The sequence below is a fragment of the Paenibacillus allorhizosphaerae genome, assembly GCF_042659105.1.
Taxonomy (GTDB): domain Bacteria; phylum Bacillota; class Bacilli; order Paenibacillales; family NBRC-103111; genus Paenibacillus_G; species Paenibacillus_G allorhizosphaerae.
This window is the reverse complement of record NZ_JBHSRV010000002.1, coordinates 288,357-403,699: the sequence shown is the minus strand read 5'-3', so window position 1 is coordinate 403,699 and position 115,343 is coordinate 288,357. Positions and strand designations below refer to the sequence as shown.

Genomic DNA, 115,343 nt, shown 5'->3' with positions numbered 1-115,343 from the left:
CTCGTAGGCAGCTACAAAGGTCGAAATGTCGGGAAACGCAAGCAAATCGCACGGGCTGCACTGGGCGACGACGATCGGTTCTTTGCCGACGGCTAGCAGCCCGCGGATCAATTCCGCTTGCGCCGCATCAAATTGGGCGTTGTACGTCGCCACGACGACCTGCTGCCCGTATCGAACGCTTCGCACCAGCTCATGGCGCAGCGCCTCGACCTCCTGCTGCGGCACCAAAAATTCGGTGACCTTGCATCCGAGCTGGCGCAGCGCGCGGCCAAGCGTGAAAGGCGCCTGCGCCGCTTCGGCCGCCTGCAAATGCTCGGCTGTTTCGACCGATATGACATAGAGCGAGCCGTTGGCCGATACGGGGAGGAGCGCCTTTTCGTCCCGGACCCGCGTCGTGGAAGCTTCGCTGATGCGCCGGGCGGTTTCCTTGTGGGCTTCGCAGCCGACCCGCGCTAGCGCCGACACCATCCCGGCATCCGGCTCAAACGCGGCGAACACCCCGTACCGCTCCTTCAGCGCCAAAAGCCGCCGTACTGAGCGGTCGATACGCTCTTCGCTGATTCGGCCCTTGCGTACCGCTTCGATCAACGATTGCAGCGCTTCGAGCTGAAGGTCATGCCGAACGGGCAGCACAATCAGGTCGGCACCCGCTTCCACCGCCATGACGGCGGCATGCTCCATGCCCTCGTCGTTCAGGGCGTCCAGCTCCGGGCAATGCGTTACGATGACGCCTTCGAAGTCAAGCTGCCGCCGCAGCAAACGGATCATCGCCAAATCCGGGTTTACCTCTGTCCGCTTCCCCGGTTCCACGACGGGAATGGACAAAATGGCGTCCACGCCGGCTTCGATTGCCTGCCGGAACGGGCGCAAATGCGCTGCATCAAGCCGCGACTGGCCATCAGCCGAAGCCGTATCCGTCTCGGCGCAGCCGGGCAGTGGCTTCGCCGCTGCGGCCACGCCCGCGTCCTGCAGCCCGCGGAGAAACTGTACGCCGTAGTCGCCGAGATGTTCGGCGCCTTCACCGGCGAAGTGCGCCCCCGTCCTCGGGTTCGCCGGTCCATTACTCTCATGGAGCACCGGCGCAAGGCACATATGGATGCCGAGCGCTTTCAGCTCGCGACCACTAATCGAACCGGCCTTATATGCGGCGGTCTTGTTCCCGCCTGCGGCGATCGCCATGACGCCCGGCATCAGCGCCATACCTTCGGCCAGCCGGGCCAACGCGCCGCCTCCCTGATCGACCGCGATCCAGAGCGGCAGCTGGCCGCATGCTTTCGCTTCAGCCTGCAGCGCCATGCTCAGCTGCGCCGCCTGTGCCGTATCGCAAACGTTCCGGGCGCGATACAACACCCCTCCGATCGCGTGTTCCCGAATGCCGCGGATCGCTTCGGCGGAGGGCTCTGTGCCCTCAAAACCGCATAGGATCATTTGGCCTACTTTTTGTTCCAGCGTCAACTTGCCGATATCCCGAATTTCCGCCAGTCCCTCCATCATTCATTGCTCCTTCCAAGCAATCGAATCATTCGTTACCGTACAGCAGGCATGGTTTGGTTAGCGATACCCATTCCTCCCGCTCCCGGCCGTATGTTTCCAGCAGACTGCGATAGCCGCCCGACTGTCCAAGCTGCTGTCGTACCCGTGCTCCACCTGATAGCAAATCGATGAAATAAGGTTTGTCATTCCGTGTCGGCGGCAGCCACTCGAATGTGTCCGGATACAGCTTTTGGACCGATTCGAGCAGCGCCAATCCCGTTTGTACCGCCCGAAACGTTGCCGCATCCGTTACGAACAGCCTCACGCCTCCGCACAGCGTTCCCTGATGCTTGGAGAAGACGGGCGAAAAATAGACCGGGCAAGCATGCACGCCGGGACTGCCGTATTCATGAAATACGGCGGCGAGGCGTTCCCCGTCGATCCACGGCGCCCCGATCATTTCGAACGGTCGTGTCGTGCCGCGCCCCTCCGATACATTCGTGCCCTCGAACAAGCACGTCCCTGCGTACACCCTCACAGTGTCGATCGACGGCATATTCGGCGAAGGCGGCAGCCAGTAAAGTCCGGTCGCATCGTACTCCATCGCGCGGTTCCAGCCTTCCATCGGGAGAACCGTCAGATTGCAGCCGAGGCGGCGGCTGTCGTTCACGAAACGGGCATATTCTCCGATCGTTAACCCCGTCGCATACGGTATACCGGTTACCGCACCAACCATGGATTCGTATCCGGGCTCAAGCCGCCCGCCTTCCGCCCTGAAGCCCCCAAGCGGATTCGGCCGATCGAGAACGACGAGCCGTTTGCCCCCCGCCGCACAGGCTTCCATCAAATAGACCAAAGTAGACAAATAAGTATAAAAGCGCATTCCCGTATCCTGAATATCGAATAAAACCGCATCGATGCCGCCGAGCATGGCCGCATCCGGCTTTTTTCGCGTCCCGTACAAGCTGTATACCGGAATGCCGAGCGAAGGATGCGTTTCATCCTGGAACTGCTCGCCAGCCTGCCGTTCGCCGCGAATGCCGTGCTCGCACGCGAAGAGCGCGCTCAGTTGCAGCCAGGGCAGTGCTGCGCAGCGTGCCCTGGTTGTTTCGAACCGCCCGTTGATACCGGTCGGATTCGTTAATAATCCTACCCGACTGCCTTGAAGCTCCGGCTTTAAACGTTCTAGCCGATCCGCTCCGACGGCAACCTGCTTTCCCATGAGCTTTCCCCTTTCATTCAAGAAAAAATCGTATTCCGACTCCTTCGATAACCGACCAAACCTGAATCATTGCAATCGTTGGAACCATCTGTTCATAGCTTCGCTAGCGCCCCCCCTCCTATCAGCCCGCATAATACATATTGTCCCGGAGCGGCAAACGTCTCGACATCCGTCCGACAACAATTGCAAGCGTTGCCATTATATCGCAGCAGCCGACTTTCCGCCAGACAAAGAAAGTACAACCAGGAGCCCCGTTTGCGTCGTTCTGCGGCGGCATCGACAGCGTCCTCTGGAGAGTGCAATGCTGATGCGGCAGAACGGTTGCGCCGGAAGGCTTCCCGCTTGTACTTTTTGTTTTTCTTGCTGTCCTATTTCATTGTTCGGCAGCGCCGGTTTGCGCCGCCGGTTCCCCTCATCGCGAAATTCGATGAACCTCGGAAGAGGAATATACCCTCTACATTTTCGCCAAATCGCGAATCGCCGCGCGGCTTTTATCCAAATATTGAACGGACTGCTCGTAACTTCGGCTGGCCACGCCCAGGTATAAGATATCGATGACATTGAGCTGCGTTATTCTTGAGCCCATCGCGCCGCTGCGGATTTCATTCTCGGTGGAGGAGATGCATAAAGGGATATGCGAATAGGCATGCAATGCCGTCGTTCCGTATTTCGTGATGCTGATGGTCGTTGCCCCTTGTGCCTGCGCCGCCTTCATGGTGGCGATCACTTCCTTGGTTTGACCGGAATACGAGATGCCGACGGCTACGTCACGCGGAGTCATGGTCACGGCGGTTACGAGCTGCACGTGCGGGTCCGCAAAGGAGAGGCACGTTTTGTTAATGCGCAAAAATTTGTGCTGCGCGTCAAGCGCGATCAGATTGGACGCTCCCATCCCGAAGAAAAAAATGCGCTCCGCCTTCTCCAGCGCGTCAATCGCCTTGCCCACCATCACTTGATCCAAAATTTTAACGGTGTCCCGTATCGATTGCACATTGTTCGCCGACACGTTCTGGATGATCGTTTCAATGGAATCATGCGGCCTAATTTCCTGATACCCTACACTGTCCGATACCGTTTCCTGCAAATCTCCGGCGATTTTCAGTTTCAAATCCGGAAAGCCTTTCAACCCAAGCGATTTGCACAATCTAACGATTGCGGCCTGACTGGCGCCGCTGGATTCCGCTAATTGCGCGACGGACCATTCGATGACCTGTTTCGGATCGTTCAGGATACATTCCGCAACTTTGCGCTCCGACGGATTCAGCCGGTCGAGCGCTTCTCTTAATCTGACGAGCCCGCCATTCAATCTTCTCACCTGCTCTCGTGTAAGGATCCTGCAGCTTCATATAATAAATGTTATCGCTTTCAGATGATATTTATTATACGAACAATGAAACATTATTTCAATATCATTTTTTATGCATAAAATTTAATTTTACTTCATAAAATTTTTTAGATATACTAAAGTTACATTGTTTGTTAAATAGGTGAGAATATGAAACTAAACTTAGGTATCGACGGCGGCGGCACCAAGACGGAAGCGGTGCTGCTCGACGCCGGAGGACGGGAGCTATCCCGTATTACCGGCGGCTCCACCAACCCGCATGCGGTTGGGTTTGATACGGCGATAGCCGAACTGAGGGCAATTCTCGATCGTTCTCTCTCGTTGACGACAGAGTCTCACTCCCCTCCTAGCTTCAGCATATGCTTGGGTATGGCCGGCGTCAGTACGGACGAAGAACGCCGTCTTATTACCGGTGCCGTTTCGGCCTACTTGTCCGAGAAACGGATCGACGGAGAAGCGTTTGTGACCAACGACGCCGAGATCGCATTGACGGCGACGCTCGGCCGGGAGCACGGCGTGCTCGTTATCGCGGGAACCGGCTCCATCGTCTTCGGCTGCACGCCGGAGGGCGAGCGGTATCGTGCCGGCGGTTGGGGGCACCTGCTCGGCGATGAGGGAAGCGGCTACCGGATCGGGCTCGATACGCTCCAGGCAGTCATGCGCAGTTATGACGGCGTCTATCCGCCGACGGCGATGACCCGCCTCATTACGGATGCCCTCGGATATCATACCATAACCGAACTGAAAGGTTACATTTATCAGCCCGGGATCAAGAAGCAGGACATCGCGAATTTCGCCCGCTTTGCGATCGAAGCTTCCGCATCCGGCGACGAAGTGGCTTGCCAGGTCGTCGAACGCAACGCGCTGGAGCTGGCCGGGCACGCCATTACGCTGATCAACAAACACGTATGGTTCCATCGTGCGGATGTCGTGCTCAGCGGTTCCATTTTTAAACATAGCGCCTTATTCAATGATTCGTTCCGCCAGCAAGTCACCGCCGCTTTCCCGCTGCTCCGTATGCACGACGCGCTGCATACGCCGGCCTACGGCGCGGCTCTGCTCGCCGCCAGACGAACGCCATAATACATTAAGATCAATCATAAGAAGGAGTCTGAGCATGAACTTACAGCAATTAAGCCAGTTGACCACCGAACAGGTGAATGAGCGCACCCGCCAGGTCGATCAATTATCCACGGAGCAAATACTGACGCTCATTAACGATGAAGACCGTCAAATTCCCGACGTCGTTCGCGGCCTGATACCGAAAATTACACAGGCCGTCGATTTCATCGTAGAAGCGTTCCAGCGCGGCGGCCGGTTGTTCTATATCGGCGCAGGCACGAGCGGGCGCATCGGCATTCTGGACGCCTCCGAATGCCCGCCGACATACGGGACCCCGCCTTCGATGGTGCAAGGGCTGATCGCCGGCGGCTTCCAAGCCGTCAAAGACCCGGTTGAGGGCGCGGAAGACAGCGAGGAGCTCGGCGCCTCGGACATCGATGCGAACAACATCGGACCGAACGACGTCGTCGTCGGCATCGCCGCCAGCGGACGTACGCCTTATGTGCTCGGCGCGATGAAGCGCGCCCGGACGCTTGGCGCCAAAGTGGTCGGCGTCTGCAACAATCTCGGCACGCCGATGGCGGGCCTGGCCGACGTACTGCTCGAAGCCGTCGTCGGTCCGGAGGTCGTGCTCGGCTCGACGCGCATGAAAGCCGGTACATCGCAGAAGCTCATCCTGAATATGCTGACGACGACTTCCATGATCCGCATGGGCAAAGTGTACGGCAACCTGATGGTCGATTTATCCCCGTCCAACGTAAAGCTCGTACACCGGGCCAAACGGATTATTCGTCTGGCTACGGGCGCGACGGATGAAGCGATCGAACGCGCCTATGCCGAATCGAACGGCCATGTGAAGACCGCCATCGTGATGCTGCTCGGCGGCGCCGAGCACAAAGCGGCGCAACAAGCGCTCGACGAAACCGGCGGATTCGTCAGCAAAGCGCTGGAGAAGCTGAAAGCTTAATTCCAAGTATAGATTCCAAAGAAGACCACGCTGCTTTGCACTTTGAGGTGCACGGGCCGCGCGGTCTTCTTTGCGTATGCCGATAGTATACGTAAATGCCGCATTGAAATAAGAGTGTGTTCCCGATAGTGCAAAGTAGTGTTATTTTTCCACAAAGTACGCGGACAAAAAAAAGCTTGATTTTGATAATGTAATGGGTAAGCAACGGAATAAAATGAATCGGAGGCTGTTGATCATGCTGAAAGTTGCCATCATCGGGTCCGGCGCCATCTCATCTGCTCACATCGACGCATACTTGAAATTTCCGGACCGCTGCCGCATTGTCGCCATTTCCGACATTTATGCGGATAAGGCGCAGGCGCGAATCGATCGTTACCAACTGAGTGCGGCGGTTGTACAAGACTATAAAGAGCTGCTTTCGATGGATATTGACCTTGTGTCGGTCTGTACGCCGCCTTATACGCACGCGCCGATTGCGATCGATTTCTTGAACGCAGGCAAACATGTTATCGTCGAGAAGCCGATGGCCTCCTCCCTTCAGGAATGCGACGAAATGAACGACGCCGCTCGCAAAAACGGCAAAATCTTGTCCGTCATCGCGCAAAACCGTTATAAAGCGCCGATGATGAAATTAAAAGCGGTGCTGGACAGCGGCTTGGCCGGCCCTATCGTTCATGCGCAAGTCGATTCATTCTGGTGGCGGGGTCACTGCTACTATGATTTATGGTGGCGGGGAACATGGGAAAAGGAAGGCGGCGGCTGCACGCTGAATCACGCGGTGCACCATATCGACGCATTTCTCTGGATGATGGGCTTTCCCCAAGAAGTGCAGGCGTTTATGAGCAATGTCGCGCATAACAACGCGGAAGTGGAAGATTTATCGATCGCCATGCTGCGTTATCCGAGCGGGGCGCTGGCGCAAATTACAAGCTCGGTCGTTCATCACGGGGAAGAACAGCAGCTTGTGTTTCAAGGCACGAAAGCCCGCGTCTCCGCGCCATGGAAGCTGACGGCTTCGGATTCGAAACCGAACGGATTTCCCGAGCCGAACGGTGCGCTAGAGAAGGAAATCCGGCAGTTTTACGATGGGCTGCCGCAACTAGCGTATGAAGGTCATCAGGGACAAATCGATAATGTGCTCATGGCGATCGAAACCGGGGCGCCCGTGCTCATTGACGGCATCAGCGGCCGCTCGACGCTGGAGCTCATTGTCGGAATATATAAATCCGCGAGCACGGGCGAGAAAGTCGTATTCCCGATTCGTCAGGACGATCCTTTCTATACGCGTGAAGGCATTCAGGCGAACGCCATTCATTTTTACGAGAAAAAGACTTCCCTGGACAACTTCCAAGATCTCTCCATCCCGAGCTAAGTCCATTTAGATCATGGCACGGTTACAATGGCGGTTTTGTTCCAATTTTCGGCGGAACTGGTGAGGCGTAATGCCCATATGATGCTTGAAAAACCGGCAAAAGTACGAACAATTCGTGATCCCGATCTCCTCTCCGATCTGCGAGACGGACCTGTTGCTTGTAATCAATAGAAAGGCGGCATGCTGCACTCTCCTGGCCGCGATGTAATCGGAAATGCTGCCCCCGGTACACTCTTTGAACAGATGCGACAAATAATGGGGCGACAGATGAAGCTCTTCGGCGATATGCTCCAGGCGCAGAGGCTCGGTAAAATGCTGCTCGATCCACTTTAAAATGTTTTCCACTTGGTGGTTTTTGCGAGAAGACGCCTGGAGCGCGTCCGTTTCGTGCTCCTCCCAATGGGATCGCAAAAATCGGTAAAAGGCAACGAGAAAAAGCGAAATCTCTTCATATTGTTCCTCCTTGGATATACGGGAAAGCCTATTGTCCATATGTTGAATCAAGCCGATGAGGTCGCACGTTTCGCTCACCCCGTAAAGGCAAGGCGATACAAGCCGGTTCGAGTGGATTTGTTTGAAAAAGGTTTGCAACGACGGCCACTTCTCAAAATAAGATTCGAACATGGCCGGCTCAAAATGAACGATAGACCGTATAAACGGCACGTCCGTGCTAGAATCCAACTGAACATGATGCAATTGGTACGGCTGAAAGATGCACAGCATGCCCGGCCTCACTTCGTAGCTCTTACGGTCGACGGTAATGTTCCCGCACCCCTGGTGAACGAATAACAGTTCGATGCCTTGATGAGCGTGAAACACGCCCTTGAAGATGTCGTGTGCGGCCGTTTTTCGACGATAGGCAAAATATAGCGGCTTTTCATGGAAATCAATGTTTGCCAGATAAGACATACATATTCCTCCCCTTCTACCGATCACAAGCATGGAAGTACCGTAATGAAGCTGTGACAATCCGATCATGTATAGCTTAACAAAAAGAAGCCTGCAGGAAAATTGAATTCTACTACATCATCGCCATTGCGGCCCGCAAACAATTGAAAACCCTTACATCAAGTCGTGACCGTGTGAACGACAATTATTCGAAGCGGACAAGAGCCGCTTTCGTTATGGAGGGATCCTTTGTGAAAAAGAAATTCGTTACCGCCGGCGTAGTATTGTCCATGGTTCTGACGAGCGGATGTCTTAATCAGAAAACCGGCGAGCCGGATACCGGCGGCAGCCGCCCGACCGTTGCCGATATCGGTACGCAACCCGTAACGCTCAAGTTTATGGTAGCTTACGGCGGTTTTACGGACGAAGAATTCCAATCGTATTTCGTTGAGCAGGTGAATAAGAAGTATCCGCATATTACCGTGCAAAAGGTCAGCGGAAAACTGGAAGAGCTCATTACCGCAGGGGATGTCCCGGATATATTAATGGCCGGCTTGCCCGGCATTCCGGCGCTGCAGGAACTGAAAATTATCGAGGATCTGAATCCGTACGTCAAAAAGTTCGGAACGGATTTATCCAAGTACGATACGGTAGCGATGGATTCGATTCAAAGGTTCGGCGACAAAGGCGAACTGGTTGCGATTCCGTTTCGTATGAATCTTCCCGCCCTGTTTTACAATAAAGACATATTCGACAAATTCGGAATCGCCTATCCGAAGGACGGCATGACCTGGGACGAAACGTACCAATTGTCACGGCAGCTGACCCGGAATGACGGAAATACGCAATATCTCGGCATGTCCACCGGAGGGGCGGACCGTATGGCAATGGGGCTTACGTTGCCATATGTCGACAAAAAAACGAACGAAGCCCGATTGGAAACTGACGGCTGGCAGCGGGTGCTGAACCAGTTTTATGCCATTCATTCGGTTCCGGGTTATGTCAAGGACGGTAAAATGGCGGGTGTGTACGGCATGTTTTTGAAAGAAAAAGTAATCGGGCTCTCGGCGTATTGGGGCGCAGATGTGATCGGCGATATCGACAAATTGGAAAAGAGCGGCCAATCGTTTAACTGGGACATGGTGACGCTACCCACCTTCGAGAAAGGAAAAGGCTTTGCATGGCAGGCCGAAACGCATAACCTGCTCATATCCGCGACAAGCAAGCATAAAGACCAAGCATTTCAAGTGCTGTCCTATATCGCCGGCGACGAAGTGCAAAAGTTTTTCAATAAAAGCGGCAGAATGACGATCTTGAAGAAGACGGAAGAAAACAAAAAGGAATACGGTTCGGAGCTGACTTTTCTGAAAGGTAAAAATGTAAGCGCGTTCTTTGCGATTCAACCGGGACTGCATGAGCATACGAAATTCGATCAAAAAGGCAGAGGCTTTATTAACGAAGCGGCAAACGAGATGCTGCTGAAGGGAGTCGACGTCAATACCGCTCTAAGAAATGCACAGGAAAAGCTGAATAAGTACATCAAGGAACAAACCGTCAAGTAAAGCCGCTGCTGCGATTAAACGATCGGAAAACGATACATTTGTTTTGAAAAACCGGATTGGGCGAAATCCGGTTTTTTGTTTTGCGCGCCGGCCCCCTCCAATTTAAATTCAATTTACATTGCTGTCGTATGCTGTTCCCAGATAAAATCGGCCGCTCAATTGGACGCCCAATGCGGGGACCGAATAAGGAGAGTGTGGGAATTGAAACCAAATCCAAATCAAGTGCCCCGGCCGGGGGGCGCCATGTTTCTGAAACTGATTCGCGAAACGAAGCCGCCGCTTGCGATGCTTGCGACCGCCTTGCTCCTGAGCGTGGCGACGACGGTCGCGGGACTCGCCGTTCCGCTGCTGACCAAAGGCTTGGTCGATCAAGGCTCGCTGTCTTCGCTGACGGCGATGCAAATCGGCGGGATGGTGGCCGTCTTTCTGGTGCAAGCGATCACCGGCGCTTTCTCCGTCTATATGCTTAACCATATCGGACAGCGCGTCGTCGCTTCCTTGAGAGAAAGGCTGTGGCGCAAACTGCTCGCGCTGCCGGTCTCTTATTACGACGATCACGCCTCCGGCGAAGCGGTGAGCCGGATGACGAACGATACGGCCGTCGTCAAAGGCTTGATTACCGAGCATCTGTCGGGCTTTGTGACCGGCATCATTTCCATCGTCGGCTCGATCGGCATTTTGCTGTATCTCGACTGGAAAATGACGTTGATGCTGCTTCTGACAATCCCGCTCGCCGTGGCGATCTTTTTACCGCTCGGCAGGCAAATGCACCGTATCTCCAAAAACGTGCAGAACGAAACGGCCGGCCTAACGGCGGTGCTAAGCCGCGTGCTGTCCGAAATTCGTCTCGTCAAAGCGTCGAACGCCGAATCTCGCGAATACGAAGCGGGGAATGCGGGCATTCGCTCCTTGTTCCGGTTCGGGCTCAAGGAAGCGCGCGTGCAGGCATTGATCATGCCGATCATCGGCCTCATCCTCATGCTGCTTCTCGTCCTCGTCATCGGGTACGGCGGATGGCGGGTATCTACGGGCACGCTGACTGCTGGCGCACTCACGGCGTTTTTATTATACTTGTTTCAGATTGTAATGCCCGTCGGACAATTGACGCAGTTTTTCACCCAATGGCAAAAGGCGCTTGGCGCTACGGAGATGATCATCGCCGCCTTGCAGGAAGAAGAAGAGCATCCGGGTGCCGGCGCCCCCATCGGACACTCGCATCAAACGATTTCGATCGAACGCGTAAGCTTCGGCTATAAACAGGACGAACCGGTGCTGAGGGAGATCAGCTTTGCGATTGAGCCGGGCAAAGTAACGGCCATCGTCGGCCCGAGCGGCAGCGGCAAAACGACGCTGTTCTCGCTGATCGAGCGGTTCTACGAACCGGAAAGCGGTACGATCCGGCTCGGATCTACTCCGATCGGCGAGCTATCCCTGAGAGACTGGCGCAGCCGCATCGGTTACGTCTCACAGGAGAGTCCGCTGATCGCCGGCACAGTGCGTGACAATTTGTGCTACGGCTTGAATCGAACCGTTAGTGAGGAAGAACTGGACCGCGCGGCGCGGATGGCTTATGCGGATCATTTCATCCACGAGCTGCCGCACGGTTACGATACGGAAGTCGGCGAACGCGGTATGAAGCTTTCCGGCGGCCAACGCCAGCGGCTGTCGATCGCCAGAGCGATTCTGCGCAATCCGCAATGGCTCATGCTGGATGAAGCCACTTCAAGCCTCGACAGCAAATCGGAAATTGTCGTTCAGCAGGCGCTCGATAACTTGATGAAGGGCCGGACGACGCTCGTGATCGCCCATCGCCTGTCTACGGTCGTGCACGCCGATCAAATCGTGTTTATTGATAAAGGAACAGTCACCGGCATCGGAACGCACGAAGAGCTGTACCGTTCGCATGCCATGTACCGGGAATTTGCCGACCATCAATTGAAGATTCGGGAAGCTTCCGCTCTGGCACCGCTATCCCGCGTTACCGGACGGGAAACACAGCTCATCGAAAACCGTTGAAAGCTTATGGTTACGAAGCAGACATTGCTGACGCAATGCCCTTAGCTGATGCTTACGAAGCAGGCATTGCTGACGCAATGCCCTTAGCTAATGCTTACGAAGCGGCATTGCTGACGCAATGCCCTTAGCTAATGCTTACGAAGCAGGCATTGCTGACGCAATGCCCTTAGGAGGGATCACATTGACACGCATACTGATAGCGGACGACGATCCGCATATACGCGAGCTGGTGCAGCATTTTCTAACGCGGGAAGGCTATCAAGTGCTGGAAGCCGCCGACGGAGCGGAGGCGCTTGAGCGGCTCGAAACCGATTGGGCGGATTTGGCGGTCATCGACGTCATGATGCCGAACATGGACGGTTGGCAGCTGTGCCGCGAGCTGCGCGAACATTACGATATGCCTGTGCTGATGCTGACGGCCAAAGGCGAAACACGAGATAAGGTCAAGGGATTCGATCTGGGCGCGGAAGATTATTTGGTCAAGCCGTTCGATCCCCCCGAATTGATCGTCCGCGTCCGGGCGCTACTTAAGCGTTACCGGATCGCGGCTTCCCAAACCGTTCAAGCCGGCGGTTTGATCATGAACAGAGCCACGTTCGAATTGAATGCGGACGGAAAGAGCTTGACGCTGCCGCTGAAAGAGTTCGAGCTGCTGTTCCGGCTTGCGAGCTGCCCGGGCGTGACTTGCGCAAGAGAAACGTTGCTGGAGCAAATATGGGGTTTCGATTATGAAGGCAACGAGCGGACGCTTGACGTCCACATTAACCGTTTGAGGGAAAAGTTTCCGGAGGATCGGCATTCGTTCCGCGTCAAGACGATCCGCGGCCTCGGGTATCGTCTGGAAGTGAAAGCATGAAACGCAAATGGATATGGAAATTGTTCGGTATCCTCTGCGCGTGGCTCATATTCATGTGGGCCAGCTGGTCCGGCGCATTTTTCGCGGCTCACTGGCTCTCCAGGATCGCAGGCTGGCAGCTGACAGGATACTGGCTTCAAATCGTCGGCAATACGATCGCTCTTCTCTTCATGCTGTCGGTTATTTTTACGATCGGCGCCATCAATCAACCGAAGCGAAGACAGGGGCTGCTTATTATCTTGGATGCTTTACGCCGCATATCGAACGGCGATTTCAACGTAGAGATCGAAAACAAACAGCCGGATCAAGCGTTCGGCGAGCTGATTACGAGCATTAACGATATGGCGGCGGGACTGAACCGGCTGGAGGCGATGCGGCAGGAGTTTATTTCGAACGTCTCGCATGAAATTCAGTCTCCCCTTACCTCTATCGGAGGCTTCGCCCGGGCGCTCAGGGAACAGGATTTGCCCGCAGTTACGCGCGACCATTACCTTACGATCATCGAGACGGAATGCAAACGGCTGTCGCGGCTAAGCGACCACCTGCTGAAACTCAGCTCGCTTGATTCGGAACAGCATCCGTTTGAGCCCGTGCGGTTTCGACTCGATAAACAGCTGGGGCGCATCATTTTATCGTCCGAGCCGCTCTGGTCGGCCAAGGACATTGAGGTAAGCGCAGAGCTCGAAGAACTAAGCGTCACCGCAGACGAAGAGCTGATAAGCCAAATATGGATCAACCTGCTTCAAAACAGCATCAAATTCACGCCTCCCGGCGGTGTCATTACCGTACGGCTCGAGCGCTGCGGCGACCGGGTTGCCGTTGAGATCGCCGATACCGGCGTCGGCATCGAAGAAACCGATCTGGAGCATATTTTCGAGCGGTTCTATAAGGCGGACAAAGCAAGGGAGCGTTCTTCCGGCGGCAACGGCCTAGGGCTGGCGATCGTGAAAAAAATCGTCGACATGCATCACGCGGAAATTACGGTAACGAGCACTCCCGGCCAAGGAACGACGTTTCGCGTCCTTCTGCCGGACTTGCCGGATGCGAAGTAAACGAGCAGGCTGCCGGGGTACGTCAGCCTGGATATGATGCACAGCCTCCCGCCCGCTCGCTCGCTGGGGGGCATTTTTTTTTGGCTCAAAAGGCATGGCGCAATCATAGTGACTCGCCTCATCTTTTATTGCAGCACGTTTGCTTGGTCGAACGAACCGAACGTATCGAAATAAATGCCGTTGCGGGCATTATCGAGCGCCCGCCGGATATAAGGAATTACGTTGGCGGGCAGCTTGTCCACCGAATACCATGCCAGCTCATCGCATTTATTCGGTTCCATATTTATGGGCTCGCCGACCCAATGGCACACCTCAACGAAAAAATCGACGCGCTCGTCGTTTTCTTTTCGGTGCATGATGCCGACGACCTGCACGTCCTCCGGCCGGATCTCAATACCGGCCTCCTCTTTCGCCTCGCGAACGGCCGCAGCGGCCACCGACTCCCCGCCATCGAGATGTCCGGCAATAACGCTGTAATTGCCGTCCTCATAACCGGTATTATGCCGTTTGAGCAGCATGATCCGATTTTCTTCCCGCAAAAAAACATGCACTGCTAAGGGTACGGTAAATCGTTCGCTCAAACTGCTTCTCTCCTTTCAACCATTCTATTCGGTATGTTTTCACAAACTAATGATAGCATATCATTCCGGTTCCTATCGGACTATATTTGAGATAACCGTCCACTCTATGAATCACGACAGTGTCACCGGGTACTTGTAACGATGGAAAGGCCCCTCTCTCACTTCGGCTTACTTCCGTACACGGGACAAGATCACGCTGAGAACGTAACCGGCCAAAGCGACTCCGCCGCTAAGAAAGGGCAGAATGAATGAATCGAATGCGGAAATGACATAACCGCCCGCAAACGATCCGGCCGTAATCCCCGCGTATAAAGCCGTATTGTTCCATGCCATGGCCGTCCCGCGTTTCAGCGGATACTGAGCGGCCAGTCGCGCCTGATACGACGAAAATGCGGCATAACCGGTCAACGCCCACAAAAATAAAAGCAAATACACCCAGTCGCCTGCCGTAAAAGTAAACCCGAGTCCGATTAACGCAGCCGCCAGCAGCAAAAGCGTGGCATTGGATATGTTCACGACCCCGAACTTGTCCGTGAGTTGGCCGCTGATCAAATTTCCAATAACGGCGCCAATGCCGTAAAACGTAACGGACAGCGCGATTTCCGAAGGCGAAGCGCCCAGTTCCGAATAGAGTCCCTCACCCAAGTATACGTACAGCGCATACACGGATATGGCCCACACGAACGTAACGCTGACCGACGCCGCCATGGCAGCGCCATTGCCGGCTGTGAAGCTAGCCTGTCTTGCCGCGGGAGCCGTCTTCCACAATTTCATATGCGTGGCGGATAATACGGCCCCTGCCACGGCCATCAACCCGAAAATAAACCGCCATCCCATTGCATGTTCCAGAAACGATCCGAGGGGTGCGCCGATCCAAAGCGATGTCAGATGGCCCGACACGACGATCGAGAGCCATGTTCCCTTGCGATGGGACGGTGCCATGTCTCCGATGGCTGCATAGATCAGAGGCGTAACGGAAGCGACGGAGAGCCCCGCGAGCACCCGGCTTGCGATGAGCCATCCGTAAGTCGGAGCGTACGCCGTCAGCGCGTTCGAAAGCGCGAACAGCCCCAGTCCAAACACGATAAGTCCCCTCCGCCCTTTTCTGTCCGACAGCCGGCCAAATAACGGTGCCGATGCGGCATACGTAATCGAGAATACCGTAACCATCCAACCGGCCGCTGCCGGGTCAACCTGATACGTCTGTGATATAAACGGCAATAACGGGGAAACGACAAACAGATCCGTACCGATCAAAAATAAAGTGATCCATGCGACAACGAGCACGGCTTTACCGCTGCTATCCAATTTGCCACCCACTTCTACACGAGTTGCTACATGTATATTCGCTGCAGGCTTGATGTGCCTCTCGAGCAAGACCAAGGCACCCTCGATTGCTCTGCCTCCTCCCTCGATCCGGTTGCCGTGCAGGTGCAAACCCGAACAATTCATGTATAATGAAGGATGCATATGTTCAATTAAAGGATAAGGTGATGAAACGATGGAATTCATTCTCGATAAAATCGATACGAAGATCGAATGGTTTGAAGCGTACGATCTGAAAACGCTGGAGAAAAAAATCGAAGAACGAATCGAAATCAATAAAGGCATCCTTCTGGATGTCCATTCGGTGCAGCATCAAGTTGCGTTCAACCCGAATATGAACAAAATGCTATACACGGCGGTCGTTCATTTCAGAGCCAAATAAGCACAGCATTTTGCGAATAAACTGCTGCAACCCGCACCGACCTATGATAAGATTAAAAATGGTAGATTAAGGAAGGTCGGGTGAGCTTGTTTGCGTAAACGTACCATGTCCATTGGATTTCTGGCGGCTCTTACTTTACTGGGCGGCTGTTCAATGCCGGGCCCGGAGCAAGCGAAACCGGCGGATACCCCCGCGCCTGCAGCCGCTGCGCAGCAAAATAACGTCTGGAAACCGGCGATTAGCCAAGCGCTGGAAAAGACGGCAGCAATGATCCCCTACTTTGAAGGCAAATCGTACCCTCATGTAAGCGACAAGTCATGGAAGTACAAGAAGGAATCGTACAACAACTGGACGGCCGGGTTTTATCCGGGCATGCTGTGGCTTTCATACCAGTACACCAAAGATGAGAAATTCAAACAAGCCGCGGAGCAAGCGACCACCCGATTCAAAGATCGATTGAAGAACGCCGGGCTGTCGGATACGCATGATCTCGGATTTTTGTATACGCTTACAACAGCCGCTCAATGGATGGCCGTGAAAGACACCGCAGCCAAGCAAACGACCGTGGAAGCGGCCGACGCGCTGCTGAAACGATACAGGCCGGAAAGCGACCTCATCCAGGCTTGGGGTAAAAAAGGCGATAAAAACAACGGCGGACGCATCATTATCGATACGATGATGAACTTGCCGCTGCTGTACTGGGCAAGCGAGCAAACGAACAACGAAGCTTACCGTAAAGCCGCGATCTCCCAAGCGAACAAAACGTTGAAATATATCGTGAGACCCGACAATTCGTCGTTCCACACGTATTACTTTGACCAAAATAACGGTCAGCCGCTGCGCGGGGCAACGCATCAAGGCTATAAGGACGACTCGACCTGGGCCCGCGGCCAAGCATGGGGCATATACGGCTTTGCGCTGTCTTACCGCTACACCAAGAATGAAGAATATTTGGAAGCGTCCCGCAAGATGGCCCGCTACTTTATTGAGCATCTTCCGCCGGATCAAGTAGCGTACTGGGACTTTAACGTACCCGTTCTAGCCGATACGCCGCGCGACAGCTCCGCTTCCGCGATTGCCGCCTGCGGCGTGCTGGAGCTGCTCGGGCATCTTCCAAAGGACGATAAGGATCGGGCGTATTTCGAGAAATTCGTCAATGATTCGATGACGTCGCTCGTGAACCATTACAGCACAAAAAATGACCCGGATGCGCAAGGTCTGCTGAAATACGGCGCATACAACGTCAACAATAAGGAATTCAACCAGCATACCATTTGGGGCGATTATTTTTACCTGGAAGCTTTGATGCGTCTGGATAAAGGACTGCATGGATACTGGTACGAATAAAGAAACGGGCTGCCCGCCGTCTTGTACCAGGACGCGGGGCAGCCCGTTTCTTTTATTTGTGTCATATTTATACTCGTACCTGTCTAGGGCATGCGCCCCGACCTTATTTGCTTTGCTCCGAAGTTACCTGCTTATCGTTGCGTTCGGCGGCGTCCCGCAGCGCCGTGTTGACGTCGGTTCCTTTGGTTACGGCTTCCAAAGCCGCGAGCAGTTCCTTGTTTGCCGTCGCGTTATATTTCGTTTTCAACGTCGGAGCGGCATATTTCTTAGGGATCATCGCTTTCAAATTTTTCCCCTTAACGTAAGGCAAATCCGCGGCGAAATCTTTCATCGCCGAAGTGTCTTTCAAGATCGTAATGTTGCCGGCGCGGGCGGAGAACTTTTGAAATTCATCGGATACGGTATAGCTTAACACTTGGAACGCCGCGTCGCGGTTTTTGCTTGCGCTGGTCAGAAAGAAGTAGGTAGGGTACGACTGCGAGCCAATGCCCGGCTTTCCTTCCCACGTCGGATAGGGTGCGACATCCCAGTTGACGCTTTCCTTATACATCTTCTCGGCGCCGCTCAACGTCAAGAACATCGCGACCGTTTTATCCTTGTAAAACGGACTTTGCTGATTATCCAAATAATACCGGTTGCCGGGCAGCTCGTTGCCGGCGATTTGGTAAAACCGGGCTTGATTTTCAAAAACTTTCTTTATCGGATCCTGTAAAAACAACGCCTTGCCGGTTTTCGGATCTTGCGTCGGCGATTCCAGCTGGTTCAGCATTAGGCCGAAGTCGAACGCCATCGTCACTCCCTTGTAATTCGTACCGCCATCCTGCCGTGTCATTGTGCGCGCCAAAGCGTACAGCTCATCCCATGTAATGCCTTCCTTCGGATAAGGAATGCCGAACTTATCGAACAAATCTTTATTGTAATAAATAATCAATGAACGCGTCCATGACGGCAATCCGTAGATGCCCCCGGCGGCCATCTTGCGCTGAAGCTCTATCGTCGTAGGCTCCAGACGGTTCAGGTCCACTTTGTATTTTGTGATGAGATCGCTGATGTCGCTTTGAAGATTGTAATTCATTAAGTTCACTCCGGTCGATTCAACCACGATGTCGATCGTTTTGCCCGATGTAATGAGGGTAGGCAGCGTCTGACTGTTGACCTGCGGAATAATTTCAAACGTGTACTTCGGGAATTTTTCCTTCAGCTTGTTACCGTATTTGTCCATGAGCAGCTCAAGCTTTTCCCCGGTCGTATCGTAAATGACGACTTCGGCCGGCTGCGCTGCCGGATCTACCACCGGCGTCTCTTCTTTCTTCTTGTCGGCTGCGCCGCCTCCGCCCCCGCAAGCGGCCGTAAATAAACTGAGAACCAACATCCATACCACGATCGTCCATTTCTTTTGCCGCATGTCCATGACCTCCTTCAGCTCCATTCGATGCTGCGGTTCGGCTCTACTTCAAATACGGGGAGGCGAAGTGCGGAAGGTTCAAGCAAAAAAGGCTGCACTTTTTTCCGGTACTGTTCGGGCGAAAGACCGACATATTTTTTGAACAGTCTGCTGAAATGGGACATGCTCTGAAAACCGACTTCCCGATACGCATCCGTTACGGCGCAGTCCCTGTTCAGAATAAATAAGATTTTCGCCTGATTGATCCGGAATTTGTACAAGTAATCAATAATGGTCGTGCCGGTCAGCTCCCGAAACAACCGCGACATGTGATGCCTGTTCATAAATACATGATGCTCCAGCCATTCCAGCGTAATCGGCTCGCGGTACTGCTGCTCGATCAACGATATGACCTTTTGAACGTTCCGCTCTTTGTCCGTACCGTTTGACGCTTTCTCTTCCGACATCAGTTCCATCGCCGCTTGGCATTCGCCGTAAATAAGCCACAGCAAATCGAAAAAAGCGAGTAAAAAACGGTTGAACAGGGCTGTATTTTCGCTGTAGTAATATTTGTGAATGCGCTGCAAAATGGCTTCAAATTCGGTTTTGCGTTCTCCGCGCAGCCGGATGCGCCGGTTTTTCAGCTGTTCGAACGGGCGAAGCGGATTCAGCGGACCTAATGTTTTGTGAAAAATGCGTACGATTTCCGGATAAAATGAAAACATCGATCTTACGTATTCGTTCGCGCGATCGACGATCGGCCCGTGCAGTGTCATGCCGTTCATAATAATCACGTCGCCGGATTCCAGCTCGAATACTTCGTCGCCGATCAAATAATCGCATTTGCCTTTGTGAAAATAATAAATTTCATACTGCGAATGCGTATGAAACGATTTGACGAACGGTGTCCTGTGCTTAAAGTAATATTCATTGAACAGCGGATATCGCCTCGACAAATTCATCGACTCCCCCCCTCCCCGCAAAGCTGGCCGTTACCTACACGAATACCGTAACACAGCCGAATTTCCAGCGCTGTCCTGACGTTCATGCAGGCGGTTCGTCATTTGACTGTATTTGATTTGTTCATTTATATAAAGCTTCCCGTTTACATTAGCGTAACCTGTCAGCGTAGACGGTTGCTTCCTGCTATCTGTCGTGTAACGCCGTTCCCTGCATGAGCTGCCTCCGGTATCGTTCCGGCGTCATCCCTACTTGCGTTTTGAACAGCCTGCTGAAATGGGAAACGTTTTTGAACCCGACCTGAAAGCAAATATCCGTTACCGTATGAGCCTGCTGCATATAAAACAACTGCTTGGCCTGATGAATGCGTCGGCGGTACAAGTAATCAAAAATGGTCATGCCGATCCTTTCGCGAAAAATTTTCGACATGTATTGTTTGCTGATATGAAGCTCGCTCTGCATCATGTCCAGCGTAATATCATCATTGAATGCGTTTTCAATGAACGCTACTACCCTGCGAACGTGTCGTTCCTTTTCGGTTACGGTATACTTCGCCGCCTTCATCGCCGGCTCGCATTGTGCGTACACCATGACAAGCAGATCGAAAAAAGCCATCACCAGCCGGTTGAACTCGATCCAGTCCGAGCTTGCGCGAAACCGTTCGATCCTCCCCAGCGTTTCTTCGCATTCTATTCTCGCTTCACCTGTAAGTTTCATACGATCATGACCGAGCACTTCAAAAGGCAGCAGCAAATCGATCCCGCTGACGTGTCCCTCCAGCCTTCTCAAGTTGGACGGCGAAAATGTCATCATCGTATGTACATTCGACTCCCGGCTTTCCACCCGCATCCCATGCTGCGTCGTACCGTCCGTAATGATCAGATCGCCGGGAGCAAGCCGGATTACGCGGTCACCGAGCAGGAAATCGCCTGTACCTTCATGAAAATAATAAATCTCATACCGCGGCACACCATAGAGCGGATTGCTCTTCTTGCATGTGCACCGATAATGGTATTCATCGAACAAAGGAGGCCGTACACCCGTCATGCTTCCCACTCCCCGTGCGATTGTATCATGCTATTCATAGTGTACCCGGGCCGCTTGCCCGCTGCCAATCCCTGGCCGTTTCGAAAAATCGTCTATAAAATGAAATCCGTAGGTCATGGGGGATAAGGAGTAGATCCGATAGCAAGAATTTAGGATAGAATGTAGAATCATCAAATAATTGAGGTGAACTCTATGAAACGGGAAGATATCGAAACGATTCTCAAAGAGCAGAAATTGTATTTGTCCCAGCTATATTATGTCAAAAAAATTGGAATATTCGGTTCCTATGCACGTGATGAACAAACAGATATAAGTGATATCGATATTTTGGTTGAATTTACCCGTCCAGTCGGCTTTGAATTTTTATGATCGGACTTAGAAATTTATTAATTCATCAATATTTCGGTATCGATCAAACCATTGTTTGGGAAGTGATAAAAAAGAATCTGCCAGGTTTAAAACCAAATCTTTTAAACATTATTCAAGCAGAAGGCAGCAAAGCTTGAAACAAAAAGCACCCTTTCCCAACCAGACCTTGGTTGGGAAAGGGTGCAGTATAAACCAAGTTACAGTACTCTCGCCATCATACGGGTAAAATCGGTCCCCTTATGCCGTATTGTCAGCCCATCCACTCGAACGCTCTCCGTTCCGTCGCAATACCGCGAATCGGCCAAATCCGTGCTCAAGTAGCGCACGGTTAACTCGTACGACCCCTGCTTCGTATAAGGGGTACAGCCCGTACGATTTTGCAAAGCCATTCGGATGGCGTCTTTGATCTCCGCCTTTACCTTACGCGGCGGTTTGATCAGTGCGCTGTGGCGGCCCCAGGCTGTTTTGGTGCAATAGGTGGCGACGTTCCCCAGTTCCTGCTCCGCTTCCATGCAGGTTTTATCATCCCCTGTAACGAGAAGCACGGGCACGCCGTATTCGCCGAGCAGCAGCCCATCGATGCCGATTTCCCCGATCGGCGTTCCGTTCAGTTCCATGGCCGTATAGCTTCGGCTCGAATACGTATGATCCCTCACCGCCCTAAGCGTTCCTGCCATCGCGTGATAGCCGATCAGAAGCGCGCCGTCGAACGAGGAGTCAATGCCCGGAAATCGTTGATCGGCTTTCGTCGCGCCGACGAAATACGTCGCTTCCGGGTGGAGTTGGTCAATGAGGAAATTGAAGCCGGTGGCGTGAATGTCTCTTACGATAATTTCCGTCGCCCCCGCTTCCAGCAGCCCCTCCACGACCGTATTCACCTCTTCCGTCAGCAGCCGGCGGCCTTCCTGGTAATGATACTCGCCCTGTCTAAGCTGCGAGGGCATGACGATCCCCGCAATCCCTTCCATATCGACGCATACATAGATTTTCATCGTTCCCGCTCCTTTTCCCACTGCTGGCGAATCGTAAAGTCACGAACGATAGTGTAGCAAACTTAAAGCCACGGTTCTTTTCTGTGGTTCATCTATTGCCCGGGGCATTTGACCGTCAGGAACATTTCGTTCATCACTACATAAGGAAAAACCGAAATGGTTCTTTTTCATGTATGTGGAGCATCCGCACATTTTTGTTCCCAATAATTAATGTCACTTAACCCATAAGTTTGCCAGTTATGCATGCTTATGCTTCCAATTTACTGCGGCAAACTTATGCTTCCAAAATGAAAAAGCCCTTGAATTCCAAGGACTTTTGCGGAATAGCCAATCGGTTTTCAGAACGTATCATTCAACTAAAGTACCGTTAGACTGACACAGAAACAGCGGCAGCCTTGGATCGGAAAAATAGTCTGATATGCTCCCCATACGGTAGACAGGTGAAACAATATAAAGCCTGCTACGTGGATTGTGCTTTTTTCGTTTACATTAGCCGAAGAAAGCAATGAAACGTTTTACTTTCGTTGCAACCATATCCCCGGGACCTGCTTAACGCTAAAATAGTAAGAGGCAGGACGTCGGCATGCCTCTTGCTATTTTACTTTTTGTTCAGCTTCGATACGAGATACCTTCGAAGTCTCACCCATACGCCAGTAGACGATGAAGCTCACGGCAATGCAGGCAGCTACGTAGTAGTAGAAGAGTGATTCGGCTCCAATGCTCTTGCACCATAACGCGATGAACTCCGCCGTCCCGCCGAACACCGCCACGGTGACTCCGTAAGGGAAACCGACGCCCAGGGCACGGATTTCTGTTGGGAAGAGCTCAGCTTTGACGATTGCATTGATGGAAGTATAGCCGGTGACGATGATGAGACCTATCATCATGAGTATGAAAGCACCAATAGGGTTCTTCATCTGCTCCAAAAACAGGAACAGCGGCACCGTCAGCAATGTTCCGAGGATACCGAAACTAATCAATAACGGGCGCCGTCCGATCTTGTCGGATAGCGAACCGGCGAGCGGTTGAAGTACGACGAATACTAACAGGGCAGCAAAGTTGATCCAACTGACGACCTCCTTGGGTAGTCCCACCGTATTCACCATGAACTTTTGTAAATACGTCGTATAGGTATAGAAAGCTACGGTTCCGCCCAAGGTTAATCCGACTACCGTTAGCACCGCCTTGGGGTGCTTCATCAGAGCCCGAATCGTTCCTGCTCTCTCCCGGCTTTCCGAACCCATTTTTGAGAACTGCTCTGATTCATCCATCGTGCGGCGCAGCCACAATACGGCCAATGCCCCTATGGCTCCGATGACGAAGGGAATACGCCAGCCCCATGACTTCATATCGGGTTCGCTAAGTATTTGCTGGAGGATGATCTGAACACCTAGTGCCACAAGCTGTCCGGCAATAAGTGTGACATACTGGAAGCTCGAGTAAAAGCCGCGGCGGCCGCTGCTGGCCATCTCGGACAGGTAGGTTGCGGAGGTACCATACTCTCCGCCTAGCGATAATCCCTGGAGAAGGCGTGCGACAACCAGAATAATAGGAGCCAACACCCCAATAGTGCCATAACTAGGCGTACAGGCAATGATAAGGGAACCACCGGCCATGACAGTGATGGAAAGCGTCAGCGCGGCACGGCGGCCATGACGGTCGGCGTAGCGGCCCAGCAGCAGACTGCCTATCGGTCGCATCAGGAAGCCGACGGCGAAGATCGCCGCTGTGTTAAGCAGTTGGCTGGTCGGATCTCCTTTAGGAAAAAACTGGGCCGAGAAATACACTGCGAAAGCAGTATATACGTACCAGTCATACCATTCGATCAGATTTCCAACCGAGCCTTTGAAGATGTTGCTTGTGATGCGTCGCGTGTTTGCACGCTCATAGGATTGAGCCATTATTGAAATCCTCCTTAGAAAGCGCCGGTTTTGCCTCTCCTTTTTTGGCCTCGCCAATACCTGTATGCCATGTGTTCATATTAATTAGGATATCGGACGGAACATGAGACTCTGCTATAGTTTACCAAAAGTCCCTTCCTTCGATACGTCCTCGGCACGGTCCGTCCTTTCCTTCCCTACATACTGAGCTTCGGCAACCCATACTCATTTGGAGGCGGTTCCGTCTTTTTCCGATCGTCACCTCCGCTGAACGACCTCATACACCCTTAAATGATACCGCTTTCATTAACAATCGTGAAGGATTTGACCATATTGGTACTTTTGGTCTTTTTGGTCTTCGCCGTTGTTGTTAATCTTGCTTTATAAACACAGATATTTACTTTCAATAAGTGTTGATAATTATTCAGCCGAACGCTCAGTCGGTTCCAGTCAAGCTGCACAAGCCTACAAGCTTCACTTGAAGCAACTGCTCGCAAAATATGATCTGGCTTGTGCACAGTTGCAGGACGTAGAGCGTGAGATTGTTTCTGTATTAGAACGCATTCACTTCGCTAAGTCCATGCTTGCCGTCAAAGGGATTAGTGCCATTTCGCTTGCCGGTATTCTTGGTGAGGCTGGTGATTTAAGCGGCTTTGTCCATGGAAATGCCCTGCTGCGTCATGCCGGACTTAACCTTGCTGAGGCAAGCTCAGGTAAATGGACCGGGCAAATGAAGATTAGCAAGCGCGGACGCTCCCGCCTTCGTCGATTCCTCTTTATGGCGACCTTGAGTCTTGTGATGAATAATGATGAATAATCCGGAGTTTCGAACCATTCACGCCAACAATGTACACGTAAAGAAGATGAAAAAGATAAGGTCGATTATGAAGCTTTGTGGTAAACTCGCGCGAATTTTGGTTGGTATGGCACGCACCGGTCAGGTACATCCCTCATAAACATTGCCTCTTCAGCAGGCTGCTTAAACTCAGTTATACCGTTTCGTTGCACGTAGATTGGCTGATTCGCAGGATTTCAATAGAAAGCACGGAGTATCGGATACATTGAACCAAAGGGCACCGACCCGTACCGTTAGCAAGTCCGGCCTCCACCCCTTGGACAGGTGTAACGAAGGAATGAAAGGGCTTGGACCCGTTGAGACATGGGAGTGAGAACCTCCGAGGGCGACGTGGAGAATGCGTGCAGCATATGGAAATATCTGGGGCGAGAACCTCCCCCCTTTATTTACGTGCCATTCATGTTGCCAAAGTCTATAGCGGGTCACTTTCCTGAACTTTCATTCCTCATAACAAGGGAGAAATCCTGCGAATTTGCGAGCATTCGTGAGAAAACTAAATCGTACCGAGGGAGTTCAAATAAGTTAAATCTAAATAACATTGGACTAATTGTTAACCACTATTAAATCGAATGATGTCGGTGGACGCAGAACTGTAAAATAGTAGTCCCCAGCCGAGTCCCATCGAAGATGCCAATCCAAATCGTCGGTACCCTCTCTAATATCATGCCTATGGCGGCGAAGTTCGGGTGGTACATCCACGAGAACTGTAATATGGTTAACATTGGATAGTTCAAGGAGGGAGCTATAAATACCATCAAGGATAATTACCTTTGAAGGCTCAATCGTCACCAAGTGCGATGCCAAGCCGTTGCCAGATGAAAAAGAAAAAGGATGATATTGAGCTTTCCTACCTTCTAACAGAGGTAATAATGCTTCATTACGCATACGTTGCCAGTCAATGCAACGACGGCATTTTTGCTCCAATGAGTATGTATCCCAATCGTTGTCAGAGACAGTTGCATCAAAAAAGTCATCGCATTGAATTACTGTTGCACCGAATTGCGAAGTAACCTCAGCAGCAAGCGTAGATTTGCCTGCCCCACTTCCTCCATCCAAGGACACTACTAAAGGATATTTGTCAATCAGACGGTGATTAATTGCAGAAACAATTGACTGAACGGCTTTCAGTGAATTATGTGACAAATGGTTCTTTTCCACATTTAACACTTCCAAACTTTAAAAGAGATTTTGAGGTAAGCATAACTGCTTATCGGTGTCGTCTACAAGTTAAAACTACTTTATTACGAATCGTCGTTGGTTGGTATTTTAAGCATTACTGTCCGTTAGCGTAACGGAGATGCCTATAGATGCCGGCAGCCGCGTTTCATTTGTTTATTAAACTCGTATCGAGAATGTCGATCTGTTTTTCTAATAAAAAACTTTCAATTCCATCCTTTAGCGATGACCAGGTTCTTTTTACTATTAAAAAACCTATTTAATAAACCCAATTCCTTTTTACGTTTGAGATTGAGTTTTACACCTTCGATCAATAGTCTTGATCTTAATTCGTCGCGACGATTTAGCGTGTGTAGCCTCTTTATGAACTGCTCGTCCATATAGACCATCTCCCCAAGTGTTTGTAATACAAACAGGAATTTCTGATTCTGACATAATTACATTATATCTTCGCATCGGAAAAAGTTTGTCACATTGTAGATGAGTACGACACTTGTATTGTCGACAAAAATAGGTAATACAAACAAGCGGAAGTAACCTCCCGGTCTCATTAGCATATGGCACGTTATTTGAGCAAATAAATGGGATCTGCTGCGTGGTAGGCAGCGATCCCATTATTTCACTATCGTTCCACGTTAGCGGAAGAGAACAGTGTCCTTACGAGCAGTAAGACCCGTCGTCAAATACACGTTAATGTTGTCCAATTCGCGGTGGTAGATTGAGCGAATGACAGGTGGAAAAAGAAGCCGTTCTACCACTCCTGCGAGTCCGGGCTTGCTGGGGAACTCTGTCGCCAAATCGACATGGCAATGCCTGCCGTCATTGGATGGCTTTAACGTCCAAGTGGTCGTGACGCCTGCTGTGTCGTCCTGCTCCCGAATCACACGCCCCGGCACTGGTTCCGTGACCGTCATTTGTAAAGACGACCTTACTCCCATTACGTTCATATTTAGGTGAAACACAGTACCGGAGCCGCTTCCGCCTTGTAGCACCTCAAGCGTTTCGAATTGTTTGGGCAGGATGCCGAGATGCACCTTCATGTCGGTAACGACTCTATAGACGGCCTCATGCGGCGCGTCGATCATGCGGGCGACCGCAACTTGATAAGTTTTCATCCCTGTTTCCTCCCATCTTCTACTGTCGCATCCATTATGCTATCGTTACCCGTTAGTTCAGTCTAAACTCCATTCTTCTACTTTTAGTTGCCATTCCGATCGACTCGTAAAAATGGATCGCATCTTGATTCTTCTCCGATACTCCCAATTCAATACTATCAACTTTGAGGCTTCTCCCAAAGTCAAAAACATATTCCATAAGTCTTCTTCCTATACCCTTCTTCCTTTTCGCATCTGCAACACATAAACTATTTACAAATAAGACCTTCCTCGCATTAACAAACGAATTTTCAGGTATTTCTTCTTCCTTCATCACAACAAATCCAATCATTTCTACGCCTTGAGTAGCCACAAAAATATGCTGCTTATCATCAACTAGCTGGTTTTTAAAGAATTCTAGACCAACTGGAGTCGAGTTCTCTTTATACAGGTCTGGTCGTTCGAAAACGTGCAAATCATGCACTTGTCGAAACAACGGTAATAAAGACTCGTAATCATCTTGATCAGCTGTTCGGATAAAAATATCCATAATTTCTCTACCCCCGATATTCGTTTAATGGATATTTTACCATTTATCTAAATAATTGTAATTATCCTGCCTGTTACTTCAACGAACATAAAAGAGGAGCTGTCCTTACGGCAGCTCCATACTATCGTAGACTGCCCTGTTGTTACTGTTCTTCTATCGCAACAAAGAGTGCTTAAGCATCTTCTCTTTTGTTTGATTTAAATGCTTTTCCGCACCATGAGGATGTAGCGGTTCACTCCATGAGAAGCCATCTCCTTCGTATCTTGGTATCAGATGCATATGGTAATGGGTTAGGTCGTTAAATTTACCGCCATTTTGACATATGCTTATGCCATCTGGTTTAAAAGAATCCTTAATTACTCTTGAAAGTTTTTGTGAAGCATCCATGATTGCATAGGCAATCTCCGAATCAATTTCTTCGATATCCAAATAATGTTTTTTAGGAAGGATTAAAATATGTCCCTCATTGAAAGGTGCGATATCAAGCACGCAAGTAACTAAGTCATTTTCATATACAATGTTAAGATTTGGTTCAATACCGTTAGCAATCCTACATCCTAAGCATTCCATGGACAGCACTACACCTTTCTGTATCAACTATATCCATTAAATTCCACATTGACATAGAACTATCCTGCCAGTTACTTCAACGATAAGAAGCAGGTCGCCACGGCACCTGCTCCTGTTCTTATGATAATGTAACGCGGCTGCCGATCCACGCCGGTAGCCGCATTTTAGTTGTTATTGAGCTATCGTTCTCACGTTAGCATATTGCGATCACTGGCAGTGATACACTCCCCCAGTTAGTTCTTCAAACCTACCTACTGGATTGTGGCGATTGACCTCCGAACTCTTTTTTTATGCCCAGTATGATGAAAGCGACATAGATTAGGATGGCAATCGAATCGATTAACGTATCCGTAAGTGCCGAAACATCATAAAATGCCGTTACGCCAAGAATGACCATCAGACGAACGAGCAGAAGTAACACGATCATCCATGCAGCAGACCGGATCTTCGATCGCTCGCTTTGAAATGACAGGATAATGAATACAACGCCGAAGACCAGATTCTCCGCAGTGATAATGTGCCAGACATACCTAAATATTATCCGTGTATCCATGGCTATATCATTCACAAAGAGCTTCGGCAGTACAGCGGATTGCCCGTTCCATGCGTGCGTAATAGCAAACAGTATCGCAAGAACGCCAGCAATCAGATAATAATAATTCTTAATTTTGATGTCCGTCACAATCCTCCTTAGTTATTCCAGGACCCTTCTTGTGTAGATCCCGGTAAATCTCTCGAACGAACACTGCCAGCCGCTGGTCACTTTCATGATTAAAGTCCCTTAACGTTTCAACTGCTACGTCTAGCAACTGACTGACCTTTTCAAGATGTGCAATTTTCTTGCGCGGTTCTGCTTTTTTGGCATTAAGGAATTCAGCGACCTCCTGGCAATAAGCAGAATCTACACTCTGCATTCTGTGAAACTGAAACTTCCCTTTGATTTCTTCTAGAGAAAAGTCCGCATACTGCATGATTTGAATATTCATCAAATTGATGAGGTCATTCTTAGAATACCTGCGGTAAGAATTGTGTTCCCGGGACGGCGATACGATTCCAATACGGTCATAGTAACGAAGCGTATCCTTCGGGATACCAAGTATCCGTGAAACCTCTTTTATAGAATATTGTTTTTCCATACATTAAAAATAACAATGGAGTAAACTCCAATGTCAATACATTTTCACTATTTTTTCACGCGGTATTCAAGCAATCCTTTTAACTATCTGCCCGTCCGTATTGTCAGTTCATAAGGGGGTTATTACGGATGTTTTGATTTAATAACATCAAACAGGAGCTGGCCTTGCGGCAGCTCCTCACTATCGTTCTCCGTTAATGCTAAGACGGAACGCTTTCTATGCATTCATTATCGTTTGATTGCTTTGATCACGGCAGAGGCAATGTAGTCCTCCACCTTCGACCCAGGAACCCAATCTTTAATAAACGTTCTGGATTCCTCCTTCGGCTCGACCACTGCATCCTGAAATCCACTTTTCGTTAGCATCGCTTTCAGCTCGTCAACAGACGAGGCACCGGATATGCACCCCGAATATAAAACATCCAAGTCGTTTTTGATTTCTGCCGGAAGTTCTGCCATCATCACGACATCGGAAACGGCCAGACGACCACCGGGGCGCAGAACGCGGAACGCTTCATGAAACACTTGCTGTTTATCCGGCGAAAGATTGATGACGCAGTTGGAAATGATGACATTTACCGTTTGATCCGGGACCGGTAAATGCTCGATTTCCCCTAGCCGAAAATCCGTGTTCGTGAACCCTCCTTTGAGGGCGTTGTTACGGGCACGACTCACCATTTCCGGCGTCATATCGACCCCGATCACATGGCCGGTTTCCCCGACTTGTCGGGAGGCCAGAAAACAGTCGAAACCGCCGCCGCTGCCGAGGTCCAAAACCAATTCTCCCGGTTTAAGCTCCGCAATGGCTTGCGGATTGCCGCAACCGAGACCAAGGTTTGCACCTTCCGGCACAGCGGTTAATTCTTCGGATGAATAGCCCAACTGCGAAGACACGTCATCGGCCGATCCGCAGCAGCTTGAAGCTGGCGAGCAGCACGAACCTGACTCTACTTCTTGCAAGGCGATTTCCTTATACCGGCTGCGTACATTTTGGCGAATTTGATCGTTCGTTACTTGATTCATGAATCATCGCTCCTTCAAGTTTTTTTATAAAATCAGCAGCAGCTAGGTGTACAACAAGCTGTTGTGTTTGCAATTGTGAGTTGCCGTCTCCAAAGGAACCGGTTCGACAACTCCTTGGGCATTTTCCATTTCCAGGCTTCCCGTGCGGAACGTTCTATTTCGAGCTGCTGTTGTTTCATAAGGTATTCCGCGGCTAACCAATTGAAGTTCATGGGAACTTGCCTCCCTAAAGGTGATATTTCACATAATGCCGTAGCTTGCGAACAACGAATTTCGCGTCCGGCCCCACCCCCCTTAATGTGGCGGAAGCAAAGGAACGCTGTCCTTCCAAGCCGACATAATACAGTCCCGGAACGGAAAGGCTGATTCCTGCTGTCTGTAACGGTTTCCCTTCGGCTTCAAGTGCCCCGATGGGCTGAAGGTAAGACAGATCGGGACGATACCCTGTCGCAAAGATGACGGTTTGTACTGGTTCTTTCGTTCCGTCTGGCCAGACAAGGCCATCGGAGTAAAAAGAGGTAAACATGGCCCGTTGATCCGGATTACCAGCCTCTAATCTCTCTCTGTAATCATTTAAATCGACAACGGTACTTGGACTTGGGGGCTTTTTGCCAAATCGCCAGAATGGAAAGGTGTCCAAGCCAAAGGCTCTGATCCAAAAATGCAGATCAATCCCGAACACTTTTGGTTTCATGAGCTGAACGGGCCGAAGAACGGCGAGCGATGTATGGCTGCTGTCGGCAAGCTCTACCGCAATTTGAACCGCAGAATTTCCGCGCCCGACGACCACCACTCGTTGCCCCCGGTAACGATCCGGATTTCGATACGCGGAAGAGTGGAGGACTTCCCCTTGAAAGACTTCCCTTCTGCTTATGTCCGGCGTATAGGGATTATGAAAGGAGCCTGTCGCATTAATGATCGTTCGCGTCTGATAATCGTCTCCTGCTGCCGTTCGGATCGAAAAACCGTTCTCGCTTTTCTCCACGGCAATAACTTTCTGGTTCGTCCGGATCGGTAAGTCAAAGCGCTGGGCATACTCCTTTAGATATTGAATCACTTCGTTTCGCAATGGATAATATGTTGTAGCTCCGGGTATCCTCATACCTGGCAATGATGACAACCGCGCTGGCGAAAACAGCTTTAAACTATCGTAATAATGTGGCCAAGAACCGGTTGCCTGCCCGCCTGCTTCTAGGATCAAAAATTTCAGGCCGTTCTTCTTCAAATAATATCCGGAAGCAAGACCGGCTTGCCCGCCTCCGATGACAATTGCATCTAAAACCGGTGTCATCTAAAATCCCCCTATGAATATTATTTGCAATTTGCAAATATTTAAGAAAAAAAGATCACCCACAGGGGGTTGAGCAGCATTGGCCCGATTTCGCCATCGCTTCATTCAAAAGCTTGATCGAGCGAATGACGGTATCTTTTTCAAAATCGTTCATGTGCGAAAAGATTTCGTTTAAATAGTCGTTCATCTGCTGGTCAATCGACGCCGCAACATATTTACCTTCCGTCGTTAGGGAAAGCAGATTTACCCTCCGGTCGCCGGGATCGGGGGTTTTCTTCACTAATTCCATCTTGATTAACGATTGGACTTGTCGGCTGAATGTCGTTATGTCTGTCCCTAATGCCTCTGCTACTTGCTGTATGGAAGGCTTATGCTGGCGATCAATTTCGTAAAGGATATGGCTTTGAATTAAGGAGATGTCGCAGCCACCGGCAGAACAACAGTTTTTATTCAGAAAGCCAAAGCGACGAGTCATGATTTGAAATAGTTCACGTACATTTTCCACGGTGCTTCACCTCATGAAACAGTTATACACCATTTGCTTGCAATTTGCAAATATATAATTAGCCTGTATCTCAGAAAAACGGGTTGTGAGGGGGCACAAAATTTCGGTATTGACTTTTTATTATATACAAATAACAATATGGTTATATGGTTTTTTGTGTGGGGTGATAATCATGACAATGGAATTTGAAAAGATAGCGGATATTCTGAAAGCTCTTGCCGATCCGACAAGGCTGAAAATCCTTTCTTTGCTCCGCATTCGCGATTGCTGCGTGTGTGAACTGGTTCCCATCTTTAACATTTCCCAGCCAGCCATTTCTAAACATGTAAGTCGTCTTAAAACGGCTGAATTGGTCCACGAAACGCGAAAGGGGCAATGGGTGTTCTATTCGATCAATGAGAAACGGTTAGAGGAAATTGGTTATGCTTTGTCCCATTTGCCTGATCTATCCGAGGAACTGCGGAAATTGGAGCAACAAGGACTGACGGTTACATGCGAGTAAGGGGGGTACAGCAAGTGAGCAAGCAAGAGAAAAAGCGACTCTCTTTTTTGGATCGCTATTTGACGTTATGGATTTTTGTTGCGATGGCGTTAGGGATTGGCCTAGGCTATGTATTTCCTAACTTTGTCGCCGGTTTGAATGAATTTCAAGTTGGAACCACATCGATACCGATTGCGCTTGGTCTCATTTTAATGATGTATCCGCCGCTGGCGAAGGTACGATACGAAGAAATCGGCCGTGTTTTCCGAAATGGCAAGGTGTTAACCATTTCATTGATTCAAAACTGGCTCATTGGCCCGATCTTAATGTTTTTCTTGGCCATTATTTTTCTCCAAGGCTACCCGGAATACATGGTCGGCCTGATTATGATCGGTTTAGCCCGTTGTATTGCAATGGTCATCGTTTGGAACGATTTGTGCAGAGGGGATGCCGAGTACGCGGCGGGACTCGTTGCTTTCAACTCGATTTTTCAAGTTTTACTTTACTCCGTCTATACCTATATCTTTGTTACGATTTTGCCGGGATGGTTTGGGTTGGAAGGCGTCGTTGTTGACATTACGATGTCCGAAGTCGCCAAGAGCGTGTTTATTTATTTAGGGATACCGTTTGTGGCCGGAATGATTACTCGCTATTCGCTTGTAAAAGCAAAAGGGCTGTCCTGGTACGAAACGGTCTTTATTCCGAAAATCAGTCCCATTACACTCATCGCTTTATTGTTTACGATCATCGTCATGTTCTCGCTGAAAGGCGAAATGATTATTCAATTGCCTTTAGATGTCGTGAGGATCGCGATTCCGCTCTTCATTTACTTTGTCGTGATGTTCTTGATTTCATTTTTCATGGGCAAAAAAGCCGGCGCTGGTTATCCGGTGACTTCTACACTGGCATTTACCGCCTCGGGGAATAACTTCGAGCTGGCGATTGCCGTTGCCGTTGGGGTATTTGGTATTCATTCCGGCGCAGCATTTGCGGCCGTCATCGGTCCACTTGTGGAAGTCCCCGTGATGATTGCCTTAGTCAACGTCGCTCTCCGATTTCAGCGGAAGTATTTTTCAAAGCAAGCAGCTTAATATAAACAGGAGGACTCACCATGTCAGATAACAAAAAACTCGTTTATTTCCTTTGTACGGGAAACTCTTGCCGTAGCCAAATGGCGGATGGCTGGTTGAAGGCTCTCGGTAATGATCGCTACGACGTAAAAAGCGCCGGGTTGGAGGCACATGGGCTGAATCCCCGTGCCGTACAGGTGATGAAGGAAGCCGGTATCGATATTAGCGGCCATACATCGGATGTCATCGATCCGGAGATTTTGAATCGGGCTGACTATGTGATTACGTTATGTGGCCATGCAGACGAACATTGTCCGGTGATTTCGAATAAAAGCGTTGTGAAATGGCATTGGGGCTTCGATGATCCAGCCAAGGTCATCGGCACCGAGGACGAAATTATCGGTCAATTTCGAGCGGTTCGGGACGCAATAAAGTCTCGAATTGAAAAGTTTTTAGTCGAAGGTCGTTAAATTTGCAGGAAAAGCTTTCCTAACACCGAATCAGCCCTACGAATGGTGAGGTTTTTCATTTCAAAAATGGTGTACCAGTAAATAAAAAGCTTTCCCCATCTACATAACACGATATTGGAAGGAACTAGATCATTGTGCAATACGCCAACGGATCGATTGTTCGACTTTTATTATGTTGCGCGTCTTGACGAAACGGTTTCCCTCCTTGTTCATTTCATATTTGCGGGAAACCTTGCGCTGCAACCGGCGCATACGTTTCTCCGTCTTTCTCGTAGCGGAAGACCTGTTGATGTTCTTGAACACCATTCCGTTACTGCATACCGTCAATTCCTTAATGCACACGTCTATGCCGATGGCGGCGTTTGTTCTCCCTGTATTAAGGGAATTGCTCATTTTTCAGAGACTATGATTTACTAAATTTCGTTCAAGAATTCGGAAAGTCTACCCGTCTTATGGCGAAGTATTCTCGCTGTTTTAGGTTGGCTCATCGATAAGAAGGCAGACTGGCGGTCCGCTTTCCGCGCGCCGTTTGCGTCTGATGCTGTAAAATCGCATTGCGGTAGGTACACCCTTAATTTCAAGATATCAGCTCTCTCAGCCGGTATTCAAAATAAGAATCCCCGATATATTGCTCACAATAACCAATCGCTTCCCCAATTAGACGGGCTGATTTAAGGAAGCCGTTATCGCCGACGTGGGTCCTTAGGTCGTCCAACTTCTCCATCAGGTATTGATCATAATAATCAGCAGGTACTGTAAGAACTTCGTTGTCTTGCCAAATTCGCAGCACTCCGGTTTGCTCCGAGATTGTCTGCCATTCTTGTCTCACTCGTGTAAAGTCAGCAATAGACAGCTTGCCGCTGCCGTCTATGCGGACAAGTGCTTCTTGAAGCTTTTTCGTAGGAATTTCTCCTGAGTGCCTATGGTTGATGAAGGCATCTGGGCGGTTGTAAAGCTCCTCACAGACTGCACAAGCATCCCATACCGAAATAGAATTACGTTTGTTACGCATCAGATAAATCGCGTGTCGCATCCATGCGTTGCCACAGGTCCAGACAATCACTTCTGCCTGTTCCGGAATTTGCTCCAGCTTATCAAGAAGCTCATTGTATTCTTCTTCGAATTCAGTATAAGCTTCGAATGCTTCTGTGATATTGTCGCGGAACCAGTTGCTCCGCGCCTTCCGTCCTTCCGGCGAGTCCAGACCGTCGAGCGGACCAATGGGATAATTCTCCCGCAACGTTATCAGCTTGTGCGTTTCCGCCCAGCCGAGTCCTTTTAGTGCCAGTTTCATACTGCCCGCAAAGGAATCGCCCACAACGATATGGACATGGGTACAGGCCGGCATAGGGTACCAGACCGCCTTTTTTTCCTGGAGTCCCATCAATTCGTCATACAGCTCAATCAGTTCGGTAACCGCCGCTTCAAGCGTTCCTTCCTGCTCCTTAATCAACTTGATTTTCGCCAAAATAAGCCTCAGATACGGCTTTAATTCTCCCTCTCCCAAGCTATCGGTCGCCTTTTTGATTGCTAGAATATCTCTCAAATCCGTTCCTCCTATTTCGTATTCGCCTCAGCCAATCAACGAAAGCTCGGTAAATAGTCGTTTGTCGGCCTCCGATCAGCTTTCGAAAAGCTCTCCGGCTGATTTAAATGTTTTATTCCTGCTTATAAATTCTTCTACTTCTGATAATTTTGCTGGCCGATAACCTGCACCGCTGCATCCGCAAGAATGATATATGAACCCATTGTCATATAACAGTTCTACTTTTGTCCATTGCTTCTTATCATCTTGCCTTGGTGCCTTGAAATCATGACCCATATCCTACATAAATTCGCCGCATTGGGGTCATTGATATTGCCTATTTTCCTACAATTGCAAATTCCTATAATTGGCCAATTGTTACTTTACTCAAAAGGTCATTTATTTGACCTTGAATAACTGATATGCTACGGGAACTATATTCGATAATAGGCTTTTGCCAGTTAGAACTTTGCTGTTCTGAATCATCTACCGATGCAATTACCTTTACCGTATATCTTCCTTCAGCTTTACCCGATGGATACCATCCTAAGTCAATAATTCGTCCTCTATAATCACATGACAAGTGTAACAAATCCTCATTTAAGTCCATCCAGTAGGGAAATGAATCGTCAACGAAATCCTCTGTTGGTAGCTCCAGAAAATGGTTGTAACGAATTACCCAACCGGAAGGTATCCTCAAAGGTACAAGTTAACTCCCACTCGTGTCCTCCGTTCTATTGTTTGCCATCCCGTTATCCAACTAAATTATTTCACATTACAGCAAGGGCTTCGCTTGTTCGATTTTATCCACCAGAATGCCGTCGACGCCCATTCGTTTCCACGACAAAATATGGTCGGAAGTAGTGTACCCGACCGTGCCTTTGGCGGAGGAACCCGACATAACCCAAACCTGCTTGCCGCTCGCTTGAACCAGTCTCACCAAGTCTTCGTCCAGCCATTCCTCCCACAGGCGGATGATGTCCGCGTCCGTGTCGATAAATTCCGTTATCTGTTTACGCGAAGGCGCAAAAGCGAGGACTTTGATCTTGTCGTTAAAAGCTTTGACATCGCTAACATCTCCGCTGGTCGTTACGCCCATAACCACCTTATCCTCATAGCCATGGATGCGGATGATATCCAGGATACGGACAAGCCGGTCGCCACCCTCCTTCACATGAAACAAGATCGGAGCAATTCCGCTGACGAGCACATCCTCCAAAGTATGCGGATGGTAATGATCCTTGCATACATATCGAAGAGACACAAACTGCTCCGCCGTCAGGTCCGCTATGCGGGCAGGATTACCAAACAGTTTTAAAGCGTTGTTGTCGTGACTGATGACCGGAACTCCGTCTTTTGCAAATCGAATATCCAATTCTACGTAATGTGCGCCCGAATTCAAAGAGTGACGTGCGGCATCGATCGTTAATTCCGGGAATGAATCCGTTCCACCCCGGTGAGCTATTAGTAACATACTCAAAACTGATTTCCCCTTTATCAGATAATAGATTAGTTCGCCTTCTCTTGATAAGCAACCTCAATTCAACCCCGCGGTGCCCAAAACATGATAGAAACGCTACAATGCAAATAGCGACGCCCAGCCAGTCGTATAGATCGGATGTCTTCTTATCGACAAGCCACCCCACAGAACGGCAAGAACGATAAAAACGCCGCCGCTGCAGCATAGACGCGTCCGAACAAAAGTAAGCTTTGTAGCGTCGGAATGATGCCGTATAAAACGAGTATTAGGCTGCCTGCAATCCCGTACCACCAGGGTCTGGATTTCCGCAACCATACTCAAACCATATAGCCTCCGCCGATTTCAGCGAGTCCGGCCAGCATAAAGATGAATGCGGCTAACAGCATGATGCATGCTCCTATAGCTTCCTACAAGGTAATATCGATTTCTCCTGAATTATTTCGCTGAAGGTGATCGCTGTAAATCCGATCACTGGCGATGCGACGTTCGAACATGACAATGTTTTTTTTGCCGCGCACCATGGCTATCAAGGCTCCGATCAGGATAGCAAAGGAGATTACTTTGATCCCTCCCCCGGAAGAACCCTGCGCGGCGCCGATAAACATCATGATGATCATAAAAAATTGAGTCGTCTGACGAAGTGCTCCAAATCGGAAACGGGGATCTCTGTGTACTCAATGCCTTGAATGAATACGTTATTGGCGGTCTGCAGATGTTGATTGTTCACATACATCACCGTACTATATGCCGTTACTGGCAATAATTTGATTTACTGTTCGTAACGCAGAAGAGATCGCACCTTCAATCCAACCGGGAAAAAGACTTGTATTATCGCCAGCAAAGTAAATTCTACCTTGTTCGGCAGACAGTGTTGGGAGCATTCGAATCATCTGTTTCGGCTTATACCAAGCATACGCACCTCGGGAGTAAGGATTATGATCCCAAGAAAAGACCGTCCCACCTTCATAATTATACGACAATTCAGGAAGCACCTGTTTGATTTCTGATACAGCTGAATTAAAATTACCAGCTCTAGATATTTCTCGCGCCGATTCACCGGAGGAGTACGAACAAATTAACCCCCTCCTTGATGCCGTTTGAGTGAAGGTAGCATCAAGCAACCATCCAATTTTCAGATCTGTATTTACTGTAGTAAAGGAACTTAAGTTGTGCCAGAATCTAGTTCGGCTTTGTATGACGGTACGCGTAACAGAAGTAGAAAGTTGATTTTGAATGACATCATTTTTTTCTTTGCTAAGTGGCGGAGAAAAATGAATTGTACGCAGGACTGTAGAGGGAATGGCCACAATGACCCGATCACAGCATATAGTGAAAACTTCGCCAGAATTATTAAATTGGATAGTTATTCCTTTATTACTATGTTCAATATGCGTCACAGCACATCCATAACTGATATTAGAGCCAATTGTTAGGGCAAGCTTTTTCGGTAATTGATCCATTCCACCTACTATAGTCTGTGTACTTCTTTCGGAACTGGTCATTTTTAGGTCAAGCAGTCGCTGTAATGCAGATACTTTGCGAATACCATCACCTAACATCTGCATATATCCAATTTCAAACAGCTTAATCGCACCCGAAGATGCTCCTTGACCTTTAAGATATTCTTCCATTGTCATTGAATCGAGCTGTACCGCTTGTTTTGTGGGCCAGCCCGGCAAAAAAGGATTACCCGTCGCTTTAAGCCCCGGCTTAAGATACTTTTCCAACATTCCCGCATATCCTAAAATTCTTTCCTCGGCTGTAAGTGAAACAGGCCATAGTGCAGGTTCATCCGGAGAATCTATTATTAATCTCCCATTGATATATGACAAACTTCTATTGGGGACTGGTAAATTTATTAATTGAACCCCGACTTGCTGAGCATAACTCAATGTGAGAAAATGATGCGCTCCAATGAAGGCAGCCCCCATTTCACAAAACATTCCGTCGGCAAATTGATCCCGCATTGTGTATATGCGACCGCCCGGTTGACTATTTGCCTCTAATAGACGCACGTTATATCCTTGTTTCATAAGCTCCAAAGTGCATACCAACCCCGCCATCCCTGCCCCAATAACTACAATACGCTCAGGAAAACGACCTATCACCATAAAGTCCGATTCCTCCAAATATTACTTTTATATACATCATGCGTGTTTATAATCCTTTAGTTCATAGGCACTTCTTATTATCCTATGCTGTCCTTTGCTTCAATAAAACAATAGAGGAGCTGCAGGAGCTTATGGAGTTTTCAACTTTCCGCCGTTGATTGGGAACCGTCAACTTCATACACATGGTCCGCAGCGCAATTTCCCCGGATATTCAAAAACGTGACCGGCCTGCTTCCGAGTCAATACCGCATCCAGTTTCGCGGCGGGAAGGTATAGTACTTTGAGATGAAAAATCCCCAATTTATTACGGGGATCTTAATGTGTCGTCGGACATCCGGCGCGCGCAGCCCACCGAATACATAATTGGTGTGCCCAGTAGCACCGATTATCGCTAATTTCATAAATGCGATACCTCTATCCATTGTTTGATTAAAATGCCTAATAGCTGGCTATACTTTAAAATCATCAATAATCAGAGGTGTAAAATGAACATCGTTTTCCATTTGATTTCTGTTATACAAAACTCCTATTTATTAATTGGGGTTACTATGGCTATTTTTTTCGCTTTAAAGTCTGTTGCTGGATTCATTAAATATAAGATTAAGAGTAAATAGGTCTGAGGTATCTTAATATTCAAAGCTGATCGTCACTTTTTGATATTCGCAGCTAATCCCGAAGATTAAAATTTTGTTGAATATATTTATACTCACAGGGAATTTTAACAACCGCGTTAAAAAACTAAATTATAGGAGTGCGACTAATGGGTATCTTTTCTGGTAACCAAAAAGATGAACCATTACATTACGGGGAAATCTACGATTTATGGCAGTTTTCAATGACGGGAAAAGGTTGTCTTTCTGCAACCCGAGCATACCATTATCATGCTGAAGATAAAGATCTCAAGAAAATACTTGACGACATCATTAACCAGGCTGAGCTTGAAATAAGTGAGTGTGATACTATTTTAATAAATAATGGTATCGTGCCTTCCCCTGCTTTACCTGAAAGACCAGAAACTAAATTAGAAGATATTCCTGATGGTGTAAAGTTCTCTGATCAAGAAATTGCCGCTATGGTTGGTGCTGATACTTCCCTAAGTTTGATCGCTTGTAGTCAAATTATGGGTAAGGCAACACGTGAAGACATCGGAGCTTTATTCGCTAAGTACCATGTAACAAAAGCTGCAATTGGTTTGAAAATCTTGAAGGTGAGCAAGGAGAAAGGCTGGTTGGTTCCTCCACCCCTTCAGATTAAAAGACCAGAACTTGTAGAAGTGTAACTCAAAATGGTGCGATAAGGAGAGGGCAACCTCTTCTTTTTAGTTACATAATATTCATGAATATACATTCATATCCAACGGTATAAAAGCCTATTAATTTTACGTTATGGTCCCTTTTGGGGCCATAATGTATTTCAATATTCAAACCGGTCCATTAATTCAATTTAATACTTTGCTAGCGGTTATATATCGATTACCTATCCGTGTTTAATTTGTTTTTATGCGGGCATAATCGTTAAGGATATACATCAAGGAGGTTATTATGTGCTAGCTTCCTACCATTCTTATGAAGTTGTCCAAAAAGCTCGTGAGTTATTTAGTAAACTTTCGCAGTGGGCCAAAATAGTTGATAAGCACCGGATACACGAAATACTTTTGTTTGGCTTCTTCATAGCCCTATTAGCAGTTTCCTTAGATACGCTAGATATCATTCCTGCGTTCAAGTATTAAAAAAATGCATCGCCTTTTTCGGCGACGCATCGATTTACCTCTCCATCGTCTTCCCGGGCGTCGGCAGCGACCTGGCCAACTGTGGATCAGGCTTAGAATTGGAGATGCACTGTTTCATGACCGGAGCCAAGTCCTCTCCGTGATCGATAAGGGATTTCGCTCTCACGTTAGTGAGCTGCCGTTCCGGTACGCGAGACCAGTCAAGCCGGTAGCCTGCGTTCAAGGCAAGCGTTCGGATAAACTCACGCTGCGAGCGGCCGTTCCCTTCCCGGAACGGGTGCACCTGATTGATCGCCGCCATATAGCGGGACGCCCGCTGCACGAACGCCTCGCTGTTCGGTGCATCTTTCAAATAGCCCTCTTGCTTCAATCTGTCGGATACTTGCCCCAAGGCGTCACCGATATCCTGATGGTGCCAGTAGGTCATATTTCTGCCCAGATTATCGTAATATTTCGACATATCGACCGTTCGGTATTCGCCCGCCCAGTCATACACGTCCTGGAAAATATGCTTATGAATCACCTGCAAATGCTTGGCGTCGAAATCTCCGGGAATCGGCTTGAGTTCAAGCTGTATGAGACGGAGCATCGTATGGTCTACTTCCGCTTTGTGAAGCTGCGCTTGGTCCCGAATGCCGAACTTGTTGCGCATTACGTCGATGTCCTCGAACAGATACGGGTCTCGGAATTCGGCCGCCATCAGTCCGTCTTCCTCGGTTTAATCAATTCCAGCACTTCCCGTTCCGTCAGCTCTCCTCTGGCAAACCGCATCATGATATCCTCGGTTTCGGGCGAAACCTCCATTCCATCCATCTCCAGGCTTGCTTTCGCATTGCCGACCGCGCGCGCGGCTTCGGCTTCTTTGTCCCGCTTTTGCTGCTTTTTCTGCTGAAGACGTTTTTTCTCCATCTCTTCAAAGTGATTGCTCATCGATTTATTCCTCCTTATTGCAACTGTTACAACGACGAAGTGTCGGTGTCAGTTGTCCGTCATTATTTCGGAAGCTTGGCTTCCAGCTCTGTAATCTCGATTTTCAGCTTCTCGATCTGGGCATCGCGCTCCATATAGCTCAGCGATGTATTGACGTAAAGCTCCCCGACGACGGCTTTCTTGACATAGATCATTGCCTTTATGTCTCCGCTCTTTTGCGCGTAATTCCAACCGTTCGCCGTATCGCCAAGGTCGGCGTAAGCCATGGCGACGTTGGCTTGATCCCCTGGCTTGAGCGGGAACAAATCTTTTTGCTCGATGATCTTTTTCGCATCCTTGGCAGCGACCGCTTTGGCAAACCGTACCTGCGCCACAAGCTTGTCGTCGCCGCTCTTCAGCGCGTAGTTGCCGGCCTCATCCAGATTATTTTCCTTCATGAACGCTTCGGCTACGATCTTGCTCCGCCGTTTGTCCAGCTCGAACGCTTTGCGCTGCTCTATAATCGTTTTGGCGTTACCGTCAATGACAGCCTTCTCAAACTTGACGACCGGGGCGTCCAGCTTGATCTGCTTGATCGCAAGCGTGTTTTTCTTGTCGACGAAATCCTGTACGACGAGGTCAATAATCTCCTTATCCGGATACACGTCAAGTGCCATCAAGCCCGCTCCTCGTTTCCATAGGGCGGTGGCATAAGCATATTTGTCGTCATCCTTCAATTCCTTCGGATCGATCTTCTGGAAGAGGAGGATCGCTTCCCTATACTTGCCGCCGGCTCCGAGACGAAGCGCCTTCAGCACGTCCTCCCTCACGATGGGTTCGGGCTCGGGCTCCGCCCCGGCCAATGCTGCGGCATGAGCGGCCGATTTCCCGCTGTTAAATCCCGCTGAATAAATGAATAGCATCAAGCCGACCATCACCACCACGAAGAACGAGGCACCCATCCATATCCATTTCCGGTATTCCCCCAAACCGGTGCGGATTCGTTCTTTTTTCATGGCCGCCATTTCCTTCTCGACCAGATCCATGTGGTCCCGCTGATGTGCCGCCGCAAGCCGCAAATCCTCGAACGATTTGCAGCGCAATATCGTCATCAGAAACTCCTGCGCGCCTGGAGCCGGCTTGTCTCTGGCTGTGCCGATCCCTCTGCTTTTCATCGATTGAAAAGGAACGCTGCTAAACAGCATCAGAATGAGCCGCTTCACCTGCTCGAGAATATCGTCGTCATGAAACCCTGATGAGGGCAATATCGTATCGATCCCTGTGAACGCAGCCTTTACTCGATGTAACGAGTCCACATACAGATTGACCGGCTCCAGAATAATCGTCAGTCCCTGTGTACGGTAAAGCTCCTCCGTATATTCACCGAGACAGATCAACGATTCCACGATGTGCAGCTTCGAATCCAATGGGTTTGTCCGTACCTTTTCAAACGGCCTATAGCCTTCTTCAATGCCGTAATAGAATACATAATCTTGGCGGGAGGCGTCCTCGAATTCCACTTGTTTCAGTGGAAACGTATAATCGCCGGTCAGCTCCTTCAGCGCATCCAACTGCTCCGGCGACTCGGCCAGCGTCACCTTTCGAGGCAGCCGGAATTTGATCACATCCTTTGTAAAGATAAAGGTCCCGCCGTTAAAATCGATATGCCTCGCCATTCCTTCACTTCCCTGTCGTTTCTTCGTAGTCGATAGCAATTCTTGCATACGGGGGGATGTATGGCTGCCGGCTCCGCCCCGAAACCTCCAAATAGCGAAGCCGGCTGTCCCGGTCGTGAAGAACGCCACGGAAAAACTCAAACTGGAACGCTTTCCGTATCCGGATCGGATTCATCCCCGATACAAGCAGCAGTCCTTCCTCCCTGGGCATGCGCATGATTTCGTCGGGCGTCATCAAGGGCCGCTTGGTATAGCTTTGCGACGAAGAGTCGGATCCGTCGGACTTGCGACTTTTCGTGACGGACCGGGAATCCGTCTGAATCGTCGTATCTCCGAGCAGCTCGGAGAACGTTTTGGCCGTCAAGTGATCGCCGGCGCCGAGCAGAAAACGGAGCGAATGGTTGCCGATGATCGCTTCCGCCTTTTCCTTCGAATATTTGTCAATGAGCTGACCGACCGACTGGACGATCGTGCTGCACGAAATGCCATACGACCGGCAGGTGGCAAGCAGCTCCTCGTAATTCGGGATTTTCCCGATATTCGGAAATTCGTCCAGCATGATGTTGACCGGTCTCGGAAGCCGGTTGAAATGACGGTCGGCAAGACGGTATAGCTGCTGAAACAGCTGCGTAAAAAAGTTCGATGTCAACATCTCCCAAGTCGAATCCGCTACAGGCAGGATGACATAAACGATCATCTTCCGGTCCCCAATGTCATCCAGTTTAAAATCGGACACCGCGGTGAACGCCTGTACCGACTTCGAGTTCCATTTCGACAACGTCACGGCGAGCGAGATAAAGATGCTGGAGCGGACTTTGTCTTCCGCCATTCGGACGACCTGATAGGCCATACTGGCCGGATGATCCGATTCCAAGCTGCCGAAAAACAGGTCCATGTCCTCGGGCGTCCGGCCATACGTGGTCAAAATGTACCGGACCATGTCCATATTCGCCGCCGGCCCGCATTCGTATTTCACATAGAGAAGCAGCGTGGTGAGCAATGCGATCTCGGCTTTACCCCAAAAATCCATTTTTTTGTCTCCGCTTTGCGAGTTGAGAAACAAAGCGGTGGCGATTTGCTCGGCATCCGTTTCCCGCTCAATGTAGTCGATCGGATTATAGCGGTCGCTGACATCCATTTCCTTGAAATTGACCAACCGGACTTCATAGCCCTGTTCCCGTTTGACCGCCGCCGTGCTTTCATAGATCTCGCCTTTAGGATCCGTCACGACAATGGAACGATTCCGTTCGTGAATGATGTTCGTCAAAATGTACGATTGCGTTTTGCCGGAACCCGGGCCCCCGACACCGAACACATTTCGGTTCGGAATCGTCGTTTCCTCCGGCAAAATGAGCGGCTTGCCTTGCAGCATGCCGAAGAGGAGCCCGCCCGGATTATTCAGGTTCGGATGTTTCCCGGCATGCTGGGGCTTATCCGCCGCTGCGGAAAAACGTTTGTTCCACGTTTTCCTGACGAACGTCCGGTCGTTGAACACTTCCCCGGTCTCCGCCCATTTGGCGGTTCCGTATGCTCCGTATCGTGAGGCCTCCTGGAACGTCTTGACTTTTCCGAAGCGGATAAAGACGGCAAGGGCAGCCAGCAGCCACAAGCAGAGGGGAAGCCATTGGCTTTCCCAGAAAGAAGGGTGCAGCCGTGCCTCCTTCAGCAGCTCCAAAGGATGCCATACCGACTGTGTGATTCGCTCAAAGTCACGTTCTTCGGCAGGTTTCGACATGGAAGCCAGCGCCGTAATAACGATCCATTCCGCAGCCACAGCCACCGTCAATCCGAGCAAAATCGATCCGGCCATACGTTTTCGAGTCTCCTGCTGCATGAAACACCTCCACTGCACCAAAACCTGACAATTACAAAAATAACCATGGGTTTCTTTATTTTACTACTCCAAAGTCGTGCGTTTTATCGAACAAAAGTGGCATTTTTGTAACCGTATGGTCCCATGTTCAGGAACAGCTTCCACAATACGGTACATACGTAGGATGAATATGGAAATATCGTCCGATTGTACCCCCTCTGGCCTTAGGATAAAGTAATAAAGTTGACAATGGAAAAATAACCAAGAACGAAGTGCGGGGAGGGTAACCGGGGTATGAAGGCATTCAGGTCCATGACGCTTGCAGAAGATCCTTTTCAAACAATAACGGAGTTTCTTGACAAAAAAGTAGTAACCGGATTTCTCAATCTGGCGATTCCGATAGCCGTTCTGTCCATTATCGGCCTCGTCCTGGCCGCTTACATGTCTCATGACGACCACTCCAAGGCCAAATTCAAATCCAGTCTGTTCTATGTTTGCGGCGTCACCATCGTCCTGCTGCTATCGCGCGTCATCGTCGGATGGCTGAAGTTTAACATCAATTAGCCCGCAGAGCTGTTGTCAGAGGTGGTGATCGGAGATGGAAAGACGGTATAAGATTCCTAACCAAGTGGACAGCACGTTTCACATATGGAAGTTCATTACGCTGGTCGACGTATTCATCCTCACCCCGTCCGTGATCTTCTGCATCGCTGTAGTCTGGCTCATGAACGGACTGTTGGAGATAAAGCTGATCATAGGTTTGCTGCCTGTCGTATTGACGGCCGTTGCCGTATTTATTCGCCCGATCAAAGAGCGTCCGAATATAAGGGCATTCCGGTTTTTCCAGTGGAAGGTGGCGTTTGGCCGCCGTCAGCGGACGTTTTTGTTCATGAAAAAAGCGCTCCGGAAGGAGGAAGGAACCGCCGTGGCTAAAAAGAAGCCGTCCGATGCTCATAAGCTCAGTGCTCAGGACCTTATCCCGATCCGCCGAGTTTTCAGCGAAACGATTGAAACGGACGATCATCGGCTCGTCAAAATTATCTCGGTTTCTGCCGTCAATCTGAGCTTGATGTCGCTGAACGAGCAAATCCAGGTGATGGAGGGCTATGAGCAGTTGCTTAACAATCTGGAAGATCCGGTCCAAATTTTGCGGGTATCGGAGCCGATCAATATGAGCCGGTACATTGAGGAACTGCGACGAAAGCGAAGCACGACTCAGAATGTGCATAAAAAAATTTTGCTCAGCTCCTACATCGATTACGCGCAAAGCATCCAACAAAACCGTGAGATGATCCGGAGGAATCGGTTCCTTGTGTTCGACGAGAAATACGAGCCTGGAAAAGAAGGCTCCCTTGAGCAGGCGATGATCCGTCTTCGCGTAAGGCGCGACCACTATATTGAGAGGCTGGAAGACATGCTGTTCCGCCATAGGCTAGATGCGGTGGAGCTGACGAACGAAGAGTTGAAAAAAGCGCTGCAAATTTTTTACGATTACGAGAATGCCCAGCTCCATACGGTGACCGATGAAACGGAGATGGAATATTTGATCGGGCGGCGCAACTTGGTGTCGGCTGTCAAACGGATCGAGGAGCGGGAACGGCTCGCGAACGAATTTTAAAGAGGTAGTGACTTTTGCGGCCGGCATGAAAACTCAGCGGATGCTTTCGATGCCAGTTTTTGCTCACGTAAAAACTCAGCGGATGCTTTCGATGCCAGTTTTTGCTCACGCAAAAACTCTTAAGAGGTGAACACCATGTTCGGAAGGAAAAAGAATCAGCGCGATACCGAGCCCCGTCTAGAGCATCTTATAGACGACAACTCGGCTTTTCTGGATATGCTTGCCCCGGACAGCATTCAGGAGGAGCTTGACCATATTCGGCTCGGACGCAATTATGTCAGGGTGCTTGCGGTTGCGCACTATGCGAACGATGTCCTCATCAACTGGCTGTCGGTCCTGCACGAGACGAGCGGCAACATAACGCTATCGCATCACATCGTTCCACGCTCGTCGGAAGGGATGATTACCTCCTTGAACCGGGCGATTATCGAGCTGAAAGCACGGATCAACGAGCCGAAAATTCAGCCGAAGGATGCCATCCGTCTGCAGAAGGAGCTTGAGGACGCGGAAGTGCTTCTGGACAATTTGACCTCGGGACGGAATCAAAAGATTTTTGACCAGCATATGTACATTATGCTGCAGGCGCGGTCACTGAAGGAATTGGAGCGGCTCACGAGCACCGTCAAAGCGAAATGCGGACGCAATCTGAAGGCGATCATTCCGAATACCCGGATGCTGGACGCGTTCACTTCCTCCCTGCCGATCCGGTCTAACGATCTGCCGGAGATGACGTACCGCAACTTTGACGGAGAGGCGCTGTCGAGCCTGTTCCCGTTCGACGAAGCGGAGATCTTCGCAGATCGCGGCGTTGTCAAGGGTAAAAACCTGAAGACCAATTCGGTTGTCGTCGTCGACCACGATCAGCTGATCAACCGGAATGAAGTCGTGATCGCCACCTCGGGCGGAGGGAAATCAACATATATCTGGGGGGACATGATGCGAAGGTGGATCCAGGGCACGATCATCCGGACCATCGATCCGAAAGCGGAATTCGGTCGGAAATTCGAGCGTCTCGGGGGCATTTGGGTGAAGATCTCCCCCACATCCGACGACATCATCAACCCGTTTGAAATTATGAACTCGTCCATCATGCTGGACGAGGAAGGGAAGCCGGTAGCCGTCTCGCTGCTGCATCAAAAAATCGCGCGGCTAAAAACGATGTTTACTTTGATGTATAAATCACTTGTCAATCAACAGGTCGAGCTCGCGCTGCTGGAGAAAGCAATTGTCGAAACATACCTAAGAAAAGGGATCGAATGGTCCACTGATTTCTCCCGGCTGAGCCGTATGGACTTCCCCATCATGAGCGATCTGTACGAGACGATCCGCCAGCTGATGACAACGGACAAGACATACGAATCGCTGAACGGCTTTTATCAGGTACTGTATCCGTATGTCGAGGGCTCCTATTCGAAGGCGTTCAATGGCCATACGAATGTCGATTTGTCGAACGACCTGATTAATTTCGATATTTACGACCTGAGGTCGGAATCGGATCTCAGGCAGGTGGCGATGTACAATATATTGACGTTCCTGACCGATGACGCCACGATGGACCGGACGAAAATCAAACAAATTTACGTCGATGAGGCGCACATTCTCGCCGATCCGAAAAATCCGACGGCCATGGAATTCCTCAGCTCGATGTACAAATTGATCCGCTCGTTCCAGGGAGGCGTCACCTCCGCCACCCAGCAGGTAGGCGATTTCCTGTCAGCCGTCGACGGCTCCCGGAACCACGGTGAAGCCGTTATTTTGAACTCGGTAACGAAGCTGTATTTGCCCATGACCGCCCAGGAAATTCAGGATATTATGAACAAAACGTCGGAGAAGTTCTCCGAAGCGGAGCAGCGGCTCCTCGTCGTAGAGGATGCGGAGAAGCACAAAAACGCGGGCAAAGGCATCTATGTCGTGGGCTCCAAAAAGGTGCACATTCAAGTGGAGCTGACGCAGGAAGAGCTGCGGCTGTGGGATAGCCGCTGGTACCGTCAAAAGTACGGGGAAGATCCCGATGAGCAGCCGCTTTACGGATTGAAGCGCGAGGAAGTGTTCGGCTGATGGATCCCGGCACGCTGTATCTTGTTTTATCCAAGCTTTGGCACTTCCGGAAGCCGATCGCTTATATGGTGTTCGGCATTTGCATCTTTGTAATGATGGTATTTATCCTCATCTTCGGCGGATCGGTATCGGATGTAGGAAACGGCGGACAGAACGGCGAATTTCCTCCGGGTATGGCCAATGTGAGCAAGGAGGTGCTTCGTTACGAACCGCTCGTCACCCGATATGCAGAGGAATTCGGAGTCACGGGTTATATTCAGATCATTTTGGCCATTATGCAGCAGGAAAGCGGCGGAGCCGGTCTTGATCCGATGCAGGCGTCCGAAAGTCCCGCCAACCGCAAATATTGCAAACAGCCGAATTGTATCACCGACCCCGAATATTCCATTCGCGCCGGGGTGGAGAACTTCTCCATCGTCATGAAGCAAGCGGACGGCGATCTGTTCACCGCCCTGCAGGCATACAACTTCGGGTCCGGCTTTGTCGATTACGTGAAGCGCAACGGCGGCAAATATACGAAAGATTTGGCGCTGAAATTTGCCCAGCAGCATTCCTACGGCTGCCCCGATCCGGACGATTTCCGCGCCAAAGTGAACGCCTGTTACGGCGACTACACATATGTCGACAAGGTGATGCGAAATCTCGGCGGCATGGATCCTTATGCCGTCGCGGCGGCCGGAGGACAAATATTCGACTTCAACGCGGTCTACCAAAGTATGCGCGGCTTTCTCGGCCTTCCCTACAACTTCGGAGGCAATTCGCCGCAGGAAGGCTTCGACTGTTCTTCGCTCATGCAGTGGAATTTCAAGCATGCCGCCGGCATCAACCTCCCCCGGGTAGCGCAGGACCAATACAATGCAACCGCTCGGATCAAGGCCGCAGAACTGTTGCCCGGAGATCTCGTCTTCTTTACGGGCACCTACGATTCCGGTACAGCGGTCACCCATGTCGGCATGTATATCGGCGGCGGAAGAATGATTCAGTCGAGCAGCTCCGGAGTCAACGTCGATACATTCACATCAGGTTACTGGAGGAAGCATTTGTACGGCTACGGGCGGATCGTTCGCAGATAGGAGGCAAGGCATGGAGATCGATGAGAGAATAAAATGGATTGTCATCGGCGTTCTGTTCTTTTTGTTCATGAGCGCGACATTCTGGGGATTGTCCGCCAAACGTGCGGTGTCCGACGGGCAATCCCGCATAAACGCTCTCACGCAGCAGATTACGGAAGTGACGAAGGAGCGGGATGAGGCAAAAGCATTCTTAGCCGGAGATGGCATTCCGACGATTACCGGATTCGCTCAAGCGTTCTTTGCATTCAACCGGCTATCCGACCGGTATTCTCAGGCAAAGTCTTTTTTGACCGAGAACGGATACAAAAGTCTGTTCCCTTCCGGACCGGAGGGTGAAATCCCCAAAGATACGGTACCGATTTCGGGCGCCGTCAGCGATGTCGAGCCGTACTTCCACCGGATTGATGAACGGCGCGGAACCGGGATGCTTGTACTGAAGCATCAGTTGAAGGTAAACAATGTCGCGTCTACTACGCTTACCTATGTCAAGCTGTCCATGATCAGGGCAGATGCCAAGCAAGCTTATTTGATCGATCGCGTGGAAATCGTCCAACAGCAAAAATTGTAGAGTCCTGCGAACAAAGGGAGGAGTTCCGATGAGACTGTTGCAGCGGTTATTTCGAAAAGCAGACAAATTACGGGTCTATTTGCGCCTAAGCACCAAAGATAAGCCGGTGCAGGAAACGATTCGCGAATATTACGGCAAGCTGTCCCGACCGGCGGTTCTGCTACTTGTCATTCTTCTGCTGTTCGCTAATGCGCCTGCCAACCACGTCGTTGCGGATCCGACACCGACGCCGGGTCCGACCACCGCTCCAACGCCGACTCCGGACAAGACGCCTGCGCCGAGCCCTACGCCCAGCCCTTCGCCGCAGGCTCCTCCCGCTCCTCCAGCACAAAAGCAGCAGTCGAAAGAGATTGAAAAGCGGGATTGCGGCTTTACCGAGATCGATTGCAAATTTCAGAACATCCTGATCGATCTTGCGAACCAGGCCTTCAACGTAATGAAGGATATGCTTGAAATCTTTATTCTAAAGCCCGGAGACCTGCTTGAGAATCCTACCGTCAATACATTTTTCAACCTGATCAAGGGCGTCAGTTGGTCGCTTGCCACCGTTTTCCTGATTTATCAGTGCCTGCGGATTTATGTGCTGTCTTTGGCCGACGGAGACCGGAGCGAGCTGAGGAAGCTGCTCCCGAAGATTTTCCTGATTCCTGTGTTCATGATGGGCATGCCCTGGGGTATTGAAGGCATCCTGACGCTCTCGGGTGAATTCAGCCGGGGTTTTCTGTCTGTACCGAGCATCGATCCGGGAGGAGGCCAACTGGTCGGATTCGCCGCCATTTACTTGCTGTTCACGGGCGCAACGTCCAGCTTGTTCATCGTCATTCTCGCGCTCGTCTTCCTTGCGCTGCTGGCGGTCTTCGCCTTCCAGCAGTGCCTTCGTTTCGCCGAGCTCGCCTTTCTTGTCGTATCGGGACCGGTGGCGATCATGTCGATATTGAATCAGGAGTTCAATCTGTTCCCGAGCTGGTGGCGTCACCTGTTGTCGGTCGCCTTCACTCAAAGCGTGCAGTACCTGCTCATTATGATGGCGATCAAGCTGGCGACCGGAACCAACCCGTTCAAAGGCGAGTATATGGGGATCTTCGGATCGATTGGCTGCATGGTGCTCGTGATCAAATCGCCTGCCTTTATCCGGGAGTTTATGTATTCCACCGGCGCGGGCCGCAAGGCGGCAGGAATGGCGGCGAATACCGTCACCAGCGCAGGCCGCAGCTTGGTCAAACTGATCAAATAGGAGGCCGCTCATGAATCGAATACTCATCCTCTTTATGCTCACGTTACTTTTGATAAGCGCATGCTCCAAGCAAAACGATGCCGGCTTCACCGGCGAATGGGAAGTCGCAGCTGACGATAAAGGCCGCTGCCATGACAACTTCACCTTCTACAAGGACGGAACCGTATCGTATTCAAGAACCGGGGGCCAAACGGTCACAGGGACATACAAGCACGTGGAAGGAAATACGTACCGCATCGACTACGGAAGCGTCGGTTCGGATACGATCGAGCTCAAGGCCGAAGGCGATAAGCTTACCACGAAATTCGGCAACGCCGGATCGAAGACGTGCACGTTTTCGAAGAAGAAATGATTGGCGACAGTCGAGGTTGATTCGCTTCATTACACATGACGAGTAACTTTTCACAGAGCTTCAGCCGTCGAATTTCACTGACGGCTGCCTGCTAGCTACGGAGCGGCTTGGTCCTTATCCAGACTGAACTTTCATCAGTAAGTTGTACCTGGTTTGGCTAGGTGCGTGTAGCCTGAATTTGTGTACTTAAATGTAGATCCTGCTTTGTGACCTTGCCCTGAAAATGTAGACAGCTAGAATCCCTCAACACAGCCGTTTGCCTATCGGGTTGTTACCGGTTTTCATACTGAAAAGGTGCCACGTAACCATTAGATGAGTGCGTTCTCCTGCGGTTATAAAATAATTCAATGTACTCGTAGACAGCCTTTTTAGCCTCACTTCTAGATTTGAAATTGCGCTCGTTGAGCCTCTCCATCTTGAGCTTGCCCCAGAACGATTCCATCGGTGAATTGTCATAGCAATTACCTTTTCGGCTCATTCTGCAGACGAATCCGTGTTTCTTTAAAAGCTGCTGGTATTCCTTACTCGCATATTGCACGCCTCGACCCGAATGGACAATTAAGCCTGCTAAGGCACCAGTACGGCCAATCGCCTGCTTTAACGCATTGGCGATTAGTTCTGTCTTCATACGGCTGTCCATGGCCCATCCTACGAGTTTACGTCCGTACAGGTCCATTACACCGGCGAGGTACAGCCATCCTTCCGCTGTTGGAATATAGGTAATGTCCGAAAGCCATTTCTCATTTGGTTTGTTCGTTGTAAAATCTTGGCGGATGAGGTTTTCCGCTACCGGTAGATCGTGTTTCGAGTTCATTGTCGCTTTGTATTTCTTCACAACCTTAGAACGAATGCCGTGCTTCCGCATTAAGCGAGCCACTCGACCACGACTCGCTTTCTTTTCAGGCGGCAGATTGTTAGTGATCTGCGGCGATCCGTAGATTCTAGAGCTCTTTTGTATGAATTTCTTTAATCGTCTCTGAGAGTTCGCGATTCTCCTTGCTTCACTTGCTCTCTGGACGAGTTATGTGCGCATAATAACCGCTTCTAGAGACATTAAGGGCCTGGAACATCTTCGCAATCCGAAATTCGAAGCGTGTTCATAAATAAAATTGAACGTATTTATTTCAGATTTTTCGCGAAGTAGGCCGCCGCTTTTTATAAGATTTCATTCTCTTCCTTAATATCAGCCAACTGCTTACGAAGTTTCCGAAGCTCTTCGTCTTCAGGCTTAAGGTTTCCGCTGCCTGGAAAGGCGCTTATTCCATCCTGCTTGTAGCTCTTCACCCAGTCCCGGACTGTGGTGTAGTGAACACCAAGCTCCTTAGCTGTCACTGAAGCTGTCGAATCTCCGCTAAGAATACGCAGTACCGCCTGTTCTTTAAATGCCTTATCAAATTTCTTCTGCCCCATGTGAATCCCTCCATCATTTATTTTAGAGGTTTTCTATGTGTCTATCTATTGGGGGCGAGGTCACCATACCCAGCTCAAACCACCAAGTCCAAGTGAATACACCATCACTTAGCCATGATTTATTCGACATTTGGACAAGCTGTCGTTGCAATTCTTGTTGTTCTTCATTCATACGCGTTCACCTGAAAGCCCTTCGAAGTTTTCTTGAACCATATTATTTCCTTATTTTGGGCCAGATAACCGGGCAATAAAGAGAAGAGGAAGAACATGAGGGCTTATGTCGGGTAGGAAAAACAAATTGGCCCCTATTCCAAGGGACCCGACCTTAACAACTGTTCATAAATATTGGCTCAGGGAAAGCCGGATCTCATTACCCAGCGATCCCGTCTCTAAGCAATTGTGCAGCAGCATATTCTTTTGTTGGCTGTGAATGGAGGGTTGCTGCTTTCGCCTAGCTACCGGCCGACGCAAGCTCACGGATCAACGCCGGCATCCAATCCCGAATCGATTCGAACCGGTAGCCCGCCGCTCTTGCTTTGGACGTATCCAAGCAGTACGAATCAGGGATGGCAAACGGCGACATATGCTCCGCTTCCGAACCCGTCGTAATGACCGCTTTACGTCCAACCGCTTCCTCCGTCCAGGCAATGACTTCCCGCATCATGACATCGCCGTCGGAACAAGCGTTGACCGGACCGGTCAACTGAGGCACATTCCCAAGCCATGCAAGGAACGATGCCGCTTCGCCCGAATGAATAAACGACATTCGCGCCTCCGGTTGCGGCACGCCGATCGGCAAGCCTCCACGCACATGCTCGATATGAAAGTGCAGCCTCCGGGTATAGTCGTCTTTGCCAAGCACGATCGGAATCCGCACCGCGCATACGGGGAAATCCGCCCGTTGGAAGAACACCGCCTCGGACTGCCGTTTTCCTTCCTCGTAAGAAAATTCCGATCGCGCTCCGAGCTTCACAGGATACGTAAATGGGTTAAAGGCGTCTTCTGCGATCGGCTGCGGGCCATGGTCATACACGCCGCGCGTCGAGACGACAATATACCTGCCGGTTTTCCCTTTGAACGCTTCGCACGCATCCGCGGCGTTTTGCGGGGAATAACAGATTTGATCGTAGACGATGTCCCACGGGCCTGCGTCCGCCGCCGCTTGCAGCGAAACGGCATCTTCTCTGTCCAGAACGAGCCGGTTTACTTGTCCGTCGTGCGGATCGGGTGTACGTCCTCTAGTTGCGATCGTCACATCCACTCCTTCATCCAGCAAGTGCTGCACAAGTCTTTTCCCGAAAAAGCGGGTTCCGCCCATCACTAGCACTTTTTTCATTACCGTCGCCCCCGTTATTTCTTGTTAAAATAAAACGGAGCGCGCGCTATTGAAGCGCGGCTCCTCCGCTGTATGGGTTCAACCGTTGAACGCGGCTCGCATTTTTTTGGCAGCGTCGATATTGTCGTAATAGTCCGGGCTTCCGCTCAGCAGCCAATTGCGGTGACGCACTGCGGTTTCCTCCTGCTCCGGCTCGCCGTTCGTCCAGCTTTCGCCGATGCCCTCCACGTAATCTTTCATCAGCATCAGCAGCGCCGCAGCCCAGTAGCGCGTTTCCCGCACCGTAGGCACGAGCGGGTAGTATTTGTCGTACGCCGCCCGAATCAGCATATGCACCACTTCCTGGTAGACGGCCGGGATTTCCGCCTCGCTTACTTTCGCGGCGAGCGCCTCCGGCATCTCCGGTTCGTCCGTCGAAGCGTGGCTCTCGTATTCTTCCTGCGTTACGAATCCTTGCTGTTTCGCAAGCCACAGCTTCATCCGGTCGAGCGCCGGCTTGTAGGCTACCGGAACCGATACGGTAAGCTCCGGCTTCGGATCGTCCAGATTGATAACGAACGATTCGCCCATCTTGTGAATCCGGGCGTTGCCGCGGACGCCAAGCCAGCGAAGCGCCAGCAGCGCATGGGTCCGCACTTTGCCGTCAAGCTCCTCGTTGCGGCAGACGCGGCGCAGCATCTTCTCGCTTCGCGGATCGGGAAGCATGCAGAGCAGCCGCACACCGGACAGTACCGCTTCCGTGTCCGAGCTCTCGATCCACAGCTTCACCTGGTTAATAATATCATCGAACGACTCTTGCACGAGCCAGTCAAGCTCCAGTCGCCGTCCCGCATATTCTTCAAGAGAAAGCATGCCTTGCGCCCGCAGCGATTCCTCCCCATGGCGCTCAACCAGCTGCTGATAAGAGCGCTCCAGATCTTCGGCGAGTTCGTTCAGCGTCTCTTTATCTTGCCCGGATGGGTTATGATGGGTCACGATTCCCCGCACCCATTCCGAGAGCGCACGCGGATTTTGCTGCCATAGCATCATCGCGAAGGCGATCAAATCACGGTCGTAAGGAAGGCCCGGTTGAAGCGCAAATCGGGCAAGCGCCGTCTGGGAATCCTGCTCTTTCCGCATGAGGCTTAACGAGAGCACAAGGCCGTTCCATGCGTTGCCGTTCTCCTGATCTTCCAGCATCGCGCGGTAAAAGCAAAACGCAGCCGCACCATACGATTCCGCCTGCAAGTATTGGCGGCCAAGCGCGCCGATATCTCCAATTTGACTCATTTTGTGTTCAGCCCCCGTGAAAGTGTCGGATAGTAATAAAGTATAGGACAAGTATACCTTAGAACAAGAAGGAATAAAAACCCTTTCAACGAACTTTCTTGCGAAAAAATAGTTGCAATGGCAACGAATGCAGTCATATAATGGATAGTGGCAAATGCAACTATCGTACGGCCTGAAGGAGGAAGTCATGATCGACCGTAAAAACACGATCCCCCGCTGGGTGTCCCTACTGTACCGATACGGCCAAATGTACGTAGGCGAACGGCTGAAACATTACGATATAGGGAGAGGCCAATATATTTTTCTCAATGCGCTCTACAAAGAAGACGGGCTCAGTCAGGAAGAAATATCAAGCGATCTGAAGATCGATAAAGGCACGACCGCGAAAGCGCTCAAGAAGCTGGAAGAGCAAGGATATATCGTACGAAAAGTGCGAGAGGAGGATAAGCGCTCTTATCGCGTTTTTTTGACGGAGAAAGCGATGCTCATCAAGGACGACGTCCGCTCCGTGCTCGTAGAGTGGCGCAACATATTATCCGAAGGATTGACGGAGGAAGAAAAGCGGCTTGCGCTTGAGCTGCTGGAGAAGATGGGCAGCAATGCGGCGCGATACGAAAAAGACAGCTCCAAATCTTGATCGAAACATGCAGGCAGGTGAACCTTATGAATATTCGCAGCGCCGGAGTCCGGCTCGTCAACAATCATTTTCATGCACTAACCCATAAAAATTACCGTTATTTCTGGTTCGGCCAATGCGTCTCCCTCATCGGCACCTGGATGCAAAACATCGGACAATCATGGCTTGTGCTTACGCTGACGGGATCGCCTTTTTTGCTTGGGCTCGTCGGGACGATTCAGTTTTTGCCGATCACATGCTTCTCGCTGTTCGCCGGGGCGCTTATCGACAAGTTTCCGAAAAAAAACATTTTGCTCGTCACCCAATCGATCTCAATGGTGCTCGCGCTCACGTTGTCCGTCCTCGTCTTCACGGATACGATCAAATACGGTTATGTGCTGACGATCGCGTTCCTGCTTGGTCTTTCCAATACGATCGATATGCCTACGAGGCAGTCGTTCAATATCGAGATTGTCGGCAAAGACGACTTGATGAACGCCATTGCGCTTAATTCCACTACCTTTAATCTCGCCCGGATTATCGGTCCGTCGATCGGCGCCGTTATGATGGCGTATCTGGGAGCCGGCTGGTGCTTCCTGCTGAACGGGCTCAGCTTTATCGCGGTCATCTACGGTTTGACTCGGATTCAGGCGATCCCTTACGTGAGACAAAAGAAAAAAGGCGACGGCATCCTGAAGGAAATCAAGGACGGCATTCAATATATCGCTAGAGACCGGCTGCTTGCGCAAACGCTGCTGCTCGTCACGATCATCGGTACGCTGGCATACAACTTTAACGTGCTCATTCCCGTCTTCACAAGAGATGTGCTCCATCTGGACGAAAAAGCGTACGGCATGCTGATGTCTTGCCTGGGCGTCGGATCGCTGGCCGGTGCCTTGACGATGTCGTTTCGCAGCAAAAGAGGACCGAAGCTGGCCCAAACGATCATTTGCTCGGTCGTCATCGCCTGTTTCTTATTTTTGAACGGCTTGTCCGGGTCGGTATATTTGCTCGGATTGTCGCTGGCGGCAACCGGATTTTTTAACATCCTGTTCTCTACCAACTCCAACTCGCTCTTGCAAATGCACGCCAAGGACGAATACCGTTCGCGGGTCATGAGCGTCTATTCGTTGGTATTCGCCGGTTCGACGCCGGTCGGAAATTTGCTCATGGGTTTTATGGCGGGCAAATTCGGAGCCGACGGCGCCTACTTATGGAGCGGCATCCTTTGTCTGCTTCCTTGTCTGTTCATCATTATGGTGTTTCGCGCCAAAAAAACGGCTGTGGAGCAATCCGAAATCGCCGGAAGTTGACCAAGCATTCATCGTTTCATATGAGGAGAATGGATTCCGGAGCAAGCGCGGAGACGTTCTCCTTTTTTCTTAGTATAATCGGGACATCGTTTTCCGAAATATGGTAAAATAGATTGCAATCGGCTCGATTCGCGAGTGATAGAGAGCTCGGCTATGAAAAAGGGGGCTTGATAATGACATACAGCGGATTTGAGACCTTTCGCCGGTTGGCATTGGCTTTACCCGGGACGGTCGAAAGCCAGTCTTACGGAACGCCGTCCTTTAAAGTAAAGGACAAACTGCTCGCTCGTTTTCATGAAGACGGGGTCTCCTTGGTATTGAAAATGGAGTTTGAAACGCGCGATTTTGTCATGCAGATGAATCCGGAAACCTACTTTATTACCGATCATTACAGAAAGTATCCTTATGTTTTGGCACGATTGAACGACGAGGTTGATTGGGAGCAGTTGAAGGGGCATTTGATCATCACGTGGAAGTCGCTCGCATCCAAAAAGCTGCTGCAGCGGTTTGAAGAAACGAACGGCTGCGAAACGGAAACGCTCCCGAAAAATAAAGTATTAGACTAAATCATCCTTAAATTTAGAAACAGCGGCAGTCATAGACGAGAAAATAAAGTCCTTGACTATCGCTGTTTCATTGCGCCATTCCCGATAATGGGTTTTTACACCAATTTACTGTATAGACCTTTTTTAATACTGATACTCAATATTACAGTAGATGCAGCGAGTAACCAATTATGATTCCAAATCGAATGTACGAAGGCAGCAAAAAGCATTAAACCTATAAAAATAATAGCTGGTTTAACACCAAGTTTTTATTGAATAATACTTAAATCTCTCAGTCTACAACTATATTTTCTCGGACTAATACTTTATTTATCAGTCTAATGTTTTATTTATTTCTAACACCAAATAAAAACATGGCAAAATACGGGTTGACGAAATCTCTGTAGTATTTTTGTTTCACGCTCAAAGTTACATATTGTATCTAAAATAAACATAGATGTATACTTAATGTATCTTCAAATGGGAGGGATTCCAATTTTCATTAAACGTTTCAGAATGGCAACCTGCGCGCTGCTGGTTATGATTTGTTGTATGCTGGTTTCGGTTTTTGCAAGTGCCGCCGAACAACCCGTCAGCCCTCCGTTCTCTTCCGGAACAATGCACACGCTGGCCGTAAGTAATGGCGAAGTATGGGCTTGGGGAACGAATACTTACGGTCAGCTCGGGAGCGGCACAACCTTCGGGCGTGGCGAGCCTTTGAAGGTTGCCGGGATGACGAATGTCCGTTCCGTATCTACCGGTTTCGATCATTCGCTCGTGCTAAAAAATGACGGAACGGTTTGGGCTATGGGAGATAACGCATACGGCCAGCTTGGGGATGGAACGAACACGCGCCGGTTGTCGCCTGTACAAGTTCAGGGATTGGCTGACGTCAAGGCCATTTCTACGAATCAGTACCGTTCCTTTGCGGTAAAGAACGATGGAACCGTCTGGGCTTGGGGGAATAACGACTACGCTTTTCTTGGCGACGGAACGACTACGCATCGTTGGACACCTTTTCAAGTGCAAGGTCTAACGGGGGTTTCCGCGATTTCCGCAGGATTGTACCATACCCTTGCATTGAAAGAGGATGGGACGCTGTGGGCTTGGGGCGGCGGCGGAAACGGCCAAATCGGAGACGGCGAAGGGAAGAACCGGCTTGCGCCGGTTCAGATCCCGGGCATTGCCGGCGTGAAAGCATTTAGTGCGGGCAGATTTCACTCTCTTGCGTTAAAAGACGACGGAACCGTGTGGGCTTGGGGATACAACACCTTCGGCCAGCTTGGCGACGGTACCACGACACAGAGCTTTACACCTGTTCAGATCCAGGGAATGACGGATGTGAAGGCTTTGTCCGGAGGCGGTTTTTCTTCCTTGGCGCTCAAGAACGATGGAACCGTTTGGGCTTGGGGCATCAATGGAGCCGGTCAGCTTGGGGACGGAACCACTATCCAGCGCAATACTCCCGTACAGGTACAAGGACTGACCGGCGTAACGGCAATTTCAGCCGGTTTTTCTTACTCCAGCGCATTAAAATCCGACGGGACGATGTGGGCATGGGGTTATAACGGCTACGGACAGATTGGCGACGCCACAATAACGAACCGCCTGACGCCTGTCAAAGTAAAAGATTTTACCATCGAGTTCCCGGATACGACGGCTCCCGCTTGGCCCATTGCAAGCAGCCTGACCGCTACGGAAATTACCGAAACGGGAGCGCGTCTAAACTGGACGGCAGCAACCGATAACGTTGGTGTTGCCGGGTACCGGATTTATCAGGGCGAGAGCCTGCAAACCGCCGTGACGGGCAATGTCTACAGTGTCTCGGCGTTACAACCGGGCACGGTCTATACGTTCAAAGTCGAGGCGTTTGACGCGGCGGGCAACACGAGCCATGATGGTCCGTCCGTTACATTCACGACCCGGCCGGACGTTACGGCACCGGTAACCGCCGTAAAATTCGCCCCTATCCTGTCACCGGATGGAAAATACGTCACCGGCCTAACGGCAACGATGACCGCTACCGATAGCGGTTCCGGGGTATCGATAACGAAATATCGACTGAACCGCAGCGGATCGTGGGTAATGTACACCTCGCCGCTCTTGCTATTTGCCGCGTCAACGCAAACGGTGGAGTTTTACAGCATCGATCATGCGGGCAACCAGGAACGGACCTGGTTGATGGACTTCAATCAAGGCACTTTGACGCAGCCGTGATTCGGCAGTGTGGGCATCTTAGCATCTTGCCTAAAATTCCACTTTATTGACAAACTATCGCAATGCGCCAAAAGACCGGACATCCTTTTCGATGCCCGGTCTTTCTTCAGACCACCCTTACATCCCCCTATTGCGTGCACCGAAGCCGGCTGCCGATGCCAGCTGTCCGCTCTTGCCGGCTTCCGTCCAGAGCACGAACTCCAGCGAATTGATCTTGTCTAGAGCGTGCATAAACTTCTCCTGATCCTGCGCCTTCAAACTGAAATTCAGTTGGACCGTTGGTCTCGTTTCGCTGCCTTCTTCGGTATCGGGCATCATCTTGACGTTCACGATTTGGATGCCTTGTTCTCCGAACAAGGAAGCGATCGTACCGAGCACCCCCGGTTTATCATCCGCTCTCACGATGACCTCTTGATTTCGGCGGTGCCGCATCACATGCCGTTCCCACTTGTTGAGCAGAAAGAGGCTGATCAGCACCATCAACGTAGCATAAAACGCCGGGAACAAAAATCCGGCACCCACGCACAAGCCGATGGCGGCTACGACCCATACGGACGCAGCTGTCGTCAACCCGCTGATGACGGAGCCGTTGCGGAGGATCGCCCCTGCTCCGAGAAAACCGACGCCGCTAATGACCTGAGCAGCCAGACGGGCCGGGTCGACACGTACGTTCGGCTGGTTGACGAATTGGGAAAAACCATAAATCGATAACAGCATAATCGTGGCGGAACCGAGACAAACGAGAATATGCGTGCGAAAGCCTGCCGCATGATTGCTCCATTCCCGTTCCAAGCCGATCAGACCGCCCAGCACTGCGGCGATCACCATCCGAAGCAGCAGCTCGCCGTGCGTAATAAACCAAATACTTGAAATTTCATTCATGCTGCACACTTCCTTCAACTTCAATGGATGTCAAAATAAATGGGGTTCGTGAATCCGATCATCGTATGTACGCCGTGCATCACGCCGTACATTTCCCCGCGCAGCCAGGTGACGCCGCTGGCATCAATCGGACATGTCGCCACCGGTCGATCGCGGGACAGCTCAGTAGCGGCAAGTTCGCCTCGATTGCTGTTCAAGCGGAACTCGACGGTCCGCTTTTGCAGCTCCCACTGCCCGTCCCGCGCGGCAAAATCCACGGATAGCGATGCAAGAACGGCTTTCCGAGGCTCGCCTTGAGGAATCATGACGGCTTCTCCAATCCCTGCCAGCTCGCGACCGTCTTCCGTTCGAACGGATAACAGCGGAAGCGGTCCCACCGAGACGGAAGCCGCACCATGGCGCAGCGCGTCTACTGCGGCATCGGCCAACGGCTGCGATTCCGGGTTTGCGGCGGCGGCGGAAAGCCCGAGGAACGTTGCCGATACCGGTTCGCTGACCGGCCCCGGCACATGCCAGTCTCTGCCGCTGGTGGCTGCGATGCGGAATCCCCGATTAAGCAAATCGGTCCAAAACGCAAACGCCCGTGCGTTGATTCGTTGGATCGACGGAAACAAACCCGACCATACTTCAATATAATCGATTTGCCGCCAATCCGATACCTCAAATTCCCAAAAGCATCCGGTGCACATCGGGCTTCCGACGCGGAACGGATGAGCGACGCCGGCCAGCCCGCCTTGCCGGTGAACATCCTCAATGCCGCGATGAAGATGAAACGGGCTTAGATTGCGCCAGTCGACATATTCCTTGATCCCCAGTGTTACCATATGTCCGAAAAAAGTCGTCCATTCCAAGCCCGGTATAATCTCTACGCCGGTCTGCCTGCTAACGTGCTCCTTGCCTGCAAGTCCGGTCATCGTATTATGATCCGTCAGCGCCACACCGGAGAAACCGAGCGCTTTAGCCCCTTCCGCAAGCTCCAAAAGCGTTTGCTTGCCGTCGCTGTGAAACGTATGCGTATGCAGCTCAAACGGAAGCCAGCGCTTCTGCGCGTCGTTCATCGCCGTCTCCCCCTTCCCAAACGTGAAGCCGGTAGCCGCACGTTTCGGTTACGATGCAGTGCAGCGAAATCGTAACGCGCAGCTGCCCGCGCGGGAACGATCCGGGAATGAGTCCCGGCGATGCTTCTTCCGCAGCGATGACTAGATGCTGGACCGGATCGTGACGATGCCCGGCGCCCCGGAACCCGTTCTCGTCGTCAAACGAGAGCGTCAGCAAATTTTTCAAGGGCAGGTAGCTCTCCCAGCCGCCTTTGTACGACTCCAAAGACTCCTGCAAAATGTATCGCTGCAGACCTTCTTCGATCAGCGTCTTCGCCTTCGCTTCGTCCGCCAATGCTTTCGGCTCATAGGCGAATTCGATGTGCAGCTCCTCTACCGTATCGTGCAGATGCACCGTATATGTTATATGGCTTTTGGAGCAGCTTGGCGTCACGGTGCCTCCCGCACGAAGCAACGTATTCATCGCCCGTTCCCCTGCCACAACGTTTGCCTCGGCTGTTCTTTCGTCAGCGTCACCGGGGAAGCGCTGCGGATGGCAGGTTGCGGCAAATAGTCCGCGTCCAGAAACATCGCCTTGAACTCGGGCACGACGACCTGTTCCTCGCCGCCCGGCAGCCATACGGCGCATATTTCTTCGATCTCCGCATAACTCGTTCCCGGCGGCAGCTTCACCGTCGTGGAAAATTGAGAATAAGGCCCGTCGTAGGCGCAGCGGAAATTGCCGTGCTTCAAATCACCGAAGCTGCCCGAGAACCAGCCGTTCACGCCTTTCAGCTTCACTTGGATATCGATCGACGTTTTCACCTTCGGATCGTTCGTCCGCTTCGCCGTTTGTACATAAAGATAGTTCCGAAGATCCGCGAGCTGAAACGAATTGAGCGTATGCGGGTTCTCTATCGGGAACTGCCGCAGCATTTCCCAAGCGGTTACCTGATACGTGAATGGATAGGCGTCCATCACCCGTTCACGGGGCTCCTGCTGCGGACGCCACTGGTGAACAGGAGGAAACAGAAACCGGTACGCCGACGTAACGTCGTCGTGCACCATCCCGTTGGCCGTCGCCACCTGAAGCACCGGATGCCCGCCCATCAGCGTGCGGCCTTGATGCGCCGTCGTTTTATGGTGCGGTCCTTGGAATTCTGCGTTCCGCACGTTGCCATCGACGTCCAGAACGACTCGGTACACCCACTCGATATCGGTCGTTCTCCCCCATTTGCTCATGAGCAGCGGAGTCGGCGTCCCTTCATCCTCATGGCTGAACATGATCTGATATTCGATCATTCGGGAATCCTCGGTCTGCTCCGTCAAATAAAACATCAGCAGCGGCGTATCCGTATACCGGCTATCATGCGGACTGTACAAATTGCGCCCGTACAAAACCGGCGCGTGACGGTAAATCTCGTACAGCTCGGAATCGCCGGCAATGAGTACCAATTCGACGGAGTCGATGAAAGCCCTGCGGACTTGAGGCGAGGAAAGCTCCCCGTTGAAATCGAACCGCAAGCGATACGTCCCCGGTTCCAGCGCGCCAAGCAGCCGGGTATAAGTCAAAGCCCGGTCGCCGTAAAACAGCACGCAATCCTGATTGTATTCGCCGTTCAGCGTAAGCCGCAGCACGGAAGCTTCATAATCGGCCACCCGCCAATCGCTCTCCGATCGCGCAACCGTATTCATTTCCACGAAACCCGCTTGATGAAGCTCGAATTCCGCCTCCACCGATTCGCCTGAACGGACTTCCTTCCAGTGTAAACCTGTTAACGAAAATATGCTTCGCTTCATGCCTGTTCCCTCCGCTTTGCTTTGTACAAAACAAGAAACATGCACCTTCCCTAACATTCTTGGGAAAGGTGCCGATTCCTTCAATGAATGCGCTGTCTTTCTGATCTTATCGTCCGTTTCGAAGCGCGGCTTTCCATCCTTTCGCCAGTCCGCGGATGATAACCAAAGGAGTGCCGCAGGATTCCGCCTCCCCTGTAAACGTTCACAAAATAGGGTAAGCGGTTAACCTCTCCATTACCGCTTATTATGGATACGGACTCCGAAGTTGTCAACCGCTATTTTCCTATGAATTAAAAGACGCGGAAGGGTATAGCGCTCACACGTAGTTTAAATTGTTTGTATACACGAAAGGCAGCGGAAAAAGTGACGCAAGCAGCGGTCCAAGGGCATCTCCCGCCGCCCAGGGAGCTCCGCTAAACAGCAGCGTTAAAGCGCCTCTTGCATCGAGAGCTAACGTTTCCTCGCCGTAAGCAATGCGGTATTGTCCGTCCGCGGTACGTGTGCAGTCGAGCTTCCCCGCCGTCTCTGATCCGAGCCGCTCATGTATATAAGGTGCGAGCGACCGCCACACGGAAGCCAAATCGGTCAAACGAATCGTACCCGGGATCGGCTCGCATCGAACCGATGCCCCCGCTGCCGCCAGCGCTTCGCCAAACGCCGCTTTGTCTCCGCCGACCGGAACACGGAGCTTCTCAAGCTGATGTCGCTCCATCACATCGCGAAGCAGTTCCAGTACCGCCTGATCGCTGCCGGCATATTCGATCACAGCCGGGGTCCGAGTCGCGTCGTATCCGGGCAGTCCATACACGACATAGGCGAGCGCCTCTCCATTGCTGCGCCGAAGGGCGATATGTTGATTCATAGCGCTGTTGCTGAATACGGCGGCGCCATGAATCAACCGGGCGAATTGTGCCTTCGTTCGCACATAATGAACGGGTTCGTTATGGACTAAGCGAAGCATGGACTCGAGGTCTCTCGCTTCATCATATTCCACGGTTTCCGCTTGACTGCTGTTGTTATTTTCCGCCGCATGGCGGGCTTGTTCCGCAGTAGGCGTGAAGTGACGGATCAGCCCCGCTTCATAGCAGCCATTCCTGCGGTAGAGCGTCCGATTGCCGGAGACGAGCAGCAAATGAACGCCTTCGCGCTCGCACTTCTCGATCGACATCCTGACCAGCGTTCCGGCATAGTCCTTGCCGCGATAGTCCGCATCCGTACAGACGGAGCCCATACTCAGGACGCGAAGCGTGCACCCGGCGATTGAAATTTCGGACGGCAGCAAGCCGACGACCGTAACAATTTTGCCATCTTCTTCCGCAATCAACATATTTCCGGCGTTCTCGTTCGAGAATAACAGCGAATACGCTTGTCCCATGGATGTCTGGTGCGGCTTGCGGAATACGCGATCCGACAGCGCAACCATGGCTGGAATATCCTCAGGACGAGCGGTGCGAAATTGTACCATCATTGTTCCCTCCCGAAATAACGAATGAAAAAATGAAAATGTAATGCAGCAATCGATCTACATTGTTTAGGGTAAGCGCTTAATCTTTACAATAAGCCTGCTCGAACCTCTCTACACATCAAGCCGTATTCCAATATTTTACTAGAATCCATTCGCGAAAGGAAGCAGCGCGGCAAGAAAAATTTCCTATCGGCATACGGTATTCGGACACCGACTTTCCTGTGAATTAACCCCTGCGACATCTCACACACGGCATATACTCATTGCGGCGCCGCATGGCGTACGGTCGAGTCCGGCACGCTACGATTTTTGATCGAGACAAAGCAATTTACGAACCTGCCCTGGCCCAAAGATCGCCAATCGTATCTCCATTAGAGCGTTGATTGCGTATGATATGGTACGAATCTGACTATGGGGGAAAACGATGAACAGCGTAGGGATTTTAGTTGACGATCTGGTGTTCCGCGGGCTGAACAAGAAAAAACATACGGGCACCGAAAAAATATCGTTCTATAATAAAGCTGCCGCGACATGCCATGTCAAACCGGTCTATCTCAGTCTGAACCGCATGAACCCGGGACAAGGCACGGCGTACGGTTATACGTTCGCTCGCGGGAAATACTCGTATGGCAAAGTAAAGATACCCCGCGTGATCCATAACCGGACATTCCCGACCTCGAGCCGGTCGAAAAAAAACTTGAACGGGTTGAACCGCATTTCCTATGTTTTTAACGGCTGCAACCGTTACTCCAAATACCGCATTCACCAAATGCTTAAAAGCGCTTTTAAAGCCAATATCCCGCGCTCCGTCAATTATTCAAAGTCCAACCTGCGCCGTATGATGAAACAGTATGATAGCCTCTATATCAAGCCCCAGAAAGGCAGCGTCGGCGATGGCATCATGAAACTTTCCCGCGGGCATAGCGGCAAATGGGTCGCCCAACTGCCGAGACGGACGCACGCGGGAACGAAGAAAAATGCGCGGAAAATCGTGCATCAGGCGGCAAAACGGAAACCGTATTTGATTCAGGAAGGAATCTCTCTCGCCAAGTACCGGGGGAAACCGTACGATATTCGCGTAAGCGTTCAGCGGGGCGGCGACGGGAACTGGCATGTCACCGGGATCGTGGGTAAAGTTGCGAGAAAAGGAAGCCATGTGACGAATTTGGCCCGCGGCGGAAAGGCTGTGAAATGCAACATTTTGTTCCAATCATTGAACCATCCGAAGGGAGTTTCCGATTCCGTTAAACAGTTGTCATTGAGAATAACGAAATATTTGGGCAAGCGGTTGAACCGATTAGCCGACGTTGGGCTGGATATCGGCGTGAACCGCCAAGGAAAGCCGTATTTCATCGAGCTCAATTGCCGCGACCAGCGGTACAGCTTCAAGAAAGCGGGCATGGGTTCGACCTTTTACGATTCTTACGCCAACCCGGTCCGTTATGCCAAATATGTGCTAAAACGGCGAGGCCAAGCTTGAGTGTATCCCTTTTTACCACCACAGCGGTTTGCGGAAGCGGCAGCATAGTTATAGGTACAACCTATAAGATTATGCGGAAATATATACTTCACAAAACCGGAACGATATTCCATAATGAAGCCATTCCATAATACCGAAGCGATGAGGTGGTTTGAATGGGAAAACAGTTTCCGGCGATGCTCCCGGAGCATGAAGCGTTTATTAGAAAACAGCGCATTTTCTTCGTCGGGTCGGCTATGGCGGAAGGCCATGTCAACATTTCGCCGAAGGGGCATGATGTACTGCGTATATTTTCGCCAACGGAAGTCGCATATTTGGACTTGACCGGAAGCGGCAACGAAACGAGCGCACACTTGACGAAGCAGGATCGAATCACGCTAATGTTCATGGCTTTCGATGGCGCGCCGATGATCTTGCGCCTATACGGAAAGGGGCGCGTCATCCTGCCTTCCATGCCCGAATGGGACCGGCTCATTCCGCATTTTGAATTGCTGCCGGGCGCCCGCCAAATCATTTATGCCGACATCCACGCCGTGAAAACGTCCTGCGGGTACAGCGTGCCGTTCTTTTCGTACGAGAGCGAACGCGATACGCTATTGAGATGGGCCGGGCAAAAAGGCGAGCAGGGACTGGTCGATTACCACCGGGAAAAAAACACCGTCAGCATGGACGGCGTCGTTACGCCGCTAGGCCGTCAACTGGCGTCTTCCGATCGCATCGATGACTGATTGCGCATATACCCTATATAAGGAACGGACCCTGAGTCTTTTCTGCTACTATGAACTTTAGCTTGACAAGAATATACGTGTTAAAAAGACGCTTTCATTACCGCTTGAACCGTGGTTTTGGAAGCGTCTTTTCGCTTGTTTGAACGCTTCACCCGCTGGTTTGCCCATAGCTTACGGCTATTCCCGCCCGTTGTGGAAACGTTTGCGAAAATCGCCCGGCGTAACGCCTTCAATCCGTTTGAACACTTTGATAAAGTAGCTCGTGCTTTCGTATCCGACCCTTCCCGCCAACTCGCCGATGTCCAGATGCGGTTCGCGATGCAGCAGTTCTTTGGCTTTGCTCAGACGCACGCCGGTGATGTATTCGAACGGCCTGAGACCGAGCGTCATCTGGAACAATACGCACGTATGCTGCGGGCTCACGGAAAGCCTGGAAGCAAGATCGTTCAATGTAATCGCTTCATTGTAATGGCTCTCAATAAAGCGCAGGGCCGGCGACAATTGATCGAAATACTGCTGCTTGGAACGCAAATCCACGTTCGAACCATAGCGGTACAAATCGACGATAATGGCATAAATGATCGACGAGCATTTTACGCTCTTGAGCGGCTCGGCCGAATGAGCGGTAGTATGCAGTTCGTATAAATGCTTGAGCAGCGGATCAGGGCTGGCCACGGTAATGATCCGTGAACTGTTGAATTCGAGCGAACGCAGCATTTCGCCGACATAGGTGCCGTTGAATGCCATCCAACGAACTTCCCACGGTTCGATCTGCGGGTAATACCGATGAGGCACGTCTGGAAACAGGAGCATCCCCTGCCCCGGCTCGATCATATATTTTTGCCCGTTCATTTCAAGAATGCCTTGCCCGGAAGTGCATTGAATCCACTGATAGTCCGGAAATCCATCCGTTCGTTCCAGCGGGTACTGATTGCTCCACTTCCCCACGCACGTTAAATAAACCGGCAGCTTTTTCTCCAGATCGGTAATGGTCATATAGACATTGCCGTATCGAATTTCCATACTGAGCCCCCATTGTCTTAAAATAGTTACACAAAATGAAAATCATTAGATTGATTATCGACATTGTTAAATTATATTCTATTCATATAGTAATATAGCGATTCATGAATACGCAAGATCGGGCGGATACCGGGACCCCCCGATCACTATAATGATGTTATTTAAGCGATTACATCCAAGACCTAACAAGGAGAGCACGATATCGAAAAATTTTTATGACGCGGCTGCTATCGCTTATTACGAAGGCGTCGCTAGCTTGGTTCCACACGTTCGGCCACGCATGCCATTTATGACGGCTTCGTAGTCATTCGGTTCAACTCCGCGTTACAAATGCGGAATATCCACAAATATAGGGGGATTGACTTCAAAGTGAAAAAGAACATGACAGTAACATTAACGGTAATGCTTGCGGCTGCCATGCTCGCAGGTTGCGGCAAATCCGGCGGAAACAGCGGCGCTGCAACAGGGGACAAGCCCGGTGAGCCGGCAAAGCCGCTTGAGCCGGTAACGCTCAAAATGTATCAAATTCAATCGCTCTGGACCGAGGCCGACTTTAATTTGCTGATCGCAGAGCCTGTCAAGAAAAAGTACCCGCACATTACGATCGAGTTCATCCCGAAGGTGGATGTTGAGAAGGCAATCGCGGCAGGCGAGCAGATCGACTTGGTAGCGGTGTGGAACGGCAACATGCCGTACTACAAAGACTTCGACTTGTTCGATAATATTACACCGCTTGCCGAAAAGCTGAAATTTGATCTGGGACGTTTCGATCAAGGCTCTCTCGATTCGATCAAAGCACTGTCGGACAAAGGCGAGCTGATCGGTCTGCCGAATATGCTGCAATTTAACGCGCTCTATTATAACAAGGAAATATTTGACCGTTTCGGCGTGCCTTACCCGAAAGACGGCATGACGTGGGAAGACGCCATTGAGGTGGCGCGAAAAGTATCCCGCAGCGACGGGGGCGTTGAGTACCGGGGTCTCGATCCGGATTATTTGACCCGATTGCTGACTCCGCTTTCGCTGAATATCGTCGACGGGAAAACGAATAAAGCCGTACTTGCCAACGAAGCTTACAAGCGCGTATTCGAAATCGGGAAAAGCATTTACGACGTTCCGGGCAATAAGCCGAAAGATGTCATGAAGGGCAGTGCGCTCGACCGGTTTACAAAGGACAAAAATGTCGCTATGCTGTCGACGATCAACATTTTGGACCGCTTGCGTCAAACGCCGGACTTGAATTGGGACGTCGTGCAATTCCCGAGCTTCAAGGAACGTCCGAACACTTACGGCATGTACGACCTGCATGTCATGACGGTCAGTAAAACGAGCAAAAACAAGGAAGACGCGATGCGCGTGCTTGAAGTGCTGTTCTCCGACGAAGTGCAGCTGCTCAGCTCCAAAACGGCGGGTAAGCTGCCGGTCATGAAGGATCCGAAGTTTAACGCCGCTTACTTGCAAGATACGCCGGAGCTGAAAAACAAACAGATCCAAAGCATTTTCAAAAGCAAGCCTGCCGCTGCACCGGCCTACTCGATGTACTACAGCAAGGCCCGGGGGCTGCTTGTCAATAACTTCGTCGATTACGTGAACGACAAAAAAGACGTCAATACCGCGCTTCGCGAATCGGAAGAAGCGATCAACAAATTGATTGAATCCGAGCAGAAGAAATGATGAAGCGAATACAACAGCGGCTATTTTTCCTGCTGCTCGTTCTGGTGGCGCTGGCCATGGCAGCCGGCTGCGGCAGCACTACGCCCGCGGCCTCTGCCGGCTCCAGCAGTGCCGGCGTGAAGCCGGACACGGCCGCGATGAGCGCCGAAAAACGCAAACAGGCGGTTTTCGCGACAAAGCCTTATAAAGACTTGCTGACCGTTCGCTATCTGGATTTGCAAAATAGCGAAGCAAGCGGCGACAGCATTGTCATTCAGTCGCCGGATGGCCAGACGATGCTGGTCGATGCGGGCATTCCCGCCGTCGGCCCTCAAGTCGTCGGTTATTTAACCCAATTGGGCATCGATAAGCTCGATATCGCCGTCAATACCCACCCGCATCCGGATCATATCGGAGGGTTCGAGAGCGTGTTCCGTTCGAAGCAGGTCGATCAGTTTTATTTGGGCAATCTTCGCCCCGTCGAATGGAGTTCATATACGAGCGCGCTGGCGGCCGCCAACGCCAAACAAGTAAAACAAACGTTCCTTGAAGAAGGCATGGAGTTCCAGTTGGGCAAAGAGGTCCATGTGAAGGTTATGAATCCGAAAAAAGGCGAGCTGCCGGGATCGATCAAAAAATTTGAGCTGGACGAGGTCAACAATCCCTCGATTGTCCTGCTGCTCACATACAAAAACACCCGGTTCCTGTTCACCGGGGACATCCACCGCGAGCGGGAAGTCGAGCTCGTCGAGAAATACGGCGACCAGCTTCGCGCCGATTTCATGGATGCTCCGCATCACGGGATCAGCACCTCGTCGTCGCAAAGCTTTTTGCAGACGGTCGCTCCCAAAGTATCCGTCATCAGCTACAATAAATTTAACAATTTCAAGCAGCTGCTCAACTACCAAAAGAACAGCAAAAGCACTTATGTAACCGCCCTTCACGGTAACGTTCTAATCACATCCGACGGGAAAGAGCTGAATGTCATAACGGAGAAAGATTATCCTGCGAAAAGCGGGACGGAGTCATCGAGCAAATGAAGTGAATCGGTATTTCTCCCCTCGTTTCGTATCCGTACTGCGTTATGCCTACCGGATATCGTATGAGTAATCTCATATATACATAGATACAGTCTTTTCGGGCGGCAGCGTCCGTCCGGAAAGGCTGTATCTTCTTTTGTCCGTGCAGTCTATGCCAAGTTCGCTTGAGCCTGAGTGAACGGGCTTACCGCTTCTTTGCATAACAAATGAGGGTTGGCCGGTTTGCGCTGGGGCTAGTTTTGGCTAATTCCAATAATTAATGGGTATATAGCTTAAAACGCCCTTTAGTGAATTTCTTATTCGCCGCGTTGTCTTCTGGCTGCTACCGTTTCCCCGCCGATCCCGTAATTGTCCATATCGATCTCATCGATCACGACCACTGTCGTTTTGGGACCGCGACCAAGCACTTCCTTCAGCAGATCGGTTACGCCTTGGATTAGGCGCTGCTTTTGCTCCGGTGTTATTGGCTCTTGCTCTTTCGTGACTTTAATATTGACATATGGCATCGGTCATCATCCTTTAAATGTTTTTATTTTGGTCGAAACTCTCCGGCCTGCAGCAAGACATACAATCCCGCAGAAGAGCACGAGCGCCGCGAAGATCAATGAAGAATCGTAGCCGCCGGAACGTGTAATTAATTTGCCTGCGATCGATGGGCCGATCATCTGGCCGATGCTGTAAACAAACGTCATATACCCGATCGCCTTGTTACTATCGGCCGGCATCAGACTGCGCGCTTCGGAAACGGATAACGTCGTAATTCCCATGAACGTAGCGCCGAACAATATGGCTCCAAGCAGTGCGCCGGCCGCGTTAAATATCACGACAGGCAAAACCACCCCGACCATTTGCGTAATAAACGCTAGGTAAAGCGCAGGAGCATTGCCATATTTCCCGGCAAACTTAGCCCACATCACGGATGAAGGGATCGCCGCGGCTCCGACCAATACCCAGCTTAAAGCGCCGAGTGCGCCGAATGAAGGGACGCTGTGCACGATCGCCACAAGGAATGTGCCGCTAATAATATACCCCAATCCTTCACATCCGTACGATACCAGCAGCCAAGGAAGCATCCGCTTTGCATCGGCGTTGGTTGCGTCTCTTGCCCCTGCACTCCCTCCTTCTTCGGCATCTGCACCTGCTCCTGCACCATCGGCCTTTTCGAACACTCCAGATTCGCCTGATCTCGCAGCGGCGCGATCGTAAGTCGGACCATTTTCCGACGACACTTTGTCCTGCAGCCACAGAAACGAAAAAAATCCGATGCACAGAGCAAAGACGCCCAGTCCAATCCACGCCCCCGGCCAGCCGTATTGCTCTGCGAGGAAAGGTACGGCGATGCCTGACGTCGCAATTCCGATGCCGACGCCGCTGTACAATAAACCGGACCAAGCCGGACGATTGGCGATAGCGAACGCATCCAGGGCAATGCTGGAGGCAAGAACGAATACAAGTCCGCTGGTGAGACCGGAAACGAAGCGCAGCAGCAGCCACAGCGAGTACTGTCCCGTCATCCCCATCATTAGCGTAGTCAATATATTGACGCCAAGAAAAACTTTCAGGAAAGCTGACTTTCCTCTGTTCCAGCGAACTGCACCGGCAAGCAAAGCTCCGAGCAAATAGCCCAAATAATTGGAGGATGCCAGGTAGCCTGCCATTTCGCCGGTTACGCCGGCCGCCTGCTGCAAATAAGGCAGTATCGGCGTATAGGCAAACCTGCCGACACCCATTGCGATCACAAGCGCGCCGATTCCTCCGATCAATGCGCGAGTCGGCGGCGGTACATAGTTCATAAGCTCCTCCAAGGTGAAGCGGATTTCGGAATACCACTTCATCATAATCATGTTATAGTATAGAGTAAAACGATATTTCCAAATACCAGCTATTCCATATTACGATACCTGAGCAAGGAGACTACCGTGGATATCGACGATTTGAAATTATTCCGTTCCGTAGCGAAGCTCGGCAGCTTCTCGAAAGCGGGCGACGAGTGGAACTTCGTCCAGTCTACCGTCACCGCAAAAATGCAAAAATTGGAGCAACATTTTAAAACGGCGCTGTTTCACCGCCACCGGTACGGCGTTACGCTGACATCCGCCGGCAAGCATCTGCTCGTATATGCGGATCAAATTACGCATATGTTCTCGGAAGCCGAGAAGACGATTATTGCGCCGGAAGTCCCTTCCGGACCGATTCTTCTCGGCTCGATGGAGACCACGGCGGCAATACGGCTGCCGCCGGCGTTATCGGAATACCATAAAAGATATCCGGATATCGATGTGACCCTAAGAACGGGGACATCGGAGGCTTTGGTCAAAGCGGTGCTTGGCTACGAGCTGGACGGGGCTTTTGTCGCCGGCCCGGTGCATCACCCGGATATGGAGCAGCTTAACGTGTGCGACGAAGAGCTTGTTCTTTTCTCCAATCACCCGCTTCCTTATAAGAACGACGGCGTACTCGATTTGCGGAGCAGCAAACTGCTTGTATTCCGCGAAGGCTGTTCCTATCGAATAAAACTGGAAGACTGGTTGAAGGCCGAGCGGCTGACGCCGGGCACAACGATGGAGTTCGGTTCGCTTGAAGTCATTCTTGGCTGCGTCTATGCCGGCCTTGGCATTTCGCTGCTGCCCAAATCCGTGCTCGCCCGCGCCGATCAACAATATGCACTGTCGTTTCAGGAGCTGCCCGAAACATGGGGCAAAGTACCGACATGCTTTATTCATCGAAAAGATGTAGCGCCGACGCTGGCCGTGCGAAAGTTTCTAGAGATGCTTGATGGGGTAATAAAGGAAGAGCCCGTGCGGGAAAGCGAGAGATAACAGCAAAAAAAGCGGCTTGTAAGCCGCTTTTCGCTTTACTTCACATTGTCTTTTCGCAATCCGCTAAATACAACCTGGCTTGGGACAAACTCATTGGATTTTACTACGACGCTCTCTTTCGAGTCTTTCACGACGATCTCGACTTTGAGCGGGGTCGATCCCGCTGCAGCCGCGGCGAGCTGAGGCGTCAGTACGGCGGTGACTTCGTTCGTGCTGATCCACGTAGAAGCGACGGGCTGTCCGTTGATCATGACAATGCCGTCATGCGGAATGCTGCTGCCTGTAATTTTGAGCTTCGGCTCTTTGCCTGCGGTCTCCAGCTCAACGTTTTGCACGCTCATCTTCCCTAATCCGAGTACATAGTCAGGGTTTTTGATTTTATCTTTCCAATCACTGTAACCGTATTGTTTGCCAAACATGATATCGTATTGCAGTTTCTCGTATATTTTCATTTTTTCCGAGTCAGCCCCGAGTTGCGAGAATTGGTTTTTCGGAGGAAGGACGGGAACGCGCTGATACAAGTCATATAAAAAGTCCGTATAATAAGTGCCTGGTCTTTGCGCGAGCTTCAAAATATATGGCCCCAGAAAAGAAGTGCTCATATTCAGCTGCTCTTTTTGTTCTTTCGGCAAATAATTGTTCCATACGAGAACCGGCACGCGATGCATTTTATTCAAGAAATCCGGATCGTTTTCCTGCAAATTTCCCGTGTCCTTATACGCCTGATAGTCATCTCCCAGGCTTGGCAAATGATCACCGAAAAAAGCGATAATGGTGGGCTCGGGGCTTTTTTCAAAATGCGTAACCAGACGTTTCAGCATATCGTCCGCGCCCAGCAAGCCTTGTGCGTACGTTTCAAGCAGGCCCGCTGAGTTTCCGGTTTGGCCTGTGACCTCGATTGTATTTTCCTTGAATTTTCCGGGATAATAATGATAATGGTTTTCCATCGTATTGGCGAAAATAAATTTCGGACCCGGCGTCCTTTCGCTCGTCTCGATAATGTATTTTGCCACCGCGCGGTCCGCAATATAAGGACCTTCGTAATCCGGCTCGAAAAATTCCTGCGGAATATACTGGCCGAAGCCGAAGTTTTCATAAACGTACTTGCTGTTATAAAACCACGAATGAAACGGGTTGATCGATGTGGCCGTATACCCTTGCCTTGTCAAAATGCTGGCTAGCGAGTCGATCCCCTTGTCGATATATTGATTGTACGGAATCGATCCTTGCGGCAAAAAGGCCATCGAATTGCCCGTCAGCACTTCGAACTCCACATTGGCCGTACCGCCGCCGAATTGCGGGGACAGCATGGAGCCGCTCGTGTAATTGTCCATCAGCATATGAAAGAACGGCAGCGGATCTTTGCTGAACTTTATATTTTTGAGCTTCGTCGCATCGAAGAACGATTCGCTCAGGATGACGATAATATTCGGCTTTTTCTCCCCCGGCACGGCTACGGCCGGTTTAATGTCGGATGCAAGTTCCTTTATTACTTTTTCGTCGTATCCGTCGGGCTCGTTCAGGAACAAAAACCGGATATTCATCAGCGTCGTCAGCAAAAAGCCGTTCGTTTTCACATTTTGCGTCTGATCCCACGCGATGTTCTGGATATGAACCGCTTTTTTGAGCGAAAGCGTGCCGTCGCTGTAAATGGAAATCAGCAGCAGCGCCGAAGCGATGCCGACGATGATGCGCTGTTTCCAGCGCAGCCGCAAGGTTACGCGAGGCAGCTTGTACAGCAGCAGTACGCTGATGGCGATAAATGAAAGAAGTCCGGAAATGACGTTAAAATTTAGCAAACCGCTTACATATTGCGCCATGTCTTTAGTCTCGCTGGTCAGCAGCAAGTCCCACGGAAGAAACGGTACGCCCAGAATGCTCAGCTTGACCCCGCTGATCAGTCCGAACGCCAGGCAAATGGTAGCGATCAGCCAAAACGATGTACGGAGGCTTCCTATGATAGCCGTCAGCAGCAGCATGAACCCGAGAACAACCATCGCGTTGAGCACCACTTCGGGAATGGCCTCCACCGTCCAGTTCAACGCCGCTCCCCAGCCGCCTCGGCTTAGCAATTCAACTAAAAATACGATCCACAGCGACCACAATAACAAAGGCAGGCGGCGTACCGCTTTCATACCTTTGTGAACAATGGCAACCTGCAGCTCCCCCATAAGTCCACCACATTTATTTTTAAATTTTTGTAAATTCCACATAAGTATAACACACATTGGGCGGTGAGCTAAAATCCTTTTTACAGACAAAAAAACCGATGGCCGCCAGGGCATCGGATCCGATCGTCAGTACGTTCATTGTATTAGGAGACGGATTAACATTCCGCCTTTGTCATCTCGTTCGTGAACACCCGTTTATACTCCGCGGGCGTCATTTTGACAGCGGGTTCCGGCGCATAGTGAAACTGCAGCGCTCTTCTTCGTTGATCCGACAAGTTCGGCGGGGTGCCGTGATGCAGCAGGCCGGAAAATACAAGGATGCCTCCCGGTTTTAAAGGAACCATCTCATCCTTGTCCACATCCACCACGGTGTCGCATAACTGCCAATCCCGCACAGCGTAATGCGGTACCGGACCGCTGCGGTGGGAACGGGGAATAACGTGCATGCAGCCGTTCTCCGGCAGCGCTTCGTCGAGTGCGACCCAAACGCCCGCTACCATCCGATCGTATGAAAAGCTGGAGTACGCCATGTCCTGATGCCAAGGCTTTTCGATTCCCGCATCCTTGGAAGGTGGTTTGAGCAAAGCCTGATCCTCACAAAATCTCGGTTGGTCGCCAAGCACCTTCTCCAGCACGCTCCAAATTTTCGGATGATAGCAAATGTGATGCAGCGCCGGACAATAATCAATGAATTTGTGCAGCTTTCTTACCGCATGTTCCCTTTCTTCCGGCGAATCAAAATCAGGGCTGTCTTTCCGCTCGCTTCTCCCCCGGAAATATTGAATTTTCGGTCCGACGATGCGGCCGTGGATGACGTCGGTGATGTCCTGAAGCGCCGCTTCGACTTCTTCCCTCGTCAATACTTCCTCGATTGCAACGTAGCCTAATTCCTTGTAAGCGGCTGCCGTTTGTTCGTTTACTTCCTCCGGCGTACGAATGCGGTGCTCGGCCGTTTTATTATAGCGATACAGCTTCCTTGCAATAGATTGCGGGTCTTCAGCCGGGTTAAACATTTCCATGCCTCCTTCCACTGGATTAACTCCATCATAACCCTAGCGCGATCAAGGAAGGAATGGATTACGGCATACATTGATGTCCTGAACCGTATATTTCAACAATTCCGTTTATTGCGTTCTTTTACGATCCCCGAGCGTGGGCTTCGCGGGGCGCAGCTGCGCGATATAATGCGACGGCGACATGCCGTGCAGCGCTTTGAAACGTTTGCTGAACGCGTATACATCCGCGTAGCCAAGTTCCAGCGCCGCTTCGGTCACGGTCAAGGACGACTGGGCGAGCAGATCCAGCGCATAGTCCAGCTTAATCCGTGCGATGTACGCTTTGAGCGAGCAGCCGGCATATCGTTTGAACAATCGGCTTACATATTGCGGCGACATTTGCACGGTTTCCGCCAATGGCTCGATTTGCACGTCCCTTCCTTTTTGCTCGTGGATATAAGCGACGACTTTTCTTATGTTCTGAATCTGTTTGGCCGACAGCCCGCGGTGATCCTTGTCGCTCCAGTGCTGCCTGTAAAGCGTCACAAAGAAACGTTTCATCAAACAGTCGAACTCAAAATCCTGCCACAGCGAAGGAAACTCCAGTGCTTCCAGCATTTGAGAAAGCATGCTCTCCGCCTGAACGTTATCGTTCATCTGCGTAAAGCGCGGGAACGGGAACGCGGCAGGCCGGCATTCGGGGGGCCGGTTGTCTTCGATGTCAAAGTGCATATAGAGCACGACGAGCCGGTCATTGTCATCCTGCGTCGCCTTCGGAAGATCGCCGGGCCGCATAACGACGCAGCTTTTGCGCGTCAGGTGAAACAGTTCGTCCCCAAGCTGCATCGTGCCTTTGCCCGAAACGACGTAGAAAATATCGTAATCTTGAAACGGGGTCTGATGGTCCCAAAACCAGCCGGGCTCGCACGTTCGTTTCCCACGGCTGCGGGATTTTAGAAATCGCACATGCTCTAACGGGTTTGGCGCTTCCATTGCGTATGCATAGCCCCCCTCGTTGCGGATGAAGCATAACGTTGTATTCCGAATGGCAAACCGTCGGCGATAAAGACGTTTACGAGCCTTCAGGCGCACGGTTGTTTAAGACGTTTTTGTGTTAGTTATTGGTAACGCGGTGGCGCTTATTGATATTCGGCGCACCAAATCCGGGCTTTATAGAAGGCGCCGTTTGTTACCGAAAATGTCTCGTTCGGCGAGAACGAACGTACGGTATCCGTAGTCCACGCATATAGACCGCCCTCTCGGGGTGCGGTTTGTACGACTTGCCCGGACAGCTGGTTCCCGATCCCTTTTACGTGCATCCGATTGATTTCATCGGCTCCAGCATAATTCGTCAAGAACGTATTCGCGGACTTGGAGTATTGGTACACGGCCGAATTCGTCGTGACCCACAGTTTGTCCGCATCGCCGTAAACGGGATAAAGGTCGTGCCCCCACCGGCTCGGCAGCCGAATCTTGCGATCCGAATCTTCCGCAAGCTCCGGATCGCTGGCCGTACCGCATACGTTGAGAGGGACAAGCCAGTCGTCGCCAATCGTCCACAGCAAATTTTCCTGCGGGTCCCATAAGACGCCGTGCGCACCCGGAAGATCATAGTGACTATGTTTCTCCGCGTCCGGTCCTTGAGACGAAGCATACAGCCGCACCCAGCCGCCGGTGCTCGCCGCAATCGCGATGTTGCCGTCCGGCAGCAGCTCTACCGCATGCAGGTTGCCGGGAATGGTCTGAGACCATTGACGCGCATTTCCCGCAGGGTATGGAACGATCGCTGCTAAGCCGTACGAATCGCACACGATCATCGACTCGCCGCCATGAGCGGTGTTTCTGCGAAGCTTGACGTCGGAGGGAAGGCCCCACCCTTTGGGCCCATCGCTGAAACCGTTCAATGCGCTAGGCGACCATGACCATTTCAGCGCTTCAGCCGAGTTCCAGTCTTTCCGTTCGGAATCGAATACGAGAATTCGCCGGGATGCCTGGTCCGTTACCGCGATCCAGCAATCGCCGCCTTGGTTTCCAGTTGAATTATTCATCATGCAGCCTCCTTACGGGCGAGTCGCTCATCCTTTTAGCAGCGGGCCGCCTTCTCCCCGGTACAGCTTGTTCAGCGCCTGCCAATTGTCAGCCAATACGCGCGGATCGGGGTTCCTCACTTCGTACATGAAAGTGCCGCCGTAACCGGCTTGGACCAGCGCATCAAGTACGGCTCGCCATCCGATGACACCGTCGCCGGGCAACCAATGCTTCTCGTCGTTGCCGTCGTTATCGGAAATATGCGTCGTTACGATCCGCGAACCGAGCCGCTTGATAAACTGCTCCGGCGTTTCCTTGAACAAATGGTTCACATCGCAGCAGATGCCGAGAGCCGGTTCGTCGCCGACCAAATATTCCATCTCATCCGCGCTGTTGCCCAGACAAGTTCGCGGCAAACACTCGATGGCAAGCTGGACGCCGTACTTCACCGACTCCTCTGCCAGAACGCTCAGCGTTTCCTTGCATGTTTTCAATCGGCGTGCCCGGTCCTCCGATGCGATCGGTTCCCAGCTCGGATGATAAACGGCCCGGCGGACACCCCATTCCTGCGCAAAAGCGAGCACGGCCTTTACTTTTGCGATAACGTCTTTTCTCATCTCCGGGTCGAGACACGATGGATCCCAGTCCGTCCCGTAGGGGATATGGACGGACCATACTTCAAGTCCGGCCGCCCGGGCCGCGGCAATTTTCGCGTCGCAACGTGCCTTTACCTCCGGATCGAACATGTTCATCTTTTGCCAGGTCAGTTCAATTGCGCCGAGACCTGCCGCCCTTATATCGTTCATATCGAGCGCCGACCTTACGCCCGTGGAAGTGCCTGTAAGCCATCGTTCCGGTCCATCATTGACATGCTGTTGTACCATTACCCGTTTCCTCCCCCAATTGCGATTGCAATCTTATCTTTTTTGATGATCACTTTCATTTAAAATGATGCTTTAAATCATTTAAAAGAAACATTCAATCATTTCAGTCTTATGATACTAGGAAAACGGTGCAGCAGCAATTGGAAATTTGCCAGATTTGCGATCTATTCTGTCTGCGTTCGCACTACCCGCCGTTCCATTTAAAGACATATTAATGACAAGGATGACGCTTTCAGAGAAGATATACTAGAATTAAATAAATGCATGCAAGATCAGGAGGACAAACCATGAGAATAAAGTACGTCGATGTATATCCGCTGCGGCTTCCGATGAAGCAAAGCTTTGCCATCTCCGGCGGCAAAGTCGGCGACCCTTCGTCCGGTGCCCCGCATGTTTATGTCAAGCTCACGGACGAAGACGGCCATATTGGCTGGGGAGAATGCCGGCCAAGCCACAGGTGGAGCTATGAAACGTTGGAAAGCGTCGTATCGACGCTCAATCATTATGTGAAACCGCTGCTTATCGGACAGCCTTCCGAAGATCTGCAAAGCTTGACGGCGCAAATGAACCGGCAGATCGCGGGCGGTCACAGCGCCGGACAGCCGATCGCCAAGGCCGCGGTAGATATGGCACTGCACGATTTGATCGCCAGACGGCGGCAAGTCCCGCTTGCCGGAATATGGCTGTCATCCGGGCACGGAACGGTGAATTTATCGTATTTGATCAGCACCGCGAACCCGGAGGAAGCGGCCGTTCATGCGATGGCCGCCAAGAAGCAAGGCTATCTCGGCGTCGATGTCAAAATCGGCCTGAACCCGGACAAAGATATTGAAATATTGGAAGCCGTCAAGCAGCACGCCCCGGGCCTGTTCTTCCGAGTTGACGCCAATCAGGCGTACGATCTGCCTGCCGCCATTCGGACGGGAAAGGCGATGGAACATCTGGGCGTCGACGTGTTCGAGCAGCCGCTGGCCGCAAACAACTTGCTCGGCCATGCCGAACTGCGAAGAAAGATCGGCATCCCGATCGCACTCGACGAGAGCGTCTGGTCCCCAGGGGATACGCTGCAGGCGATCCGTCTGGAAGCGTGCGATACGATTGTCGTGAAAGTAACGAAAATGGGCGGATTGTCCGGTGCCAAACTGTGCGGCGAAATCGCCAAAGCTTCCGGCCTCGGACTGCTCGGTGGCGGCTTGACGGAGTCAAGGCTCGGTCTGTCGGCCTCGGCTCAATTGTTCCAGCACCTGCAAATTCGAACGCCGGTCGACCTGAACGGTCCTTTCTTTCTGGCGGACGATCCCGTCGAAAGCTACCCGGACCTGGAAAGCGGCACGATCCGGCTGTCGGGAAGCCCCGGCACCGGCTGCGACGTTTCCATGCACAAGATTGATAAGTATACATACGTATAACGATGTAAAGGCGGCTCGGACCTTAGGTCCGATACCGCCTTTATGTTTGATCCTACAACTCCACTTCGCGTCCCAAGCGGGCGGATTCGTAAATGCCGCACAGCATTTTCATCACTTCTACGCCGTCTTCTACAGGGCTTCTGGTTTCCGTCCGGCCGAAGCATGCGCTGACGAAACCGTTGATTTCCTCCTGAAAGCCGCGGGCGAAATCAAAGCCGAGCTGATTGATTTGCGGAGTGATGTTCAAAATCGTATCGTGCTTCTCCGAGACGATCGAGAATTCCGGCTCGACCTCTGCTCCGCCTTTATCCCCGTACAGTTTGACCGAAACTTCGTCTTTTTTGGCATGAAGGGTAAAGCTTACGTCTACTGTCAACGTAGCCCCGTTCTCAAAGCGGATGAACGCCGAAGCCAAGTCCTCGACATCGTTATGTTCGGCATTATAGTCGGCCGCTTTGTAGAAATTGAGGTTGCGAACGTTCGACCTGTTGCCAAGACGTTTGAACGTGCTTCCGCTGATCGTTTTTACTTTCGGCTTGCCCATCAAATACCAGCACAAATCGATAAAATGAACGCCAAGATCGATCAGCGGTCCTCCGCCGGAACGTTCAATATCGGAGAACCATCCTCCCGGATTGCCCAAACGGCGAATGCAGGTCGCTTTCGCGTAATAAATTTCACCGAGATCCCCATTGTCCAAAAAGGTTTTCAGCACTTCGGTATTCGTTCCAAAACGGCGCACGAATCCGACCTGGAGCACTTTCCCGGAACGTTTCACGGCTTCCTGCACCTGCAGCGCTTCTTCGACCGATTTGCATAACGGCTTCTCCACGAGCACATGCTTGCCCGCCTCAACCGCGGCAATGCTGATCGGCGCATGCGAATTATTCCAAGTGCAAATGCTCACAGCATCGATCTCCGGATCAGCTAAAAGGTCGCGATAATCCGTATACGTTTTGGCGACGCCGTGTTTCTCCGCTTTTTGCTTGACGCGAGTTTCGTTGCTGTCGCAAAACGCATGCAGCACGACTTCCTTGTTATTCAAGTACGATTTGATATGATGTTCCGAAATCGAACCGACGCCGATAACGCCTACTTTTAATTTGTTACCCATATGTAAGCCTGCCTCCTAAAGTAAATTCATATTGCGGTAGCTTTCGCGAATTCCGTCCGCTTCAATGCCCTGCCCTTCGTACTCCAGGACGTAGGACCCGCCGTATCCAAACTGCTTTAACAAACCGAGAATAGCGGGGATATCGACGTCCCCGTTGCCTGCCGGTACTCCGTCGAACGTTACGTTCTGGAGCGATTTGTACCGCCCGCCGTCGCTTTTCTTGAAGTCCTTCACATGGACGTGGCCGATATATGGCAACAGCGAGCGTGTGGCGTGAACCGGATCTTCGTCAACGAGCAAAAAGTTGCCGACGTCGAGCGTTGATTTAAGCGCAGGCGAACCGACCGCTTCAATGATGTGCCGGACCTGCTCTCCTTTACCCGCAAGCTTCCCATGATTTTCAAGGCACAACGACATGCCCGCTGCCTCCGCTTCTTTGGCGGCTGCACCGAGTCCATCGACGATCCATTGCCACGCGTCGCCATATTCGATTCCATCCAGCAAATTCCCGGCGAATACGCGAATCGTGCGGGTTCCGAGGCTTAGCGCAACAGGAAACGCTTCCGTTATCTGGAGCAGCGATTTCCGTCGCGCTTCCGGGTCCGGACTTACAAAATTGTTGCTGACGGCATAGCTGACGACGGTAATGCCGCATTGCTCCGCGCAGGCTGCCGTTTCCTCCAGCTCGCGCGCCGCATCCTGCCAAAAATGGGCAAGCAGCTCGACCTTCCGGTATCCTTCCGCTTCGCAAAATTGCAGGAAGTCGATGGCGCGCCACCCTTTTTCCTTCGCTGTCCGGTGCACGCTCCACATGCTCAAAGCCAAGTCCATTGTGTTCGCTCCCTTTCGTTTCCGATACTGTCGATTACAAGATCAAAATAACAAAATTCACCAGACAGTGCTATTGTAAACCAGAGATTTCCGCCGGACAAATCGATTAATTGCCAAAATATGAATACATTCCGGCTCGTACTTACATACGCCCGCAAGAACTCTATTTTGGTCATTTTTTCGTCAGCTGATCCGATTGTATGCGCTCCTGGTCGCTTGTATAATTTTCACAAGACGCAAGGCAAACGTACGATCACTACTTCTTTACTTATGGAGGAATAACGATGAAAATTGCAATACTTCCCTCGACTGTGAGACAAAATGCCGTGTTCGCCCAAGAGCATATCGCCGAATTAAAAACAATGGGTGAAGTCGTATGCAACAAAACGGAAGGCGATCCGTCTAAAGAACAAGTCATGGAAGCGATTCATGGGGCTGACGTGGCGATCACTTCCTGGGGCTGCCCAGCGCTAACCGCCGATGTGCTCGATCGAGCGCCCAACCTGAAGCTGATCGTACACGCTGCCGGAACGATCAAGGGTATCGCTTCACCCGACGTATGGGAACGGGGCATCCGCGTTTCCAGCGGCAATGGACCGCTCGGACAAGGGGTCGCGGAAACCGCTCTCGGGTTCACGATCACCGCGCTGAAAAACATGTGGACGTTGAACCGGTCAACCCATTCTGGCGGATGGAAGGAAGGTCGCGACCGGGTAAGGGAAATGGTAGGCGTGCGCATCGGAGTGCTCGGCGCAGGCAAAGCCGGACGTCATTACATTCAATTGCTCAAGCTGTTCGATGTGCAGGTGCTGGTACATGATCCGTTCTTGAGCGCCGCCGAAGCGCAGCAGCTTGGCGTCACCCTTTGCAGTCTTGAAGAGATGCTTGCCGCCTCCGATGTCGTCTCGATTCATGCGCCGTCGCTGCCTTCCACGAACAAAATGATCAACAAGGAACGGCTTGCCCTTATGAAAGACGGAGCCATTCTTATTAATACGGCCAGAGGCTCAATCATCGACGAAAGCGCCCTCATTCCCGAATTGCAGAGCGGAAGGCTGTTTGCTTGCCTGGACGTCACCGATCCGGAACCGCCGGCGGCCGACCATCCATTCCGTACGCTGCCTAACTGCGTGTTGACGCCGCATATCGCCGGCGCGGTCACAAACGGCTTGCGCCGGCTCGGCCGGTTTGCCGTTACGGAAGTCCGGCATTTTACCGCCGGTCAGCCGCTTACTGGCGAAGTCGAGGCGTCCGCATTGAGCACCTTGGCTTAAACCTGCGCTACGCCTGTTCAGATTCGCAGCCGTCCCCGGCTCTCCGAGGACGGCTGTTCTTATTCATACTAGTATGCTTTCGCCATACATCGAGCAACCGTACCTTTTTGTATGGTACAGACACCTAACCGCTCTAACCTAATATCTTGTTGGTATAACACTTATAGGGGTGAGCCTTATGGCCGTAGTGAAAGCAAGGGACCAAGATATTGCCATGTTAGCGCGTTTGCTCCGGGCGGAAGCGGTAGGGGAAGGCGAGAAGGGCATGCTGCTCGTCGGCAATGTAGGGATCAACCGAATCCGGGCGAATTGCTCCGACTTCAAAGGAATCCGCACCATTCCGCAAATGATCAATCAACCGCATGCGTTTGAAGCGCTGCTGCACGGGCCTTATTACCAGAAGGCCAGAGAAAGTGAAAAACGTCTGGCTCGTCGTTCTGTCAATGGGGAAAGGCATTGGCCAGGCAAATTCTCATTATGGTATTTCCGACCGCAAGGAGATTGCCCTCCGACATGGTACAATCAGCCGCTCGTAGCTCGTTACAAGCTGCACTGCTTCTACCAGCCTACAGCAGAAGAATGCCAAAACATTTATAATACTTTCTAGAGCATATTCAGCATCATTCAAAAAGGCCGTTCCCGGCCAATGAACCGGGACGGCCTTGCGTATTTCAAAGAATACCAACCTCACTATTACTCCCGGTTCAAATTCAAGTTGAACACTTGCTGTGCTTTCACATGTTCATATCCGATGCCTTTATAAAATTCATGCGCTTCCTTTCGTTGCGCCCCGGATCGTACCCGCACGATGCCGTAGCCCGCTTCCCTCGCCCACCCCTCGCATGCGCGCATCAGTTTTTTTCCGATCCCCATGCGCTGATGCCGGTCATCCACGACGAGCCCGCCGATTTCCGCAAACGGATCACTTTCGAGCAAATGTCTGCCATGCACATGAGCCCAACCGACCACCCCATGTTCCTCGTCATCCATCACGTAAACCGCATGGTCGGCATCCTTCAAGATCCGGGAGAGCCGTTCGTGCATTTGCTGCTCCTCTGCGGCGTATCCCAATTGTTCGGACAAGCCGCACAGCTGCCCGGCATCCGATAACTGCCCCTTTCGTACGTTCATCTATACATCACCTTTCTTGATTGGATCGAGAACATATTCAAAGCTCCGGAAGGTTATTTTCCCATAATCGTACCACAATAACAGCTGCAGTCGCATAAGTTTTTTTCCACCAGACCCAGCGCTTCCACCTGCTCGCTCGCGCAAATAAGACGGTATCCCAAATCGGATACCGCCTCTTAGCTTTATTTATTGCAGCACATACTCGCTGCTGCGGATTACTGTGCAGCCGCTCCTGCAGAAGTCTCCTGCTGCTGCCCGTCTTTGTTTTTATGGTTCTTTTTCCCATCCAGCTTCATTTTCAAATCGGCCGTATCGAGCGTAATTCCTTTTTCCTTGGCAAGCTCGGCAACCGTCTTACCTGCTTGCAATTGCTTCACCAGTTCTTCCGTCGTCATACCCAGCTTTTGCGCCAGTTCTCCCGGAGCCGCCCAAGCTTCGTGCCGTTTTCCTTGGCCTCCGTCGCGCAATGTGCTCTGGACTTTTTTCTTGATTCCTTCGGCAAGACCGGACTTCAGTTTATCCGCCAGCTCTTGCTTGATCTTCCCTGCGGCAACCTGCTCATCGATCGTTTTCGTCTGCGCATCGACCAGCTTTTGCACGTATGCGTCAAGCGCTAACCCTTTCGCTTCAGCGATTTGCGCCAGCGTCTTCCCTTGCTTCAGCTCATCCGATACCGCGCTCTCTTCCACGCCCAAGATCGTTGCCGTTTCTTTCACCAGGTTACCGCCCACAAACCCAAATCCCGGACCTTCGGGACGCTGTCCCGGACCACCGAAACCTTTACTCTCCACGAACTTCTTGGTTCGATCCACGAGCCCCGATTTTAGCTTATCCGCCTGCTCTTGTTTAATCTTACCTGCCGTAACCTGCTCATCGATCGTTTTCGTCTGCGCATCGACCAGCTTTTGCACGTAAGCGTCCAGCGCTAGTCCTTTCGCCTCGGCGATTTGCGCCAGCGTCTTCCCTTGCTTCAGCTCATCCTGTATCGCGCTCTCTTCCACGCCCAGGATCGTTGCCGTTTCTTTCACCAGGTTGCCTCCCGCAAAGCCAAATCCATGACCGCCGGGATGATTCTCCGGACCGCCGAAGCTTTTGCTCTCTACCGACTTTTTGATTCGATCGGAAAGACCGGATTTCAGCTTATCCGCCTGCTCCTGCTTGAGCTTCCCTGCCGCAACCTGTTCATCGATCGCTTTCGTTTGCGCATCGACCAGCTTTTGCACGTAAGCATCCAGCGCCAGTCCTTTGGCCTCGGCGATCTGCGCCAGCGTCTTCCCTTGCTTCAGCTCATCCTGCACCGCGCTCTCTTCCACGCCCAGGATCGCTGCCGTTTCTTTCACCAGATTACCGCCCGCAAAGCCGAAACCAGGCCCCCGGCCTTGCTGCATTTTGTCGTAAACGCCCCCGATGATGGAAGACCCTTTTTTCCCGAAACCACTATTGGTGACTTCCTTATTTAAACGCTCGGCAAGGCCGGTTTTCAGCTTATCCGCCTGCTCCTGCTTGAGCTTCCCTGCGGCAACCTGCTCATCGATCGCTTTCGTCTGCGCATCGACCAGCTTTTGCACGTACGCGTCAAGCGCCAGTCCCTTCGCTTCGGCGATTTGCGCCAGCGTCTTCCCTTGCTTCAGCTCATCCATGACCGCGCTTACTTCAACGCCGAGTACCGTTGCCGTTTCTTTCACCAGGTTGCCGCCGCCAAAGCCAATTCCGTGACCGCCCATCCGTTGCCCCTTGACGTCAAAGCCTTTGCCGCGTTCCATACCGGCCTTGCCCTTGCCTGCATCCGACTTTTCTTTTGCAGCGTCGCCTGTGCCTGTATCTGCCGCCAACACTTGGGAATGCACTCCGACAAAACCGGCCCCGATCAAAAAACTCGCCGCAATGGCACTGGCAATTATTTTTTTATTTTTGCTGTTCATATGTAATCCGCCTCTCACCTGGATAATTTACCCTACGCTTTAAATAATAGAATGAAATTATGAAATAGAAATGAATATAAACTTAATGGTTGTTAAAGATTAGCTGAATGCCCGCTGAAAATGCTCCTTCGTTACCTCGCCTGCTTCCTCATTCTCTTTCGAAATTGCAGCGGAGTAATGAACGCCGTTTTTTTGAATACCCGGTTAAAGTGGCCTACACTGGCATAACCGACCATTTCCGCAATGTCGATAATCTTCTCGTTCGTTTCCTCGAGCAGCCGTTTCGCTTCCCTCATTCTGGCCAATTGAACATATTCGACCACGCTGAGCCCCGTCAATTTTTTGAATATGCGGCACAAATAGTACGGACTGATGAAAAAATGATCGGACAACTTTTCGAGCGTAATGTCTTCTTTATAGTGAGTGGAAATATACCGGGCCACCTGCGTTATTTTTTCCTGCAAATTGTCCTGGGAAGGGGCGTCCTGCGAGACGTAGCGTTCCTCCCATCGGTAAATGAGAAGCAACAGTTCCGTGAGCAGCGCCTCGGCATAGAGCTCATAGCCCGCTTGCTTTCCTTTGAGTTCGTCCATGATCCGGAGCATCAGCGTTTCTACAGCGGACTGTTCCTCCAAGTTTAGCCGCAGCACTCCCGATCCCCGGTGAAAAGGGAGCAGCGCCGGCGCTCCGGGGTCGATTGCGGGACGAACGAACGGTTCCGCGGCATTGATCAACAGCCTTTCATGCCCCGGCTCGCCGCGATCCGCCGTGTGATGCAGTTCCTTCTTGTTAATGATGATCAGATCGCCTTTCTGTACGGCATACACCCGATCCTGAATAAAATAATTCCGCTTCCCCGACAGCAAATAATAGATTTCGTAGCTATGTTCATGCAGGTGGCTTTTCTTCTGGTCGTACAATCCTTTGCGGATCAAATAGCTAAAATGGAACGTACGCGATGCGTTGTCATATTGAAAAACTCTTTGTTCCTGCATCCAACCACTCCTTCTTCCATATCGCTGCTATCGCAATATAAGGTAAGAATACGGCAAATTCGGCAATATTGATCCAAGAATATAACACTGTATTGCAATATAATAAACAATATTGTAAGCCTTTTCAAATGGATATAAAGAGGTGAGTTCCTTCGCAAATGAACCTGCACTACCTTCCATTGACGCTTCATAAGCAGTACCTCGAAGATGCGGCCCTGCTGGCCGAACGTTATGGCGGCGTACGCGCGTTTCATCTGAGCCATCGGCTTGTCCACCACGCGGATGATGTGATGAACGACTCGGAACGGCTTGCCCAAGTGCAAGAAATCGTCGGACTCCTGAAAAACCATCGGTTTCAAATTTGGTGCTGGACACATGAAATTTACGATCCTCCGGAAGATTGCGTTCATGACGGCCGGCTGGATCTCGATCATCCCCGGTTACCGCCTCATCTGGAGCGGAAGTACGAAGCTTTCCTGAGTACGCTTCTTACCGGATTGGACGGATTGGTGCTCACATTTGCGGAAACACAGTACGAGGTTTACAAAAACAAGAATGTGGATTCCTTGCATTCCGGCAGCGACGCGTTCATGCGCAAAACCCGGCAATTGGTCGACTGTATGCTTGAGACGTGCAAGCGGATGAACGCTCGCCTGGCGTTCGGGATTTCGTGTACAGGGAAAAAGAGATTGGGGACATGCTGTCGGCCATCCGCTCGCTGAACGATGAAGTGGCTGTCATGAGCAAATGCGTCCCCCATGACTGGCATCCATACTATCCCGACAATCCCGTTTTGGGACAAGTTCGCCCCAAGCAGCAGTGGATCGAGTTCGATCTGGGTCATGAATATGAGATGCAGACCGTGCTGCCCTTCGCCGAACCGGAGCTGCTGCTGAAGCGCATTCAGTGCGCCCGGCAGTCCGGCATCGACACATGCTGTCTCCGGCTGGACCGATACGATGCCGATGCCGGCAACAGCGCTATCTACAAGCCTTGGGGCCAGCTGGAACTGCAAGTTTTCGCCAAATACGCCGCCAATCCGGAGATTCGGCTGGAACAAATCGTTAGCGAATGGGAGAAAGAACATTTTCCCGGAGCTGCGCATCTCCTTGGCTTAGCGACGGAAGTCGTACGGCGGATGCTGTTCCCTCAAAAGCTGTGGCTCGCGAATCATTCCAATCTTCCGGAGCACGACTACGCTCGAACCCATTTGAAGGACGGAAATGCCGACCGGCTTCCCGTCTGGACGTCCGCTTCAAAAGACCGGCTGGCCGAACAGCTGTGCGACCGTCCTACGAAGGAATGGATTCGCATTTTGCAGGCCGATGACGAGAAGACCCGCTTTTATCTCGATGTCATTTTAGCTTATATGGAGCGCCATGCCTCGCAGTTCGATCGTCATCCGCAGTGGCTTCAAGGAATGCACGCGCTGCGCTCCTGGGAAGAGCTGTACCGCTTATACAAAGCGGCCTACTTCGCCATTCGCTTGATTCGCCATGATCCACTCGCCATCACTGTCCAAGACGTACGTTCTAAGATCGACAGGTTGGAAGAGGCGTGCGGCACTTATAAGCAGCAGCACCGTCAGATAAAGCTGTCGGGGAAATACGCTTGGGAGCCGCATCCTAAAGTAATTCAAAGCTTACGCATGCAGCTGGAATAGTTCTTATTGAATCCAATGACCACTCCTAACAAGAGGTGAAGCTAATGTCCAAATTCAACTCTGCCGCAGCTTCCATTGTAATTATAAGCCTATTAGCCGGATGCAGTGCCGGCACCGGGACCAATCCCGATAAACAAAGCCAGTCATTCGATCCGAACGCGCCCGCCGATTTGGTATTTTACTCCAACAGCGGCGATCCCGTCGAAAGTTTCGACGAACGGTTCGGTAATGCGATCCGCAAAAAATTTCCGAATTACAAAATTACGTACCTGCAAAAAACAAAAGAACAAACATTGGACACCTTGATGGCGGCGAATGCCCCGATCGACATATACTGGGAGTCGGTAGGACAATTCGTCGGCGGTCTGATCAAGTACAATCTGCAATACGACATGACGCCGCTCATCCAAAAAAATAAAGTCGATCTGGGCAAATTCGAGCCGACGACGATCGACGCGATCAAGATGATATCCGACGGTAAAATGTACGGGCTGCCTGTTTCCAACAACAATATGGCGTTGTTTTACAACAAGGACATCTTCGACCGCTTCGGCGTGCCTTATCCAAAAGACGGGATGACGTGGGACGATGTGGTCGAGCTGAACAAAAAGCTGACCCGTTTCGAGAACGGCAAGCAGTATTTGGGCTTCGGCATGTCCAACATTCATTACTTCCGTCTAAACTCGTTTTCGCTGCCTTACGTCGATCCGAAAACCGAGAAAGCGACGATTACCGATCCGCGTTGGAAAACGATATACGAATCGGCGATTTTAAAGCCGGCCGAGCTGGATGCGTTCCGTACCAGCATTCAGCAAAGAAACCTGCTGCCGGAAGCGGATGCGATGTTCTGGAAAGATCAGGTTCTTGCGATGTACGGTTATCAATCGTATATGTTCGTGCAAAAAGATTTGTCCGGCCTCAACTGGGATATGGTTGCATATCCGACATTTAAAGAGCTTCCCGGCGTAGGTTCCCAATCGTACCCGACGTTCTTCAGCATCACTAGCATCAGCAAGCAAAAAGATCCGGCTATGGCAGTCATCAAATTTTTGGTTTCCGAAGAGTTTCAGACGGAGCTGTCCAAATCGGGCATTATGCCCGTGTTAACGGATAAAAAAGTGAAAGACGTGTACGGGCAAGGTGGCAATGCGAAGAACAAAAACTTGAAATCGGTGTTTTACAACAAGTTCGCTCCGATTTCACCCAAAGCCGTATATGACGGGGATGCGGAAAAAGCGTTCCGGGCACCGCTGATCGATATGGCGCTCGGCAAAAAAGACATCAATACGGCGTTCCGCGAGGTGGAGGAAGGCGTCACCAAGGTCGTTGAAAGCTCTAAAAAATAAAACGAATGAAAATGCAACAAACACTGACCGCGCGGGTCAGTGTTTGTCTGTTTAATGCCGGATTCCTATGCATGTTTCTTTTTTTACAAGCACAAGCTCGCTTATTGCTTCATCAATTCGGCAATTTTCTTGTCGGCAGCATCCTGTGTTTCTCTGAGCACCGTGTTGATATCCTTCTTGTTTATAGCGAGCTCCGCCCGCATGTTACGAATCAGCGTTTGCACATCTTTGTCATATTTGTTTGGCGGCGGCGTCGGCGTATTTGGATATTTGAAAATGGCCGCCAAATTTTTGTTTTTCAGCAGAGGGCTCTCCGTACCGAATGCTTTTACGAGATCCGGATCTTTCAGGACAGGAATCCGGGAAAACTTACTAATTTGCAGCTGCGACTCTTTGGAAGTGAGCATCTGGATCACTTGCATCGCTTGTTCCTTATGCTTGCTTGGTTTCGTAATGACCAGCATATCTGCCAGCGCATGACGTCCCTTCCCTTTCGCATCCTCAAAGGTCGGATTCGTTACGATATCCCAGTTCGGAGCGCCGCCGGTCTCTTCCGCTTCGAGAAGCTGGCTGATCAATTTCGATACCCAGTCCGCTTCCATGGCCAATCTCTTTTCCTTCATAAACGTAGCCTCTGCATAGGCATACGATTTCCCATTGACTACACCGGGAATGTTGTAGTTGGCCTGGAACAGCTCAAGAATTTTCCTGTACATCGGAATATCCACGAGCGCTTTATTCGTCTTCGGATCTACGAACGGCTGCGTATATGGGCTGATGATATGGTCAGGAAAACGCGGATCCCAGCCGATATATTGAACGCCGTCCGCCTGTCTTGTCAATTTACGGGCCAAATCCAACACATCGCTCCAGAGCATGTCATCCTTCGGGTATGGAACCCCGAACTTGTCAAAAATGTCTTTATTGTAAAATAAAGCTCCCGTATTTCTACTAAACGGAATGCCCTGAAGCTCTTTCCCCTTGGAATCGAGATTTCGGACGGCTTGAATTGTTTCCGGGATAAATTGGTTCAGGTCAAGCTTGAATTTCGCGACCAGATCGGTCAAGTCCGCAGGAAGATCCAGAGCCGCTAGCGGCATGTGCCAATCGTTGTCGGAAAAAATAAGATCCGGTACTTCTCCGGCGACAATAAGCTTCTCCAGGTCCCCTTCGATTTTTTCAAGCGTAATGTGCGGATACTTCTTCTTAAGCGGTTCGACGAAGAACGTCTGGAACTCCACAGGCGAAAGTCTTGTTACATTAACATAAAACTTCAAAGTGACCGGATCGGTAGATACTTTCACTTCGGCTTCCTGCGCCGCTTTGTTTGGTTCGGCAGGCTTGCTGCCTGAAGAACACCCGGTCAATGCGATCATGCCGGCAAGCATGGCCACAGTCATTTTTTTGTAATGATTACCCATGTTTGTACTCCCCTTTTGATGAATGTGTTATGATAGTCAAAAAACGTTAAAGTATACGGCTCATGTCGTCCCGTTCATCCCAGCACTCGGATGCTCGGTATTTCCATCACCTCCCCTCAAGCGTTTGCCTCCGGATATTCATCTTGCGCAAAAACTCCGGCGACAACGGCCTTTAACAGCAGACAAGCTAAGAACCTTTCCTATCATAATTGAGGATTGTTAAAGCCATGTTTGGGAAATGATAAGCAATTGTAAATATTTCCTCCGATTAGGAAATTGGCAATGTAAGTGCTTCCGATAAAATTGATGCGCTTTCAAAATGGCCGCTTCTGAATCAAGCTCCCCCTGCCCATGTACTGCAAAACGAACACCGTCAACGCACTCTTCCACTTACCGCCAATTAAAACGCTTACAAGATGCACTGCAGCCTCCAAAAAACAAGCGAACGCTATTCGAACTGTAGGCCGTCACCGCTTTTGAGAACGTTAACAACGTATAGTGACAAAAAACCTTATCCTAGTAAACATACCCCCGACCCATGACAATGGAAGGATATGATTACGGATAAGGTTTTCTCCAGGACTCAAGCCTTTGCCGTATGCTCATATGATTATAACCATCATATTTCCTAAGTCAGATAATGTCAACTAAAAAAATTTTTACATATAAACCAACTCGGCGGTCCCCCATCCGCAAAATTATGCGACTGAATCGTCCGCTGTATTTTCTCCTGCGTTTCTTCTACTCTTTGGCTCTGATAGCCGCCGATCAAAGTGGCATGCTGATTGAGCGCCACGAACAAATGGTATTTCAACCAAAACTCGTCCGGAATCCGTCCATCGAAATAGCCTTGAACTTGCCCCCGGGCAAACGGTTTGCTTACGCAGCAAGTATATTTGGGAAGCTTGAAAAACTCCTCCCACGGATCGCCCCAATCAAACCGGCTGAAATCGATGATGCCGTTAAGCCGGCCATCCTTAAATATCATGTTGGCGGGATGAAAATCGTCATGTTGAAATCGTACCGGGCTGGACTCGAGCAAATGAAAGTGGCGTTCTATAAACGATTCGATCTCATGCTGCTTGTAGAAGTTCAAATTCAGCTCTCGGAGCACTTCCTTTTTGTTAACGTATTTCCCGTATCGTTTATCCGCCCAACGGAAAGGAACTTTCGGCTCGACTATATGAATGATTCGCAATTGCTTTCCCGCTTCCACGCCTTGCATATATTGTGATTCCGGCGATAGGCCGGGTAGCGCTTCTTCGCCGCTCTGCCCTTCCGTATACGTCAATAACAAATAACAAAGCTTCAGCTCGTCAGCCAAACCGATTGCAACCGGCTTTTGGCAATTCACGCCATGATTGTAATGCCGCTCGAGGTAATCGTATTCCTCTGAGCGGCGCGCAAACGAATCTGCGTCATATACGCGCAGCAAATAGACCGGTTCGCCGGACTGAAAAAGAATGACCTTCTTGGCGTTCGAATGGCCTTTAAGCAGAAATTCATAGTTGTCAAAACTTGCAGTACGCCGAATATCCGACAATAACGTGATCAGATTTGAATCTATGCTAGGGTCCATTGGGGATATCCTCAGTCAAATTGTATTAGGCTGCAATGTGCCGTATTTTGGAATCGCGCAACAAAAATCCATTATGATTCGGCCCGCGATGTATTACAGTGGATGTATTATGCTGCCTGGGAGGAATGACGAAGCGGAGCCGAGAGGTCCGGTATGGTGGACCGATCGGAACGTAATGAATTCGGCGGAGTCAAAGCCGGGAGATGCGGAACTGCAGTCCATGAAGTCCCGGCTGTATGAGGAGCTCGTTCAAGTCACAAAGGAGAGGATTATACGCTCAGGCGTCGCTGGATGCGAATGATGCGTGCCGCACACCCCAGCATACCCCATTCCAACCGGTGGAAGCGGTGCAGCGTACGGTCGGGCCGCTCCTGCTATACAGGCGCGGTGCCAAACAGAAATTCAAAGACGCTCTTCCCCATTCCTCCCTTATCCATGCAGTTTTCGAAGTTGTGACCCGCATTCGGAACGGTTTGGAATCGGTAATCCGCCGTAATCCCTTCCGCATTCGCTGCTTCCTTCATCGCTTGAGCCCATCGCTTTCCCCGTTCGACCCGGGTCAAGCCTTGCTGCGCATCGATCTCGGGGTCTTTCTCCAGCGGATCGTTTCTCGTCGTATCGCGCTCCCCCACCGTAACAAGAGTGGGGATTTTCAGGAATGCGTTCGCATCGAATTGGACGCCGGGAAGATCGGGTACCGATTGGATTCCTTGCGGATAAGGCAGCTTCGGATCGGGAAATGTATACCAACCCGCCGAGCCTACGCTCAGCTTCGCCACCCGTTCCGGAAACGCCATGGCAAACCGGTGGACGAATTGCCCGCCCCCGGAGAAACCGAATAAATAAAGTCGGTCCGATTGGGCGCCGGACAGTTGCCCCGCCTCGGCCGCGATCTTCATGAGCGCCTGGTCGGCGCGGTTCCCTTGCTCCTTATTCCCGAGCTGCTGGTAGCCTGGGAATCGTTTGCTTGAAAAAACCGGAGCGATCAATACGACGCCGTATTGTTCGGCCAACGACGCGAATTTCTCGGCATGCAGGTCGGCGTCTCGGGAAACGCCGTGCACGGTCACGAAAAGTTTCGCGCCATCGCCTCCTTTTCGCGGAACGTAAATATAATATTCCATCGCGGCATCGCCTTGAAGACGCCGCTTTTGTACGGCGCCCGGCGTCAGATCGCTTGCTTTATCAGGCGCGCTCGGCGGTTCTGCAAAGTCGACGTGCTTCTGTACGCAGCCGGAACAAAGAAGACACAACATGAACAACAGCAGCAGCCATTTGCCGCCGCCTGCCGGTTGTCCGTTCATCGATATCACCATGTTTCTACATGCATAAGTGGCGGAGCTTGAATTCACCCATTATATAACAGCGTCCCATATTTGCCCAGATGCGAATCGGCTGTACCTTTAGCGAAACGAATCTTTTACATCCACTTTGACTTCAGCGTGATCCGTTACCGGTTTGCTGTAGGTAGATTGTTCAATAAGACTTTGGAGCGTGCGCTCGAATTCTCCACCGTCCAGCGGAAGGCGAATCTTGCTTTCGCGCAATGCCGACAGCACCATTCCATTGATGATCATCAGCGAGTTCAGGCCTTCGGCCGCGGGAACGAGCGGGGCTCTCCGTTCGAGGATGGCCTGAACGAAGTCTTCCAATATTTGCTCATGCCCCGGGCCCGCCTTTCCGGCGAACTCAAGCTCCTCCACGTGACTTTTCACCGTGCCGAAAGCTCGCTGCGACTGCTGAATATAGTCAAGAGCCGATTCCTCGTTGATATGCATCACGATTTTTTTGTTTTCGTAAACCAGCTTCCCATGTTCGCCTACGATTTCGAGCCGGTCGGTGCCGGGACACTCGGCAGTGGAAGCGATAAAGCTGCCGACCAGTCCCCCATCATGCTGCAGTAGGGCCTGTACTTCGTCCTCGACCTCGATATGGTGGTACTTTCCGAACGAGGCCGTCGCCGTGATCGATTGCGGCAGCCCGAACAACCACCACAAGATGTCCAGGTTATGCGCGCATTGATTCAACAGGACGCCTCCGCCCTCTCCCGACCACGTTCCGCGCCAATTGCCGACGTTGAAGTAAGCCTGCGGACGGAACCAGCCGGTATTGATCCAGGAGTAGCGCATCAATTTTCCAAATTTGCCGTCCTGTATCATCTCCTTGACTTTGCGCCAATGCTCGTTCGTCCGCTGCTGGTGTATGGCGGCGAATACAAGATCGGGGTTGTGCCGTTTCTGCTCTTCATGCGCGGTAATCATGCGTTCTGCGTCCCTTGTATGCGCGGCGACCGGCTTCTCGACGAGTACGTGGATGTTTCTGCGCAGCGCTTCGATCGCCATTTGCGTATGCTGATAATGGGGCGTAGCCAGGATCACCGCATCTACGTCCCCGGCATCCAATAAAGCGATGTAATCGGTATAGCCCTGCACTTGATGTTCCGCGGACAACTTCCTGACTTTTTCTTCTTTCTGGCTCCAGATCGACACGACCTGGCAGCGATCCATCTTGGACAGCTGCTCCATGTACAGCTGCCCCATATTTCCCATTCCGATTATGCCGATGTTGACTTTGCCATTTCCCGGTTTCACCGGAATCACCGCCTTTTTGCTGTCTAATAACGAGCTGTGGGCTCCGGCAGCGGCCTCTCCATTTGCCCGGCGCGGTAACCGAACCCACTGCCTGAAATGCTGTCAAGCTGCACCTTGCCTTGCTGCCTCCGGTATAATCCCGGATGAACTCGGGCTTCGTACCCGGACGCTTCGGGATAAAATTGCATCCCGTTCGTCTCTACTCCCATAATCGTGCCTGCGTAATAAGCCAAGAGAACATGGGGGATTTGCGCCAGCATCGGATTCGTCAAATCTTGAACCATCAGCGTCATCCCATGCGCCTTGGCCCAGCAAAGGCTGAGCAGCGCTCCCGTTTGCGTCTTGCAAGTTTTCAACGCGACGCCGGTCCATCCGAGCTCCCGGCCGAGCTTCACGAGTTCCCAGTCGTGGGCGCTCTCGTCCATAAAGAGCGGTTTCCTGGCGCTGACGCTGCGAACATCGAGACGATTCGCCTCCAAATCGTAAGGAAACGGCTGCTCGATGTACAAAATCGATTTGTAAATAGCCGGATGTTCCAGCAGCAATCGGTCCAATATGTCATTCACGTACTCGCAGTCCGTAACCTGGCAATTGAAATCGGCGGTCAGCCACTGCACCTGTCTGGCAAGGGCAATTTCACCGACCTGAACGAGGCGGGTATAATCCCAAGCCGCATCGTTGCCCGCGAGCTTCACTTTCAAGCATTGCAAGCCGTCCCGCTCAATCCAATCTTCCAGCGTATACGGATACCCGTCATCGCGCTCGTTCCCGGTCAGCTCATGTCTGAACAGCAAGTCTTTGCCGCCGACCAAATGCCAAGCGACCAACTCCTTGGCAGGCGGAGCCGCAAAAAAGTGCTCGGGGTACAATTCGTCAAACCGGATCGTTGACCCGGCTGCCGGTTCCAGATAAGCGGATAAATCCGCGTTCATATATTGGGCTTTGTACGTTTCGTAGACGGGAATCTGATTCGTAACGCCGTAGGCGTCATGCAAGGCGATGTCAAAGGGGGAAAAGCAGACGAGCGCCGCCAAATACGGGATCGGCTCGGGCAAGCCCGAAGTCGCATTAAAGGCGCCAACCAGTTCGGGAAGACGCTGCTTTTGATACGAGTGACCGAGCTCGAACGCATGTCCTTGCTCCTTCCAATCGGCCAAATCTTTGGCGATTAGTTCGCACATGCGTTTGAGCGCACGCTCGCGAACGTCGTAACCCAGCGTGCTCGGCCACACCCATTGTACGCTGAGCGGCGTTTCGCCCCACCCTTCCGCCTGTTCACCGCGCCGGTTTTCCGTTCGAACGCACACTCTGGCACAGGTCACGCTCGTAAGCACTTCAGATCCGAACTTCAAGGGGACGCGCGTTTGCACGGGCAAGTAGTACAGCTCAAGTCCTTTTACCATTATATCATACGGCTTCATCGGCGACCTCCGTTTGCTCCAGCACCTTCGTAATATACCGCACTTCTTCCTTTAATGCGGGAATCAACAGGTCGAGGCTGCCGCTATGGTAGAATGGCTGAAAGTTGAACACGCCTTGAAAACCCGCTTTGCGCAGCGCCTTGGCGATCACATGCCAATTGGTAACCCCCTCCTGGCACGGAGTCCATACCTTGGACCAGCCTTTGTTCGGCAAAGCTGCATCTTCGGGACGAAACCGGAATGTGCCGTCCTTCACGCCCACGGCTGCAGCGTAGCTTCCCAAACCGGCAATCGCCTTGTTCCAGTTGTCCGAACCTTCATGAAATTGGTTGCCTGGATCCGGCATAATGCCAATATATTCGGACGGCAAGTCTTTGATCAGGGCCAACGCCTCATACGTATGCTGGATCAGCATACGATCGCCGTGGTGCACCTGATACACCGCCTTGACGCGAAACTTTTCGCAAAGCTCGGCCATGCGCTGCATCTGAATGCGCGCCTTCTCCATCTGCGCAAACAAATCTTCGTCTGCTTGATATGAAAAATACGACATGCGAAAACTCGCAATGCCATTCTCCGCCATCACCCGCAAAGGCGTATCGTCCTCGGACAGCATCTCCGGCGAATAACCTGTTGTCGCGAACGTGACGTTCAGCTTATGCCGCTGCATCGTTTTGACAAACGCCGCCGCTTCCTCCGCCATACGCTCCGGCGTTACCCAATAGCCGTCGCGTACAACGAGATCCACGGCATCAAATCCGCAATCCAAAGCGATCTCCGCCAGTTGATCCGCACTACAGCTTTGGAAAAACTTAGGGAACAGCGAGTATGTTATCTCCTTCATAGGTCATACCTCCCGAATATGGTTAGGCGAGCCGGTCGAGCATATCCCAGGTGACGACCATTTTCGGCTTTTGCCCGCTCAAATACGCCTTAACGTCTTCCACAACCTGATTGCCGATATGGTAGCTTTGACCGCCGGCCAGATGGGACGTGTAAATGACATTCGGCATCGTTCGGATCGGATTGTCCATATCCGCCGGCTCCGGATCGGAGACATCGAGGAAAGCGAACAGACGGCCTTTTTCCAATTCCGCAATGAGCGCCCGCTCGTCGATGCAGCCCCCGCGCGAGGAATTGATGAATACGGCGTCGTCTTTCATCGCCTGAAATTCCTTAGCCCCCATCATTTGCCTCGTACTATCGGTCATCGGTGTATGCATGGTGATGGCATCGCATTGTGCGCACAGCTCCAGCAGCGAATCGACTTTCGTTGCGCCCAATTGCGCCGCCGCTTCATGCGTGATGTACGGATCGTAGAGCAGCACCCGCGGGCCGAATGGACGCACGAGCTGCAGAAAATACCGCCCGACTTGCGATGCGCCGATGATACCGACGGTCGCTGCCGCCAAATACAGCTTATTCGGCACGGGCGTTCTCCGCTCCGTACGGTTGCTCTGCGCATTCGGAATAATGCGGCGCAGGCCGATAATCATTTCGCCGAGAACCATCTCCGCGACCGTTCTCCCGATCGCCGGGGCGCATGAAGCTATCATGATCTCTTTTCCTTGCAGTTCATCGGTAAAAAAAGCTTTGACCGACCCGGCTGCATGCTCCCAAAGCTTAATCGTAGGACATGCCTCCAGAATCGCTTTGCTCGGCTTCGGCGTTCTCCATGAGCCGATGGACACTTCGCAACCTTGAAGGAATTCGCATGCTTGCTCATCATTCAGTTGTTCGTCCGTTTCATTCCAACGAACATTTGCAACCGCTTCCAGATCGTTGCGGCTAGCTTCGGAAAATATAGCTTTTTGCATGCTAATCGGCAATAACACTCCAATTTGGACCATCTTGAACGGCACAACCTTTCCATTATGTTTTCAAAACAAATATACCATCGCCGGCATATGGAACGAATGGCAAAATCGCTTCATTACTTGTCGTTTTGTATGATTCTTGATATTGTTTAGCTTATAGGGAGGTGGCCTCACGTATGAGCACGAATCTGCTCACTTTCTATAAAACCGTAAGACAGAGCGCCGGTAAAACCGGCTTGCATTCGCATCCTTTCTGGCAGGTGGAACTTGCCACGCGCCGGCGTATCGTCTACACGTTGAACGGTGAGAGCGAGGCACTGAATGCCGGGGATATGCTGTGGATCCCCCCCTATCGAGAGCATCAGTTCTGCTATGACGATCCCGGAACGGCTTGGATCAGCCTGAAATTCGAACGCAGCGGAACGGATATTGCAGGGCCGGGCGGCGTCATCCGGAAGTCGGTGTTTACGGAAAAATTCAGCGCCTCTCTCCAAACGATGGTGACCGGTACCGTCCTGAGGCCGTATGAAAAAGCGTTCGTGGAAGCGCTGATCGATGCGTTGTTCATATACCTTCGCTCGGACGATAACGGCCATGCCGAAGACGATGCGAGCAAGTTGGTGCGGACGGTATCCGACATCGTGAGGGAGAAGAACGGCAAACCGGTAACCGTAGACGAACTTGCCAATCGCTTGTCTTATACGCGCAGTCATTTATCCAATCAATTCAAGCAGCATACCGGCGAAAATTTGAAATCGTTCATCGACCGGGTGCGAATGGAAAAAGTTAAAGAAATGCTGCAGTACAGCGAATTTAATATATCGGACATTACCGAAGAGCTTGGATTCAAAGATATTTTTTCGTTCTCGCGGTTCGTTAAAAGGACTACGGGCGTCGGACCAAGGGAGTTCAGGCGCAGGAGCGACGGTATGTGATCTTCGGCTGAAGATAGGACTGTGTTGATAGGCCGGTAAGTAGAAATCGGCTCGGGGTGGTAGTAAAACTTCCTATTGTGGAGGATTGGTCCATTTGAAAATTGCCGCTATTTCCGATATGCACGGAAACATTGTCGCGCTTGACGCCGTGCTGCGGGATATCGAAACGCAATCGGTCGATACCGTCATTTGCCTTGGGGATATCGCATATAAAGGCCCTGCTCCGAGCGAGTGCATCCGAAAAATCCGCGAGCTGCACATACCTTGCGTCTATGGAAATACGGATTTGTATCTGCTCGAGGCGGCGGGCCATACCTGTAACGGCAGCAGCTCTACGTCGCAGCCCGCGGCAGCGCATCCTTACTTGACTTGGCATACCGACCGGATGGATCAAGCCGACTTGACGTATTTATTGCATTTGCCGATGGAATATCGAATCGAGTCCGACGGCCAATCGTTTCTTTTCGTTCACGGCACGCCGAAGGATTGCAATGCCGCCATTCGGCCTGGCGATACCATGGAGCATCTTGCGAAGCATATCGATGAGGTGCAAGCAGATTGGATCATTATGGGACATATACATACGCCTTTTTTGTTCCGGTCGCATCAAAAAGCGTTTGTGAATACGGGAGCGGTCGGTTTTTCGCTGGACGGCGATTGGAGGGCTTCCTATACGATTCTCGACACCGCAGACGGCTCTCTGTCGTTTCGTAAGGTCGAGTACGATATCGATAAGATCGTTTCCATCGCCAAAGAGACAAAATTTTGTTTTTCGCCGGAGTGGTACGGTGACGCTTTGAAAAAAGGCTGGTGGGAGCCGATCCCCTATGAGCGGCGCACAGCGATTGACCGGTTTCCTTAATCTTGAGGCGCGCTTGCGTTTGCTGCATATGCACGCCAAGGGAGCTACCGCAGCAGCCCCCCGAAATTTTACCTTAACCCATGATTTTCGAGAAATCGGCGAATGATTTCACGTCTTCCGCCACATTCGCAAGCAGCGCAAGCCGATTGCAGCGCAGCGCTTCGTCCTCAGTCATGACCATTACGGAATTGAAGAAGACGGTTACCGGGTCGCAAAGCGAAGACAATGCAAGCAGCGCATCTCCCATGCAAGCCTCGGCATTCGCCCTCATGTATTGCGCGTGAGCCGCCTGCCACGTTTCGTATAGCGCCGATTCTGCCGGGTCCGCGAACAAACCGGCATCCACCCGCCGCCCCTCCGCTTTCGCTGCCAAGCCGCAGACGCGATGGAAACAGTCCAGCGAAGGACGGAACCGCTCCTTGTTGTCCCCCGAAGCCGCCGCTTCCAGCGCCTCGGCCCGAAGCAGCGTTCGCCGCACATCTTCCGTACCCGCACCGAGAACGGCATCGACGATGTCGGTGCGTATGCCTTGCTCGGTTAGCGCGTTTTTGACCCGCAGCGCGAAAAATTCCCGTAAGTCCCGGACGATGTCTGATATCTCCCGAGCAAGTCCGCGACCGGCATGCGCGTCCAGCGCGATGCGGAACAGCTCCGGCAGCGTCAGCTCCAGACTATGCGCAAGCAGCGTTCTGACGATGCCCGCCGATTGCCGGCGAAGCGCATACGGATCTTGCGAGCCTGTCGGTATCATGCCGATCGAGAAGCAGCCGACGATCGTATCGATTTTGTCAGCGATCCCGACGATCGCTCCGACGACGGACGCCGGCGGCTGATCGGCCGCGTTGCGCGGGGAATAATGCTCGTTCACGGCACGGGCTACCGCCTCCCTCTCTCCGGCTAGCAGGGCATAATCTTCGCCCATCATGCCCTGCAGTTCGGGAAATTCGTATACCATTTGGGTGACGAGATCGAATTTGCAAATGTCCGCAGCGCGGCTGACGTCATTGCGCACCGCTTCATTGAAGTGCAATTGCTGTGCAAGCCGGTCAGCAATGGTTCGGATACGCCGTACCTTGTCGGCCATCGTGCCAAGTTCTTGGTGGTAGACGATATGTTCCAGCTTCAAGAGCGCATCCGCGATGACGAGCTTTTGATCTTCCTCGTAAAAAAACTTCGCGTCGGACAGCCGCGCCTGCAGCACTTTCTCATTTCCTTTTGCCACAATGTCCAGCGACTGACTCCCCCCGTTGCGTACGGTCACGAAGTACGACTGCAGCTTTCCCGCTTGATCGAGCACGGGGAAATACCTTTGATGCTCCCGCATCGAAGTAACCAGCACCTCCTGCGGGATGCGGAGGAACGATGGGTCGAACAAGCCGGCGAGAACCGTAGGCGTCTCCACCAGAAACAACACTTCTTCCAGCAAATCCTTCTGGATGTCGATACGCCAGCCGCGCTCCGCAGCGAGTGCCTCCATCCCGGAAACTATCAGATGGCGGCGCTCCTCGACATCGGCGATCACGTGCTGCGCTCTCATCAATTCAACATACAGAGAAGGCTCTCCGACCACTGCGTTTTGTCCGAGAAACCGGTGACCGCGAGTCACGTTGCCAGAGGCTACGCCCGTAATTTCGAAATCGACGATGTCCGAACCGTGAAGCGCGACGAGCCATCGAATCGGTCGAATGAAGCGAAGCTCATGGCTGCCCCATCGCATATTTTTCGGAAAGGCGAGCGATGTTACGAGAGTGGACAGCCCTTCCGGCAGCAGCAGCGACGTCTCGAAGCCTTTGCCGAGCTTGCGCGCATACAAATAGGGTACGCGGTCCAGCTCCCGAAAGAACAGCGCTTCCGGCTCCACGCCCTGATTCCGCGCAAATCCGAGCGCGGCTTTGCTCAGCTCCCCGGATTCATTCAACGCAATGCGCCGCGGAGGGCCCTTCACTTCCTCGTTGATATCGCTTTGCCTGTCAGACACATCCTTGACCCATACGGCAAGCCGACGCGGCGTCGCATAAGCTTTGATCCCGCCGTGGGAAAGACGGCTGTCGTTCAGCCAGTTCTCCGTCTTTTCCTTCAACTGCTCCATCGCCGCGCGTACAAACCGGGCCGGCATCTCTTCCAGGCCGATCTCGAGAAGCAAATCTTTAGGCATGGCGCTGCCCCCTTTCCTTCAGCAAAGGAAATCCGAGCCGTTCCCGCTCCTGCAAGTAAGCGGAAGCAACGGAGCGTGCCAAGTTCCGCACCCTTCCGATGTATCCGGTCCGTTCCGTTACGCTGATGGCGCCTCTAGCGTCCAGAAGGTTGAACGTATGCGAACACTTGAGCACATAATCGTATGCCGGAAATACGAGATGTTCCTTCACCGCACGCATCGCTTCGGCCTCGTAAATCGAGAACAGCCGGAACAGCATTTCGGCATCGGACACCTCAAACGTATATTTGGAATGCTCAAATTCCGGCTGTCCGAATACGTCCCCATACGTGACGCCTTGAACCCATTCCAGATCGAACACGTTCTCCTTTTCTTGAATATAGGAAGCGAGCCTTTCCATCCCGTAGGTGATTTCAACCGCCACCGGATGGCAATCGATGCCGCCGATTTGTTGAAAATAAGTGAACTGCGTAATTTCCATCCCATCGAGCCATACTTCCCAGCCGAGTCCCCAAGCGCCAAGTGTCGGGGCCTCCCAGTTGTCTTCAACGAAGCGGATATCGTGTCGGCTCGGATCGATGCCGAGCCGGTTCAGGCTTTCCAGATAAAGCTCTTGAATATGGTCGGGCGACGGCTTCATCACCACCTGAAACTGGTGATGCTGGTACAGCCGGTTCGGATTGGCCCCGTAACGGCCGTCGACCGGACGGCGGGACGGCTCCACGTAGGCGACGTTCCATGGCTCCGGACCGATCGTGCGCAGAAACGTCATCGGATTCATCGTCCCCGCGCCTTTCTCCGTGTCATACGGCTGCATGACGATACAATCTTGCTCCGCCCAAAACTGCTGCAGCGTCAGCGTCATTTGCTGAAAGTTCATAGCGAATCGCTCCTCCTTGAGAATGAGATTCGGCATGCGTCCGTCCGGAGCGATGGAGCGGTCATGCAAAAAAGGCTCCCGTCCTACGTCCGCCGCCGTGGCAGACGTAGGGACGGGAGCCGAAGCTCTCGCGGTTCCACCCTACTTGGTTCTCCTGAAGAGAACCCGCTCTTTTCCCATCTTCTCTCCGGAGCGCCATTTCGCACGGTCCGCCTCTCCGGGCTTGCACGATCCCCGGCTCGCTGCGCTTGCCGACGACGACCGACTACTTTCTCCTTCATCGAGAGTCATTCAATTACGAAGTATTCTACCCAAACGGACGGACGCTGTCAAACGGCATTTCCCTTACCTGAGCTTTATTTGGGCTGCCAGGCGGCAAACCATAAAACACCACAAGCACCTGACCGTCCGTACGCAGCCAATGCGGATTCGATTTGGCCAAATGGCCGTACAAATAAAATTCGCCGTCCGTTTTGTCCTGCCGTTCCGCATCACTGCTGCCAGCGATGCCGGCAGGATAACGCTAATCAAAAGCGAATATGGAAATGTAACAGGCACAGAGGAGAAAGCGAGGACGATACGAAATGGAAAACGCAAGAACGCCTCACGAGGCAAATCATTCGCCATGGGACTTGCAGAAGCTGTATCAATCGCCGCAATCGTTTCCTGCATACGAAATGAATGATGACGAGATCCAGGCGGTACTTCTTGAAGGAATGCCTTACCAAGGCAGACCGACGCGCTTTTTTGCTTACTATAGCGTGCCGGCCGCCGTTCCCGGCGAGACCGTTCCCGCGATGGTACTGGTGCATGGCGGCGGCGGAACGGCATTCAAGGAGTGGGTGCAGTTGTGGAATGCGAGAGGCTACGCGGCCATTGCCATGGATTTGGAGGGGCATTTGCCGACAGCCAAAAACAGCGACGGCACAAGGCCGCAGCATGAATGGAGCGGGCCGTCCAGACAAGGCGAATTCCAAGATTTCGCGCTGCCAACTGAAGATCAATGGATGTATCATGCCGCCGCCGATGTCATCCTTGCCCATTCTTTTCTCCGGTCACTGGATCACGTCGATTGCGCCCGGATCGGGATTACCGGCATATCTTGGGGCGGCATCGTAACCGGCATCGTCGCGGGTGTAGACGATCGGTTCGCTTTCGGCGTTCCCGTCTACGGATGCGGATATTTATATGAATCGAGCAACAAGTACGGTCAAAGCTTCGCTGCCATGCCTGCGGATGATTCCCAAAAAATCAAAAATTTATGGGATCCGTCCGCTTATTTGCCTCGCGTTTCGTTCCCGATGCTGTGGCTGACCTGGAGCGGCGATCCGCATTTCCCGCTGCATTTGTTCAGCAAGTCTTATGTGACCGCTCGGAACGGGTTCCAGGCCTCCGGGATGAGCATTCATTTCGAATTGGGGCATTCGCACGCCGCAGGTTGGAAAAGGCAGGAAATTTACAGCTTCGCCGATCAAATGACCCGAGGCGGCACGCCGTTACCGCAAGTATTGCGATACGAGAGCGGTGAACGAAGGGCTACCGTCGGTTATAGTTCGGGTAACCCAGTGCTTAAAGCGGAGCTGTACTATGCTACCGATACGTCGGATTGGTTCGAAATGCAGTGGAACTGCACGGAAGCGGCCGTCGACGCCAATGCGTCTGAAATTCATGCGGCCATTCCGGAAGGTACGGCTGCTTATTTTATCCAACTGACGGATACGAAGGAGCAGGTAGTGAGTACGCCCGTTACTATCCTCTCCCATACGCTCGAGGAATAGTTGCCCGAATCGGGCTAAACGACGGAGTTTTGCCATACTGGAAATCGACGTTTCCTCATAGGGGTGCGATGCACTCCTTTTTCGCGTTGTCCGGACATAATTTCAAACGGAATATCCCTTCCGTTTCCACCGTTCATTATTAGCCTCGAGATAACCGCCGACAACTTTAACGTATACGGATTGTCCCAATGCGTTCGGATGAACGCCGTCTACGGAAAACTTGTGAAGCTCGTACCGATCGCATTCCGCCCTGACGTCGGCCACACCAATCTTCAGATCTTCCCCCACCTTGCGCATGATTTGTATGTAGTTGTCGAGCCACGCTTGCGCTCCATTCACGTCTTCGTAAAATGCAGGATCGTGTCTGGTGTAGTACTTGTTTTCGTCAATGTAATTTGTAGTTATAAAGATCGGTTCCGCGCCGCTGTTCCGTACCATCTGCGCCATTGATCTTAGATTCGTTTCATATTGGTCCGGCGAGACGTTGGGTACATTCTTTTTCTTCATTACATGGTCGTTCATGCCAAAGCTGATCAGCACAAAATCCGGTTCGTGAGTCAGTACGTCATGTTGAATTCTGTTCATCGCCTTGCTTGTCGTATCGCCGTTAACTCCAGAGTTCACCAGCTCCCAATAAAACTTTGCGGCAAGCGCATCAAGCCAGTACGTTTTGTCCTGCGCAGCAGCCTCCTCCGTATGAGCCGCTTTATTCGTCCCTAGACGCGTGATGCTGTCTCCGAATGCGACGACCTTTGCATTCATGATTTCTACCCCTTTCATTGTTAAAAAGAATGCTGCATAACCGCGATTGCCTGCTGTAATCCGATTGGGAATACCTTCTCGCGCACGAATGAACAACGACGAAGATGATTTGAAAAGACGATATAAGGAAAGCCGCTTTAAGCTTGTGGCTTAATCGGCGGCCTTTTAAGTGAGGAATAGTAGATTCAACATTTGATTCAAGCTTCGAAAATGCATCGATAAAAATCAATCGTTTCAAAATTCGATGAGTACCGTTTTGATCTCGTATGGCGTGATCGGAAGACGAATCACCGGCTCCGTAAACGTCTCGCCGCACGGGCGCTCCAACAAATCGCATTCCTGCCATGACCGAATTGGAAGACTGCTGGAGATGTCCACCCTTCCTCGACTGCCAGCAAACTCGTGAAGCCGCAGTACCACCGTCTGGCTATCTTCCGCTTTTTTCACCGCATCGATCATTACATTAGCCGCATCCGTGTGGAACAGCGACATTTCCGGTTGTGCGGGTTGTCCAGTCGCATACGTGAGCGGATTGTTAAGCTGCCACGCCTCACGGACCGTATTCCCCTCGAACCAGCCGCCGGCATGCGGCAGCAAAGCGTAAATAAAAGCGTGCTCCCCCTGATCCTGAAGCGGGTCGGGTCGGATCGCGGATTTGATTAAAGTCAGACGCATCGTCTTTCCTTTAATGTCATAGCCGTATTTGCAATCATTCAACAGGCTGACGCCGTATCCGTATTCAGATAAGTCCGCCCACTGGTGGCCGGCCGTTTCAAATTTGGCAAAGTCCCAGCTCGTATTCCAATGGGTCGGTCGCTTGACGTTTCCGAATTGAATGTCGAATGTCGCTTCGGTCGCGCGTATTTCCACGGGAAACGCCACCTTCAGGAGCTGCTGCCTTTCGTGCCAAATGACGTTCGTTTCAAAATCGATCCGCCGGCTGCCGCTGTAAGCGACCATGTCCTGCCGAATGACCGACTTCCCGTATTCCCATTCGAAACGAACTACCGCCCGCAGCGGCCCGGCTTCAATCAGCTCAATGCGCCGGATTCCGTCGATTTCGCGCATCTTTTCCTGATAGAACAGATCGATGTCCCAGGCATCGTGCATGAGAGGCTTATCTTCGAATACTTGGAATACGTTGCCTCGCGCGCCTTTCTCCAGCACATTCCGTTCGGCTTTTTTATCGAATATACGCGTCAGCTGCCCCTGGGCATTCCAATCGATCTCATAATGCGGCGTCGACAATCCGGATTCGCGAAGGGTGAATGGCCCCGTATTCGACTTCACTTTGTCTGCCGAAGCTTCGGCTTCCGTAAAACGAACCTCCGCGTAGCCCATGGAAGGAAGCCCGGTTAGTTCGACCAGCCAACTATCGTCATCGGCGCGCTGCGCTTTCAGCTCTTGTCCGTGAACGTCCGTCCATATGCCCGCTTTCCGATCCTTGAACGCTGAAACCTTCAACAAATCGTTTCGCCGCCAGTTCGCTGAATTGAACACGGTCAATTTGCCAGAAGCGGATTCGCCAGTTGTTACCGATTCTGCTGCGTTTTTCCATTCCCTAACGACAATGGCTTCCGCTTCTTCGTACTCCTCTCGGCTGTCTTCGTACACTTCATGAATGGATGAGCCAGGAATGATATCGTGGAATTGATTGCGCAGCACGATTTTCCAGCCGTCGGTCAGCTGCTTTTGCGGATAATGACTCCAGCTGTTCCCAAGCAAGCCGCTCATCGCACACAAAAATTCGGTTTCCCTATACAGCAGCTCCAGCTTGCGGTTCATCCGTTTATTATACGCTTGGCTCGTCAGCGTGCCGCGATGGTACTCCAGATACAGTTCGCCATCCCATTGATGGACGTAAGCATTCGTCTCCGCAACGGTTTGCTGCAGCCTCTCAAAATATTGATCCGCTCTTCCGATCGTCATTATCGGCATGCCCGGGAGCTCATCGAGACGGCGGCGATACTCCAGCATTTCCCGATTGGCGCCTCCGCCTCCGTCACCGTAACCGAAAGACATGATCAGTTCGCTGTTCAGCTCTTTATCATGATACCGGTCCCATATCCCTTGCGCGGTCTCGGCCCGAAGCACGCCGTTATACCCGTGCCGCGGCACGTTTTTTCCACCCAATCTCGGAGTTGTAATAAAATGGGCCAGCACTTCCGAACCGTCGATCCCTTTCCACTGAAACGTATCATGCGGCACCTGGTTATATTGATTCCAGCTGATTTTCGTGGTCATGAACGTGTGAATGCCTGATTTTTGCAATATTTGCGGCAGCGCCCAACTGTAACCGAATACGTCCGGCAGCCAAAGATATGTACATTCGGCTCCGAATTCGTCCCGCAGAAACCGGGTGCCGAGCAAAATTTGGCGAATGAGCGATTCGCCGGATGTTACATTGCAGTCCGCCTCAAGCCACATGCCCCCGGACGCTTCCCAGCGCCCCTCCTTCACTCGCGCGCGAATTTGCTCGTATATTTCCGGATAATCCGTCTTAATATAGTCATAGAGCTGCGGCTGCGTTTGCAAAAATACATATTCGGGGTATTTCTCCATCAAGCGCAGGACGGTCGAGAAGGAACGGGCGATCTTTTCCCTCGTATGCTTCAGCCGCCAAAGCCACGCCACGTCAATATGCGTATGGCCGACGCAGTGGACGGTCACGGGCGTATGCTTCTCCATCCTGCCGACGGCGGACCGCAGCGATTCGCGCGCGCCCGCAACCGATTCATAGAACGACGGCGATCCCGGATAAGACCAATCCACCAGATTCATCGCAGCGTTCAGCGCTTGCAGCAGCTCATGCCGCTCCGGCCGGTTGTCGCTTAGTTCCTTGACCGTATCAAGCACGGCGGATGCGGTATAAAAAAGATCATCCGCCGCTTCGTCCAGCCAGGCGATTTCCGCCCGTTTCAGCTCGCATTCCCGTGGCTTGGCCGTGTTGGCCGCATCGAGTCCGGTCCAAATGCGAAACCGCAACGACGCGGTCGTTCCTGCGCAGTCCTCCGGAAAAAAAACTTCCTGGTGATTGGCATCTACGCCATGGTACGGCGAGCCGTTGAAATACAGCAGCGCTTCCAAGCCTGCCGCCGTCGCTCCCGGCAAGCCGAAATCAAACAAACCTACGATGGGCCGCCCTTTCCATTCCGACGGGATGCGTACATCCACAGCCAACCACGCGTATACATCGCGGCCTTTCCAACGGTCGCCGATCCGCATTTCGTTCCATTGACCGTCTTCGGGCGGATATGTTCCAATTTCTCCTTTCTCGTCGATTTGAAACTTTAGATCGGCAAGTTTCACCGCATCCCGGTACCTGTGGCCGGCTAATTCCCGAATTCGTAACGCTAGTTTTTCTTCCGTAAAAAACATCTGGCTTTGCCTCCTTAAGAACGAATCCTGTTCGATGATGAGGGCATCGCTTCCGACCGAATGGAAGCCCGCGCCTCTTTCAGCAGGCGATACAAATAGTGTAGAAATTGCCCGCGTGTAGCGGTGCCGCCCTCTTGTTCGCGGAATGTAGAGTCAACCTGCACCTGTAATGCACGTGAAGCGACATTCGCCCACCGGATAGCCATCTGTGACGTAAGGAACGGGTGTGCTTTCCAGTAATCGCGCGGCGTCGGCTCTTCTTTCGGAGACCTCGGGCCCATATCTACGCCAGGCGAGACAATCCGATCCGTTGCCGGTAAAACGGGAAGCTTGATCCCGCCGGGCAGTGCCCTGGACATCAGAATCCATCGGGAAGCGTCTTCCAGCGTTACCGATTCGTCCGGCCTTGCCTCGTAATCCGTCAAAAATCCTTTTGCGCCAAAATATTGAACCGCCTCGCTCTCGCCCGTTCCCGGCTTCACATCTTTAAAATACGTGATGACCTGTTTATCTTTAAGCAATTCGTCCTGAAGCACGTCAATCGATAAGGTACGGACGGACGCCCTTTCGGAAATGCTCAAATCCGCCGCCACGCCCGCCGCATAGCCGATCTGCATCCAGCACGGCTCCATCCGGATGGTGCCGAGTCCCATGTGCGTAGCGGAAACCGCTACCGGAACGAGCAGCCGTTCCATTTTTTGCGGCACAATAATGCTGTAAGGAATTTGATAAATTTCCGTTAAAAATCCGATGGCCATGAACCCTTCGAGTGCTATATTTTGGCTCAGTTCGTTTCGCTTTCGCGTAGCGTGGGAATCGATGCCGTAATCGCCGCAGGCAATGCTGTCGTAATGAATCGCGGATCTGCCCAGTCCCGGCGCGAGCCTTGCGTCATTTTCCGTAAAAACATATTCGCCGTGGATTCTTCTTGCTTCTCTCACATAGATCTGAGGCGGAAAATGATCCGTATCTTCAAATTCATCCGCCGCATATCCCCATTGTGCAGAGTCGTTCCGGAACCATTCCGGCAGCTCCTCGTCATTTTGCAAAAACCACAGCAAGCCCTGAATGTATTCGCGGTGTCGTCGGACGATTCGTTCCCTGACCTCCCGGCTGCCTTCCGGATATTCCTGGTTTTCTTCCGGCAGATCCGTGGAGCACAAGCAGTAATGATAATTGTTCGTATCCGTTTTGCCGTTCGGGATCATGACGGTATTGCACACTTCGCTAAAGCCTTTGATCCTGCCGGCAAAAATATCGTCGATCAAGCTGACGTAATCAAGTCTGTTGTATGCATCGGGCTTCTTGAAAACTGCACGGTTCCCTTCGTTCTTCGTCAGGCAAAGCCGGAAGTTGTACGCTTGAATCCGCTCGTCCCCTTCGCCCGTGCTTCCAACCAATATTTCTTTGGTACGGAAGTTTTGATACAACGTCCCCGCATATTCCTCGTTCCAGTCGTCCCGGGATTCGCGGCCTAACGAATAAGGAACGCCGGCCATCGCGGCAAGATCGCCCTCGTATGTAGCATCGATGTATGCTTCCGCTTCATATACCGTCTCTTCTCCCGCATGATTTCGAACCGTAACCGAGGAGACGGCATTTCCGTCGAGCCCTGCCGCAACCAGCTCATGCTGCAGCATCATTTCCAATTGCGGCTCATTGTTCACCATGCTCCAAAGCACTTTCTTCGCGACGGATGGCTCGAACCGCAAGCCTTTGCGGCAGTGCACAACCTGCTCCGAGTTTTCGCCATACGTATCTGTGTAATGGCGAACAATGTTCGCGGCATACTCGCGGAACACGGATCCTGCGGCATCCAGCGAATGAATATCCGTCACCCCAAGGCCGCTTGCCATTAATCCGCCGATATATTCCGTCGGCTCGATCACAATCGTCTTTCTCCCGCGTCTGGCCGCCGCCAGAGCGGCTCCGATTCCTCCGGGAGTCGCCCCCAAAATGACGACATCCGCTTTTCTTATTTGACGTTTCTGCATACGTCTTCCCTCCTTGATGTAGACATACCGGCAATGATAATTAAACAAGTTTAATTTTTGTTAACTTATATGCTAAACGAATTATACAATACAGTTTATTTGTTGACTACTATTTTTTACAAGAATCAACAAGAAAGCGGTCCCTCTCCGTACTTTATTCTTCCATTTGGTTTACGTTCAGCTCATAACCTGATAGGCGAACTGTACGTCCAAATCCGCTGCCGAAGAAGCGTTGAGTACTCTAAGCTGCAGTTTTCTCGGTTTGCTCATGCCGTCAATCGAAAATGGAGGCGTTATATTGGTTGTCTGCAGCGTCGATGAGGCAGCGACGGGATTGCCGCCCGCACTTGAGCCATCTGCGTCCAGCCGCACATCGCAGGTCCCCGAAGCAAGCTTGCGGGTTACCTTCACGATTCTTATTTGCTGGCCGTCCAAATATAAAAAGCTTTTCAGATCATACAGTCCGTTAGCGACCGCACCCGATAGTTGCGCGCTTAACCAACCGTCGATTTGCTCGACGCCTTTATTTCCGGAGAACCTCGTCTGGCTCGTCGAAGATCCCAAAATCAGGTACGGTCCGGCCGTATTTCCGCTCAGATCATTGCCGCTAACCAGCACATCCGCCGCTTCGTTGACAATCCCGTAATCTTGCCGGGAGACACCGTCCGCAAGCGATCCGACGGCGTTGCCCGCCACTACGACTCTCGACGCGCCCGGCCTGATATGGATGCCGGCGCCGTTCCGCCATGCCGACCCTCCCGATATATAACCGTTGGCAAAAGCCGCGCCCTGCAGATCGAATTGCGTTGGGCTAACGACGGTTACTTTCCATTTGCCGTTGGCCTCCGTAGTGCCGGCCACCCCTTGAACCGTTATTCTGTCGCCGGTCGCCCAGCCGTGCGCCGCTTGCGTCGTTACCCGGAT

At 51.5% G+C, this 115,343-nt stretch carries 100 protein-coding genes and 6 pseudogenes (2 of these 106 cut by a window edge); 41 read left to right on the top strand and 65 right to left on the bottom strand.

Annotation, left to right across the window (positions count from 1 at the left end):
- From ACFQI7_RS10405 to ACFQI7_RS10395, 3 genes are all read right to left on the bottom strand, one after another.
- A protein-coding gene (locus ACFQI7_RS10405) for a glycoside hydrolase family 3 protein (RefSeq protein WP_218099323.1) crosses the window boundary here: on the bottom strand, positions 1 to 1,494 show its 5' portion. 123 nt of this gene lie to the left of the window's left edge; the window shows 1,494 of its 1,617 coding nt (coding positions 1–1,494); its start codon is at positions 1,492 to 1,494; the stop codon falls past the left edge of the window.
- Between the two features lie 25 nt (positions 1,495 to 1,519).
- Positions 1,520 to 2,695 (bottom strand): exo-beta-N-acetylmuramidase NamZ family protein, encoded by a 1,176-nt coding sequence (locus ACFQI7_RS10400; RefSeq protein ID WP_218099324.1) that lies wholly within the window; start codon positions 2,693 to 2,695, stop codon positions 1,520 to 1,522.
- Between the two features lie 454 nt (positions 2,696 to 3,149).
- Positions 3,150 to 4,001 carry a MurR/RpiR family transcriptional regulator gene (locus ACFQI7_RS10395; RefSeq protein ID WP_218099394.1) on the bottom strand — a complete coding sequence of 284 codons (852 nt, stop codon included), beginning with the start codon at positions 3,999 to 4,001 and terminating at the stop codon, positions 3,150 to 3,152.
- 189 nt (positions 4,002 to 4,190) lie between these two features.
- Here ACFQI7_RS10395 and ACFQI7_RS10390 point away from each other — a divergent pair, with 189 nt between their 5' ends.
- From ACFQI7_RS10390 to ACFQI7_RS10380, 3 genes are all read left to right on the top strand, one after another.
- The gene (locus ACFQI7_RS10390) at positions 4,191 to 5,123 is read left to right on the top strand and encodes a BadF/BadG/BcrA/BcrD ATPase family protein (protein WP_218099325.1); all 933 of its coding nucleotides are present in this window, start codon (positions 4,191 to 4,193) and stop codon (positions 5,121 to 5,123) included.
- 34 nt (positions 5,124 to 5,157) lie between these two features.
- Positions 5,158 to 6,069, top strand: coding sequence for an N-acetylmuramic acid 6-phosphate etherase (gene murQ, locus ACFQI7_RS10385; RefSeq protein WP_218099326.1), 912 nt, complete (start codon positions 5,158 to 5,160; stop codon positions 6,067 to 6,069).
- Positions 6,070 to 6,304: 235 nt separating this feature from the next.
- The gene (locus tag ACFQI7_RS10380; RefSeq protein ID WP_218099327.1) at positions 6,305 to 7,441 is read left to right on the top strand and encodes a Gfo/Idh/MocA family protein; all 1,137 of its coding nucleotides are present in this window, start codon (positions 6,305 to 6,307) and stop codon (positions 7,439 to 7,441) included.
- 6 nt (positions 7,442 to 7,447) lie between these two features.
- On the opposite strand, the gene ACFQI7_RS10375 is transcribed toward ACFQI7_RS10380, so the two are convergent.
- On the bottom strand, positions 7,448 to 8,350 hold the full coding sequence (locus ACFQI7_RS10375) for an AraC family transcriptional regulator (RefSeq protein ID WP_218099328.1): 903 nt from the start codon (positions 8,348 to 8,350) through the stop codon (positions 7,448 to 7,450).
- A gap of 230 nt (positions 8,351 to 8,580) precedes the next feature.
- Here ACFQI7_RS10375 and ACFQI7_RS10370 point away from each other — a divergent pair, with 230 nt between their 5' ends.
- From ACFQI7_RS10370 to ACFQI7_RS10355, 4 genes are all read left to right on the top strand, one after another.
- Complete coding sequence (locus ACFQI7_RS10370; RefSeq protein WP_218099329.1) at positions 8,581 to 9,891, top strand: ABC transporter substrate-binding protein; 1,311 nt, start codon at positions 8,581 to 8,583, stop codon at positions 9,889 to 9,891.
- Positions 9,892 to 10,134: 243 nt separating this feature from the next.
- On the top strand, positions 10,135 to 11,907 hold the full coding sequence (locus ACFQI7_RS10365) for an ABC transporter ATP-binding protein (RefSeq protein WP_218099395.1): 1,773 nt from the start codon (positions 10,135 to 10,137) through the stop codon (positions 11,905 to 11,907).
- A gap of 181 nt (positions 11,908 to 12,088) precedes the next feature.
- Positions 12,089 to 12,763 carry a response regulator transcription factor gene (locus ACFQI7_RS10360; protein ID WP_329958235.1) on the top strand — a complete coding sequence of 225 codons (675 nt, stop codon included), beginning with the start codon at positions 12,089 to 12,091 and terminating at the stop codon, positions 12,761 to 12,763.
- A complete protein-coding gene (locus ACFQI7_RS10355) occupies positions 12,760 to 13,815 on the top strand; it encodes a HAMP domain-containing sensor histidine kinase (protein ID WP_218099331.1) in 1,056 nt (351 codons plus the stop codon). The genes ACFQI7_RS10360 and ACFQI7_RS10355 overlap by 4 nt, the downstream gene beginning before the upstream one ends.
- A gap of 125 nt (positions 13,816 to 13,940) precedes the next feature.
- Here the strand turns inward: ACFQI7_RS10355 and ACFQI7_RS10350 are convergent, their stop codons facing one another.
- Both ACFQI7_RS10350 and ACFQI7_RS10345 read right to left on the bottom strand, forming a co-directional pair.
- Positions 13,941 to 14,396 (bottom strand): NUDIX hydrolase, encoded by a 456-nt coding sequence (locus tag ACFQI7_RS10350; protein WP_218099332.1) that lies wholly within the window; start codon positions 14,394 to 14,396, stop codon positions 13,941 to 13,943.
- A 168-nt stretch (positions 14,397 to 14,564) separates the two neighbouring features.
- Positions 14,565 to 15,773 (bottom strand): MFS transporter, encoded by a 1,209-nt coding sequence (locus ACFQI7_RS10345; protein WP_230414986.1) that lies wholly within the window; start codon positions 15,771 to 15,773, stop codon positions 14,565 to 14,567.
- A 124-nt stretch (positions 15,774 to 15,897) separates the two neighbouring features.
- Between ACFQI7_RS10345 and ACFQI7_RS10340 the strand changes: the two genes are divergently transcribed.
- On the top strand, positions 15,898 to 16,104 hold the full coding sequence (locus ACFQI7_RS10340; protein ID WP_218099334.1) for a DUF2536 family protein: 207 nt from the start codon (positions 15,898 to 15,900) through the stop codon (positions 16,102 to 16,104).
- Positions 16,105 to 16,371: 267 nt separating this feature from the next.
- Positions 16,372 to 17,451 carry a glycoside hydrolase family 88 protein gene (locus ACFQI7_RS10335; RefSeq protein ID WP_377516905.1) on the top strand — a complete coding sequence of 360 codons (1,080 nt, stop codon included), beginning with the start codon at positions 16,372 to 16,374 and terminating at the stop codon, positions 17,449 to 17,451.
- A 103-nt stretch (positions 17,452 to 17,554) separates the two neighbouring features.
- On the opposite strand, the gene ACFQI7_RS10330 is transcribed toward ACFQI7_RS10335, so the two are convergent.
- The 3 genes from ACFQI7_RS10330 to ACFQI7_RS10320 form a co-directional block, all read right to left on the bottom strand.
- On the bottom strand, positions 17,555 to 18,856 hold the full coding sequence (locus tag ACFQI7_RS10330; protein WP_218099335.1) for an ABC transporter substrate-binding protein: 1,302 nt from the start codon (positions 18,854 to 18,856) through the stop codon (positions 17,555 to 17,557).
- Between the two features lie 14 nt (positions 18,857 to 18,870).
- Positions 18,871 to 19,797 (bottom strand): AraC family transcriptional regulator, encoded by a 927-nt coding sequence (locus tag ACFQI7_RS10325; RefSeq protein WP_218099336.1) that lies wholly within the window; start codon positions 19,795 to 19,797, stop codon positions 18,871 to 18,873.
- Positions 19,798 to 19,981: 184 nt separating this feature from the next.
- A complete protein-coding gene (locus tag ACFQI7_RS10320) occupies positions 19,982 to 20,842 on the bottom strand; it encodes a helix-turn-helix transcriptional regulator (protein WP_218099337.1) in 861 nt (286 codons plus the stop codon).
- Between the two features lie 192 nt (positions 20,843 to 21,034).
- Here ACFQI7_RS10320 and ACFQI7_RS10315 point away from each other — a divergent pair.
- Positions 21,035 to 21,181: pseudogene (locus ACFQI7_RS10315) on the top strand (nucleotidyltransferase family protein); the annotation flags it as partial.
- A gap of 26 nt (positions 21,182 to 21,207) precedes the next feature.
- Positions 21,208 to 21,348: a HepT-like ribonuclease domain-containing protein gene (locus ACFQI7_RS10310; protein WP_218099339.1), complete on the top strand. Its 141-nt coding sequence runs from the start codon at positions 21,208 to 21,210 to the stop codon at positions 21,346 to 21,348.
- 60 nt (positions 21,349 to 21,408) lie between these two features.
- Here the strand turns inward: ACFQI7_RS10310 and ACFQI7_RS10305 are convergent, their stop codons facing one another.
- Both ACFQI7_RS10305 and ACFQI7_RS10300 read right to left on the bottom strand, forming a co-directional pair.
- Positions 21,409 to 22,203 carry a M55 family metallopeptidase gene (locus ACFQI7_RS10305; RefSeq protein WP_218099340.1) on the bottom strand — a complete coding sequence of 265 codons (795 nt, stop codon included), beginning with the start codon at positions 22,201 to 22,203 and terminating at the stop codon, positions 21,409 to 21,411.
- A gap of 593 nt (positions 22,204 to 22,796) precedes the next feature.
- Positions 22,797 to 24,104, bottom strand: coding sequence for an MFS transporter (locus ACFQI7_RS10300; protein WP_218099341.1), 1,308 nt, complete (start codon positions 24,102 to 24,104; stop codon positions 22,797 to 22,799).
- A gap of 406 nt (positions 24,105 to 24,510) precedes the next feature.
- Here ACFQI7_RS10300 and ACFQI7_RS10295 point away from each other — a divergent pair.
- Positions 24,511 to 25,039, top strand: a pseudogene (locus tag ACFQI7_RS10295) (transposase); the annotation flags it as partial.
- 443 nt (positions 25,040 to 25,482) lie between these two features.
- Here the strand turns inward: ACFQI7_RS10295 and ACFQI7_RS10290 are convergent.
- The 9 genes from ACFQI7_RS10290 to ACFQI7_RS10250 form a co-directional block, all read right to left on the bottom strand.
- Complete coding sequence (locus ACFQI7_RS10290) at positions 25,483 to 26,097, bottom strand: uridine kinase family protein (protein ID WP_218099342.1); 615 nt, start codon at positions 26,095 to 26,097, stop codon at positions 25,483 to 25,485.
- Positions 26,098 to 26,750: 653 nt separating this feature from the next.
- Positions 26,751 to 27,230 carry an SRPBCC family protein gene (locus ACFQI7_RS10285; protein ID WP_218099343.1) on the bottom strand — a complete coding sequence of 160 codons (480 nt, stop codon included), beginning with the start codon at positions 27,228 to 27,230 and terminating at the stop codon, positions 26,751 to 26,753.
- Between the two features lie 52 nt (positions 27,231 to 27,282).
- Positions 27,283 to 27,759: a GNAT family N-acetyltransferase gene (locus ACFQI7_RS10280; RefSeq protein ID WP_218099344.1), complete on the bottom strand. Its 477-nt coding sequence runs from the start codon at positions 27,757 to 27,759 to the stop codon at positions 27,283 to 27,285.
- 153 nt (positions 27,760 to 27,912) lie between these two features.
- Positions 27,913 to 28,329 carry an HIT family protein gene (locus tag ACFQI7_RS10275; RefSeq protein WP_218099345.1) on the bottom strand — a complete coding sequence of 139 codons (417 nt, stop codon included), beginning with the start codon at positions 28,327 to 28,329 and terminating at the stop codon, positions 27,913 to 27,915.
- Positions 28,330 to 28,576: 247 nt separating this feature from the next.
- Positions 28,577 to 29,011, bottom strand: a complete 435-nt coding sequence (locus ACFQI7_RS10270) for a hypothetical protein (RefSeq protein ID WP_218099346.1) — start codon at positions 29,009 to 29,011, stop codon at positions 28,577 to 28,579.
- The gene (locus ACFQI7_RS10265) at positions 28,992 to 29,465 is read right to left on the bottom strand and encodes a MerR family transcriptional regulator (RefSeq protein ID WP_218099347.1); all 474 of its coding nucleotides are present in this window, start codon (positions 29,463 to 29,465) and stop codon (positions 28,992 to 28,994) included. Before ACFQI7_RS10265 ends, ACFQI7_RS10270 begins: the two co-directional genes overlap by 20 nt.
- Before the next feature lie 227 nt (positions 29,466 to 29,692).
- Positions 29,693 to 30,487: an arsenite methyltransferase gene (locus ACFQI7_RS10260; protein WP_218099348.1), complete on the bottom strand. Its 795-nt coding sequence runs from the start codon at positions 30,485 to 30,487 to the stop codon at positions 29,693 to 29,695.
- Between the two features lie 226 nt (positions 30,488 to 30,713).
- Entirely contained in the window at positions 30,714 to 31,778 is a 1,065-nt protein-coding gene (locus ACFQI7_RS10255) for a flavin-containing monooxygenase (RefSeq protein WP_218099349.1), read from the bottom strand.
- A 55-nt stretch (positions 31,779 to 31,833) separates the two neighbouring features.
- Complete coding sequence (locus ACFQI7_RS10250) at positions 31,834 to 32,283, bottom strand: MarR family winged helix-turn-helix transcriptional regulator (RefSeq protein WP_218099350.1); 450 nt, start codon at positions 32,281 to 32,283, stop codon at positions 31,834 to 31,836.
- A gap of 178 nt (positions 32,284 to 32,461) precedes the next feature.
- Here ACFQI7_RS10250 and ACFQI7_RS10245 point away from each other — a divergent pair, with 178 nt between their 5' ends.
- Genes ACFQI7_RS10245 through arsC form a run of 3 tightly spaced genes read left to right on the top strand, consistent with a single transcriptional unit; the run spans position 32,462 to position 34,304 of the window.
- The gene (locus tag ACFQI7_RS10245) at positions 32,462 to 32,785 is read left to right on the top strand and encodes an ArsR/SmtB family transcription factor (protein ID WP_218099397.1); all 324 of its coding nucleotides are present in this window, start codon (positions 32,462 to 32,464) and stop codon (positions 32,783 to 32,785) included.
- 14 nt (positions 32,786 to 32,799) lie between these two features.
- Entirely contained in the window at positions 32,800 to 33,855 is a 1,056-nt protein-coding gene (arsB, locus tag ACFQI7_RS10240; protein ID WP_377516778.1) for an ACR3 family arsenite efflux transporter, read from the top strand.
- Between the two features lie 20 nt (positions 33,856 to 33,875).
- On the top strand, positions 33,876 to 34,304 hold the full coding sequence (gene arsC, locus ACFQI7_RS10235) for an arsenate reductase (thioredoxin) (protein ID WP_218099352.1): 429 nt from the start codon (positions 33,876 to 33,878) through the stop codon (positions 34,302 to 34,304).
- Positions 34,305 to 34,451: 147 nt separating this feature from the next.
- Here the strand turns inward: arsC and ACFQI7_RS10230 are convergent.
- From ACFQI7_RS10230 to ACFQI7_RS10200, 7 genes and pseudogenes are all read right to left on the bottom strand, one after another.
- Positions 34,452 to 34,697, bottom strand: a pseudogene (locus ACFQI7_RS10230) (transposase); the annotation flags it as partial.
- Between the two features lie 184 nt (positions 34,698 to 34,881).
- Positions 34,882 to 35,850, bottom strand: a complete 969-nt coding sequence (locus tag ACFQI7_RS10225) for a DUF1835 domain-containing protein (protein ID WP_230414990.1) — start codon at positions 35,848 to 35,850, stop codon at positions 34,882 to 34,884.
- Between the two features lie 340 nt (positions 35,851 to 36,190).
- Positions 36,191 to 36,529 carry a hypothetical protein gene (locus ACFQI7_RS10220; protein WP_218099353.1) on the bottom strand — a complete coding sequence of 113 codons (339 nt, stop codon included), beginning with the start codon at positions 36,527 to 36,529 and terminating at the stop codon, positions 36,191 to 36,193.
- A 75-nt stretch (positions 36,530 to 36,604) separates the two neighbouring features.
- On the bottom strand, positions 36,605 to 37,303 hold the full coding sequence (locus ACFQI7_RS10215) for a glycerophosphodiester phosphodiesterase (RefSeq protein WP_230414998.1): 699 nt from the start codon (positions 37,301 to 37,303) through the stop codon (positions 36,605 to 36,607).
- 68 nt (positions 37,304 to 37,371) lie between these two features.
- A pseudogene (locus tag ACFQI7_RS10210) lies at positions 37,372 to 37,695 on the bottom strand (YnfA family protein).
- A gap of 21 nt (positions 37,696 to 37,716) precedes the next feature.
- Positions 37,717 to 37,950, bottom strand: a pseudogene (locus tag ACFQI7_RS10205) (potassium transporter TrkG); the annotation flags it as partial.
- Positions 37,951 to 38,049: 99 nt separating this feature from the next.
- Complete coding sequence (locus ACFQI7_RS10200; protein ID WP_218099356.1) at positions 38,050 to 39,420, bottom strand: flavin monoamine oxidase family protein; 1,371 nt, start codon at positions 39,418 to 39,420, stop codon at positions 38,050 to 38,052.
- A 760-nt stretch (positions 39,421 to 40,180) separates the two neighbouring features.
- Here ACFQI7_RS10200 and ACFQI7_RS10195 point away from each other — a divergent pair.
- Positions 40,181 to 40,699 carry a DUF3231 family protein gene (locus tag ACFQI7_RS10195; protein WP_218099357.1) on the top strand — a complete coding sequence of 173 codons (519 nt, stop codon included), beginning with the start codon at positions 40,181 to 40,183 and terminating at the stop codon, positions 40,697 to 40,699.
- Between the two features lie 484 nt (positions 40,700 to 41,183).
- On the opposite strand, the gene ACFQI7_RS10190 is transcribed toward ACFQI7_RS10195, so the two are convergent.
- The 4 genes from ACFQI7_RS10190 to ACFQI7_RS10175 form a co-directional block, all read right to left on the bottom strand.
- Positions 41,184 to 41,849: a Fic/DOC family protein gene (locus tag ACFQI7_RS10190; protein ID WP_218099358.1), complete on the bottom strand. Its 666-nt coding sequence runs from the start codon at positions 41,847 to 41,849 to the stop codon at positions 41,184 to 41,186.
- On the bottom strand, positions 41,849 to 42,079 hold the full coding sequence (locus tag ACFQI7_RS10185) for an antitoxin VbhA family protein (protein ID WP_218099359.1): 231 nt from the start codon (positions 42,077 to 42,079) through the stop codon (positions 41,849 to 41,851). The genes ACFQI7_RS10190 and ACFQI7_RS10185 overlap by 1 nt, the downstream gene beginning before the upstream one ends.
- A gap of 62 nt (positions 42,080 to 42,141) precedes the next feature.
- Positions 42,142 to 43,734: a type VII secretion protein EssB/YukC gene (locus ACFQI7_RS10180; RefSeq protein ID WP_218099360.1), complete on the bottom strand. Its 1,593-nt coding sequence runs from the start codon at positions 43,732 to 43,734 to the stop codon at positions 42,142 to 42,144.
- Positions 43,735 to 43,738: 4 nt separating this feature from the next.
- A complete protein-coding gene (locus tag ACFQI7_RS10175) occupies positions 43,739 to 45,568 on the bottom strand; it encodes a VirD4-like conjugal transfer protein, CD1115 family (protein ID WP_218099361.1) in 1,830 nt (609 codons plus the stop codon).
- 273 nt (positions 45,569 to 45,841) lie between these two features.
- Between ACFQI7_RS10175 and ACFQI7_RS10170 the strand changes: the two genes are divergently transcribed.
- From ACFQI7_RS10170 to ACFQI7_RS10140, 7 genes are all read left to right on the top strand, one after another.
- Entirely contained in the window at positions 45,842 to 46,111 is a 270-nt protein-coding gene (locus ACFQI7_RS10170) for a hypothetical protein (RefSeq protein ID WP_218099362.1), read from the top strand.
- Positions 46,112 to 46,145: 34 nt separating this feature from the next.
- Positions 46,146 to 47,165, top strand: coding sequence for a hypothetical protein (locus tag ACFQI7_RS10165; RefSeq protein WP_218099363.1), 1,020 nt, complete (start codon positions 46,146 to 46,148; stop codon positions 47,163 to 47,165).
- Between the two features lie 135 nt (positions 47,166 to 47,300).
- Positions 47,301 to 49,223, top strand: a complete 1,923-nt coding sequence (locus tag ACFQI7_RS10160; protein WP_218099364.1) for a VirB4 family type IV secretion system protein — start codon at positions 47,301 to 47,303, stop codon at positions 49,221 to 49,223.
- Positions 49,223 to 50,296: a bifunctional lytic transglycosylase/C40 family peptidase gene (locus tag ACFQI7_RS10155; protein ID WP_218099365.1), complete on the top strand. Its 1,074-nt coding sequence runs from the start codon at positions 49,223 to 49,225 to the stop codon at positions 50,294 to 50,296. The genes ACFQI7_RS10160 and ACFQI7_RS10155 overlap by 1 nt, the downstream gene beginning before the upstream one ends.
- 10 nt (positions 50,297 to 50,306) lie before the next feature.
- Positions 50,307 to 50,864, top strand: coding sequence for a hypothetical protein (locus ACFQI7_RS10150; protein WP_218099366.1), 558 nt, complete (start codon positions 50,307 to 50,309; stop codon positions 50,862 to 50,864).
- A 28-nt stretch (positions 50,865 to 50,892) separates the two neighbouring features.
- Entirely contained in the window at positions 50,893 to 52,098 is a 1,206-nt protein-coding gene (locus ACFQI7_RS10145; protein ID WP_218099367.1) for a conjugal transfer protein TrbL family protein, read from the top strand.
- Between the two features lie 10 nt (positions 52,099 to 52,108).
- A complete protein-coding gene (locus ACFQI7_RS10140) occupies positions 52,109 to 52,450 on the top strand; it encodes a hypothetical protein (RefSeq protein ID WP_218099368.1) in 342 nt (113 codons plus the stop codon).
- A gap of 271 nt (positions 52,451 to 52,721) precedes the next feature.
- On the opposite strand, the pseudogene ACFQI7_RS10135 reads toward ACFQI7_RS10140, so the two are convergent.
- From ACFQI7_RS10135 to ACFQI7_RS10125, 3 genes and pseudogenes are all read right to left on the bottom strand, one after another.
- Positions 52,722 to 53,860, bottom strand: a pseudogene (locus tag ACFQI7_RS10135) (IS3 family transposase).
- Positions 53,861 to 54,311: 451 nt separating this feature from the next.
- On the bottom strand, positions 54,312 to 55,196 hold the full coding sequence (locus ACFQI7_RS10130; RefSeq protein ID WP_218099369.1) for an NAD-dependent epimerase/dehydratase family protein: 885 nt from the start codon (positions 55,194 to 55,196) through the stop codon (positions 54,312 to 54,314).
- Positions 55,197 to 55,274: 78 nt separating this feature from the next.
- Positions 55,275 to 56,465, bottom strand: a complete 1,191-nt coding sequence (locus tag ACFQI7_RS10125) for a HEAT repeat domain-containing protein (protein ID WP_218099370.1) — start codon at positions 56,463 to 56,465, stop codon at positions 55,275 to 55,277.
- Positions 56,466 to 56,652: 187 nt separating this feature from the next.
- Between ACFQI7_RS10125 and ACFQI7_RS10120 the strand changes: the two genes are divergently transcribed.
- The 4 genes from ACFQI7_RS10120 to ACFQI7_RS10105 all read left to right on the top strand — a co-directional run bounded on the left by ACFQI7_RS10120 (position 56,653) and on the right by ACFQI7_RS10105 (position 61,156).
- Positions 56,653 to 57,102 carry a MarR family winged helix-turn-helix transcriptional regulator gene (locus ACFQI7_RS10120; protein ID WP_218099371.1) on the top strand — a complete coding sequence of 150 codons (450 nt, stop codon included), beginning with the start codon at positions 56,653 to 56,655 and terminating at the stop codon, positions 57,100 to 57,102.
- A gap of 26 nt (positions 57,103 to 57,128) precedes the next feature.
- Positions 57,129 to 58,394, top strand: a complete 1,266-nt coding sequence (locus ACFQI7_RS10115) for an MFS transporter (RefSeq protein WP_218099372.1) — start codon at positions 57,129 to 57,131, stop codon at positions 58,392 to 58,394.
- Between the two features lie 173 nt (positions 58,395 to 58,567).
- Positions 58,568 to 58,960 carry an MmcQ/YjbR family DNA-binding protein gene (locus ACFQI7_RS10110; protein WP_218099373.1) on the top strand — a complete coding sequence of 131 codons (393 nt, stop codon included), beginning with the start codon at positions 58,568 to 58,570 and terminating at the stop codon, positions 58,958 to 58,960.
- A 531-nt stretch (positions 58,961 to 59,491) separates the two neighbouring features.
- Positions 59,492 to 61,156 carry an RCC1 domain-containing protein gene (locus ACFQI7_RS10105; protein ID WP_218099641.1) on the top strand — a complete coding sequence of 555 codons (1,665 nt, stop codon included), beginning with the start codon at positions 59,492 to 59,494 and terminating at the stop codon, positions 61,154 to 61,156.
- 117 nt (positions 61,157 to 61,273) lie between these two features.
- On the opposite strand, the gene ACFQI7_RS10100 is transcribed toward ACFQI7_RS10105, so the two are convergent.
- From ACFQI7_RS10100 to ACFQI7_RS10080, 5 genes are all read right to left on the bottom strand, one after another.
- Entirely contained in the window at positions 61,274 to 62,038 is a 765-nt protein-coding gene (locus ACFQI7_RS10100) for an MgtC/SapB family protein (protein ID WP_218099640.1), read from the bottom strand.
- A gap of 20 nt (positions 62,039 to 62,058) precedes the next feature.
- Positions 62,059 to 63,096, bottom strand: coding sequence for a CehA/McbA family metallohydrolase (locus tag ACFQI7_RS10095; RefSeq protein WP_218099639.1), 1,038 nt, complete (start codon positions 63,094 to 63,096; stop codon positions 62,059 to 62,061).
- On the bottom strand, positions 63,062 to 63,559 hold the full coding sequence (locus ACFQI7_RS10090) for a hypothetical protein (RefSeq protein WP_218099638.1): 498 nt from the start codon (positions 63,557 to 63,559) through the stop codon (positions 63,062 to 63,064). The genes ACFQI7_RS10095 and ACFQI7_RS10090 overlap by 35 nt, the downstream gene beginning before the upstream one ends.
- Positions 63,556 to 64,875 carry a hypothetical protein gene (locus tag ACFQI7_RS10085; RefSeq protein ID WP_218099637.1) on the bottom strand — a complete coding sequence of 440 codons (1,320 nt, stop codon included), beginning with the start codon at positions 64,873 to 64,875 and terminating at the stop codon, positions 63,556 to 63,558. The genes ACFQI7_RS10090 and ACFQI7_RS10085 overlap by 4 nt, the downstream gene beginning before the upstream one ends.
- Positions 64,876 to 65,191: 316 nt before the next feature.
- Positions 65,192 to 66,343, bottom strand: coding sequence for a GNAT family N-acetyltransferase (locus tag ACFQI7_RS10080; RefSeq protein WP_218099636.1), 1,152 nt, complete (start codon positions 66,341 to 66,343; stop codon positions 65,192 to 65,194).
- A gap of 421 nt (positions 66,344 to 66,764) precedes the next feature.
- Between ACFQI7_RS10080 and ACFQI7_RS10075 the strand changes: the two genes are divergently transcribed.
- Positions 66,765 to 67,820 (top strand): YheC/YheD family protein, encoded by a 1,056-nt coding sequence (locus tag ACFQI7_RS10075; RefSeq protein ID WP_218099635.1) that lies wholly within the window; start codon positions 66,765 to 66,767, stop codon positions 67,818 to 67,820.
- 155 nt (positions 67,821 to 67,975) lie between these two features.
- Positions 67,976 to 68,548: a pyridoxamine 5'-phosphate oxidase family protein gene (locus tag ACFQI7_RS10070; RefSeq protein WP_218099634.1), complete on the top strand. Its 573-nt coding sequence runs from the start codon at positions 67,976 to 67,978 to the stop codon at positions 68,546 to 68,548.
- Positions 68,549 to 68,725: 177 nt separating this feature from the next.
- Here ACFQI7_RS10070 and ACFQI7_RS10065 read toward each other — a convergent pair whose 3' ends face one another.
- Entirely contained in the window at positions 68,726 to 69,571 is an 846-nt protein-coding gene (locus tag ACFQI7_RS10065; RefSeq protein ID WP_218099633.1) for an AraC family transcriptional regulator, read from the bottom strand.
- Between the two features lie 369 nt (positions 69,572 to 69,940).
- Between ACFQI7_RS10065 and ACFQI7_RS10060 the strand changes: the two genes are divergently transcribed.
- Together ACFQI7_RS10060 and ACFQI7_RS10055 are read left to right on the top strand one after the other, a co-directional pair.
- Positions 69,941 to 71,245: an extracellular solute-binding protein gene (locus ACFQI7_RS10060; RefSeq protein WP_218099632.1), complete on the top strand. Its 1,305-nt coding sequence runs from the start codon at positions 69,941 to 69,943 to the stop codon at positions 71,243 to 71,245.
- Positions 71,242 to 72,264 carry a ComEC/Rec2 family competence protein gene (locus ACFQI7_RS10055; protein ID WP_377516775.1) on the top strand — a complete coding sequence of 341 codons (1,023 nt, stop codon included), beginning with the start codon at positions 71,242 to 71,244 and terminating at the stop codon, positions 72,262 to 72,264. The genes ACFQI7_RS10060 and ACFQI7_RS10055 overlap by 4 nt, the downstream gene beginning before the upstream one ends.
- A 296-nt stretch (positions 72,265 to 72,560) precedes the next feature.
- Here the strand turns inward: ACFQI7_RS10055 and ACFQI7_RS10050 are convergent, their stop codons facing one another.
- Entirely contained in the window at positions 72,561 to 72,770 is a 210-nt protein-coding gene (locus tag ACFQI7_RS10050) for a tautomerase family protein (RefSeq protein WP_218099630.1), read from the bottom strand.
- Between the two features lie 6 nt (positions 72,771 to 72,776).
- Entirely contained in the window at positions 72,777 to 74,057 is a 1,281-nt protein-coding gene (locus ACFQI7_RS10045; protein WP_218099629.1) for a YbfB/YjiJ family MFS transporter, read from the bottom strand.
- A 126-nt stretch (positions 74,058 to 74,183) separates the two neighbouring features.
- Here ACFQI7_RS10045 and ACFQI7_RS10040 point away from each other — a divergent pair, with 126 nt between their 5' ends.
- A complete protein-coding gene (locus ACFQI7_RS10040; RefSeq protein WP_218099628.1) occupies positions 74,184 to 75,083 on the top strand; it encodes a LysR family transcriptional regulator in 900 nt (299 codons plus the stop codon).
- Between the two features lie 35 nt (positions 75,084 to 75,118).
- Here ACFQI7_RS10040 and ACFQI7_RS10035 read toward each other — a convergent pair whose 3' ends face one another.
- The 5 genes from ACFQI7_RS10035 to ACFQI7_RS10015 form a co-directional block, all read right to left on the bottom strand.
- Complete coding sequence (locus ACFQI7_RS10035) at positions 75,119 to 77,254, bottom strand: LTA synthase family protein (protein WP_218099627.1); 2,136 nt, start codon at positions 77,252 to 77,254, stop codon at positions 75,119 to 75,121.
- A 155-nt stretch (positions 77,255 to 77,409) separates the two neighbouring features.
- Positions 77,410 to 78,267 carry a phytanoyl-CoA dioxygenase family protein gene (locus tag ACFQI7_RS10030; RefSeq protein WP_218099626.1) on the bottom strand — a complete coding sequence of 286 codons (858 nt, stop codon included), beginning with the start codon at positions 78,265 to 78,267 and terminating at the stop codon, positions 77,410 to 77,412.
- Between the two features lie 111 nt (positions 78,268 to 78,378).
- A complete protein-coding gene (locus tag ACFQI7_RS10025; protein ID WP_218099625.1) occupies positions 78,379 to 79,242 on the bottom strand; it encodes an AraC family transcriptional regulator in 864 nt (287 codons plus the stop codon).
- 146 nt (positions 79,243 to 79,388) lie between these two features.
- Positions 79,389 to 80,297 (bottom strand): DUF6528 family protein, encoded by a 909-nt coding sequence (locus ACFQI7_RS10020; RefSeq protein WP_218099624.1) that lies wholly within the window; start codon positions 80,295 to 80,297, stop codon positions 79,389 to 79,391.
- 27 nt (positions 80,298 to 80,324) lie between these two features.
- The gene (locus ACFQI7_RS10015; RefSeq protein ID WP_218099623.1) at positions 80,325 to 81,161 is read right to left on the bottom strand and encodes a sugar phosphate isomerase/epimerase family protein; all 837 of its coding nucleotides are present in this window, start codon (positions 81,159 to 81,161) and stop codon (positions 80,325 to 80,327) included.
- A gap of 287 nt (positions 81,162 to 81,448) precedes the next feature.
- Between ACFQI7_RS10015 and ACFQI7_RS10010 the strand changes: the two genes are divergently transcribed.
- Positions 81,449 to 82,570, top strand: a complete 1,122-nt coding sequence (locus ACFQI7_RS10010) for a mandelate racemase/muconate lactonizing enzyme family protein (RefSeq protein ID WP_218099622.1) — start codon at positions 81,449 to 81,451, stop codon at positions 82,568 to 82,570.
- Positions 82,571 to 82,622: 52 nt separating this feature from the next.
- Here ACFQI7_RS10010 and ACFQI7_RS10005 read toward each other — a convergent pair whose 3' ends face one another.
- Positions 82,623 to 83,684 (bottom strand): Gfo/Idh/MocA family protein, encoded by a 1,062-nt coding sequence (locus ACFQI7_RS10005; protein ID WP_218099621.1) that lies wholly within the window; start codon positions 83,682 to 83,684, stop codon positions 82,623 to 82,625.
- 15 nt (positions 83,685 to 83,699) lie between these two features.
- Entirely contained in the window at positions 83,700 to 84,515 is an 816-nt protein-coding gene (locus ACFQI7_RS10000; RefSeq protein ID WP_218099620.1) for a sugar phosphate isomerase/epimerase family protein, read from the bottom strand.
- Between the two features lie 284 nt (positions 84,516 to 84,799).
- Here ACFQI7_RS10000 and ACFQI7_RS09995 point away from each other — a divergent pair, with 284 nt between their 5' ends.
- Together ACFQI7_RS09995 and ACFQI7_RS09990 are read left to right on the top strand one after the other, a co-directional pair.
- Positions 84,800 to 85,789 (top strand): hydroxyacid dehydrogenase, encoded by a 990-nt coding sequence (locus ACFQI7_RS09995; RefSeq protein ID WP_218099619.1) that lies wholly within the window; start codon positions 84,800 to 84,802, stop codon positions 85,787 to 85,789.
- Positions 85,790 to 85,967: 178 nt separating this feature from the next.
- Complete coding sequence (locus ACFQI7_RS09990; protein WP_218099618.1) at positions 85,968 to 86,396, top strand: cell wall hydrolase; 429 nt, start codon at positions 85,968 to 85,970, stop codon at positions 86,394 to 86,396.
- A gap of 86 nt (positions 86,397 to 86,482) precedes the next feature.
- On the opposite strand, the gene ACFQI7_RS09985 is transcribed toward ACFQI7_RS09990, so the two are convergent.
- From ACFQI7_RS09985 to ACFQI7_RS09975, 3 genes are all read right to left on the bottom strand, one after another.
- Positions 86,483 to 86,920 (bottom strand): GNAT family N-acetyltransferase, encoded by a 438-nt coding sequence (locus ACFQI7_RS09985; RefSeq protein ID WP_218099617.1) that lies wholly within the window; start codon positions 86,918 to 86,920, stop codon positions 86,483 to 86,485.
- 215 nt (positions 86,921 to 87,135) lie between these two features.
- Positions 87,136 to 88,842, bottom strand: coding sequence for a hypothetical protein (locus tag ACFQI7_RS09980; RefSeq protein ID WP_218099616.1), 1,707 nt, complete (start codon positions 88,840 to 88,842; stop codon positions 87,136 to 87,138).
- A gap of 131 nt (positions 88,843 to 88,973) precedes the next feature.
- Positions 88,974 to 89,837, bottom strand: coding sequence for a helix-turn-helix domain-containing protein (locus ACFQI7_RS09975; RefSeq protein WP_218099615.1), 864 nt, complete (start codon positions 89,835 to 89,837; stop codon positions 88,974 to 88,976).
- A 158-nt stretch (positions 89,838 to 89,995) separates the two neighbouring features.
- Between ACFQI7_RS09975 and ACFQI7_RS09970 the strand changes: the two genes are divergently transcribed.
- The 3 genes from ACFQI7_RS09970 to ACFQI7_RS09960 are packed head-to-tail and all read left to right on the top strand — an operon-like array spanning position 89,996 to position 92,846.
- Positions 89,996 to 90,559, top strand: coding sequence for a hypothetical protein (locus ACFQI7_RS09970; protein ID WP_218099614.1), 564 nt, complete (start codon positions 89,996 to 89,998; stop codon positions 90,557 to 90,559).
- Complete coding sequence (locus tag ACFQI7_RS09965; RefSeq protein WP_218099613.1) at positions 90,535 to 91,500, top strand: hypothetical protein; 966 nt, start codon at positions 90,535 to 90,537, stop codon at positions 91,498 to 91,500. Before ACFQI7_RS09970 ends, ACFQI7_RS09965 begins: the two co-directional genes overlap by 25 nt.
- Positions 91,501 to 91,544: 44 nt before the next feature.
- Positions 91,545 to 92,846 carry an ABC transporter substrate-binding protein gene (locus ACFQI7_RS09960; protein WP_218099612.1) on the top strand — a complete coding sequence of 434 codons (1,302 nt, stop codon included), beginning with the start codon at positions 91,545 to 91,547 and terminating at the stop codon, positions 92,844 to 92,846.
- A 101-nt stretch (positions 92,847 to 92,947) separates the two neighbouring features.
- Here ACFQI7_RS09960 and ACFQI7_RS09955 read toward each other — a convergent pair whose 3' ends face one another.
- From ACFQI7_RS09955 to ACFQI7_RS09925, 7 genes are all read right to left on the bottom strand, one after another.
- Positions 92,948 to 94,267, bottom strand: coding sequence for an ABC transporter substrate-binding protein (locus ACFQI7_RS09955; RefSeq protein ID WP_218099611.1), 1,320 nt, complete (start codon positions 94,265 to 94,267; stop codon positions 92,948 to 92,950).
- A gap of 643 nt (positions 94,268 to 94,910) precedes the next feature.
- Positions 94,911 to 95,846: an aminoglycoside phosphotransferase family protein gene (locus ACFQI7_RS09950; protein ID WP_218099610.1), complete on the bottom strand. Its 936-nt coding sequence runs from the start codon at positions 95,844 to 95,846 to the stop codon at positions 94,911 to 94,913.
- A gap of 374 nt (positions 95,847 to 96,220) precedes the next feature.
- The gene (locus ACFQI7_RS09945) at positions 96,221 to 97,150 is read right to left on the bottom strand and encodes an alpha/beta hydrolase family protein (protein ID WP_218099609.1); all 930 of its coding nucleotides are present in this window, start codon (positions 97,148 to 97,150) and stop codon (positions 96,221 to 96,223) included.
- A gap of 99 nt (positions 97,151 to 97,249) precedes the next feature.
- A complete protein-coding gene (locus tag ACFQI7_RS09940; protein ID WP_218099608.1) occupies positions 97,250 to 98,437 on the bottom strand; it encodes a Gfo/Idh/MocA family protein in 1,188 nt (395 codons plus the stop codon).
- Between the two features lie 23 nt (positions 98,438 to 98,460).
- Positions 98,461 to 99,858 carry an enolase-like domain-containing protein gene (locus tag ACFQI7_RS09935; RefSeq protein WP_218099607.1) on the bottom strand — a complete coding sequence of 466 codons (1,398 nt, stop codon included), beginning with the start codon at positions 99,856 to 99,858 and terminating at the stop codon, positions 98,461 to 98,463.
- Entirely contained in the window at positions 99,845 to 100,702 is an 858-nt protein-coding gene (locus tag ACFQI7_RS09930; RefSeq protein WP_218099606.1) for a sugar phosphate isomerase/epimerase family protein, read from the bottom strand. Before ACFQI7_RS09930 ends, ACFQI7_RS09935 begins: the two co-directional genes overlap by 14 nt.
- 22 nt (positions 100,703 to 100,724) lie before the next feature.
- Positions 100,725 to 101,708 carry a hydroxyacid dehydrogenase gene (locus tag ACFQI7_RS09925; RefSeq protein ID WP_218099605.1) on the bottom strand — a complete coding sequence of 328 codons (984 nt, stop codon included), beginning with the start codon at positions 101,706 to 101,708 and terminating at the stop codon, positions 100,725 to 100,727.
- A 143-nt stretch (positions 101,709 to 101,851) separates the two neighbouring features.
- Here ACFQI7_RS09925 and ACFQI7_RS09920 point away from each other — a divergent pair, with 143 nt between their 5' ends.
- Both ACFQI7_RS09920 and ACFQI7_RS09915 read left to right on the top strand, forming a co-directional pair.
- Positions 101,852 to 102,610, top strand: a complete 759-nt coding sequence (locus tag ACFQI7_RS09920) for an AraC family transcriptional regulator (protein WP_218099604.1) — start codon at positions 101,852 to 101,854, stop codon at positions 102,608 to 102,610.
- A 94-nt stretch (positions 102,611 to 102,704) separates the two neighbouring features.
- Positions 102,705 to 103,472, top strand: a complete 768-nt coding sequence (locus tag ACFQI7_RS09915; protein WP_218099603.1) for a metallophosphoesterase family protein — start codon at positions 102,705 to 102,707, stop codon at positions 103,470 to 103,472.
- A 73-nt stretch (positions 103,473 to 103,545) separates the two neighbouring features.
- Here ACFQI7_RS09915 and glyS read toward each other — a convergent pair whose 3' ends face one another.
- On the bottom strand, positions 103,546 to 105,627 hold the full coding sequence (glyS, locus tag ACFQI7_RS09910) for a glycine--tRNA ligase subunit beta (protein WP_218099602.1): 2,082 nt from the start codon (positions 105,625 to 105,627) through the stop codon (positions 103,546 to 103,548).
- Positions 105,620 to 106,507: a glycine--tRNA ligase subunit alpha gene (glyQ, locus tag ACFQI7_RS09905; RefSeq protein ID WP_218099601.1), complete on the bottom strand. Its 888-nt coding sequence runs from the start codon at positions 106,505 to 106,507 to the stop codon at positions 105,620 to 105,622. Before glyQ ends, glyS begins: the two co-directional genes overlap by 8 nt.
- A 584-nt stretch (positions 106,508 to 107,091) precedes the next feature.
- Between glyQ and ACFQI7_RS09900 the strand changes: the two genes are divergently transcribed.
- A complete protein-coding gene (locus ACFQI7_RS09900) occupies positions 107,092 to 108,285 on the top strand; it encodes an alpha/beta hydrolase family protein (protein ID WP_218099600.1) in 1,194 nt (397 codons plus the stop codon).
- A 102-nt stretch (positions 108,286 to 108,387) separates the two neighbouring features.
- Here the strand turns inward: ACFQI7_RS09900 and ACFQI7_RS09895 are convergent, their stop codons facing one another.
- The 4 genes from ACFQI7_RS09895 to ACFQI7_RS09880 form a co-directional block, all read right to left on the bottom strand.
- Entirely contained in the window at positions 108,388 to 109,047 is a 660-nt protein-coding gene (locus tag ACFQI7_RS09895) for an SGNH/GDSL hydrolase family protein (protein WP_218099599.1), read from the bottom strand.
- Positions 109,048 to 109,281: 234 nt separating this feature from the next.
- Complete coding sequence (locus ACFQI7_RS09890) at positions 109,282 to 112,425, bottom strand: alpha-mannosidase (RefSeq protein WP_218099598.1); 3,144 nt, start codon at positions 112,423 to 112,425, stop codon at positions 109,282 to 109,284.
- Between the two features lie 14 nt (positions 112,426 to 112,439).
- The gene (locus ACFQI7_RS09885) at positions 112,440 to 114,419 is read right to left on the bottom strand and encodes an FAD-dependent oxidoreductase (RefSeq protein ID WP_218099597.1); all 1,980 of its coding nucleotides are present in this window, start codon (positions 114,417 to 114,419) and stop codon (positions 112,440 to 112,442) included.
- 177 nt (positions 114,420 to 114,596) lie between these two features.
- Positions 114,597 to 115,343, bottom strand: the final stretch of a protein-coding gene (locus tag ACFQI7_RS09880) for a hypothetical protein (protein ID WP_218099596.1). 1,434 nt of this gene lie beyond the right edge of the window; the window shows 747 of its 2,181 coding nt (coding positions 1,435–2,181); its start codon lies beyond the right edge, outside the window; the stop codon is at positions 114,597 to 114,599.

Coding starts and splice junctions, on each gene's coding strand:
- ACFQI7_RS10375 (WP_218099328.1), bottom strand. CDS start 8,350: ATGTCTTATCTGGCAAACATTGATTTCCATGAAAAGCCGCTATATTTT.
- ACFQI7_RS09970 (WP_218099614.1), top strand. CDS start 89,996: ATGAACCTGCACTACCTTCCATTGACGCTTCATAAGCAGTACCTCGAA.
- ACFQI7_RS10095 (WP_218099639.1), bottom strand. CDS start 63,096: ATGAACGACGCGCAGAAGCGCTGGCTTCCGTTTGAGCTGCATACGCAT.
- ACFQI7_RS10155 (WP_218099365.1), top strand. CDS start 49,223: ATGGATCCCGGCACGCTGTATCTTGTTTTATCCAAGCTTTGGCACTTC.
- ACFQI7_RS10030 (WP_218099626.1), bottom strand. CDS start 78,267: ATGTTTAACCCGGCTGAAGACCCGCAATCTATTGCAAGGAAGCTGTAT.
- ACFQI7_RS10170 (WP_218099362.1), top strand. CDS start 45,842: ATGAAGGCATTCAGGTCCATGACGCTTGCAGAAGATCCTTTTCAAACA.
- glyQ (WP_218099601.1), bottom strand. CDS start 106,507: ATGAACTTTCAGCAAATGACGCTGACGCTGCAGCAGTTTTGGGCGGAG.
- ACFQI7_RS10185 (WP_218099359.1), bottom strand. CDS start 42,079: ATGAGCAATCACTTTGAAGAGATGGAGAAAAAACGTCTTCAGCAGAAA.
- ACFQI7_RS10175 (WP_218099361.1), bottom strand. CDS start 45,568: ATGCAGCAGGAGACTCGAAAACGTATGGCCGGATCGATTTTGCTCGGA.
- ACFQI7_RS10140 (WP_218099368.1), top strand. CDS start 52,109: ATGAATCGAATACTCATCCTCTTTATGCTCACGTTACTTTTGATAAGC.
- ACFQI7_RS10165 (WP_218099363.1), top strand. CDS start 46,146: ATGGAAAGACGGTATAAGATTCCTAACCAAGTGGACAGCACGTTTCAC.
- ACFQI7_RS10070 (WP_218099634.1), top strand. CDS start 67,976: ATGGGAAAACAGTTTCCGGCGATGCTCCCGGAGCATGAAGCGTTTATT.
- ACFQI7_RS09890 (WP_218099598.1), bottom strand. CDS start 112,425: ATGTTTTTTACGGAAGAAAAACTAGCGTTACGAATTCGGGAATTAGCC.
- ACFQI7_RS10125 (WP_218099370.1), bottom strand. CDS start 56,465: ATGAGTCAAATTGGAGATATCGGCGCGCTTGGCCGCCAATACTTGCAG.
- ACFQI7_RS10365 (WP_218099395.1), top strand. CDS start 10,135: ATGTTTCTGAAACTGATTCGCGAAACGAAGCCGCCGCTTGCGATGCTT.
- ACFQI7_RS10195 (WP_218099357.1), top strand. CDS start 40,181: ATGGGTATCTTTTCTGGTAACCAAAAAGATGAACCATTACATTACGGG.
- arsC (WP_218099352.1), top strand. CDS start 33,876: ATGTCAGATAACAAAAAACTCGTTTATTTCCTTTGTACGGGAAACTCT.
- ACFQI7_RS10330 (WP_218099335.1), bottom strand. CDS start 18,856: ATGCGGCAAAAGAAATGGACGATCGTGGTATGGATGTTGGTTCTCAGT.
- ACFQI7_RS10085 (WP_218099637.1), bottom strand. CDS start 64,875: ATGAAGCGAAGCATATTTTCGTTAACAGGTTTACACTGGAAGGAAGTC.
- ACFQI7_RS10115 (WP_218099372.1), top strand. CDS start 57,129: ATGAATATTCGCAGCGCCGGAGTCCGGCTCGTCAACAATCATTTTCAT.
- ACFQI7_RS10020 (WP_218099624.1), bottom strand. CDS start 80,297: ATGAATAATTCAACTGGAAACCAAGGCGGCGATTGCTGGATCGCGGTA.
- ACFQI7_RS10380 (WP_218099327.1), top strand. CDS start 6,305: ATGCTGAAAGTTGCCATCATCGGGTCCGGCGCCATCTCATCTGCTCAC.
- ACFQI7_RS10320 (WP_218099337.1), bottom strand. CDS start 20,842: ATGACGGGTGTACGGCCTCCTTTGTTCGATGAATACCATTATCGGTGC.
- ACFQI7_RS10100 (WP_218099640.1), bottom strand. CDS start 62,038: ATGAATGAAATTTCAAGTATTTGGTTTATTACGCACGGCGAGCTGCTG.
- ACFQI7_RS09920 (WP_218099604.1), top strand. CDS start 101,852: ATGAGCACGAATCTGCTCACTTTCTATAAAACCGTAAGACAGAGCGCC.
- ACFQI7_RS09895 (WP_218099599.1), bottom strand. CDS start 109,047: ATGAATGCAAAGGTCGTCGCATTCGGAGACAGCATCACGCGTCTAGGG.
- murQ (WP_218099326.1), top strand. CDS start 5,158: ATGAACTTACAGCAATTAAGCCAGTTGACCACCGAACAGGTGAATGAG.
- ACFQI7_RS10200 (WP_218099356.1), bottom strand. CDS start 39,420: ATGGTGATAGGTCGTTTTCCTGAGCGTATTGTAGTTATTGGGGCAGGG.
- ACFQI7_RS10285 (WP_218099343.1), bottom strand. CDS start 27,230: ATGAAAACTTATCAAGTTGCGGTCGCCCGCATGATCGACGCGCCGCAT.
- ACFQI7_RS10005 (WP_218099621.1), bottom strand. CDS start 83,684: ATGGGTAACAAATTAAAAGTAGGCGTTATCGGCGTCGGTTCGATTTCG.
- ACFQI7_RS10010 (WP_218099622.1), top strand. CDS start 81,449: ATGAGAATAAAGTACGTCGATGTATATCCGCTGCGGCTTCCGATGAAG.
- ACFQI7_RS10080 (WP_218099636.1), bottom strand. CDS start 66,343: ATGATGGTACAATTTCGCACCGCTCGTCCTGAGGATATTCCAGCCATG.
- ACFQI7_RS10400 (WP_218099324.1), bottom strand. CDS start 2,695: ATGGGAAAGCAGGTTGCCGTCGGAGCGGATCGGCTAGAACGTTTAAAG.
- ACFQI7_RS10335 (WP_377516905.1), top strand. CDS start 16,372: ATGATCCCCTACTTTGAAGGCAAATCGTACCCTCATGTAAGCGACAAG.
- ACFQI7_RS10260 (WP_218099348.1), bottom strand. CDS start 30,487: ATGAATCAAGTAACGAACGATCAAATTCGCCAAAATGTACGCAGCCGG.
- ACFQI7_RS10035 (WP_218099627.1), bottom strand. CDS start 77,254: ATGGGGGAGCTGCAGGTTGCCATTGTTCACAAAGGTATGAAAGCGGTA.
- ACFQI7_RS10025 (WP_218099625.1), bottom strand. CDS start 79,242: ATGGAAGCGCCAAACCCGTTAGAGCATGTGCGATTTCTAAAATCCCGC.
- ACFQI7_RS10280 (WP_218099344.1), bottom strand. CDS start 27,759: ATGGATATTTTTATCCGAACAGCTGATCAAGATGATTACGAGTCTTTA.
- ACFQI7_RS09980 (WP_218099616.1), bottom strand. CDS start 88,842: ATGAACAGCAAAAATAAAAAAATAATTGCCAGTGCCATTGCGGCGAGT.
- ACFQI7_RS10305 (WP_218099340.1), bottom strand. CDS start 22,203: ATGAAAATCTATGTATGCGTCGATATGGAAGGGATTGCGGGGATCGTC.
- ACFQI7_RS09960 (WP_218099612.1), top strand. CDS start 91,545: ATGTCCAAATTCAACTCTGCCGCAGCTTCCATTGTAATTATAAGCCTA.
- ACFQI7_RS10105 (WP_218099641.1), top strand. CDS start 59,492: ATGCTGGTTTCGGTTTTTGCAAGTGCCGCCGAACAACCCGTCAGCCCT.
- ACFQI7_RS10145 (WP_218099367.1), top strand. CDS start 50,893: ATGAGACTGTTGCAGCGGTTATTTCGAAAAGCAGACAAATTACGGGTC.
- ACFQI7_RS10110 (WP_218099373.1), top strand. CDS start 58,568: ATGACATACAGCGGATTTGAGACCTTTCGCCGGTTGGCATTGGCTTTA.
- ACFQI7_RS10000 (WP_218099620.1), bottom strand. CDS start 84,515: ATGGACTTGGCTTTGAGCATGTGGAGCGTGCACCGGACAGCGAAGGAA.
- ACFQI7_RS10160 (WP_218099364.1), top strand. CDS start 47,301: ATGTTCGGAAGGAAAAAGAATCAGCGCGATACCGAGCCCCGTCTAGAG.
- ACFQI7_RS10275 (WP_218099345.1), bottom strand. CDS start 28,329: ATGGAATGCTTAGGATGTAGGATTGCTAACGGTATTGAACCAAATCTT.
- ACFQI7_RS10075 (WP_218099635.1), top strand. CDS start 66,765: ATGAACAGCGTAGGGATTTTAGTTGACGATCTGGTGTTCCGCGGGCTG.
- ACFQI7_RS10015 (WP_218099623.1), bottom strand. CDS start 81,161: ATGGTACAACAGCATGTCAATGATGGACCGGAACGATGGCTTACAGGC.
- ACFQI7_RS10150 (WP_218099366.1), top strand. CDS start 50,307: ATGGAGATCGATGAGAGAATAAAATGGATTGTCATCGGCGTTCTGTTC.
- ACFQI7_RS10130 (WP_218099369.1), bottom strand. CDS start 55,196: ATGAAAAAAGTGCTAGTGATGGGCGGAACCCGCTTTTTCGGGAAAAGA.
- ACFQI7_RS10300 (WP_218099341.1), bottom strand. CDS start 24,104: ATGGCTCAATCCTATGAGCGTGCAAACACGCGACGCATCACAAGCAAC.
- ACFQI7_RS09985 (WP_218099617.1), bottom strand. CDS start 86,920: ATGAACGTACGAAAGGGGCAGTTATCGGATGCCGGGCAGCTGTGCGGC.
- ACFQI7_RS10190 (WP_218099358.1), bottom strand. CDS start 41,849: ATGGCGGCCGAATTCCGAGACCCGTATCTGTTCGAGGACATCGACGTA.
- ACFQI7_RS10245 (WP_218099397.1), top strand. CDS start 32,462: ATGGAATTTGAAAAGATAGCGGATATTCTGAAAGCTCTTGCCGATCCG.
- ACFQI7_RS10340 (WP_218099334.1), top strand. CDS start 15,898: ATGGAATTCATTCTCGATAAAATCGATACGAAGATCGAATGGTTTGAA.
- ACFQI7_RS09965 (WP_218099613.1), top strand. CDS start 90,535: ATGCTGTCGGCCATCCGCTCGCTGAACGATGAAGTGGCTGTCATGAGC.
- ACFQI7_RS10045 (WP_218099629.1), bottom strand. CDS start 74,057: ATGAACTATGTACCGCCGCCGACTCGCGCATTGATCGGAGGAATCGGC.
- ACFQI7_RS09925 (WP_218099605.1), bottom strand. CDS start 101,708: ATGGTCCAAATTGGAGTGTTATTGCCGATTAGCATGCAAAAAGCTATA.
- glyS (WP_218099602.1), bottom strand. CDS start 105,627: ATGCCTAAAGATTTGCTTCTCGAGATCGGCCTGGAAGAGATGCCGGCC.
- ACFQI7_RS10065 (WP_218099633.1), bottom strand. CDS start 69,571: ATGGAAATTCGATACGGCAATGTCTATATGACCATTACCGATCTGGAG.
- ACFQI7_RS10055 (WP_377516775.1), top strand. CDS start 71,242: ATGATGAAGCGAATACAACAGCGGCTATTTTTCCTGCTGCTCGTTCTG.
- ACFQI7_RS10120 (WP_218099371.1), top strand. CDS start 56,653: ATGATCGACCGTAAAAACACGATCCCCCGCTGGGTGTCCCTACTGTAC.
- ACFQI7_RS09990 (WP_218099618.1), top strand. CDS start 85,968: ATGGCCGTAGTGAAAGCAAGGGACCAAGATATTGCCATGTTAGCGCGT.
- ACFQI7_RS10390 (WP_218099325.1), top strand. CDS start 4,191: ATGAAACTAAACTTAGGTATCGACGGCGGCGGCACCAAGACGGAAGCG.
- ACFQI7_RS09950 (WP_218099610.1), bottom strand. CDS start 95,846: ATGGACCCTAGCATAGATTCAAATCTGATCACGTTATTGTCGGATATT.
- ACFQI7_RS10215 (WP_230414998.1), bottom strand. CDS start 37,303: ATGTTACTAATAGCTCACCGGGGTGGAACGGATTCATTCCCGGAATTA.
- ACFQI7_RS10180 (WP_218099360.1), bottom strand. CDS start 43,734: ATGGCGAGGCATATCGATTTTAACGGCGGGACCTTTATCTTTACAAAG.
- ACFQI7_RS09975 (WP_218099615.1), bottom strand. CDS start 89,837: ATGCAGGAACAAAGAGTTTTTCAATATGACAACGCATCGCGTACGTTC.
- ACFQI7_RS10310 (WP_218099339.1), top strand. CDS start 21,208: ATGATCGGACTTAGAAATTTATTAATTCATCAATATTTCGGTATCGAT.
- ACFQI7_RS09955 (WP_218099611.1), bottom strand. CDS start 94,267: ATGGGTAATCATTACAAAAAAATGACTGTGGCCATGCTTGCCGGCATG.
- ACFQI7_RS10050 (WP_218099630.1), bottom strand. CDS start 72,770: ATGCCATATGTCAATATTAAAGTCACGAAAGAGCAAGAGCCAATAACA.
- ACFQI7_RS10355 (WP_218099331.1), top strand. CDS start 12,760: ATGAAACGCAAATGGATATGGAAATTGTTCGGTATCCTCTGCGCGTGG.
- ACFQI7_RS10325 (WP_218099336.1), bottom strand. CDS start 19,797: ATGAATTTGTCGAGGCGATATCCGCTGTTCAATGAATATTACTTTAAG.
- ACFQI7_RS09885 (WP_218099597.1), bottom strand. CDS start 114,419: ATGCAGAAACGTCAAATAAGAAAAGCGGATGTCGTCATTTTGGGGGCG.
- ACFQI7_RS09900 (WP_218099600.1), top strand. CDS start 107,092: ATGGAAAACGCAAGAACGCCTCACGAGGCAAATCATTCGCCATGGGAC.
- ACFQI7_RS09935 (WP_218099607.1), bottom strand. CDS start 99,858: ATGAAGCCGTATGATATAATGGTAAAAGGACTTGAGCTGTACTACTTG.
- ACFQI7_RS10090 (WP_218099638.1), bottom strand. CDS start 63,559: ATGAATACGTTGCTTCGTGCGGGAGGCACCGTGACGCCAAGCTGCTCC.
- ACFQI7_RS09995 (WP_218099619.1), top strand. CDS start 84,800: ATGAAAATTGCAATACTTCCCTCGACTGTGAGACAAAATGCCGTGTTC.
- ACFQI7_RS09945 (WP_218099609.1), bottom strand. CDS start 97,150: ATGAACGGACAACCGGCAGGCGGCGGCAAATGGCTGCTGCTGTTGTTC.
- ACFQI7_RS10265 (WP_218099347.1), bottom strand. CDS start 29,465: ATGGAAAAACAATATTCTATAAAAGAGGTTTCACGGATACTTGGTATC.
- ACFQI7_RS09930 (WP_218099606.1), bottom strand. CDS start 100,702: ATGAAGGAGATAACATACTCGCTGTTCCCTAAGTTTTTCCAAAGCTGT.
- ACFQI7_RS10255 (WP_218099349.1), bottom strand. CDS start 31,778: ATGACACCGGTTTTAGATGCAATTGTCATCGGAGGCGGGCAAGCCGGT.